At 74.1% G+C, this 84251-nt stretch carries 67 protein-coding genes and 3 pseudogenes; 39 read left to right on the top strand and 31 right to left on the bottom strand.

The window, feature by feature from the left end; translation table 11 throughout:
- The 5 genes and pseudogenes from AB0D10_RS05920 to AB0D10_RS05900 form a co-directional block, all read left to right on the top strand.
- Positions 1–390 (top strand): annotated as a pseudogene (locus AB0D10_RS05920) (hypothetical protein); the annotation flags it as partial.
- Between the two features lie 479 nt (positions 391–869).
- Positions 870–1757 (top strand): ABC transporter ATP-binding protein, encoded by an 888-nt coding sequence (locus AB0D10_RS05915; protein ID WP_360251944.1) that lies wholly within the window; start codon positions 870–872, stop codon positions 1755–1757.
- A 53-nt stretch (positions 1758–1810) separates the two neighbouring features.
- On the top strand, positions 1811–2539 hold the full coding sequence (locus tag AB0D10_RS05910) for an ABC transporter permease (RefSeq protein WP_360252435.1): 729 nt from the start codon (positions 1811–1813) through the stop codon (positions 2537–2539).
- 97 nt (positions 2540–2636) lie between these two features.
- Positions 2637–3914, top strand: coding sequence for a sensor histidine kinase (locus AB0D10_RS05905; RefSeq protein WP_360251941.1), 1278 nt, complete (start codon positions 2637–2639; stop codon positions 3912–3914).
- Entirely contained in the window at positions 3911–4549 is a 639-nt protein-coding gene (locus AB0D10_RS05900) for a response regulator transcription factor (protein WP_360251938.1), read from the top strand. Before AB0D10_RS05905 ends, AB0D10_RS05900 begins: the two co-directional genes overlap by 4 nt.
- A gap of 48 nt (positions 4550–4597) precedes the next feature.
- Here the strand turns inward: AB0D10_RS05900 and AB0D10_RS05895 are convergent, their stop codons facing one another.
- A complete protein-coding gene (locus AB0D10_RS05895; RefSeq protein ID WP_360251935.1) occupies positions 4598–6184 on the bottom strand; it encodes an FAD-dependent monooxygenase in 1587 nt (528 codons plus the stop codon).
- A gap of 80 nt (positions 6185–6264) precedes the next feature.
- On the opposite strand from AB0D10_RS05895, the gene AB0D10_RS05890 reads away from it, so the two are divergent.
- Together AB0D10_RS05890 and AB0D10_RS05885 are read left to right on the top strand one after the other, a co-directional pair.
- Positions 6265–6849 carry a CGNR zinc finger domain-containing protein gene (locus AB0D10_RS05890; RefSeq protein ID WP_360251932.1) on the top strand — a complete coding sequence of 195 codons (585 nt, stop codon included), beginning with the start codon at positions 6265–6267 and terminating at the stop codon, positions 6847–6849.
- A gap of 459 nt (positions 6850–7308) precedes the next feature.
- On the top strand, positions 7309–7674 hold the full coding sequence (locus tag AB0D10_RS05885; protein WP_360251929.1) for a hypothetical protein: 366 nt from the start codon (positions 7309–7311) through the stop codon (positions 7672–7674).
- A gap of 65 nt (positions 7675–7739) precedes the next feature.
- Here AB0D10_RS05885 and AB0D10_RS05880 read toward each other — a convergent pair whose 3' ends face one another.
- From AB0D10_RS05880 to AB0D10_RS05870, 3 genes are all read right to left on the bottom strand, one after another.
- Positions 7740–9128: an NUDIX hydrolase gene (locus AB0D10_RS05880; RefSeq protein ID WP_360251926.1), complete on the bottom strand. Its 1389-nt coding sequence runs from the start codon at positions 9126–9128 to the stop codon at positions 7740–7742.
- Between the two features lie 247 nt (positions 9129–9375).
- The gene (locus AB0D10_RS05875) at positions 9376–10689 is read right to left on the bottom strand and encodes an MFS transporter (RefSeq protein ID WP_360252432.1); all 1314 of its coding nucleotides are present in this window, start codon (positions 10687–10689) and stop codon (positions 9376–9378) included.
- Positions 10690–10796: 107 nt separating this feature from the next.
- Positions 10797–11600: a glycerophosphodiester phosphodiesterase gene (locus tag AB0D10_RS05870; RefSeq protein ID WP_360251923.1), complete on the bottom strand. Its 804-nt coding sequence runs from the start codon at positions 11598–11600 to the stop codon at positions 10797–10799.
- 126 nt (positions 11601–11726) lie between these two features.
- Between AB0D10_RS05870 and AB0D10_RS05865 the strand changes: the two genes are divergently transcribed.
- The 5 genes from AB0D10_RS05865 (at position 11727) to AB0D10_RS05845 (ending at position 18257) form a co-directional block, all read left to right on the top strand.
- Entirely contained in the window at positions 11727–12218 is a 492-nt protein-coding gene (locus AB0D10_RS05865; RefSeq protein ID WP_360252429.1) for an FBP domain-containing protein, read from the top strand.
- Positions 12219–12552: 334 nt separating this feature from the next.
- Entirely contained in the window at positions 12553–14640 is a 2088-nt protein-coding gene (locus AB0D10_RS05860; protein ID WP_360251920.1) for a PEP/pyruvate-binding domain-containing protein, read from the top strand.
- A gap of 187 nt (positions 14641–14827) precedes the next feature.
- Positions 14828–16210 (top strand): ATP-grasp domain-containing protein, encoded by a 1383-nt coding sequence (locus tag AB0D10_RS05855; RefSeq protein WP_360251917.1) that lies wholly within the window; start codon positions 14828–14830, stop codon positions 16208–16210.
- 28 nt (positions 16211–16238) lie between these two features.
- Positions 16239–17369 carry a nucleotide disphospho-sugar-binding domain-containing protein gene (locus AB0D10_RS05850; protein WP_360251915.1) on the top strand — a complete coding sequence of 377 codons (1131 nt, stop codon included), beginning with the start codon at positions 16239–16241 and terminating at the stop codon, positions 17367–17369.
- A 168-nt stretch (positions 17370–17537) separates the two neighbouring features.
- Positions 17538–18257 (top strand): hypothetical protein, encoded by a 720-nt coding sequence (locus AB0D10_RS05845; RefSeq protein WP_360251912.1) that lies wholly within the window; start codon positions 17538–17540, stop codon positions 18255–18257.
- 130 nt (positions 18258–18387) lie between these two features.
- Here the strand turns inward: AB0D10_RS05845 and AB0D10_RS05840 are convergent, their stop codons facing one another.
- The 3 genes from AB0D10_RS05840 to AB0D10_RS05830 all read right to left on the bottom strand — a co-directional run bounded on the left by AB0D10_RS05840 (position 18388) and on the right by AB0D10_RS05830 (position 20362).
- A complete protein-coding gene (locus AB0D10_RS05840; RefSeq protein ID WP_360251909.1) occupies positions 18388–18744 on the bottom strand; it encodes a hypothetical protein in 357 nt (118 codons plus the stop codon).
- Between the two features lie 253 nt (positions 18745–18997).
- Entirely contained in the window at positions 18998–19567 is a 570-nt protein-coding gene (locus AB0D10_RS05835; RefSeq protein ID WP_360251906.1) for a hypothetical protein, read from the bottom strand.
- Between the two features lie 69 nt (positions 19568–19636).
- Positions 19637–20362, bottom strand: coding sequence for a DUF2625 family protein (locus AB0D10_RS05830; protein WP_360251903.1), 726 nt, complete (start codon positions 20360–20362; stop codon positions 19637–19639).
- 175 nt (positions 20363–20537) lie between these two features.
- Here AB0D10_RS05830 and AB0D10_RS05825 point away from each other — a divergent pair, with 175 nt between their 5' ends.
- Entirely contained in the window at positions 20538–20783 is a 246-nt protein-coding gene (locus AB0D10_RS05825) for a hypothetical protein (RefSeq protein ID WP_360251900.1), read from the top strand.
- A gap of 55 nt (positions 20784–20838) precedes the next feature.
- Here AB0D10_RS05825 and AB0D10_RS05820 read toward each other — a convergent pair whose 3' ends face one another.
- Both AB0D10_RS05820 and AB0D10_RS05815 read right to left on the bottom strand, forming a co-directional pair.
- Positions 20839–21246, bottom strand: a complete 408-nt coding sequence (locus tag AB0D10_RS05820; RefSeq protein WP_360251897.1) for an Imm7 family immunity protein — start codon at positions 21244–21246, stop codon at positions 20839–20841.
- Between the two features lie 11 nt (positions 21247–21257).
- Positions 21258–22892, bottom strand: coding sequence for a hypothetical protein (locus AB0D10_RS05815; protein WP_360251894.1), 1635 nt, complete (start codon positions 22890–22892; stop codon positions 21258–21260).
- 50 nt (positions 22893–22942) lie between these two features.
- On the opposite strand from AB0D10_RS05815, the gene AB0D10_RS05810 reads away from it, so the two are divergent.
- The 3 genes from AB0D10_RS05810 (at position 22943) to AB0D10_RS05800 (ending at position 25276) form a co-directional block, all read left to right on the top strand.
- The gene (locus tag AB0D10_RS05810; RefSeq protein WP_360251891.1) at positions 22943–23428 is read left to right on the top strand and encodes a DUF6210 family protein; all 486 of its coding nucleotides are present in this window, start codon (positions 22943–22945) and stop codon (positions 23426–23428) included.
- Between the two features lie 211 nt (positions 23429–23639).
- Positions 23640–24011 carry a YciI family protein gene (locus AB0D10_RS05805; protein WP_360251888.1) on the top strand — a complete coding sequence of 124 codons (372 nt, stop codon included), beginning with the start codon at positions 23640–23642 and terminating at the stop codon, positions 24009–24011.
- Positions 24008–25276, top strand: coding sequence for a DUF6596 domain-containing protein (locus AB0D10_RS05800; protein WP_360251885.1), 1269 nt, complete (start codon positions 24008–24010; stop codon positions 25274–25276). Before AB0D10_RS05805 ends, AB0D10_RS05800 begins: the two co-directional genes overlap by 4 nt.
- A 69-nt stretch (positions 25277–25345) precedes the next feature.
- On the opposite strand, the gene AB0D10_RS05795 is transcribed toward AB0D10_RS05800, so the two are convergent.
- Complete coding sequence (locus AB0D10_RS05795) at positions 25346–26029, bottom strand: TetR/AcrR family transcriptional regulator (protein WP_360251882.1); 684 nt, start codon at positions 26027–26029, stop codon at positions 25346–25348.
- Positions 26030–26265: 236 nt separating this feature from the next.
- Between AB0D10_RS05795 and AB0D10_RS05790 the strand changes: the two genes are divergently transcribed.
- Entirely contained in the window at positions 26266–26706 is a 441-nt protein-coding gene (locus AB0D10_RS05790; RefSeq protein ID WP_360252426.1) for a nitroreductase family deazaflavin-dependent oxidoreductase, read from the top strand.
- Between the two features lie 126 nt (positions 26707–26832).
- Here AB0D10_RS05790 and AB0D10_RS05785 read toward each other — a convergent pair whose 3' ends face one another.
- Both AB0D10_RS05785 and AB0D10_RS05780 read right to left on the bottom strand, forming a co-directional pair.
- Positions 26833–27435: a GNAT family N-acetyltransferase gene (locus tag AB0D10_RS05785; RefSeq protein ID WP_360251879.1), complete on the bottom strand. Its 603-nt coding sequence runs from the start codon at positions 27433–27435 to the stop codon at positions 26833–26835.
- Between the two features lie 118 nt (positions 27436–27553).
- On the bottom strand, positions 27554–28639 hold the full coding sequence (locus tag AB0D10_RS05780) for a hypothetical protein (protein ID WP_360251876.1): 1086 nt from the start codon (positions 28637–28639) through the stop codon (positions 27554–27556).
- A gap of 155 nt (positions 28640–28794) precedes the next feature.
- Here AB0D10_RS05780 and AB0D10_RS05775 point away from each other — a divergent pair, with 155 nt between their 5' ends.
- A complete protein-coding gene (locus tag AB0D10_RS05775) occupies positions 28795–29355 on the top strand; it encodes a hypothetical protein (RefSeq protein ID WP_360251873.1) in 561 nt (186 codons plus the stop codon).
- A gap of 77 nt (positions 29356–29432) precedes the next feature.
- Here AB0D10_RS05775 and AB0D10_RS05770 read toward each other — a convergent pair whose 3' ends face one another.
- From AB0D10_RS05770 to AB0D10_RS05760, 3 genes are all read right to left on the bottom strand, one after another.
- The gene (locus AB0D10_RS05770) at positions 29433–31172 is read right to left on the bottom strand and encodes a penicillin-binding transpeptidase domain-containing protein (protein ID WP_360251870.1); all 1740 of its coding nucleotides are present in this window, start codon (positions 31170–31172) and stop codon (positions 29433–29435) included.
- A 270-nt stretch (positions 31173–31442) separates the two neighbouring features.
- Positions 31443–31949 carry a carboxymuconolactone decarboxylase family protein gene (locus AB0D10_RS05765; protein ID WP_360252423.1) on the bottom strand — a complete coding sequence of 169 codons (507 nt, stop codon included), beginning with the start codon at positions 31947–31949 and terminating at the stop codon, positions 31443–31445.
- Between the two features lie 55 nt (positions 31950–32004).
- Complete coding sequence (locus tag AB0D10_RS05760; protein ID WP_360251867.1) at positions 32005–33300, bottom strand: cytochrome P450; 1296 nt, start codon at positions 33298–33300, stop codon at positions 32005–32007.
- 188 nt (positions 33301–33488) lie between these two features.
- Here AB0D10_RS05760 and AB0D10_RS05755 point away from each other — a divergent pair, with 188 nt between their 5' ends.
- The gene (locus AB0D10_RS05755; RefSeq protein ID WP_360251864.1) at positions 33489–34136 is read left to right on the top strand and encodes a hypothetical protein; all 648 of its coding nucleotides are present in this window, start codon (positions 33489–33491) and stop codon (positions 34134–34136) included.
- Positions 34137–34384: 248 nt separating this feature from the next.
- Positions 34385–35029, top strand: a complete 645-nt coding sequence (locus AB0D10_RS05750; protein ID WP_360251861.1) for a hypothetical protein — start codon at positions 34385–34387, stop codon at positions 35027–35029.
- 92 nt (positions 35030–35121) lie between these two features.
- On the opposite strand, the gene AB0D10_RS05745 is transcribed toward AB0D10_RS05750, so the two are convergent.
- Positions 35122–38331: a M28 family peptidase gene (locus AB0D10_RS05745; protein ID WP_360251858.1), complete on the bottom strand. Its 3210-nt coding sequence runs from the start codon at positions 38329–38331 to the stop codon at positions 35122–35124.
- 374 nt (positions 38332–38705) lie between these two features.
- Here AB0D10_RS05745 and AB0D10_RS05740 point away from each other — a divergent pair, with 374 nt between their 5' ends.
- The 9 genes from AB0D10_RS05740 (at position 38706) to AB0D10_RS05700 (ending at position 57541) form a co-directional block, all read left to right on the top strand.
- Positions 38706–40139: a helix-turn-helix transcriptional regulator gene (locus AB0D10_RS05740; RefSeq protein ID WP_360251855.1), complete on the top strand. Its 1434-nt coding sequence runs from the start codon at positions 38706–38708 to the stop codon at positions 40137–40139.
- A 274-nt stretch (positions 40140–40413) separates the two neighbouring features.
- The gene (locus AB0D10_RS05735; protein WP_360252420.1) at positions 40414–41268 is read left to right on the top strand and encodes a sterol desaturase family protein; all 855 of its coding nucleotides are present in this window, start codon (positions 40414–40416) and stop codon (positions 41266–41268) included.
- A gap of 71 nt (positions 41269–41339) precedes the next feature.
- The gene (locus AB0D10_RS05730) at positions 41340–50579 is read left to right on the top strand and encodes an amino acid adenylation domain-containing protein (RefSeq protein WP_360251852.1); all 9240 of its coding nucleotides are present in this window, start codon (positions 41340–41342) and stop codon (positions 50577–50579) included.
- Positions 50566–52323, top strand: a complete 1758-nt coding sequence (locus AB0D10_RS05725) for an NAD(P)/FAD-dependent oxidoreductase (RefSeq protein WP_360251849.1) — start codon at positions 50566–50568, stop codon at positions 52321–52323. The genes AB0D10_RS05730 and AB0D10_RS05725 overlap by 14 nt, the downstream gene beginning before the upstream one ends.
- Positions 52324–52367: 44 nt before the next feature.
- Positions 52368–54032 carry an NAD(P)/FAD-dependent oxidoreductase gene (locus AB0D10_RS05720; protein WP_360252417.1) on the top strand — a complete coding sequence of 555 codons (1665 nt, stop codon included), beginning with the start codon at positions 52368–52370 and terminating at the stop codon, positions 54030–54032.
- Positions 54029–55084 carry an NADP-dependent oxidoreductase gene (locus AB0D10_RS05715; protein WP_360251846.1) on the top strand — a complete coding sequence of 352 codons (1056 nt, stop codon included), beginning with the start codon at positions 54029–54031 and terminating at the stop codon, positions 55082–55084. Before AB0D10_RS05720 ends, AB0D10_RS05715 begins: the two co-directional genes overlap by 4 nt.
- Positions 55085–55206: 122 nt before the next feature.
- On the top strand, positions 55207–55623 hold the full coding sequence (locus tag AB0D10_RS05710) for a GntR family transcriptional regulator (protein WP_360251843.1): 417 nt from the start codon (positions 55207–55209) through the stop codon (positions 55621–55623).
- Complete coding sequence (locus AB0D10_RS05705) at positions 55620–56462, top strand: ABC transporter ATP-binding protein (protein WP_360251840.1); 843 nt, start codon at positions 55620–55622, stop codon at positions 56460–56462. The genes AB0D10_RS05710 and AB0D10_RS05705 overlap by 4 nt, the downstream gene beginning before the upstream one ends.
- Positions 56459–57541: a hypothetical protein gene (locus AB0D10_RS05700; RefSeq protein WP_360251837.1), complete on the top strand. Its 1083-nt coding sequence runs from the start codon at positions 56459–56461 to the stop codon at positions 57539–57541. The genes AB0D10_RS05705 and AB0D10_RS05700 overlap by 4 nt, the downstream gene beginning before the upstream one ends.
- Positions 57542–57663: 122 nt before the next feature.
- Here AB0D10_RS05700 and AB0D10_RS05695 read toward each other — a convergent pair whose 3' ends face one another.
- Entirely contained in the window at positions 57664–58881 is a 1218-nt protein-coding gene (locus AB0D10_RS05695) for a pyridoxal-phosphate dependent enzyme (protein ID WP_360251834.1), read from the bottom strand.
- A gap of 107 nt (positions 58882–58988) precedes the next feature.
- Here AB0D10_RS05695 and AB0D10_RS05690 point away from each other — a divergent pair, with 107 nt between their 5' ends.
- The gene (locus AB0D10_RS05690; protein WP_360251831.1) at positions 58989–59315 is read left to right on the top strand and encodes a hypothetical protein; all 327 of its coding nucleotides are present in this window, start codon (positions 58989–58991) and stop codon (positions 59313–59315) included.
- Between the two features lie 52 nt (positions 59316–59367).
- Here AB0D10_RS05690 and AB0D10_RS05685 read toward each other — a convergent pair whose 3' ends face one another.
- Positions 59368–59979 (bottom strand): hypothetical protein, encoded by a 612-nt coding sequence (locus tag AB0D10_RS05685; protein ID WP_360251828.1) that lies wholly within the window; start codon positions 59977–59979, stop codon positions 59368–59370.
- A gap of 96 nt (positions 59980–60075) precedes the next feature.
- On the bottom strand, positions 60076–62823 hold the full coding sequence (locus AB0D10_RS05680) for a penicillin acylase family protein (RefSeq protein ID WP_360252414.1): 2748 nt from the start codon (positions 62821–62823) through the stop codon (positions 60076–60078).
- 301 nt (positions 62824–63124) lie between these two features.
- Between AB0D10_RS05680 and AB0D10_RS05675 the strand changes: the two genes are divergently transcribed.
- Positions 63125–64399: an SUKH-4 family immunity protein gene (locus AB0D10_RS05675; protein ID WP_360251825.1), complete on the top strand. Its 1275-nt coding sequence runs from the start codon at positions 63125–63127 to the stop codon at positions 64397–64399.
- A gap of 70 nt (positions 64400–64469) precedes the next feature.
- Here the strand turns inward: AB0D10_RS05675 and AB0D10_RS05670 are convergent, their stop codons facing one another.
- The 3 genes from AB0D10_RS05670 to AB0D10_RS05660 all read right to left on the bottom strand — a co-directional run bounded on the left by AB0D10_RS05670 (position 64470) and on the right by AB0D10_RS05660 (position 66373).
- Positions 64470–65351, bottom strand: coding sequence for a BadF/BadG/BcrA/BcrD ATPase family protein (locus tag AB0D10_RS05670; RefSeq protein WP_360251822.1), 882 nt, complete (start codon positions 65349–65351; stop codon positions 64470–64472).
- A 49-nt stretch (positions 65352–65400) separates the two neighbouring features.
- Positions 65401–65997 (bottom strand): DUF1349 domain-containing protein, encoded by a 597-nt coding sequence (locus AB0D10_RS05665; protein WP_360251819.1) that lies wholly within the window; start codon positions 65995–65997, stop codon positions 65401–65403.
- A 91-nt stretch (positions 65998–66088) separates the two neighbouring features.
- Positions 66089–66373, bottom strand: coding sequence for a hypothetical protein (locus AB0D10_RS05660; RefSeq protein WP_360251816.1), 285 nt, complete (start codon positions 66371–66373; stop codon positions 66089–66091).
- An 11-nt stretch (positions 66374–66384) separates the two neighbouring features.
- Between AB0D10_RS05660 and AB0D10_RS05655 the strand changes: the two genes are divergently transcribed.
- Positions 66385–66615, top strand: a complete 231-nt coding sequence (locus tag AB0D10_RS05655) for a hypothetical protein (RefSeq protein WP_360251813.1) — start codon at positions 66385–66387, stop codon at positions 66613–66615.
- A gap of 61 nt (positions 66616–66676) precedes the next feature.
- Here the strand turns inward: AB0D10_RS05655 and AB0D10_RS05650 are convergent, their stop codons facing one another.
- Complete coding sequence (locus AB0D10_RS05650) at positions 66677–67363, bottom strand: macro domain-containing protein (protein WP_360251810.1); 687 nt, start codon at positions 67361–67363, stop codon at positions 66677–66679.
- A gap of 254 nt (positions 67364–67617) precedes the next feature.
- Between AB0D10_RS05650 and AB0D10_RS05645 the strand changes: the two genes are divergently transcribed.
- Positions 67618–69237 (top strand): ADP-ribosyltransferase domain-containing protein, encoded by a 1620-nt coding sequence (locus tag AB0D10_RS05645; RefSeq protein WP_360251807.1) that lies wholly within the window; start codon positions 67618–67620, stop codon positions 69235–69237.
- A 137-nt stretch (positions 69238–69374) separates the two neighbouring features.
- On the top strand, positions 69375–71549 hold the full coding sequence (locus tag AB0D10_RS05640; RefSeq protein ID WP_360251804.1) for an AAA family ATPase: 2175 nt from the start codon (positions 69375–69377) through the stop codon (positions 71547–71549).
- A 69-nt stretch (positions 71550–71618) separates the two neighbouring features.
- Here AB0D10_RS05640 and AB0D10_RS05635 read toward each other — a convergent pair whose 3' ends face one another.
- The 4 genes from AB0D10_RS05635 to AB0D10_RS05620 all read right to left on the bottom strand — a co-directional run bounded on the left by AB0D10_RS05635 (position 71619) and on the right by AB0D10_RS05620 (position 74993).
- A complete protein-coding gene (locus AB0D10_RS05635) occupies positions 71619–72197 on the bottom strand; it encodes a phosphatase PAP2 family protein (protein ID WP_360251801.1) in 579 nt (192 codons plus the stop codon).
- A complete protein-coding gene (locus AB0D10_RS05630) occupies positions 72190–73557 on the bottom strand; it encodes a diacylglycerol kinase family protein (RefSeq protein WP_360251798.1) in 1368 nt (455 codons plus the stop codon). The genes AB0D10_RS05635 and AB0D10_RS05630 overlap by 8 nt, the downstream gene beginning before the upstream one ends.
- 201 nt (positions 73558–73758) lie before the next feature.
- Positions 73759–74589 carry a universal stress protein gene (locus AB0D10_RS05625; protein ID WP_360251795.1) on the bottom strand — a complete coding sequence of 277 codons (831 nt, stop codon included), beginning with the start codon at positions 74587–74589 and terminating at the stop codon, positions 73759–73761.
- Positions 74586–74993 carry a DUF302 domain-containing protein gene (locus tag AB0D10_RS05620; protein WP_360251792.1) on the bottom strand — a complete coding sequence of 136 codons (408 nt, stop codon included), beginning with the start codon at positions 74991–74993 and terminating at the stop codon, positions 74586–74588. The genes AB0D10_RS05625 and AB0D10_RS05620 overlap by 4 nt, the downstream gene beginning before the upstream one ends.
- Positions 74994–75242: 249 nt before the next feature.
- On the opposite strand from AB0D10_RS05620, the pseudogene AB0D10_RS05615 reads away from it, so the two are divergent.
- Both AB0D10_RS05615 and AB0D10_RS05610 read left to right on the top strand, forming a co-directional pair.
- Positions 75243–75416, top strand: a pseudogene (locus AB0D10_RS05615) (hypothetical protein); the annotation flags it as partial.
- A gap of 465 nt (positions 75417–75881) precedes the next feature.
- Complete coding sequence (locus AB0D10_RS05610; RefSeq protein ID WP_360252411.1) at positions 75882–77129, top strand: IS701 family transposase; 1248 nt, start codon at positions 75882–75884, stop codon at positions 77127–77129.
- A gap of 221 nt (positions 77130–77350) precedes the next feature.
- On the opposite strand, the gene AB0D10_RS05605 is transcribed toward AB0D10_RS05610, so the two are convergent.
- The gene (locus tag AB0D10_RS05605) at positions 77351–77923 is read right to left on the bottom strand and encodes a TetR/AcrR family transcriptional regulator C-terminal domain-containing protein (protein WP_360251789.1); all 573 of its coding nucleotides are present in this window, start codon (positions 77921–77923) and stop codon (positions 77351–77353) included.
- 126 nt (positions 77924–78049) lie between these two features.
- On the opposite strand from AB0D10_RS05605, the gene AB0D10_RS05600 reads away from it, so the two are divergent.
- Entirely contained in the window at positions 78050–79219 is a 1170-nt protein-coding gene (locus AB0D10_RS05600) for an NAD(P)/FAD-dependent oxidoreductase (RefSeq protein ID WP_360251786.1), read from the top strand.
- Positions 79220–79460: 241 nt separating this feature from the next.
- A pseudogene (locus AB0D10_RS05595) lies at positions 79461–79637 on the top strand (DegT/DnrJ/EryC1/StrS family aminotransferase); the annotation flags it as partial.
- A gap of 301 nt (positions 79638–79938) precedes the next feature.
- Here the strand turns inward: AB0D10_RS05595 and AB0D10_RS05590 are convergent.
- From AB0D10_RS05590 to AB0D10_RS05580, 3 genes are read right to left on the bottom strand one after another with little or no spacing between them, the layout of a single operon-like run.
- On the bottom strand, positions 79939–81648 hold the full coding sequence (locus AB0D10_RS05590) for an urease subunit alpha (protein WP_360251783.1): 1710 nt from the start codon (positions 81646–81648) through the stop codon (positions 79939–79941).
- Entirely contained in the window at positions 81645–82352 is a 708-nt protein-coding gene (ureA, locus tag AB0D10_RS05585) for an urease subunit gamma (RefSeq protein ID WP_360251780.1), read from the bottom strand. The genes AB0D10_RS05590 and ureA overlap by 4 nt, the downstream gene beginning before the upstream one ends.
- 37 nt (positions 82353–82389) lie before the next feature.
- Positions 82390–83586, bottom strand: coding sequence for an agmatine deiminase family protein (locus AB0D10_RS05580; protein ID WP_360251777.1), 1197 nt, complete (start codon positions 83584–83586; stop codon positions 82390–82392).
- Between the two features lie 260 nt (positions 83587–83846).
- On the opposite strand from AB0D10_RS05580, the gene tatA reads away from it, so the two are divergent.
- Complete coding sequence (tatA, locus tag AB0D10_RS05575) at positions 83847–84149, top strand: Sec-independent protein translocase subunit TatA (protein ID WP_360251774.1); 303 nt, start codon at positions 83847–83849, stop codon at positions 84147–84149.
- Positions 84150–84251: the final 102 nt, after the last annotated feature.

Raw genomic sequence — 84251 nt, 5'->3', positions numbered from 1 at the left:
TACTCGATCGGTAATACGGCCAACCAGACGTCCGCGACGGTGTGTTCGATGTCGCCGATCCCGGCGGGGTGGGTGATCACGAGTTCGTACAGCAGCAGCGGCTGCGCCGGTACGGGTGTGGCCTATTCGATCGGTAACACGGCCAACCAGACGTCCGCCACGGTGTGTTCGATGTCGCCGATCCCGGCGGGCTGGGTCGTCACCAGCTCGTACAGCAGCAGCGGCTGCCGCGGCACCGGTGTCGCCTACGCCATCGGCAAGATCACCACGCAGACGTACGCCACCGTGTGTTCCTTCTCCCCCATTCCGGCGGGGTGGGTCGTCGCGAGCCAGTACAGCAGCAGCAGTTGCGTCGGCAGCGGCGTCGTCTACACCATCAGGAAGGCCTGACCGGCCTGACCCTCGACGAACCCGGAACGTGTCGGTTCCGGCAGGCCGCCCCACCAGGTGACCTTCCGGCGGTCCGCGCGTGAGGGCAGGGCCTCTCGGCGGCTCGGGGGTGCGCCCTCGTCCTCCCGCCGCCGGGAGGCCCTGGTGTCGTTCACGGAGGAGGGCCCGCCGGCCCGGAGCCGCCCCGCCGTCCGACTCCCGGTGTCCACCGTTCGATCGTCGGAGGTTCCACCGTTCGGTTGTCGGACGGTGGATCCGCGGGCTGCGGCGGGCGCCGGAGACTGGGCGGAAAGCGGAGGACGCGGGGAGGCGAGGGGCGTGCGAGCCAGGCGGACCGGATGGACCGGACGGACCAGGGTGACAGCGAACCGGCGGGGGCCGGACACCGGGTGGAACCGGCACCGGGCGGACGCCGGGCGGAACCGGTGAGGCCGGGGGCGTCCGGTGGCGGGCCGGCGGTCGTGGTGTCGGAGCTGCGGGTGCGGTACGGCCGGAAGACCGTCGTGGACGGCATCTCCTTCGAGGTCGGGGAGGGCGAGATCTTCGGTGTCCTCGGCCCGAACGGGGCCGGGAAGACCACGACGGTGGAGTGCGTCGCCGGTCTGCGGGTGCCGGACGGCGGCAGCATCTCGGTGCTCGGGCTGGATCCGTGGCGGGACGCGGCCGGGCTGCGCCGGGTCCTGGGCGTGCAGTTGCAGAGCAGTGAACTGCCGGAGAAGCTGCGGGTCGCCGAGGCGATGGAGCTGTACGCCTCCTTCTACGAGGAGCCCGCCGACTGGCGTGAGCTGCTCGACCTGCTGGACTTGACGGAGGAGGCGGACAGCCCGTTCGGCCGGCTGTCCGGCGGGCAGCGGCAGCGGTTGTCGATCGGGCTGGCGCTGGTCGGCGACCCGAGGGTCGCGGTGCTGGACGAGCTGACCACCGGGCTGGACCCGTCGGCCCGGCGGGACACCTGGCAGCTGGTCGAGCGGGTCCGTGACCGGGGCATCACCGTCATTCTGGTCACGCACTTCCTGGAGGAGGCGGAGCGGCTCTGCGACCGGCTCGCCGTCGTCGACCGCGGCCGGATCGTGGCGCTGGACACCCCGGCCGGGCTGGTCGCCGCGGTGAACGCCGAGCAGCGGGTGCGCTTCCGGCCCACCAGCACGCTCGACGACGGACTCCTCGCCGCACTGCCGGAGGTGACCTCGGTGGAGCGGCACGGCGCGCAGGTGGTGGTCACGGGCACCGGCAACCTGGTGTACGCGGTGGCCTCGGCTCTGGCGCGGCGCGGGATCGTGGCGGCGGACCTGCGGGCCGAACCGGCCGGACTGGAGGACGCCTTCCTCGCCCTGACCGGACGCCGCTCCGACCCCCCGGCCCGGTAGCCGGGTGACTCCATGAGCACCTCGAAACGACCGAAGGAGACCCGGTGCGGGCGATGAAGCGGCTCACCCTCGTGGAGTTCAAGCTCTTCCTGCGCGATCCGGCCGCGTACTTCTGGACGCTGCTCTTCCCGGTCGCCCTGGTGGTGATCATCGGCAGTGTCCCGTCCTCCCGCGAGGTCGGTGCGGAACTCGGGCGGCGCGGCATCGACTACTTCACGCCCGTCCTGGTGGTGCTGTCCTTCGCGCTGACCGGACTGTTCATCACCCCGACGTACCTGGTGGGCTACCGGGAGAAGGGCGTGCTGCGGCGGCTGTCGACCACGCCGGTGGGCCCGGCGCGCGTCCTGGTCGCCCAACTCGTGGTCCAGACGACGGTCGTGGCCACCGCCACCGCCGCGGTGCTCGGCACCGCGGCGCTGCTCTGGGACGTCCGACTGCCCGCCAATCCGGGTGGGTTCCTGCTGGCCTTCGTGTTCTCCGGGCCGGCGGTCCTCGCCATCGGACTGTTCCTGGCCGCGGTGATCCGCACGGGGAGGGCCGCCACCGGCGCGGGCAGCATGCTCTTCTTCCCGTTGATGTTCTTCGCCGGGCTCTACGTGCCGCGCGAGCAGATGCCGGAGGCGGTCAACCGGATCGGGGACTACACGCCGCTGGGCGCCTCCGTGGTGGCGTTCGGCGATGCGGCGAGGGGCGACTGGCCGGCCCCGGCCGCCCTGCTGGTCCTGGCCGCGTACGCGGTGGTCCTCGGGGTCGCGGCGGCCCGGCTCTTCCGCTGGGAGTAGGTGAGGGCCGGTCAGCCGGTCAGCCGGTCAGCCGGTGGGGCCGGTGGGGCGGCGGGGTCACGTAGGGTCGCAGGGCACGAGGGGCTGGGGGACGATCATGACGACCGCGACGAGCGCGACGAGCGACGAACCGATCGACCTGGCCGGGGTCCGCCGCTACCTCGCCCCGCTGCCCCTGGTGCTGCTGGCCGTGGCCACCGTGCTGAGCTTCCTGCAGCCCGACGAGGGCGCGGCGAACGCGCGGCTGACGGTCGTCCCCCTGGTGGCGGTGACCACGGTGTGGACGCTCGCCATGTACACCCTGCGCCCGCGGGAGTGGAGCGCCCGCACCGGGCCGATGCTGACGTACGTGGCGGTCCAGCAGGTCCTGGCCGCGGTGCTGATGACGCAGCACCCGATCTTCTTCGTGTTCGCCGTGATCGGCTTCGTCCAGGCGTACGACCTGCTGCCGCCGCAGTGGGCCTTCGTCAGCGTCGGTGCCACCTCGTTGATGGTCAACCTGATCCCCGGCGGGATCCCCGACACCTCGAAGCGGATCGCGGTCGCCGCCGCCTCGGTGTGCCTGCAGACGCTGCTGATCGGCGTGTTCGGCAACCTCTCGTACCGTTTCAACGAGCGCAGTGAGGAGCGTCGTCGGCTGGTCGCCCGGCTGAAGAGCGTCATCGCGGAGAACAACGGCCTGCACGCCCAACTGCTCACCCAGGCCCGGGAGGCCGGTGTCCAGGACGAGCGGCAGCGGATGGCCCGGGAGATCCACGACACCATCGCCCAGGGTCTGGCGGGCATCGTCACCCAGCTCCAGGCCGCCGACCGGGCCCGGGAGCGGCCCGACCGGCGGGACTGGCACCTGGAGCAGGCCCGGACACTGGCCCGGGAGGGCCTCGCGGCGGCCCGCCGGTCGGTGGCGGCGCTGCGGCCGGTGGAACTGGACGAGGCCCATCTGCCCGGCGCCGTCCACGACCTCGCCCGGCGCTGGTCGGCCCTGCACGGCGTCCCCGCGTCGGTCGAGGCCACCGGGGACCCGGTGCCCTTGCTGACCGAGATCGAGGTGGCGCTCTTCCGGGTGGCCCAGGAGGCGCTCACCAACGTCGCCAAGCACGCCGCGGCCAGTAGGGTCGGGCTGACCATTTCCTACCTGGAGGACACCGTCATGCTGGACGTCCGCGACGACGGGGTCGGCTTCGACGCGCTCGCCCTGACCGGCCAGACGGACCCGCCACCCGGAGGCTCCGGCTATGGCTCCGGCTACGGCCTCCCCGGCCTGCGGCAGCGGCTGGAGCGGGTGCTGGGGACGCTGACCGTGGAGAGCGCACCGGGCGCGGGCACCGCCGTCAACGCGAGCGTGCCCGCGATCAGGCGGGGAGCGGGCGAATGAACGAACAGCCGCCACCGGTACGGCTGTTGATCGTCGACGACCATCCGATCGTGCGGGACGGCCTGCGCGGCGCGTTCACCGGGAGCCCCGAGTTCGAGGTGGTCGGCGAGGCCGGCAACGGCGCGGAAGCCCTCGACCTCGTCCCGGAGCTGAGGCCCGACCTGGTCCTGATGGACCTGCGGATGCCCGTGATGGACGGCGTCACCGCCATCCAGCGGCTCGGCCGGACGGCACCGGACGTCCGCGTCCTGGTGCTCACCACCTTCGACACCGACAACGACGTGCTGCCCGCCATCGAGGCCGGCGCCACCAGCTACCTGCTGAAGGACGCGCCCACCGAGGAACTCCTGCGCGCCGCCCGGGTGGCCGCGCGCGGCGAGGCGGTGCTGTCCCCGGCCATCACCAAGCGCCTGATGGACCGGGTGCGGCGACCGGGCAGCGGCGTGCTCAGCGCGCGCGAGCTCGACGTGCTGCGCCTGGTCGCGCACGGGGCCTCCAACAAGGAGGTGGCGAACGACCTGTTCGTCAGCGAGGCCAGCGTCAAGACGCACCTGCTGCGCATCTACGACAAGCTCGGTGTGCGCGACCGGGCGGGCGCCGTCGGCGAGGCATTCCGGCGCGGGCTGGTGACCTGACGCCGGGACGGCCCGGACGCCGGGCCGCCCCGGCGCCCGGGCCCGGTCTCACGAGTGGCCCTCGCCCGCAGAAAAGATTCCTCGCAGGACGGTGAGCAGGAGCGCGTCGTCGGCGGGCGGGTGCGGGGCCCGCCAGGCGATGTGGCCGTCGGGGCGGACGAGGAGCGCTGCGCACCGCGAGACGAACGCCGTCGGCAGTGGACGGACCGCGACGGGCAGACCGGCCGCGGCGGCGGCGTCCGCCTGCCGCTGCCAGGCGGCCTCCCCGGCGGGTGCCAGCAGGGTGAACCCGGGCCCGACCAGGTCCAGGGCGGACGCGGGCCCGGGCGGGTCGGTCAGCCGCAGGTGGGGGAGCCGGGTGCCGGGCACGCCGTCGAGGTGCGTGCCGTTGGGGTCTTCGCCGCCGGGCCGTGCGCGGTCCGGGTCCAGTGGTGGCCGGGCGGGGTCCTGTGGGTCGGACAGGACGGCGGCGGAGCGGTAGGCGGCCGTCAGCAGCAGCTCGTCGTCGATCCGGTAGCTCGTCCGTGCACGGGAGTTGGCGAGCGAGATCTCGATGACCTGCCGGGCCACCGGGCGGCGCTCGGCCTCGTACGTGTCCAGCAGCGCCTCGCCCGCCGTTCCGGCGACGACCGCCGCGAGCTTCCAGGCCAGGTTGTCCGCGTCGCCGAGGCCGGTGTTCATGCCGTGCCCACCGGTCGGGGGCACCACGTGGGCGGCGTCGCCCGCGAGCAGGACCTGGGAGCGGCGGTAGGCCGCGGCGAGCCGGGCGTCCATGCGCCAGGTCATGGTGTCGCGGACGGCGACCGGCAGGTCCGGCAGTCCGGCGGCGTCCCGGACGAGTGCGGCCAGGCGGCGGTGGTCGGTCGGGAGCGCCGTGGCGTCCTCGTCCTCGGGGTCGTAGGGGTGTTGGTAGATCCAGTGCCGGTCGTTGTCGACGGCGAGGAAGCCGCCGCGGCCCGGCGCGGTGAGGAAGTACGAGGCGCTGGCGCGGTCCGCGACGACCTCGCCGAGCGGGGCTTCGAAGCGGACGCTGAGGTAGTGGCCGAGGCCGGTCGGCCCCTCCATCGGGATCCCGGCTGTCTCCCGGACGGTGCTCGCCGCGCCGTCGCAGCCGACCAGCCAGTCCGCGCGCACGGTGTGCCGGTTGCCGGTGGCGCGGTCCTCCAGGAGCGCGTGCACGCCGTCGTCCTGCTCGGTGAAGGACACCAGCCGGGTGTCGAACCGTACGGCGTCCGGGGAGAGTTCGCGGGCGCGTCGGAACAGGACGGGCTCCAGCGCGTCCTGGGAGCAGATCAGCCCGGGGGAGGGGGTGCGTGCGGGGCTCCCGTCCGCCGCCGTGACGCCGGTGCGGACGAAGTCCGGGTCGACCAGGTCGCGGCCGCGGTAGAAGGACACCTGCTCCGCCGGGAGCCCGGCCCGCCGGACCTCCTCCTCCAGGCCGCACCGCCGGAACAGCTCCATCGAACGCGCCGACACCCCACGGGCCTTGGGGTGGCGCGAGGTGCCCGGGTGGGCCTCGGCCAGCAGGTGTGGCACGCCGTACCCGGACAGCAGGACCGACAGGGTCAGCCCGACCGGACCCCCGCCGACGACGAGGACGGACGTTGTCTCCGGGAACACCGCCGGGTTTCGCATGCCACCCCTCCGTAACGCTCATTGATTCAATTTGACGTTACCATGGTGGAGAGGCGACCACCCGAGACGAAGGCGACCCCATGGCGCAGACCCGGCCCGAGCCCCAGGACCCCGAGGACGGCAACCCCCGCGGCCTCCACTTCCTCACCGACCTCGCCAACACCGTCCGCGAGGACCCCGGCACGAGCGCCGCCGACCTCCGGGCACTCCTGGAACGCCACGGCGGCCCGCCCTTCCGGCTCACCGACGCCGACGCCCGCGAACTGCGCGAGGCCACCGCCGAGGTGATCGCCGTCCTCGACACCGACGACCCCGACCGGGCCGCCGAGGCGATCAACGACCTGCTCGACCGCCACCCGGCCCGCCCCCGCCTCGTCCGCCTGCCCGGCCGCCCGTGGTCGATGCACACCCGGGCCCCCGCCGACGCCGGCCTCACCCACTGGCTGCTCTCCACCGCCGCCCTCGCCCTCGGCCTCTGGCTCAGCGAGCGCGGCACCTGCGCCTGGGGGCGGTGCGCCGCCCCCGGCTGCGGGCGTCACTTCATCGACACCGGTCGCCGCACCCCGCAGCGCTACTGCAGCCCCCGCTGCGCCACCCGCGTCCGCGTAGCCGCCCACCGGGCCCAGCGGGCGGCGGACTCGACGCCGGGGCCCGGCGGCGCATGACCCGGCCCCGGCCGCCCTGCGGGGGTGCGGGCGTCCGGGGCCGGGAGTCAGGGTCCGTCGGTGCGTCAGTGCTGCAGGATCTCGCCCATGTAGCCGCCGCAGCCGTTGGTGGCGTAGCACCGAACCCGCCGCCGACACTCCGGACGACCCGTCGGCCCCCGCCGGCTAAGCCCTGTCCGGGGCGCGGGTGTCGAACTCACGGCCCGTGGTCGCACAACAGGCCGACCGCCGGGTGTGGTTGCGTCGGTGCGGGGCGGGCCGGTGGGGTGTGAGGGGCGTTCCGGGGCGGTCGGGGCGAGGTGCGCGGCCCGTGCGCCGGGCGGCGCCGTTGACGGTGGTCGTTCGTGTACGTCAGGCTCGGTGGACCGTCGGGGGCGGGCGGCGCGTCGGTTGTACCGCGTGTCCGGATGTCGCTCCCGGCCCGGTCGTCCACCGCACTCCCTGCCTGGAGGTACCGCCATGTCCATGCGCCGACTCGTCGCGCCCGGAACCGCCGTCGCCGCCCTGACCCTCGCCGCCCTGCTGTTCCCGGTCGCGGGCGCCCACGCCGCCCCGGCCGCCGACTCCTGCACCCAGAACTGGAGCATCAGCTCCGCCGAGGGCTACGCGAACGGGAAGTGGTGCAACTACAACACCAAGGTCGTCGGGACGGTGCACGACACCAAGGCGGACGGCCGCTGTCCGTTCGTGCGCGGCAACCTCTCCAACGGGGGCTACGTGGACAGCGATTGGGCGGGCGGCAAGGGGAAGTCCCGCGCCATCACGCTCTACGCCCCGTCGGGGACGCACTTCACCAGCGTCACCATGCGCTACATCGGCTGCTGACGGAGGTACGGGGCGGGCCTCTTCGGGGGAGGCCCGCCCCGGAACCTCCCCGGCCAGGGCCACCGCTACCGGCCGTCGGGCCGGGCGGGCCGGGCGAGTTGCGGGAGATAGTGCGCCAGGTACGCCGGGGTCCGCAGCCCGCGCAGCTCGTCGAGGGGGACCAGGCGGACGGCCCGGCCCCCGCTGAGGACCAGGCCGGACTCCGGCCCGGCGTACGTCCCGTGGAGCACGACGGTGGACTCGTGGAGGCCGGGGTGCCGGGGGTCGGGGAGGGCACGCAGCCCGTCGACCCGGACGCCGGCCTGCTCCAGCACCTCCCGCGCGCCGGTCTCGTACGCGGTCTCCCGGCCCTCGCGCCGACCGCCGATCGCGGTCCACAGGCCGGGGTGAGCGGTGCCCGGCCCGTCGTCGCGCAGGTTCAGCAGGAGGCGTCCGCCGTCCGGGCCGGTCACGAACGCGACGACGCCCTCGAAGTCCCGTGCGACGCCGTGCCGGTCGACGGCGCCGGTCGCCGGGCGCTCGCCGTAGAGGGTGAGGCCGGAGCGGCGGGCGCGGTCGACCAGCAGCAGCCGGCCGTAGTCGGCCGGCCGCATGACGGAGTGCCAGTCGTGCAGGCTCCGGGTGGCCCATTCGGTGTGCTCGTGGGAGAGCCGGATCCGGCGCAGTTGCCCGTCGTCGAGCCGTCCGCCCCAGAAGACGTGGCCGGTCTGGTGCAGCGGCCAGTAGGCGCCGGGGGAGAAGTGCACCACGGCGAGCAGCTGTTGGCGGGCGACGACCTCGGGGTTCTCGGCCGCGAGGTCGAGGCCGAGTTCCTCCCGGGCCTCGCGCAGCGCGGTGTCCCACGGGGATTCGCCGGGGTCGGTGTCGCCGCCGGGGAACTGCCAGCGGTCCGGGTCGAGGGCGTTGCGCAGGCACAGCGCCCGCCCGGCGGAGTCGGTGAAGTAGAACGACCCGTACAGGTTGGACAGGGCGATGTCGCGCACGTACCGGCTGATCGGCCGCCAGCCGGGCTGTGCCCGGTGCCGGTGCACGAAGGCGAGGACGTCGCGGTAGCCGTCGCTGGTCGGCGGCGGGTCGGCGAGGTCGGCCCAGGCGAAGCGGTCGTGCTCGGTGAGGGTCACCGGGGTGCCGTCGGGCACGGTGGTGGTGAAGACGAACTGGCGGAACCTGCGGCCCCCGGCGTCGGTGAAGTCCAGCGTCCGCAGGTACTCCAGGTCCTCGGGGCCGGCCGTGATGCCGGTCTCCTCGACCAGCTCGCGCAGCGCGCCGGCCCGTACGGCCTCGCCGGGTTCCAGGCCGCCGGCCGGGTAGTCCCAGAACCCGGGGAGCGCGTCGTCGGCGCGGCGGCGCAGCACCAGCACCCGTCCGGAGGCGTCGAGGACGACCACGCCGACGGCCAGTCGATCGAATCCCAGGGCGAGCGCCCGTCGGGCCAGGAGGTCGTAGTCGATCACGGTGTGCCGCCTTCCGTAGGGTCGTTTCCAGCCGGTGCCCTACCCACCCCGCCGGCGGCCGCAACGGGTGCCGCGCCCGGTCCGCCGGTCGCCGGCAGGGGGCGGCGGCCGCGACGACCCCGGTGCCGCCGGGTGGAACCGGGCCCGGCCGCTCTCCTGACCGGGAAAAGGAAATCCGGCCCTTCGGAGAGCCGAAGGACCGGATAACCGGAGAACCGGATTGCCGGGGGATCCCGGCGACCGCCCGTCAGAGCCGCTCGGGCACCGGGTTGCCGACCGCCTCGATGGCGCGGCGGAGCGGGACCTTCACGAGCACCGCGAAGCCGATCACGAAGAACACCAGCAGCGAGATGATCGCCGAGCGGTAGCTGCCGGTGATCTGGTATGCGAGGCCGAACACCAGCGGGCCCATCCAGCTGGTGCCGCGGTCGCTGACCTTGTAGAGGCTGAAGTACTCGGCCTCCCGGCCGGCCGGGATGAGGTGGGAGAACAGCGAGCGCGAGAGCGCCTGGCTGCCGCCGAGGACCAGGCCGATCATGCAGGCCAGCGCGTAGAACCAGGCGGGCTGGTGGGCGGGCATGAAGTAGCCGAGGGCGAGGGTGATCACCCAGCCGACCAGCGAGCCCAGGATGGTCCGCTTGGCGCCGTGCCGCTGGGCGATCCGGCCGAGCAGCAGGGCGCCGCCGATCGCCACCACCTGGACCAGGAGGACGGCGGTGACCAGGGAGGTCTGCTCCATGCCGAGTTCCTCGCTGCCGTAGAGCGAGGCCTGGGAGACGACGGTCTGGATGCCGTCGTTGTAGCAGAGGAAGGCGGCGAGGTAGAGCAGCGTGAGCGGGTGCTTGCGCATGCCCTTCAGGGTGCGGCCGAGTTCGCGCAGGCTCCCGGCGGCGGGCTGGTCGGCCTTGGCCGCGGCCCGCTCGGGCGTGAGGCCGGCCCGGGAGGGCAGCCGCAGCATGGGGACGATCGTGAACAGGGCCCACCACAGCCCGGCCGAGGCCAGGCAGATCCGCACGGCCGTGCCGGAGGAGACACCGAGCGCGTCGTGGCCCTCGAACAGCGCCAGGTTGGCGATCAGCAGCAGTCCGCCGCCCGCGTAGCCGTAGGCCCAGCCCTTGGAGGAGACGGCGTCCCGTTCGTCGGGCGCGGCCAGGCCGGGGAGGTAGGCGTAGGACAGCGCGACCGACACCGCGTACGCGATGTTGGCGACCACCAGCAGCGCGCCGCCGAGGAGGTAGCGGTCGCCGTCGAGGAAGAACATCCCCACCGTGGCGAGCGCCCCGACGTACGCGAAACCGCACATCAGTTCCTTGTGCCGCCCGGTGCGGTCGGCGACGGTGCCGGTCAGCAGCATCACCGCGACCGAGACCAGCACGGAGAAGGAGACCGTGTACGGGAAGAACGATCCTGCGCGGATCGACAGCCCGAGCGGGTGCACGTCCCCGGAGGCGTCGGCGGCGTTCTTGGCCACCGAGGTCAGGTACGGCCCGAGGAACACCGTCAGGACGGTGGCGGAGAAGGCGGCGTTCGCCCAGTCGTTGATGTACCAGCCGAACTGCATCCGGCGCAGGGCCCGGCTGTCGGCGTCGTCCGCCGGGGTGGTCGCCGGGTCGGCTGCCGGGCCGGCCGGTGGATCGTCCGGCAGGTGCGTCGCCGAGTTCGTGGTGCTCATGGGTTCCCCATCACCGTGCTGGAGCCGGTACTGCCGTCCGTCCAGCAGCCGCGCTCGCCGAGGACGTCCCGGAGGACGTCGATGCGATCGGCCATGATGCCATCCACACCGAGGTCGAGGAGAGCCCTGATCCGTGTGGGATCGTCCACAGTCCAGACGTGGACCTGCAGGCCGAGGCGGTGGGCGGCCCTGACGAAGGCCCGGTCGACGACCCGTACGCCCCGGTGCCGCTCCGGCACCTGCGCGCAGATCCCGGCGTACGGCGCCCCGCGCCCGGGCAGCAGCGGCCCGGCCAGCGAGCGCAGCCGCAGCCGGGCCACCTCGCGCGGGCCGAGCGAGGTGGCGAGCCGGGGGCCGGCGGCGGCGCGGACGGCGGCCAGTCGGCTGTCGGAGAAGCCGCCGACGCAGACCCGGTCCCAGGCGCCGGTCCGGCGGACCGCCTCGACCAGCGGGGCGACGGCCGGCGCCGCCTTGACGTCGATGTTGAAGCGGGCCCCGGGGAACGCGTCGAGCAGGTCCTCCAGCAGCGGCACCGGTTCGGTGCCGCCGATCCGGGCCTGCCTGACGGTCTCCCAGGGCAGCTCCGCCACCGTTCCGGCGCGGTCGGTGACCCGGTCGAGTCGGGAGTCGTGGAACGCCACCAGTACGCCGTCGCGGGTGGCGTGCACGTCCGTCTCCAGGTAGCGGTACCCGAGCGCGACGGCGGCCTCGAACGCCGCCAGCGAGTTCTCGGGATGCCCGAGGTCGCCGCCCCGGTGCGCGAAGGCCAGCGGCCCCGGATGGTCGAGGAAGGCGTGCATGTGGTGCTCCGAGCTGCAGGAAAGGGGAGGCCGCGTCGTCCGCTCCGCCGCCGTCCCGGAGCGCGCGCGTTACAGTATTACGCACTCTGTCAAGCGGTAATGCGTGTCCTCGCCGCCCCTGCCGCGATGAAGCCGCTGACCGAAGCAGAGATCCGTGCCGCGTTCCTGAACTGCACCAAGGGCGAGGCCAAGCGCCTGCACGTCCCCCGCGACCTGGCCGAACGCCCCTGGGGGGATCTCGACTTCCTCGGCTGGCGGGACCCGCAGGCCCCCGACCGGGCCTACCTCGCCACCGAGCTGGACGGCCGTCCGGCGGCCGTTGCGCTGCGCAGCCCCGCCGCGGCCTCCTGGCAGGCGCGGCGCAGCATGTGCTCGATCTGCGTGACCACTCACACCGGCGGGGTCTCGCTGATGGTCGCCGCGAAGGCGGGTAGGGCCGGGCAGCAGGGCAACTCCGTGGGGGCCTACATCTGCAGTGACCTCGCCTGCCCGCTGTACGTCCGGGGGCTGAAGGACGCCGGCGCGGGCGTGGTCGTACACGAGTCGCTCACGCGGGAGGAGAAGGTCCGGCGATCCGTCGCCAATCTCGCCGCGTTCATCGCGAAGGTCACGGCATGACCCGTGCATGATTTCTTTTGATACTGGACATGACAGAGTTTCGGGCGAGGCGGACTTCCGCGTCAGAGGTCGTGCAGGAATCAACATTTCGGGGGCATTTCGCGCCCCGCGATCGATCGGGTGTCTTTATCTTGTGACCTCGGCCACAGCGGGAATACCTGTCGCACTTTTCGACAGTGGCCGATTTCATGGCCGAAATGCTGCGCAGTGGCTTGATGTCATCTGACTATTCGTCAGAAGTTCGGATTTGATGGCAGTGTGTGTGTAGCCGTACCACCTTCTGACCTGGTGCACACCGATCGTGTACACGATGACGAATGGCTGAACTGTGCGCATGACCCGTTCGGATCGCAACGAAGCGACCACGCGGCCCCGCCTCACCGGCGGAAGTCTCGCCCTCCAGGAGTTCTCCGAGCTCGCCGGCAACGTCGGCGGCTACCCCTATGTGAAAATCGTGCTCGACCGCGCCGAGTCGGTGCTGCACTTCATCGACGGCGCGGACGGCACGCTCCACGTCCGCTACATCGCGTGCGAGATCCTCGGCATGACGATCGACGAACTCGCCGGTCGGCTTGATTCGTTCAATGACGATGTCTACCGGAATCCCGACCGCCGTTTCCAACTCGGCACCCTCGCCCTGCACACCCGGGGCGGTTCGGCCGCGGAAACGGACGACGGCCGGGCGGCCGACGCCTTCCTCTCGCTGGAGACCGTCGACGTCGACACCATGTCCGCGGACATGCTGCGCTCCTTCTACCACCGGGTCCGCGAGCACATCGACCCGTCGCTGCCGCTGGTCCTCAAGCCGGCCAACCACCGGCAGGAGGGCTACGTCGCCGCGATCCCGGAGAGCGAGATACCGCGCGTCCTGTCCCACGAGCTCTACTCCACGGCCGCGTTCGTGCCGCTGAACCCCGGACAGGCCCACGGGCGGCTGCGGGTGTTCCGCTCCGAGGCGGAGTACCGGGCCGACCCCGAGCCGCTGGCGTGGCACGACATCGTGGTGATGCCCCGGGTGCCCGAGGACGTCCCCCGGGTGTCCGGCATCATCCACACCGAACACACCACCCCGCTCTCCCACATCAACGTGATGGCCGCCGGGTGGCGGATCCCCAACGCCGTCGGCATCGGCGCCCTCGACCGGATCGAGCGGGCCGGACTGGCCGGCGGGTGGGTCCACTACCGGGTCGACACCGACGCCACCGACCTCCACCTCGACGCCGCGCCGCCGCGTGCGGCCGGCGACCGGCCGGAACCGGCACCGGGGGAACGGGTCACCGTGGACCTGCCCGACCTCACGCCCACCCCCGTCACCCCGCTCACCGAACTGCGGGCCGGCGACCACGTCCGCTTCGGCACCAAGGCCGCCAACCTCGGCGAACTCACCCACCTGCTGCAGCACGGCTCCCCGCGCTGGCTCGGGTTCTACCGCGTCCCGCGGCCGCCCCGCGACAACCTGCTGCGCTACCTCGCCCGGCAACTCGGCCTCCCGGAGGACGCGGACGCCGCCGAGCTGGACTGCGCCGCGCAGCGCCTGGTGAAGGAGTACGCCCACGTGCCGCGCGGGATCGTGCTGCCGTTCTCCCTCCAGCAGCACTTCCTGGACTCCTCGCCGGAACTGCGCGAGGCCCTCGACCGGCTCGACTCCGCGCTCGGGGACGACTCCGCGCTCGGGGACGACTCCGTGCTCGGGGACGATCCCGCGCCCCGGGACGGGACGGCGGGCGTCGACGGACTCTGCCTCGACGCGCAGCGGCTGATCCGCACCACCCCGCTGCCCGACCCGGTCCGCACCGAGATCGACCGGGCACTCGACCGGCACCTGTACGGCGCGCCCGTCCTGGTCGTCCGGAGCTCCTCCAACGCCGAGGACCTGGCCGGCTTCTCGGCCGCCGGACTCTACGAGTCGGTGGCGCACGTCAGCGGCACGGACGCGGTCGCCGACGCGGTCCGGGAGGTGTGGGCCTCGCTGCTGTCGCCGCGCGCCGTACGGCTGCGGCACCAGGCCGGCATCCCGCTGGACCACTGCCGCATGGGCGTGGTCGTCCAGGAACAGGTCGGCGCCACCGTCGGCGGCGTCCTGGTCACCTGCAACCCGCTGAGCCCGCGGGACTTCCGCAGCGTCTACCTCAACATCTCGCCGCGCTCGGTGACCGAGGTGGTCACCGGCGAGGGAGCCCCGCTCCAGTACCTCTGCAACACCATGGAGGGCGGCAGCCGCACCGTCTCGCTGGGCACCGCCGCCGCCGACCTGGACACCGCGACCAAGGAGGTCGTGGGCCGGCTCGCCCTGATCAGCCGGCTGCTGCAGTCGCACTTCTCGCCCGACGAGAGCCACTCCGCCCCGATCGACATCGAGTGGGCGATCGAGGGCGACCGGGTCAACCTGCTGCAGCTGCGGCCCTTCCGCACCGCCGGCTGACCCCGGGCCGGGCGCGCCGCCACGGCCGGCCGACCCACGGCCGGGCGGTGGCCCCCGCCCGGCCGTGCGACCGTCGCCGCCCGCGAGCGCACCGCCCGCAACCGCATCACCCGCGGCCGCACCGGCCGACCGGGCCCGGGGCCGACCGTGCCCCGGGCCGAGTGAACTTCCTTCAGGAGAAAGCACCGTGAAACGGATCCTGTACGTCTACGTCAAGGGCGGAGCCCCGCTCGAGTACGCCTTCCCCCGGATCGCCGACTGCGGGGAACTGCACGTCCTCGCGCTGGCGCCGCTGCCCACCACCGCCGAGGAGGTGTGGCGGCCCCGCTGCACCGGCATCGAGCTGGTCCCGGAGGCGCCGCGCGGCGACGCCCTGGTCGACCTGATCGTGGAGCACGCCGAGTCCATCGGCGCCGACGCGGTGCTGACGCTCTCGGAGTTCGCGGTGCTGGCCGTCGCGCACGCCGCGAGCCGGCTCGGCCTGGCCGGACCGGGCGAGGGGATCGTCCGGGCCCGTGACAAGCGGCTGATGCGGGAGGCCTGGGCCGCCGCAGGGGTGCCGATCCCCGGGTTCCGCCGGGTCGACAGCCTCGCGGACCTGGACGCCGCGCTGGCCGAGTTCACGCCCCCGCTGCTGCTCAAGCCCGCCTGGGGCGCCGGTTCGGTCGCCCAGATCGTGCTCGACTCCGCCGCGGACGCCGCCCCGGCGTGGGGCGAGATCGAGCGCGGACTGCAGGCCGGCAGCCGGGTCGGCATGAACGAGCTCTACGCCCCGGACACCGACCGGGACCGACTGGTCGAGGAGATCGCCCAGGGATCCACCGAGGGCTGGTACGAGGAGCCCGGCTACGGCGACTACGTGAGCGTGGAGGGGATCGTCGCGGACGGCGTGTACCGTCCGCTGGCCATCACCGCCAAACTGCCGACCGTGCCGTCCTTCGTCGAGGTGGCCAGCACCTCGCCCTCCGTCATGGCGGTGCCGCTGCAACGCCGGATCGAGGAGGTCTCGCGGCAGGCCGTCGACGCGCTCGGCCTGGAGAACTGCGGCACCCACACCGAGCTCAAGCTGATGAAGGACGGCGAGCTGGTGGTCATCGAGACCGCGGCCCGCTTCGGCGGCCTGCTGACGACCCGGCAGGTCCACGAGGTGTTCGGACTCGACCCGATCGGGATGCTCGTCCGCCAGCTGCTCGGCGAGCCGGTCGACTACCCCGAGGCCATGCTCACCGAGGGGGTCCGGGCCGCCGCCTCGGTCGCCGTCGTCCCGGCCGACGCGTTCGGCCTGCCCTGGCGCACCCGGCCGGTGTGGAACCCCCGGGCCGTGGACTGGTCGAGCCTGCTGTCCCCGGGCAGCATCATCGAGGCCGTCCCCGGCTTCGCCATGCCGGCCGGGCAGCCGGTGCCCGCCTTCGACCCCTCCGCGGGTTCTCGCAACTGGCTCGGGGTCTACCTGCTCAGCGCCGTCGACGCCGACACCCTGCAGCGCGACTGCAACGCGGTGCTGAACGGCCTGGAAGCGGCCCTGCACCGCGCCGCCGACCAGGCCGCCGACCCGGCCGCCGACCGCTGATCCCGTCCGTCCCCTGCTGAGGAATCCGATGCGTGTACTGTTCGCCGGCGCGCCCGGCGTCGGCCATCTCTTCCCGCTGGTCCCGTTGGCCCGGGCGATGCGCGAACTCGGCCACGAGGTCGCGGTGGCCTCGATGGACGGCGGCGAGCCGGTCGCCGAGTCCGGGCTGCCCTACCTGCCGCTCGCCCCCGGCGTCGACTGGCGCCGGGAGATCCGGGAGGCCGGCCGCACCGAGCGGCCCGACCTGATGCGGCGGGTCGTCGAGACCAACGCGGCCGACCGCGAGGCGTTCGTCCCGCTGGCCGCCCACGTCAACAGCAGGGTGGCCGACGCGACCGTCGACCTCGCCGCGCGGTGGCGGCCCGACCTGGTGATCCACGAGTACCTGTTCCCGGTCGCCCTCCTCGCGGCGACCGCCCTGGGCGTGCCCGCCGTCCAGCACGACCTCGGATTCGTCCGCACCCCCGGGCTGCGCGCGCTGATGCTCGCGGAGATGGCCGACACCTTCGCCCGACACGGAATCGACCCACTGCCCGAACCGGCCACCACCGTCGACCTCGCCCCGCCGAGCATGGCCGGGGCCGAACGGTACGGCTGCACGCTGCGGCCCGTCGCCTACAACGGCGAAGGCGCCCTCCCCGAGCCCCTGGCCGCAACCGCCCACCGCCCGCGGGTGGCGGTCACGCTCGGCACCGTACCGCCCAAGACCGACGGCCTGACCAGGATCGAGCGGGTGATCGCGGCCGCCGCCGAGGTCGACGCCGACTTCGTCCTGGCCACCGGCGAACTCGACCTCGCCACGCTCGGCACCCTGCCCGACAACGTCCACGCGTACGGCTGGGTACCCTGGCGGGCCCTGCTGGGCACCAGCGCCGCCGCGATCCACCACGGCGGCAGCGGCACCGCGCTCGCCGCCCTCGACGCGGGCGTCCCGCAACTCGCCCTGCCCGACGGCTCCGACCGCTTCATCAACGCCGAGGCGGTCCGCGACCGCGGCGCCGGTCTCAGCGCGGGCGCCGAGGAGATCGGCCCGGAACTCCTGGACCGCCTGCTCACCGACGCGGCCCTGGCCCGGACAGCCCGCGAGGTCAGTGCCGAGATCGCGGCGATGCCGGGCCCGGTGGAGGTGGCGGAACGCCTCGCGGGTCTCGTCGGCTGAGGCCGCCGGGACAGCCGGGCCGAGGCCGGTCGGCGGGGGCCAGGACCCCCGCCGGCCGGGCCCGGTGGGCCACTCCGGGCCTCCCGGCGGGGCCACTTCCCGTCGGGCCGTCCCTGTGCGAGGCTGCCGACCGAGCGGTCCGGCCGTCGGACGGGGGAGGAACCAGACATGCCCGAGCAGGGCCCGGAGCACTCGCGCGGCTTCCGAACCGTCAACCGGATCAGTGGTGAGGTCAACGGCCCGGTGATCCAGGCGGACATGATCATCGGTGACATCCACGTGGGGCCCGACGGCGTTCGGCACCAGGGTGTGGCTCCGGTGGTCTCCGTCGAGCTGTTCGGCACCAGCAGCACCTTCGTCTCCTACGAGGCCGACGACCAGCGGTTGAGGAACGTCTGCGTCGGGGTGAAGGTGCTGGTCGAGGGTCTCACGGCGCAGGCGGTCGTGCTGCGCGGGCTGCGGCCCGTCATCGACGCGCGCAGGCCGGCGCGTCCGGCCGCCATCACCGCCGGGATGGCCGCACCCCTCGGGGAGCGGGGCTTCGAGGTCGATCTGGACGCCGAATCCCCGCTGCTCGTCGCGGCATCTCCGGGGGTTCCTGACTTCCCCTACACGGTCACCAACGGTGACCCGGAGCTGTTCGCGATCGCACCCCGCTCGTCGTTCGAGGTCGACTGGCACCTCGAACTCGACTGGACCAGCGCCGGGCGCAGCGGCACGGTCGTCATCGACCGGGGCGGCCACCCGTTCGAATTCCTGCCCGAGCCGACGGCCTGGGCGCCACCGCCACCGCCGTCGGCGACGACCGCTGTCGGGCCCTGGGCGCCACCGGTCGCCGGTGGGGCCCGGCCGCCGTCCCGCCTCGCCGATCCCGATGTCCGGACGTGAACTCCGGCTCAGGGAAGGGGCGCTGAGCCCGGCACACCGAAGACCTGGCACACCGAAGAGCGGCACACCGAAGAGCCGGCGCGCCGAACATCCGAGGCGCGCGTGCCCGCCGTCACCTACCCCGGCGAGCTCAGGACAGGTCCCAGGCCTGGATCGTCAACAACCGGTCGGCCGGACACGCGGCGATCCGCTCCGGATCCGACTCCATCGCGCGGATCACCCGGGAGAACGGCCCGGAACCGGCACCCGGCACCGCGCCGGCGGCGAACAGCGGCAGGACGTGCTCCGCACGGGCCGTGTAGCGGTTCGGGTAGCCGCCGTGCAGCAGCTGTTCGGCCTTGCCCGCGGCCACCAATTCCTCGACCCAGCCGATCCCGCTCACGCCGACCTCCCACGTCGCGAGGAGCGCCGCCCGGAACTGCTCGCGGCCGGCCCGGTCGATCTCCTCGGGGGCCAGTTCCGTCACGCCGATCCACCAGCCGAGCATGATTCCGACCCCTCCCCGTCGACGGCACTCGTGCGGAAGCCTACTGCGGGGGAGGTGAGTTGTCGGTGCCGTGCGGTGGAGCGGGGTCCGACCCACGACCCGCCGGGTACGGCCCGGAGGTGCCCGGCGGCCCGCCCGTACGTCCGCTCCGGTTCCGGCCCCGTCCACTCCGCCCGTCCACCCCGCCTGTTGGCCCCGCCCGTTCGCCCTGCCCGTTCGCCCTGCCCGTTCACCCCGGCGGGCGACCGTCGGCTCAGGCGACCAGGTCGGGCAGCCGGGCCCCCGGCGGGCGGGACACCGATCCGGCCGGCAGCTCCCGGCCGAGCCGGAGCAGCGCCTCCACCGGAACGCCGTACGTCAGGACGCGGTCCGCGTCCCGGGTGTGCTGGACCGCCGGGTCCAGGACGCCGGGGAACCGGGTCCGGGTGCAGGTGCGCAGTTGGACGGCCGCGACCCACGGCAGGGCCATGCCGATGCCCGCGTAGGCGCGGGCGCGACCGTCGGGCCAGGTCGGGTCGAGGGCGTGGCCGTCGCCGTCCACGCACCAGGCGTGGTGGGTCACGGCGCCGTCGTCCTCGATCACGTAGCCCTCGACGTACGCCAGGGCGGGCGACCTGCGCGCGATGCGCCAGGCGTTGCGGAAGCTGGCGCCGCCGTTGCCCCGGCGGGGCATGCCGGCCGGCCAGGGGGACGGGCTCTGCAGCCGCCCCTGGGCGAGGACCACGGCCTCGGCGGTCAGCGCGCCGCGTGAGGCCGCAGCCCGCAGCGCGTCGACAAGGACCCGCTCGTGGCGGGAGGTTCCGGCGTTCACGGTGGAGGACACGCTGGTCAGTCTTCTCAACCCCCAAGGGCGGCGCGAGAAGTACTACGCCATCCGATGCCGCGGCCCGCCCTACACGGCGCCGAGGAAGCCCGGGTCGCCCGGCCCCAGCCGTCCCGCGAACTCGGCCGCGACCCCGAGGACTTCGCGCATCGGCACGGCCCGCCGGGTCGTGGCGGAGAGGTCCGTCTGCGCCTCCTCGGACCACAGGAACGGGTAGACGGTGATGCCCTGCGAGGGGGCGAGCTCCCCGGCCTCGGTACGCCAGCCGGGCCAGCGCAGCCCCTCGTAGAACGCCTCCGGGCCGCCCGAGAGGAGCCAGGACACCCAGGCGGAGTGGCCCATGTCCAGGGCCTCCCACTCCAGTGTGTCGGGGGCGAAGTAGGTCATCTGCCCCGGCACGCCCGGACGGCCCGCCGCCGCGGGGTCGTGGCCGTTGAGCGTGAAGACGCCGCCCACGGCGTCGTGGCCGACCACCAGACCGGTCGCCGGGTGCCAGGCCGGGTCGAACGCGCCGGGGAACCCGTTGACCTGCCCCAGGCTCGGCAGGCCGCCCTCCGCGGCCGGGCCGCCGCCGAAGACGCGCACCCAGCCGTGGTCCAGGAGCATTCCGCCGGTGTTCAGCACCAGGGAGCCGAGCACGGAACGGGCGGTGACCTGCAACTGCAGCAGGCAGCGGCGCCCCTCCTCGCGGTCGGCGGGCAGCACCCGGGCGGGCACCGGACTCCCCGCGAGCGCCGCCTGCAGCTCCGGCCACGCCGGATCGTCCACCTCGGTCAGTTCGTCGATCGCGCGCATCCGAGGATGATCGCACCGCGCTGGGGTGTTGCGGCGGGCGGGGTCACGCCCTGATCGCCACCGGCGCCGCGAGGACGCGCGCCGCAGCTCCTCCCGGCGGCCGATCTGCCGGACGAGCGCAGCCCGGTCGTGCGCGGGGGCCGCGTGCTCCCCGTTCACCGGCCAGGGCACCAGCGTGGCCCTGACCGCCGCCTACGTCCTGGCCGGCGAGCTGCACGCGGCGGACGGCGACCACGGCACCGCGTACCCGGTCTACGAGCGGCGGCTGCGCGGCCACGTGGCGGCCAGCCAGGCCGTCCTGGAGCCGACCACCCGCTACGACGGCGACGGGCGCGACCGACCGAGGGACGGCACGGCCGTCGGGCCGGAGCCGGAGGCGGCCCTCCGCGCCGCCACCGCCTTCGACCTGCCCGACTACTGACGGACCGACAGCCGGGGGCGTCCCGGGCGGTCCGCCGGCCGGGACCGGCGTGAGCTCAGCCCGCGAAGGGGTCCTCCAGCACCGGGACGCACGGCGACAGCAGCGCCTCGGTGTGCTCGGTGACCCGGCCCCGGACCATCCGGAGGACCCGGACGTCGTTCCCGTGCGCGCCGTCCTCGTCATCGCGCACGTGCAGCAGGCCGTACGAGCCGGGTGCGCGCTCGCCGACCTCGCGGAAGAGGTCGAGGAGCGACGGGGCTGGGTGGTTCGGCTGGCCGCCGAGGTGGAGGAAGAGCGACCCGTTCATCCACCGCAGGTCGAGCAGGTACGGGGAGGCGAGGTCGTCGATCCGCCGCTGGATGCCGTCCGCGATCTCCCGCAGTCGGGCTTCGACGACGCGGATGTCGTCGTCCTCGGCTTCGGCGGTTTCCAGGACGTTGATCCACCCGTGGTACTCGAACATGGCACCGGAGCCTACCGATCGGTGTCCACCGGCCGGCTCCCGCCGGTGGGCAGCCCGCTGCCGTCCAGCAGGGCGTGGAGGCGTTCGGCGGACAGGGCCGGGTTGGCGGCCGCGCCCTCGACGAGGGCCGGGTCGGCGGAGACCGGGGCGGGGATCGAGGTCGGCGTCGAGGCCGAGACCGAGGACGGCGGCGATCCGTCCGGGAGGGGCGGGGAGGACAGGAGGCGTTCGAGCAGGTCGAGGGGCAGCAGCGGGTTCGCCGCCGCGGCCCGTCGGACCCGCGGATCCGGGTCGGTCAGTTCCCGGACGGGTGGCCCCGCGAGGCCGGTGTCGGCGGCGGCCAGGGCGCGCACCTCCGGGTCCTCGTGGTCGAGGAGGGGGGCCAGCCCGGTGCGGGGGAGCCGGGCCAGGGTGAGCAGGTAGGGGCGCTGTCCGGGCGTGGCGAGGAAGGCGTCGAGGACGATCGCGGGCGGGGCCAGCGGGTGGTTGTAGGCGAGGATGTGCCGCACGTCCTCGTCCGGGTCCTCGGCCAGGCGCTGCACCACTTCCCGCGGCAGCCGGGAGCAGGTCGCGGCGACCCGGCGCAGGACGGGCTCCGGGGAGGACGCGCACGCCTCGTACCAGCCCGGCTCCGGTTCGACGAACATCTCGCCGACGGGGCCGACCCGTTCGGCCGGCAGTCCGATGATCCGGTCGATGGCCCGCTGTTCCGGCCGGGTGCGGGGGAGGGGGTGCAGCAGGGCCCGGGTCCGTACGGCCGCCACCGGGTCCCGGGCCAGTTCGGCGAGCAGGGCCGGGTCCGCGTCGGCCCGGGCGGCGACGCGTTCGCGCACGTCAGGGTCGGGGTCGCGGGCGAGGCGGGCGAGGAACTCGCGGGGCGTGTGCGGGTTCCGGGCCAGCGACGACAGGTCGCGGCCGTCCGTGAGGCAGCGCTGCGCCACGGCGGGGGAGACGGCGTAGTTGATCAGCAGGAGGTTCCGGGCGTGGCAGTCCTGCTCCGGCAGGTCGGTCTCCATCGCCGCCGGGTCCAGGTGCCGCCTGTGCCGCCGCGCCGCCTCGGCCACCGCGGGCTCGGGGTCGGCGAGCAGTGCCTCGCGCTGCGCGGCGGTGAGCCACAGCCACTGGCCCGCGGCCTTCGCCCGCAGCCCGGGGTTCGGGTGGTGGAGCATCCGGCGGTGGAACTCGTTCGGGATCTGCTGGGAGAAGTCCAGCTCGGAGGCGATCTCGGCGGCGGTCAGCAGCCCGTCCGGGTGCTCGCCGTCCCGCGCGGTCATCAGGGTTTCCAGCACGTCGTGGGGCAGCGCTTCGACGGTGCCGAAGCGTGGACGCGGTCCGCCCGCCAGCCGGGCCCGGACAAGGGCGTCGGGGTCGTCGACCAGCCGGCCGCGCTGCTCGGGCGGCACGTACCGGTTGCGGGCGAACGCGCCGCGCACCGCGCGGTCCGGGTGGGCGAGCACCGCCTCGACGACCTCCGCCGGAAGGGCGCGCCCTTCGCACAGGGTCGGCCACGCCGGGCGTGCCGACGGGTCCAGCAGGCGCAGGAGGACCCCGGACGGCGCGCCGGGGTTGGCAGCGACGCCGCGCAGCCGGGCTTCGACCAGCGGGGAGCCCGAAGGAGCGGAATCCGTACGGGAGGAGGAAGGCATTGGGGCATTCTTTCAGTGACCGGCACCGACTCACACCGGAGAGTGACCCGATGACGGACCGGACGACGGACGGGACGGCTGACCCGATGACGGACCCGAGCCGGAGCGGCCCTCCGAAACGTCACGTCTACCTCGACCCCGACGGCTGCGGCGGGGGCTGGGTGTTCGTCATCGTGGCGGCGCCCACGGGTGTCGTCTACCGGACCCAGTGCGGGGGCTACGCCTGCGCGCAGTACGAGCAGGAGGGTTACCTGTCCCCGCACTACGGGACGGACCTGGACACGGACCTGAAGGCGTTCTTCGTCGGCGAGCTGAAGGGTTACGGCACCCGCGGCCGGATGTGGCAGCCCGACGAGCTGGCCCGACTGCGCTCCCTCGTGGACGACTTGGGCATCTACGGTGCGGATCGGTACGACGAGCTGTACCCGCCCTCCCTCGTGCTGGACGAGTCCAGGCTCGCGGAGCTGGCCGAGGCCTGGGTCCCGGTGGTCACTCCCGACGGCCCGGGCGTCCTGGTCTGGGAGAACTCCGACTGACCGGACCGTTGCGGGAACGCTCCTACGGCGGGGGCGAGTTCACGGGCGGCGACGTGTCGGGGCCCGCCGGGGCGCTCCCGGCCGGCCGCGGGAGAATCCGTGCAGGGCTCTCCGACGGAGGACGTCAAGGAGGACGTCAAGACTGCGGCGTCGGCTCCGACCACGGTCCGGAGGGCCCTGCCGAGGCCCGTACACCCGAGGGAGTCACGAGATGAAGTTCCTGATCAGCCTGCACATCAACCCGGCCGTGCTGGACGCGCTGACCGACGAGGAGAAGGAGGCGATCGGCGTCGGGCACGGCCGGTTCATCGAGGAGTTGAAGGAGTCGGGTGAGCTGATCCTGACGCAGGCGCTGGTCGATCCGTCGCAGGCCGCCGTGGTGACGGTCCGCAACGGGCAGCCGGTGGTGACCGACGGGCCGTTCCTGGAGGCGAAGGAGTTCCTGGGCGGCTTCTACCTGATCGACTGCGAGGACAAGGACCGGGCGGTCGCGCTGGCGGCCCGGATCCCGGACACCCGGATCGAGGGCCTGGGTGTCGAGGTGCGACAGGTGATGTTCTCCGACGGAAACTTGGAGGCATGACAGCACCGACACCACCACCGGCACCACCACCTACCCCGTCGGCACCAGGGCGAGGACCGGGCATCGAGGACCTGCTGCGTGGGCTCACGCCGCAGGTCCTCGGCACGCTGGTACGGAAGTACGGCCGGTTCGAGGGGTGCGAGGACGCGGTCCAGGAAGCGGTCCTCGCCGCCGCCGTGCAGTGGCCGTCCGAGGGGGTGCCGGGCAATCCGCGGGGCTGGCTGGTGACGGTCGCCTCCCGGCGGCTGGTCGACCAGGTGCGCAGCGACCGCGCGCGGCGCGAGCGGGAGTCGGCGACGGCAGCCGCCGAGGTGGTGCCGGGGGAGGTGCCGGACACCGACGACACGCTCCTGCTGCTGTTCCTGTGCTGCCACCCGGCGCTGACCGCCGCCTCGCAGACCGCCCTGACGCTGCGGGCGGTCGGCGGGCTGACCACGGCGGAGATCGCCCGCGCCTTCCTGGTGCCGGAGGCGACGGTGGCGGCCCGGATCAGCCGGGCCAAGCAGCGGATCAGGGCCGCGGGCAGTTCGTTCGTCCTGCCCGGGGACGCCGACCGCGAGGAGCGGCTGCGGGTCGTCCTGCACGTGCTCTACCTGATCTTCAACGAGGGGTACACCGCGTCGTCGGGCGGCGAGCTGGACCGCGCCGACCTCGCGCGCGAGGCGATCCGGCTGACCCGGTCGGTGTACGCGCAGCTGCCCGGGGACGGCGAGGTGGCCGGGCTGCTCGCGCTGATGCTGCTGGCCCACGCCCGTCGGCCGGCCCGGACGACGGCCGCCGGTGACCTGGTCCCGCTGGAGGAGCAGGACCGTACGGCGTGGGACCGCGCGCTGATCGACGAGGGCACCGCGCTGGTCAAGGAGGCGCTGGCCGTGCCGTCGCTGGGGCCGTACCGGCTGCAGGCCGCGATCGCGGCCACGCATGCCGACGCGGCCTCCGCCGGGGACACCGACTGGCGGCAGGTGCACGGGCTCTACCTGATCCTGGAGCGGGTCGCGCCCAATCCGGTGGTCACCCTGAACCGGGCCGTCGCACTGGCCGAGGTCGAGGGCCCGCAGGCCGGGCTGGCGCTCCTGGCGACCCTGGATGCGGACGCCCGGATGGCCGGGCACCACCGGCTGCTGTCGGTCCGGGCGCACCTGTTGGAGAAGGGCGGCGACCCGGCCGGGGCGTACGAGCACTACCGTCGTGCCGCCCGGGCCACGCCCAGTCTCGCCGAGCAGCGGTACCTGGAGGGCCGGGCGGGGCGGGTGCGGCCGTGCTGAGGCCTGCGCCCGTGGCCGGGCCGGGTCCGTGGTCGCGGTCCGGGCGGGTGCCGGCGGCGCCGGCGGGTGTCAGAGGCCGAGGGCGTCGGCGGTCTGCTCGGCGGTCCAGGCGAACAGGTCGCCTGCCGGGTCGAGCGAGCCGACCAGGTGGCCGTGGAGTTCGAAGCCGATCAGGCCGACGAGCTGGACCCAGGCCGACACGGCGCGGGCGAGGACGTGCGGGGGGAGGCCGGGGGCGAGGGCGGCGGCGAGCGCGCTGAGCTGGCCGGGCAGGGCGCCCCGTGGCGGGGGGCCGGGCGGGGTGGGCCGCAGGGGGGCGTCACGGACGACGCCGAGCAGGGCGAGGGGCAGTCGGGCGGCGGGTTCGACGGTGGCGCGGGGCGCGGAGTAGCCGGGTACGGGGGTGCCGTAGACCAGGGCGAACTCGTGCGGGTTGGCGCGGGCCCAGTCGCGGGTGGCGGTCCACAGGGCGCACCAGCGGTCGCGCGGGGTGTCCTGCGCGGCCCCGGCCAGGGTGCGGTCGGCGACGTCGCCGAGTTCGTCGTAGGCGTCGATGATCAGCGCGGTGAGCAGCTCGTCCCGACCGGCGAAGTAGCGGTACAGCGCGGAGGAGGCCATGCCCAGCTCGCGGGCGACGGCCCGGAGCGACAGCTGCTGGGCGCCGACGGAGGCGAGTTGGCGGCGCGCTTCCTGCTTGATCTCGCGGGTGAGTTCCTCGCGGGCCCGTTCGCGGGCGGTCCGGATCGCTGGCATGGGGACAGCCTGCCACAGGGTGGATCGGTGCACACAAGTGAGAGCACTGCTCTTGCCCGGATCGCCCGCCGGTGTCATGCTGGAGGCGTCGAAGCGAGAGCAGTGCTCTCGAAAAGGATCAGCAGTCGCGCGCCTCACGGAATCGCACAGCCTCACGGAATCGAGGGACACCGATGACCCGGAACGAGAACCCGGAGAAGAAGCGGCAGCCGGCCGACCCCGCCACCCGGGTGGTGATGCCGACCACCCGCCTCGGCGCCGTCGCCCTCCGGCTGCTCAACGACGCGGTCGCCGCGCTCACCCGGGCCGGCATCAGCCTCTGGGGGTCCCGGGTGCTCGCCGTGCGCGGCCGCAAGAGCGGTGAGTGGCGCACCAACCCGGTCAACCTGCTCACCCACGACGGTGAGCGCTACCTGGTCGCCCCGCGCGGCCACACCCAGTGGGTCCGCAACCTCCGGGTCGCCGGCACCGGCGAACTGCGCGTCGGGCGCCGCACCGAGGCCTTCCACGCCGTCGAACTCCCGGACGCCGACAAGCCGGAGGTGCTGCGCGCCTACCTGCGCCACTGGAAGTGGGAGGTCGGCTACTTCTTCGACGGGATCGGCCCGGACGCCCCGGCCGAGGACCTGCTCCGGGTCGCCCCCGGATACCCGGTCTTCCGGCTCACTCGCCACTGAACGGGCCACTCGACCGGCGACCGGCGACCGGCGACCGGTGACCGACTGCCGGCGACCGACTGCCGGCGACCGACTGCCGGCGACCGACGGCCGACTGCCGGCCGTTCCGGGCGCGGCCGAGCGCCCTCAGGCCGTCGGCAGCAGGTAGCGGAGCTTGCCGGCGTCCGAGCCGGTGAGCCGGCCCCCGTTGGCCTCGATCACCTGCCGGGACGCGGTGTTCGTCTCGTCGCAGGTCAGCAGCGCCTCCGCGATGCCGAGCGCGGCGGCGACCGGCAGGGCGGCGGCGACCGGCAGGGCGGCGGCGAGCATCGCGGTCGCGTGCCCCCGGCGTCGGGCGCCCGGCCGCACGTCGTAGCCGATGTGCCCGCCGATCCGCGCCAGTCGCGGGGTCAGGCGGTGCCGGACCGCGATCCTGCCGAGCAGGTCGTCGCCGTCGGCCCACCACAGCGTCGTCATCGGCACGGCCGCGTCCGGGCGTGCGCCCGCCTCGGTGCGCTCGGCGAGCAGCCGGGTGACGTACGCGTCGAAGGCGGCGGCGTCGGTCAGCGCCGGCGGGTCGACGTCGGTGACGAACCAGGGGACGGGGCGGCCGGGGTCGGCCCGGTATTCGGCCACCGCCGCCAGGAAGGGCGTCCGCAGCCGGGCGGTCGGGTCGACCAGTGCGGGGGCCGGGCGGAGTGCGGCGGCGGGCAGCGGCGTTCCGCCGGCCGCGGTCACGGCCGCGGTCACGGTCGCAGCTCCGGCCGGGCGGCGTGGAGTTCGCCGGGTGGGCGCACCGCCTCCGCCGCCGACTGCGTGCGGGTCGTCCGTGTCATCGGTTCTCCTCCCCGGGGTCGTCGGTGGCCGTTCACCAGCCCTCGAAGGCCCGCAGGGGCAACCGGGACGCGCTGTGGCCTGCGAACCAGTGGAGCCAGTCGTCGCCCGCGGCCAGGGCGGCGCGGGCCGTCCCGCACCAGTCCTCGCGGTCGAGGAGCGCGAGGTAGGAGGCGAGGACCGCGTCGCGCCGGGCCTCGGTGCAGCCGGAGTCCTCGACCGGTTCGGTGGCCAGGTGCAGTGCCAGCGTGGCCACGACGCCGAAGCGCCGCACGGTCGGCGACGCGCCGCCGACGTGACGGGCGTGGGCTGTCAGGACGGTTGCGGCGTGCGGGTAGTGGCGCAGGGTCATCCCCATGCCCGAGCTGTGCGTCAGCATCGACAGGAGGCGTCCGGTGTGGTCGAGCAGTTCGACATCCCGCCCCAACTCCGTGACCGCTTCGTGCAGTCGGGCCGCGGTGGCGACCTTGCCGGCGACGTAGCCGTTGAGGAAGTCGCCGTCGATCGCCTTGCGCAGCAGCCAGCGGCGGGCGGCCGGGTCGTCGAGCCGGCAGAGCGCCTCGACGACGTAGACCCGTCCCCAGTTGGCGACCCGGTCGGCCAGCCAGAGCAGCTGCTCGGTACCGCCGTCGAGGCGTTCGAGGGCGCGGGCCGCGAGCGGGCCGAAGGTGTTGGAGAGCAGTCCGATGGTCCGGATCAGTGGGGCGTCGTCCGGCGTGCCGGCCTCGGCGAGCAGGGCGAGCCCGACGGTGACGGTGCTCTCGTCCGTCCCGTGGCGTACCAGCCACCGCCCCGTGCGCCGGACGCGTCCGGCGTCGGTCCGGCGGGCGGCTGCGGCGATGTCGTCGTCGGGATGGATCGGGACGTAGAGGTCCCGGACGGCGTCGGCCAGCGGCCGAGGCCCGGACGGCTTCGCGAACTGCTCGTCCAGCACGCGGGCGACCGGGACGCCCGCCCGCCGCCGGTCCTCGGGCGCCTTGGGGCGCAGCCGATCGTCGTCCGGGTACGGCTCCCCGTCGCGGGGGAGCGGGCCGTCCGGTGTGAGCCGGTGCAGGCGCACGGCGTGCTCGTACAGGCTGGTTCGGAGTTCGGGCGACGGGGGCCCGGAGGTCGCGCTCACCAGCGGGTGAGGGGCTCGATTCTCGTGATCACGGCGCCGATGGTGGCACCCGAACTCCGCGTGCGCAAGCGGTTTTCCGGTCCGGCTACAGTGGCGCGGGGCCCTGCCGTGGGCGCCCTGCTGTGGGGCTGTGGGGAAGGGGGCCGGGGACGGCCATGCACAAGGCGGCCAGGGAAGCGTGGTTCGAGGGACTGCCGCAGGGGATCCGCGACGAGATCGACGGGTACGTCCTTCAGGACGCCCTGCTCGGTGCCGTACGGGTCATCACCGACATCGGCTTCCGGTCCGACGGCATCGGCGTGGGGACTGCCCAGCTGATCGCCGGCGACCGCTACCACCACTACGGGGACCGGGTCGCCCACAGGCCGGACACCCCGCTCGACCTGGAGTCGCTGGCCCGCCGCGCCGCCGGGTCCGGCAGCCGGATCGTGGCGATCGAGGTGATCTGGGACGGCGACACCGTCCACGACTGGTTCACCGTCCTGATGGCGGTCACCGAGGACCCGGCGGAGGAACGGTCGCTGGCGACCGTCACCACCACCTCGGGCAGGCACTGGCTGGACCGGGAGGGCGTCACCGCCGGACGCCTCGCCGCCGCCGAGGCCGCCGAGCGGGCCGGCCGGGCCCTGGCCGAGCACCTGTCCGTCCCGTTCCACTTCGCCAGCCCGGACACCCCGGACGACGAGGCACCCCGCTGGCGATCCGGGGCGCGGTAGCCCGGCGGTCGGCCCCGCGCGACCGCAGCACGGGTTCCGGCGGTCGCGCCGGGGCCGCGGTCACGCGGGGGTGGGCGTCAGCCCTTGCCGCCCGCCTTCAGGACCTGGGCGGCGGCCACGCCGGCCGCGCTGTTGCCGTGGCCACCGCCCTCGACCTCGGCGGCGACGGCGAGGTCGCCTCGGTAGGCGATGAACCAGCTGTTGGTGGCCTGGCCGCCGGCCTCGACGGTGCCGGTCTTGGCGCCGATCTGTCCGGACAGGCCGGACATCGGGGCGCGGGCGGTGCCCTGGGTGGCGGTCTTCGCCATCATCGCGCGCAGGTTCCGGGCGACGTCGGCGGGCAGCTTCCCGGGCGCCGACACGCGCTTGGCGTCCTCCCGCAGGACGGGCTGGCGGAACGTTCCGCTCTGCACGGTGGCCGCGACCGAGGCCATCAGCAGCGAGTTGACCTGGACCCGGCCCTGGCCGATGTACGCGGCGGCGGCCTCGTCCTTGGTGCCCGGCAGCGGGATGGTCGCGTCCCGGCTCGGGATGCCGATGTGCCACTCCAGGCCGAGGCCGAACTGCTCGCGGGCCACCGTGGCCAGCGTGCCGGGCTGCAGCTTCTCCAGGCCCTTGTCGATGAAGCCGGTGTTGCAGGAGTGGGTGAAGTCGTCGGTGAGCGTGTACGCGGGGAAGTCGCCTGGGTCGTCGTTGTGCCAGGGGCGCGGGGAGTAGGTGGTGTCCTTGCAGGGCACCACGGTGTCCGGGGTCACCCCGGCCTCCAGCAGCGCGGCGGAGGTGATCACCTTCATGGTGGAGCCGGGCGGCTGCCCGCCCGCGACCGCGCGGTTGAACCCGCTCGGCGAGTAGGCCATCGCGAGGATGTTGCCGGTGCTCGGCTGGACCGCCACCAGCGAGGCGGGCTTGCCGCCCGCCGACTGCTGCTTGACCGCCTCCTCGGCGACCTGCTGGAGGTCGGCGTCCAGCGTGAGCTTGACCTGCGGCGCGCTCGGCGGGGTCAGCACGAACAGCTGCTCGGGTTCCTTCCCGGAGCCGCCCGAGACCGTCACGGCCCGCCCGGTGACGACGGCCGCGCCGTCGGCGGGCGCGATCTGGGGCAGCACGGCGCTCAGCGACGGGAAGCCTTCGAGCGGCTTGCCGTTGCGGTCGGCCGGCTTCGACACCGGGTCCGGCAGGGCCTTCACGGCGATCGTCCGGCCCGGGCCGAGCTGCGGGTGGATCACGGTCGGCACCCAGTGCACGACGGCCCGGCCGTCCTGGGCCCGGACCACGCTGAGCGCGCTGTCGTACTCCCAGGCACCCGTCGCGCCCTCGAACTCGGCCTTCACCCGGAAGCCGAGGGCCGGCTCGGCCGGCGTGCCGGACGCCGCGGGGCCTGTCCCGGTCAGCGCGAACGAGCGCGTCGGGACGTTCTCGCGGAACGCGGTCAGCGCGGCGCGCGCGGTCTCCGGCCGGTCCGTCAGCGCGGAGGCGGCGGTCACGTCCCCGCGGCCCCAGGCTGCCAGGAATTCCTTCCCCGCCGCCTCGGCCTGCTGGGCGGTCGGCGGCTCCTGCGGGGCCTTCGCCGCGGTCTCGGACCCCCGGCCGCCACTGCCGCCCGGGGAGCCGCTGCCGTTCGAGACGGCGTTCACGATGGTGTAGGCGCCGTACCCGCCGACGGCGAGAAGCGCGGCGAACACCCCGCCCACCGCCACCAGGACGGCCCGGCGCCCGCCCGAGCGGCGCGGGGCCTGCGCCTCCTCCTCGAACTCGACGTCGTGGTCGTCGAGCTCGGCGTACCCGGCGTACCCGTCGGGTTCCCGGTCCTCTCGCATGTCCTCGTCCCCCTGTGTTCCCGATGGCACCCCGCGGTGACGCGCGGTGCCGCGTCTCGCGCGGACCTGCCCCCTCCGGCGTCCCGGCCCGCGGCCCGGACGGTTGGTCGGTCATCCGTTCGGGCGCGGACCAGCCTATGTGGGGGCGGGCGATCGGTCGACAGTGGGACGGCCCGCCGGACGGAGCGGCCCCGGCGGGCCGAACGGAACCGGCCACCGGGGCCACCGGGACTGCCGGGACTGCCGGGGCTGCCGGGGCTGCCGGGGTCGTCAGGCCCAGGGGTCGGTGAACGCGCGGCCCGGGACGGGCTTGGCGATCAGGGCGACGGGCGTGAAGAAGTTGACCTGGCCGATGGCGATCATCAGGGTGGCCAGGGCCTTCTCGTCGTAGTGCTCGGCGACCTCGGCGTACAGCGCGTCACCGACCCGCTCCCCCTGCCCGGCGGGCCGGAGGGCGGCTTCGGTCAGGGCGAGCGCGGCCCGCTCGGCGGCGGTGAAGTAGGGCGAGTCCTGCCAGGTGGCCACCGAGGTGATCCGCTCCTCGCTCTCGTCGGCCTTGCGGAGGAGGCCCGTGTGCAGGACGGTCAGGTAGGTGCTCCCGGCGAGCTGACCGGCCCGCAGCTGGACCAGGCCGATGGTGGCGCGGGGCACCGAGCGGTTGCCGGTGGCCCTGAACAACGCGGCGGAGACCTCGGCGAGTTCGGGGACGAGCCGCACCGGGTCCTGCGCCATGCGGGGGCGCGCCGGGATCTCGGCGGTGATCGGTCGGTCGGTCATCGTTCGGTCGGTCATCGGTGCGGTCCTCTCGGGATCGGGTGATCGGCGGGTGCCGTCACCGGTCCGACGGATCCCGGTGCGGTGATGTGACACCGCGGACCGCACCCGTTCCTCGGCGCAGGACTGCGGGCGTCGGCCCGTCCGGCCGCACGGTGATGCTGTAGGCGGCGCCCGCCGGCCTGGCGCGGAACTCCACCGTGCCCGCCGGCAGGAGGAGTTCGAGCAGCGCCGTGGTCTCCCGCAGGGCGAACTGGGTGCCCAGGCAGGCCCGGGCGCCGAGGCCGAAGGGGACGTAGGCGCCGAGGTGGCCGGGGCGTTCCGAGCCGGGGGCGAAGCGGGCCGGGTCGAAGCGCTCGGGGTCGGGCCACAGGGCCGGGTCGCGGTGGGTGAGGTACGGGCAGACCAGCACGTCCGTGCCGGCGGTGATGCGGTGGCCGGCGACGACGTCGTCCTCGACGGCGTGCCGGGGGAGCAGCCAGGCGGAGGGGTAGAGCCGCAGGGTCTCGCTCACCAGCGCCTGCGGGTCGGCCGTCCGGGCCCCGGGGTGGCGGTCGAGCAGGAGGAAGAGCCAGGTCAGCGTGGTGGCGGTGGTCTCGTGCCCGGCGACGAGCAGGGTGACGAGCTCGTCGCGGATCAGGGTGTCGGTGTACTCCGGGAACCGGTCGCCCGCCTCCAGCAGGACCCGGAGCACCCCCGGCTCCGCGTCCGGGCCGGCCGACCGCGCCGCCTCGATCGCGGCGTGCGCCACCGCGTCGACCCGGGCGAGGTCCCCGGCGACCGCGTCGCGGGCGTCCGCCGCGTCGGTCGGCAGTTTCGGCATGGCGGCCACCACCCGTTCCACCGAGCGGAGTTCGTGGTCGGTCCGGTCGTCCAGCGGCAGCCCGGTGAGCGCCCGCCAGACGGTGTCCAGGGCGAAGCGGCGCATCTCCTCGCCGACGTCGAAGACCTCCCCGCTGCGCCGGTACCCCTCCCAGCGGTCGGCGGTCCGGCGCGCGGCCGCCGCGATCCGCTGCTCGTACCTGCGCATCCCCGGGCCGGTGAACTGTGCCTGCAGCAGGCGCCGTTGACGTTTCCAGGCGTCCCCGGAGGCGGACAGCACGCCGTCCCCGACGAGCATCCGGGCGCGGTGGGAGCGCTTGACGTACCGGTCCGGGTGGCGGCCCAGGACGTGCTGCACCGCCTCCGGGTCGGTGACCAGCACGGTCGGCGTCGGACCGAGCCGGACCGCGGCGAGGCCGCCGACGGCGCGCTGCGCCCGGGTCAGCAGCTCGACGAGCTCGGCACCTTCGGACCGCCACTGCTCGACGGCCTCGGGGTCCAGCTCCGGTACCGGGCGGGTGTCCGTGCTCACGGCGGTGATCCTTCCTGGCTGCTGACGGTGCGTCGGCTGCGACTCTATGCCGGCGCACGCGGGGGAGGTTGTGCCGGACGGGTGGCGGGCCGGGCCGGGGCCCGCGCGGCGCCCGGTCCCGCCGTGTGCGAACGGGTACCGTGCGGCGGGGCCGACCGGCCCCGCTCGCTGCGCGGATGGGAGAACGCATGCCCGGGACCCGGCACATCGGAGGCGGCAGCACCGGACGAGCGGCCCGGTGGCTGGCGGCGGCCCTGCTCGTGCCGGCCCTGGCGGCCTGCGGAGGCGGTGGTGACCCGTCCGTCAACAGGCCGGATGGCAACGGGCAGAGCGGCAGCCCGCAGCCGGAGGAGCAGCGAACCAAAGCGCGTGAGATCCAGGGCGGGTTCCAGAACGCCGGCTCGGTCTCCGCCAGTGCGCGCGGTTCCGGCACGAAGGCCGTCGTCACACTGAAGAGCTCCTCGCCCAACCCGACCGAGGCCATCATCAGCAACGTCACCGACTGCACGGACAACGCCCAGCCCGCCACTCCGAGTCAGGCCACGGTGACCGTGACCGCCGGCGGCAGCGAACCGGTGGAGTTCACCCTGCCGACGTCGAGCGGGGCGAGCCGGCCGGTCTGCTACACGGTGACCATCGACGGGGAGAGCCGGGACCTCCAGGCCGAGGGAGCCATCGCCGGTACGCCCTCGCCGGGCACGGGGACGGGCACGACCGGTACGGGGACGCCCAGTACCGGCGGGCCCGGTCCGAGCGGTGGATCGTCGAGCCCCGGCGGCGGCACACCACGCGGCGGCAGCGGGGGGACCGGCACCGCGAGCGGGAGCACCCCCTGAACCCTGCCGGGGAGGGCCGGACAGTCGAGGAGGGGGAACGGCCTGGTGCGAATCCGTGGAGCGGCTGGATCGCCAAGCTCGCCGGTTGGATCGCCCCGACCACCTTCGTCACCGCACTGCTCTTCTTCTTCGGCTACGCCTACACCGATGCCTTCTACGGCTACTTCGGCATCGACGCAGCGACGATCGGCTTCTCCACCCAGGAACTCCTCCTGCGCAGTTCCGCAGCCCTCTACCTGCCCGCCGGGGTGCTGCTCAGCGGGGTCCTGGTGGTGGCCCTGGCGTTCCCCCTCGCGTACGGCGCCGCCCGCCGTGGCACAGGAGGTGCCGGGGTGCTGCGCTGGATGTGCTTCAGCGCCGTTCCGCTGGTGACCACGCTGCTGGTACTCGGCATGCTGGCGGGTTTCGAGACGATCGACGCCGGGCCGATGGGCACACCGGTGCTGATCGGCGGCGCACTGCTGCTCGCCCTCCTGGCACGGCTGCTGTACGTGCGGGGAAGCGGCGCGACGTTCGCCGCGGCGGGAGAGCGGACAGCGCTGGGCGTCACGACGGCGATCATCGCCCTGTGCGCGTACTGGGCCGTGGGCAACTACGCCCAGGAGAAGGGGCAGGCCGACGCCGAACTGCTCTCCCACAACCTCCACCTGCGGCCGGCCGTCCTGCTCGACACTTCGGAGCGGCTCTCGTTGGCCTGGCCCGGGGTGCGGGAGACTCCGCTCCCGGAGGCGGAGGCCGGGGCGCACTTCCGGTACCGCTACGAGGGTCTTCGGTTGCTGGCGCAATCCGGAAATCGGATGTTCCTGATCCCGCGGCGTTGGACCTGGGACACCGGGAACGTACTGGTGCTCCCGGTCGACGCTGGTGTCCGGGTGGCCTTCCACGCCGGCTGACCGCCCGCACCGGCACACGGCTGCGCCGCGGTCCGTCCCCTCGACGGACCGCGGCGCAGCGGCTTTCCTCAGGTGGTGTCAGGGCGCTCCGGTCACACCGGCTGCCACAGGGCCGGGACGATCGGCGGCTCCCAGCCGACCTGGGCGGTGTGGCCCTGGAGGCAGACGTAGGTGACCCCGTTGTAGGTCACGGTGTCGCCGGCCTTGTAGGTGGTGCCGGCCGACCAGGTACCGCCGGGGTCGGGGTTCCCGTTGCCCACGACCAGCGAGAAGCTGGTGCTGTGGGTGGCGGAGCCGCTCCCGGTGAGGGTGATGCCGTAGGTGCCGGGCGCGGTGGAGGCGGAGGTCGCGATGCTGACCGTCGCGGAGCCGCCGGACTGGACCGAGGACGGGCTGAAGGAGACCGTGACGCCGGCCGGGGCGCCCGAGGCGGTCAGGTCGACCGTCTGGGCCGAGCCGGAGGTGGTCGCGGTGGCGACGGTCGCCGTGGCGGTGTCACCGGGGTTGACGGTGGCGGTGGCCGGGTTCACCGAGACGGAGAAGTCGTTGGCGGGCGTGGTGCCGCCGACCGAGGTCTTCCAGATGGTGTAGGCCACGCCGTCGGCGCTGCGGTTGAGCACGGTGGCGTCGACGTTGCCCGTGGTGTCGCAGGACTGGTGGTAGCAGGAGTCGTAGGAACGGCCCGCGGTGCCGCCCCACTTGGCGGCCTGCGCCGAGGTCTTGGTGTCGCTGGCGCCGGCCGCGTAGCCCGAGGTCGGGATGCCGGCCTGCTGGAAGGAGTAGTCGTCGGAGCGGCCCTGGCCCTCGACGTTCTCCTCCGGCTGCAGGTTGAGCGAGTCCCAGTAGGCCTTCATCGGCGCGGAGGCCGAGGAGGAGATGTTGTTGATGAAGTAGCCGGCGTTGGGTGAGCCGACCATGTCGAAGTTGTAGTACGCCTTGATCGCGGAGCGCTGGGCGGAGCCGAGCCGGCCGACGTAGAACTGCGAGCCCTGCAGGCCCTGCTCCTCGCCGGTCCACCAGGCGAACCGGACGTGCCGGCTCAGCGACGGGTTCTGCTGGGCGAGCACCAGGGCGTTCTCCAGCAGGGTGGCCGAGCCGGAGCCGTTGTCGTTGATGCCGGGGCCGGCGCCGACGCTGTCCAGGTGCGCGCCGAACATGGTGACCTGGTCGGACGGGCCGCCGGGCCAGTCGGCGATGAGGTTGGAGGACTGGTAGGTGCAGGAGGTGCAGGTCTGCTCGCTGACGGTGTACCCGGCGGCCTGCAGCTTGGCCTTGAGGTACGCCACCGACTGGCTGTGCCCGGCGGTGCCCGCCCGGCGGTTGCCGCCGTTCTGGTTGGCGATGGTGTTCAGCTGCGACAGGTGGGCCTGGACCTTGGCGACGTCGATGTCGGGCGCGGGCCCGCCGGGGTTGCCCCCGCCGCCGACGGTCAGGGTGTACTGGGCGGTGTGGGTGGCCGCGCCGGCGGTGCCGGTGACGGTGATCACGTACGTCCCGGCCGGGGCGCCCGAGGAGGCCGACAGCGTCAGCGTGGCGGACGAACCGGTCTGCACGGACGAGGGGCTGACCGTCGCGGTGACGCCGGACGGGGCGCCGGAGACGCTCAGGCCGACGGACTGCACGGTGCCCGAGGTGAGGGCGGTGCCGACCGTCGCCGTGGTCGAGGCGCCGGGCTGGACCGAGCCGGACGTCGGGCCGAGCGACAGCGAGAAGTCGTTGTTGCCGGACGGCGTGCAGGACGGGTCACCGCTCTGCGCGGGCACGCTGATCGCGTCCCAGGCGGCCTTGGCCCGGTTGAAGAAGGTGCAGGACGGGTCCAGGCTCTTCGCCGCCGTCAGGGTGGCGGTGCGGTAGCGCTTGTACGTCATGCCGCTGGTCTTGAGCAGCATGCCGCCGTAGAAGACCCGGCCGGCGTCCTTGATGCCGATGCCGGTGACCGAGGAGTTGTTGCAGGTCGGGCTGGTGGGCTTGCCGCCGCCCGGGTTGGAGCCCTCGGCCAGCAGGTAGAACCAGTGGTTCAGCGGTCCGGCGGCCGCGTGCTCCTCGGTGTTCGGGATGGAGGAGGAGTAGCAGTTGGGGTTGTTGCTCACCAGCGAGGGGTCGTACATGTTGCGGATCGGCCCGCTGCCGACCAGGTTGATCATCTCGCCGACGGTGTAGTCCGGGCTGTCGTACGGCGCGGGCTCGTTGGCGTAGGCCTCGGTGAGCGCGCCCATGATGTCGCCGGTGGACTCGCCCAGCCCGGCCTCGTTGTTGGCGCCGCCCGGGGTGTACTGGTCGATGCCGTGGCCGAACTCGTGGCCGACCACGTCGATCGAGGCGATCCACTCGTTGGCCTGGCTGTGGCCGATGGATATCGTGCTGCCGTCCCAGTAGGCGTTGACGTCGTTGAGTCCGACCTTCACCGGCCAGCTGCCGCCGTTGCCGTTGTGCCCGTTGCGACCGAGCCAGTCGCGGAGCATGTCCCATTCCTTCTGGGCCGCGAACATCGCGTCGCCGCAGCCGGTCTCCTTGCTGGTCGGGCTGCCGGTGCCCCAGGAGTCAGCGGACTTGGAGAACACCTGTCCGGTGCTGTAGTCGGAACAGGACAGGCCCGGCCGGTTCGGGTCGCGCAGCGAGTAGGAGCCGCCCGAGCCGGTGGTGCTGATGGTGACCGGGGCGGGGCCGTTCCACTTGCTGTTGACGGTGCCGGCGTGGACGTCGTCGTAGCTGTCGACGACCTCGCCGCTCGCGGCGTCGACGAAGACGTGCAGCCGGCTCGGGGCGCTGCCCCTGCTGCCGGCGAGCACGGTCTCCCAGGCGAGCCGCCCGCCGTTGCCGCCCTTGACCCGGACGACCAGGCGGTTGGACTCCACCTTGTCCACGACGGTCAGGCCGGTGCGGGCGGTCTTCTCCGCGTGCGCCGCACTGACCTGCGGGGTGACGGACCCGCCGACCGGGCCGGGGGCGGCGGACTGCAGGCCGCGGACCTTGCCCTGTCCGTCGGCGAGCACCACCGCGTCGCCGCCGACCACCGGCAGGCCGCGGTAGCTGCGCTCGTACGCGACGGAGTAGAGGCCGCCGACCCACGGGGTGACGGCCTTGCGCTCGTAGGTCTCGTCGGGGCCCTTGGCCAGGGCGTCCAGTCCGGCCGCGGCCGCGGCGTCGGCCGCGTTGACGGCGGCGGCGAGGGCGCCGGGTGGCGCCGGGGAGGGGGTGGGCGCGGCGGTGGCCGGCCCCGCGGTGGCGGCGATCATGCCGGCCAGCACGGTCAGGGTGGTCGCCGTGGTGAGCAACCGACCTGTGGAAATCCTGCGTTGCATCGAGGCTCCTCGCATGTGGGGGTCCTCGACCGCGGACGGCAAGGCTGGTGGCGCACCGCAGGCCGCGTCGGGGGGACGGCCGTGCGGGCCGTCCGCGCTCGGGTGCCCGAACCCTCACATGGCGTCATGCTCGGGTCAATGGCTGGTGCGGGCGATGCATAGGGTTGGCAAATTCCGTCAAGCCCGCGTCCCCGCTTCGCGTCAAGCTGGGCTTTTCTTCCAGTGGTTGAGACCACATCATGTACGGCGGGGGTGGCCGTCGAGTACCGTCGGCCATCGAGCACCGTCCTCGTCATCGGATTCGTCGCAACCACTGGAATCGTCGGCGGGCCCCGCGATCGGCCGGGAACGACGACGCACCCGGGGAGGCAGCCGTGGAGCGGAACCGCGCGGTCCCTGCGGCGGGGGCTCCGGCCCCGCCGACCGGCCAGGGCCGGGGCGCCTGGGAGGAGTTCGGCGCCCGGCTGCGGCACTGGCGGCGCCGGGCCGGCCTGACCCAGGCACAGCTCGGCGCCGGGATCGGCTACGACCACACCGCGGTCAGCAAGATCGAGCACGGCTCCCGCCGGGTCACCCCCAGGGTCGCCGATCGGATCGACGAACTCCTCAGCGCGGGCGGGGAGTTGATTGCCTCCTGTCTGCGCGCCGAGACCGCGGAGCTGTGCGCCCTCGACTCCTTCTCGCCCGCACTGCTGCGGCCCCCGCTGCCGGGCCCCGCCCCGGCCGGTCCGGCCTCGGCCCCGGCCGCCCCCACCCCGGCCCGGCTGCCGGACTACGGCCTGCTCTGCCCGCTGCACGGCGCCGCGGGCTGCGCCGTCCCCGGTGCCGCCGAACTCGCCCGGCTGCACGCCGAGTTCTGCGCCCCCGGGGCACTCGCCGACCCGGCCGCCGTCGCCCCGCTGGACGCCGTCACCGCGCACGCCCTGACCGGACTGCTCGCCGCCCGCCTGCGCTCCGGCGAGACCGGTGACCGGCCGGGCCTCGCGGCCGCCGTCGAGCGCACCCTGCACGCCGTCCTCGCCCGGCTCGCCAACGCCCCCGCCGGACAACGCCGTCCGCTCGCCCGGCTGGCCGCCGAGCACGCCCACGCGGCCGGTGCGCTGCGCATGCAGCACGGCCGCAACGCCACCGCGATGGCCTGCTACGACCGCGCGCTCACCTGGGCCGGGCTCGCCGGGGACCAGGCCACCCAGGTCGGCACGCTCAGCGACCTGAGCATCCTGGCCCGGCTGGACGGCGACCCGGAGGCCGCGCTCGGCTACGCCCGCGAGATCGACCGGGTCGCCCCCGGTCGGCACTGGGCCGGCGCGATGGGCCGGATCAGCCGGGCTCGCGCGCACGCCCTGACCGGTGACGTACGGTCGACCGTCCGTCAGATCGGCTTGGCCAGAGCGCACCTGGACCACATCGGCGCGCAGGACGAAGTCGACGTGCCCTGGCTCTCCATCGCCTCGATGCGGATGCGGGTCGAGGCCGCTGCGGCCGCCGCCCTGCGCGACCTCGCGGCGGCCGGCGACGACCCCCGGCTGGCCCGGCGGGCGCTGAGCGCCACCGAGACCGCGATCGGCCTGCTCGGTCCGGACCAACTCCCGGCCAGCCGGCTGCTGTTCGTGGTCCGGGCGGCGGACTGTCACGTCTGCGCGCACGATCCGCGGGCGGCCGTCGACCTGCTCGCCCCCGCGCTGGAGGCCACCCCCGGGGCCGCTCTCCCCGCCCTGGTCGAGTACGAGCTGCGCGGCCTGCGCGACCGCCTGGCGGCGTGCGAACCGCGCGCCGCCGACCGGCTGGCGGAGCTGGTCCGGGCCTGAGCGGCGGCGCTCGCACCGGGTCGACCGGACGTTCCCGCGGGCGGGGGCTCGTGGCCCCACACCCGGCGGCGTGGAGGTGCGGTGCCGCGGCAACTCCCGCTCCAGCGGCGAAATGCGCCCCCTTCGCGCCGTTCGAGCGTCAACTTCGTGCGCGTATCGTCCGCCGATCGGGTCATTCATGGCGTTACCACGTCGAATGACTGCCCCGACCATCGGCTCCCGCTAGAGTCGAGACGTTTCCAGTCGTTAGTCCGCGAAGAACGAGGGGCGCGTGCTGTACACCATTGCACGCCGGCTCGCCCATCCGCTCCTGCTGCTGGGCGTGCTGTGCACCGCCGTCGCGACCCTGCGCCTCCACTGGGCGCCCGACCGGGTCTCCCCGCTCGTCCTGGTGGCCGTCATCGGATACCTGGCGGTGCTGGAGCGGGTGATCCCGTACCGGACCGACTGGCACCCGACGCGTCGCGAACTCGGCTGGTACAGCGTGTACTTCGTCCTGAGCATGATCGGCGGAGCGCTGGCCCAGGGGCTGGTGACGGCGCTGGTGGAGCTGCTCGGCCCGGCGCACCCGGCGCTGCCCTTCGCGGTGGAGATCCCGCTCGCGCTGCTGGTCGGATCGCTCGGCGACTACCTCGTGCACCGCTGGTCGCACCGCAACCGGTGGCTCTGGCGGCTGCACGGCGTGCACCACGTTCCGGAGAAGGTGAACGTCGCGAACAACGGCGTGAATCATTTCCTGGACGTCTTCGTCGCGCAGTCCGTGGTCCAACTTTCGCTGGCAGTGATCGGATTCTCGGCGGATTCTGTGTTCGTGGTCGGAATATTCGTTCTTGCGCAGGGGTATTTCGTCCACGCGAACGTCGACGTCCACCTCGGGCCGCTCGCCCACGTCCTGGCCGGCCCCGAACTCCACCGCCTGCACCACAGCGCCGACCTGGCCGAAGCCGGCCACTACTCCTCCGACCTCTCGCTGTGGGACCACGTGTTCGGGAGCTTCACCTGGCGGCCCGGCCGGGTGCCCACCGCAGTCGGCCTCCCCGACCCGGCCGCGTTCCCCACGACCGGTGAGCTCGGCGCCAGCCTCCTGCACCCCTGGCGCCGGGTGAAGACCGGCGAGCAGTCGGCCTGAACTCCCGTCCGCGCAGCCGTCCGTCCTCTGCCCGCGCCCCCGGCGCCACGCCGTCACCCTCGGATTGGATCATGACTTCCTCGCCCTTCGCCGCGCCCCGCGAGCCCATCGCGATCACCGGTATCGGCTGCCGCCTGCCGGGACACGCCAACGACCACCGGACCTACTGGCGCAACCTGATCGAGGGCCGGGACTGCCTCACCGGGACGCCCGCCGACCGCTACGACACCACCACCCTGGGCAGCCGGGACCGGGCCAAGCCCGGACGCCTGATCGGCGGCCGGGGCGGCTACATCGACGGCTTCGACACCTTCGACCCGGACTTCTTCGGGATCAGCCCGCGCGAGGCCGAACACATGGACCCGCAGCAGCGCAAGCTCCTGGAGGTCAGCTGGGAGGCCCTGGAGGACGGCGGCCTGCGCCCGGCCGAGCTGGCCGGCCGGGAAGTGGGCGTCTACATGGGCGCCTTCACCCTCGACTGGAAGATCCTGCAGTTCGCCGACCTCGACTTCACCACGATCGCCGCGCACACCGCCACCGGCACGATGATGACGATGGTCTCCAACCGGATCTCGCACTGCTTCGACTTCCGCGGCCCCAGCGTCTCGATCGACACCGCCTGCAGCTCCTCCCTGGTCGCCGTCCACCTCGCCTGCCAGAGCCTGCTCCGGGGTGAGACCGAACTCGCGCTGGCCGGCGGTGCGTTGCTGCACATGGCGCCGCAGTACACGATCGCCGAGACCAAGGGCGGCTTCCTCTCCGCGGACGGCCGCTCACGGGCCTTCGACGCCTCCGCCGACGGCTACGTCCGGGCTGAGGGTATCGGCGTGGTCGTCCTCAAGCGGCTCTCCGACGCGCGGCGCGACGGAGACCCGGTGCACGCGGTGATCCTCGGCAGCGGCGTCAACCAGGACGGCCGCACCAACGGCATCACCGTCCCCAACGCCGACGCCCAGGTCACCCTGATCGAGCGGGTCTGCGCCGAGGCCGGGGTACTGCCCGGCAGCCTGCAGTACGTGGAGGCGCACGGCACCTCCACCCCGGTCGGCGACCCGATCGAGGCCACCGCGCTCGGCCGGGTGCTGGGCATCGGCCGCCGTTCCGGGGACCGCTGCTACGTCGGCTCGGTCAAGACCAACATCGGGCACACCGAGGCCGCCGCCGGCGTCGCCGGGCTGATCAAGACCGCGCTCGCCCTGAAGCACCGCCGCATCCCGCCGCACCTCAACCTGGAACGGCCCAACCCCGGCATCGACCTGGCCGCGCTGCCCTTCGAGATCCCGACCGAGCCGGTCGACTGGCCCGAGCACCGCGGCCCGGCCCGCGCGGGCGTCAACTCCTTCGGCTTCGGCGGCACCAACGCGCACGTCCTGCTGGAGGAACCGCCCGGCCGGGAGCCCGCGCCGCCGGTCGCGGAACCGGTCTGCACCGTCCTGCCGCTGAGCACCAAGGACGCCGCCGGACTGCCCGAACTCGCCGCCGCCGTACGGCAGGAGCTGGCCTCCGGCACCTCGCTCACCGACCTCGGCCACACCCTGGCGCACCGCCGCCAGCACCTGCCCGAGCGGCTCGCGGTGGCGTACACCTCCCGGCAGGACCTGGACGAGGCACTGGCCGCGTGCGAGCGCGGCGAGGAGCACCCCCGGGTGGCCCGGGGCCGCGCCCGGGAACGCCGGGAGCGGCGCCTGGCCTGGGTGTTCACCGGCATGGGCCCGCAGTGGTGGGGCATGGGCCGCGGCCTGTACGAGAACGAGCCGGTCTACCGGGAGGCCGTCCGGGCCGTCGACGCGGAGATCCGCGAGCAGGCCGACTGGTCGCTGCTGACGGAACTGGGCCGGGACGAGACCGACTCCCGGATGGCCGAGACCTGGCTGGCCCAGCCCGCCAACTTCGCCGTCCAGGTGGGCCTCTCGGCGCTCTGGCGCAGCCACGGCCTGCGCCCCGACGCGGTGGTCGGCCACAGCACCGGCGAGGTCGCGGCCTTCCACGAGGCCGGGGTGTACGACCTCGCCGACGCCGTCCGGGTGGTGCTGGCCCGCAGCCGGCTCCAGCAGCGGCTGGCCGGCACCGGCAGCATGCTCGCGGTCGGCCTGCCGGAGGCGGAGGCGGAGCGCCGGATCCGGCCGTACCGCGCCCGGATCTCCCTCGGCGCGGTCAACAGCCCGTCCGCAGTGACCCTGGCCGGGGACACCGACGCCCTGGTCGAGCTGGCCGAGGAACTGAGGCAGCAGGGCGTCTTCGCCCGCCTCCTGGACGTCGAAGTCCCTTACCACAGCGTGCGGATGGATCCGATCCGGGACGAGCTGGTCGCCGCGCTCGGCCCCGTCAAGCCGCGGGAGGCACGGCTGCCGCTCTACCTGACCGCACGGGAGGGCCTCGCCCGGGGCCCCGAGCTGGACGGCGGGTACTGGTGGGAGAACGTCCGCAACCCGGTGCGGTTCCGGGCCGCCGTCGAGCGGATGGCCGAGGACGGGCACGGCCTGTTCCTGGAAGTCGGCCCGCACCCGGTGCTCGGCCACGCGATCCGCGAGTGCGCCGAGCGGACGCACACCCTGCCGTCGATCCGCCGCCACCAGGACGAGCCCGAGCGCTTCGCCCGCAGCCTGGCCGAACTGCACACCCTCGGCGTCGAGTTGACCTGGGACGCGCTGCACCCGGCCGGTCGGCCGGTGCCGCTGCCGGCCTACCCGTGGCGGCGCGACCGGTACTGGGTCGAGCCCGTGCCCGTCGAGCGGGTCAGACTCGGCCGGGTCGACCACCCGCTGCTGGGCCGCCGCACCGCGAGCGCCCAGCCCGGCTGGACCACCGTGCTCGACCCCGAGCGGCTGCCGTACCTGACCGACCACCGGATCGAGGGCCGGGTGGTCTTCCCCGCCGCCGGGTACCTGGAGATGGCCGCCCAGGCCGTCCGCGCCCTCACCGGCGGCACCGAGGTGGTGCTGGCCGAGGTCGAACTCAACCGGGCCCTGTTCCTCTCCGAGACCGAACCCGTCCCCGTCCAGCTCGGCTACGCGCCGGAGGACGCCCGCTTCACCGTCGCCGCCACCCCGGCCGGCGGCGAGCCGACCGTGCACGCCTGCGGCCGGGTCCGCACCGGCCAGCGCCGCTCCCACGGCCCCGCCCCGGACCTCTCGGCGCCGGACACCCACGGGCAGCGCCTCGACGGACCGGACTGCTACCGGCGACTGGCCGAGCGCGGATACGACTACGGACCCGCCTTCCGGGCCATCGAGGAGGTCTGGGCCGGCCCCGGCCGGGCGCTCGCCCGGATCCGGCCGACCGCCGCCCTCGGCCCCGACGCCGCCGACCACCACCTGCACCCGGTCCTGCTGGACGCCTGCTTCCAGACCCTGCTCACCACCACGCTGCACGCACCCGAGGACGGCAGCCTCCGCCTGCCGGTCACCATCGAGGAGGTCCGGCTCGACGGGATCGGCGCCCGCCCGCTCTGGGCGCACGCCACCGTCACCCGCGACAGCGGCGCCGAACTCGTCGGCGACATCGCCCTGTACACCGAGGACGGCGCCCCCGTCGGCCGGATCACCGGCTTCCGGGTCGCCGACGTCGCCCAGGCCCCGGCCTCGGTCGGCCTGGCCACCATCGACGGCTGGCTCACCGAGGTCGCGTGGACGCCCGCGCCCGCGCCCGTCGCCGAGGAGGCGCCCGGCGACCTGCTGCTCTTCGCCGACCGGAGCGGCCTCGCCGAACGGCTGGCCGCGCTCGCCGCCCAGCGCGGCGCCCGCTGCCACCTCGTCCGGCCCGGCGCGCAGTACCGGCACGAGGACGGGCACTCGACCGTCCGGCCCGACTCGGCCGAGGACGTCCGGCGGCTGTTCGCCGACCTGGACCCCGGCCACCGCACCGTCGTCCACCTCTGGAACCTCGACCTGCCCGCCCTCGACGCCACCACGGCCGACCGGCTCGACGGACTCGCCACCCTCGGCGCCTACTCGCTGATCGCGCTCGCCCGGGAACTGCCCGCCGCCCGCCCGGACGCCCGGCTGCACATCGTCACCCGGGGCACCCAGCCGGCCGCCCTCGTCGACCGGGTCGAACCGCTCGGCGCCCCCGCCTGGGGCATCGGACGCGTCCTGTGGCAACAGGAACTCGTCGCCCAGCGCGGCACCCTGGTCGACCTCGACCCGGCCGTCCCCGCGGCCGACCAGGCCGAGGCGCTGCTCGCCGAACTCGCCGCCCGGGACGAGCAGGAGATCGCGCTGCGAGCCGGCGGCCGCCTGACCAGCCGGCTGCGCCCGGCCGAGGGCCTCACCCGGCCGCTGCCGCCGGTCCTGCGCCCCGACGGCAGCTACCTGGTCACCGGGGCGTTCGGCGCCCTCGGCCGGCTGCTCTGCCGCACCCTGGTCAAACGCGGCGCCCGGCGGCTGATCCTGGTCGGCCGCACCGCCCTGCCCGAGCGCTCCCGGTGGGCGCACACCGACCCGGACACCCCGGCCGGGGAGCGGATCACCTTCCTGCGCGAACTCCAGGCGCTCGGCGCCGAACCGCTGCTCGCCCCCGTGGACGTCACCGACGAGGCCGCCCTGGCCGGCTGGCTCGCCGACCACCGGGAGCTCCGGCTCCCGCCGATCCGCGGCGTGTTCCACCTCGCCGGGCAGGTCAAGGACACCCTGCTGGCACAGATGGACCGCGCGGCCTTCGACGCCGGGTACGCCCCCAAGGTCGCCGGCGGTCACCTGCTGCACCGGCTGCTGCGCGACGAACCGCTCGACCACTTCGTGCTGTTCGCCTCCGTCGCCTCGCTGCTCACCACCGCCGGGCAGACCAACTACGCGGCCGGGAACGCCTTCCTGGACGCGCTCGCGCACCACCGCCGGGCCGACGGCCTGCCCGCGCTCAGCCTGGACTGGGGGCCCTGGGCCACCGGCATGATCGAGGAACTGGGCCTGGTCGCCCACTACCGGGACGCCCGCGGCATGAGCTCGCTGCCGCCGGACGCCGGGACGGCCGTCCTGGAGCGGGTCCTCGGCCAGGACCGCGCCCAGCTGCTGGTCGCCACCGTGGTCGACTGGCCGACCTTCCTGGCCTGGTACCCGACGCCCCCGCCGCTGGTCGCCGAGCTGGCGGCGAGCGCCGCCGAGCAGGCCCCGGCCGAGACCGGCGGCTTTCTGGACGCCTACCGGGCGGCCGACCGGCAGACCCGGCACGAGCTGGTCACCGAGCGGTTCACCGCCGCCGCCGCGGCCGTGCTGCGGATCGGCGCCGAACGGATCGCCCCGGACACCAGGCTCGGCGCGCACGGCCTGGACTCGCTGCTCGCGATGGAACTGCGCGCCCGGGTGCACGGCGAACTGGGCGTCGCCCTGCCCGTGGTGGCCCTGCTCAGCAACGGCACCGTCGGTGACCTGGCCGACCTGCTCACCGAGGGCCTGGCCGAGCGGCTCGAAGCCGACGACGGCCCTGCCCGGGCCGAGGTCGAGCTGCACACCGACGAGTCCCGCTACCCGCTCACCCACAACCAGCAGGCGCTCTGGTTCCTGCGCCAGCTGCACCCCGACGGCTTCGCGTACAACATCGGCGGCGCCGTCGAGGTCCGCGCGGCGCTCGAACCGGAGCTGGTGTTCGCCGCCTTCCGCCGCCTGGTCGCCCGCCACCCCGGACTGCGCGCCGCCTTCACGAGCGAGGAGGGCCGGCCGGTCCAGTGCATCCGCGCGGAGGACCGGGCCGACACCGGGCTGTTCGACGTCGAGGGCCGCCCCTGGGAGGAGATCCACGAGCTGATCGTCCGCGAGTACCGCCGGCCGTACGACCTCGCCGAGGACCCGCTGGTGCGACTGCGGCTGTTCCGGCGCGGGCCGGACCGGTGGGTGCTGATGAAGGCCGTCCACCACATCGTCTCGGACGCGATCTCCACCTTCACCTTCATCGAGGAGCTGTTCGAGGTCTACGAGGCGCTGCGCCGGGGACGCACCCCCGAACTGCCCCCGGTGCCCGCCCGCTACCTGGACTTCCTCAACCACCAGAACCGCTTCCTGGCCGGGCCCGGGGCGCAGCGGATGCTCGACTACTGGCGCGGCCGGCTGCCCGCCGGGATGCCGGTGCTGGCGCTGCCCACCGACAAGCCCCGGCCGGCCGTGCAGACCCACAACGGCGCCTCCGAGTTCTTCCGACTGGACGCCGAACTCACGGCCCGCGTCCACGAGTTGGCCCGTGCGCACAACGCCACCCCGTTCATGGTGCTGCTCAGCGGCTACTACCTGCTGCTGCACCGGTGGTCGGGGCAGCCGGACATCGTGGTCGGCAGCCCGGTCACCGGCCGCACCCAGGAGGAGTTCGCCTCGGTCTACGGCTACTTCGTCAACCCGCTGCCGCTGCACGTGAGCCTGGCCGGTGAGCCCACGGTGACCGAGCTGCTGGCCCGGGTCCGGGAGAGCGTGCTCGGCGGGCTGGACAACCAGGAGTACCCGTTCCCGCTGCTGGTCGAGCAGTTGGGGCTGCAGCACGACCCGAGCCGCTCCGCGGTGTTCCAGGCGATGTTCATCCTGCTCACCCACAAGGTCGCCGTGGAGCGCTTCGGCTACCGCCTGGAGTACATCGAACTCCCGGAGGAAGAAGGCCAGTTCGACCTGACGCTGTCCGCCTACGAGGACCGCTCGGACGGCTGCTTCCACTGCGTCCTCAAGTACAACTCCGACCTCTTCGAGCCCGCCACCGTCCGGCGGCTGGCCGCGCACTACCGCAACCTGCTGGACGCCATGACCCGGGCCGCCGAGGGCGAGCCGGTCGGGCGGCTGCGGATGCTGGACCCGGCCGAGCGCCGGGAGATCCTCACCGTGTTCAGCGGCGCCGAGCGCCGGATCGACCACGACACCCCCCTTCCGGAGCTGATCACCGGGGCCGCCGCCGAACACCCCGAGGCCGTCGCCGTGGTCGCACCCGGCCGGGACGGGACGCGGCGCCTCACCTACGGCGAACTGGACCGCTGCTCCCGGCGCACCGCCCTGCGGCTGCGCGAACTGGGCGTCGGGGAGGGCTCGGTGGTGGCCGTCTGCCTCGACAAGTCGCCCGAGCTGATCACCACCCTGCTGGGGATCTGGCGGGCCGGCGCGGCCTATCTGCCGCTCGACCCCGGCCACCCGGCCGACCGGCTGGCGCACCAGGTGACCGACGCCGGCGCCGCCCTGGTCGTGGTCGACGACCGGCGCCCGCCCGCCGCCGACCTGCCCGCCCAGCCGGTCACCCTGGCGGACCTCGACCGGCCCGCCGGGGACGCCCGGCTGCCCGCCGCCGACCCGGACCGGGCCGCCTACGTGATCCACACCTCCGGCTCCACCGGCCGCCCGAAGGGGGTCCGGGTCGACCACCGCAACCTGGCCGCCGTCACCGCCGGCTGGCGCGCGGAGTACCGGCTGGACACCGAGGCCCGGGTGCACCTGCAGATGGCCGGCACCGCCTTCGACGTCTTCTCCGGCGACCTCGCCCGGGCCCTCGGCACCGGCGGCACCCTCGTCCTGGTCGACCGCGAGCTGCTCTTCGACACCGCCAGGCTGCACCGGGTGATGCGCGAAGAGGCCGTGGACTGCGGCGAGTTCGTGCCCGCCGTGGCCCGCGCCCTGCTGACCCACTGCGAACGGGACGGCCTGCGGCTGGACTTCCTGAAGCTGGTCGTCGTCGGCTCCGACTCCTGGAAGGCCACCGAACACCGCAGGCTGCGCGCCCTGTGCGGCGAGCGGACCCGGCTGGTCAACTCCTACGGCCTGACCGAGGCCACCGTCGACAGCACCTACTACGAGGGCGCCGCCGACGGCCTGGAACCCGGCCGGATGGTGCCGATCGGCCGCCCCTTCCCGAACAGCGCGCTGTACATCCTGGACCCGTACGGCGAACCCGTCCCGGCGGGCGTGCCCGGCGAGCTGTGGATCGGCGGCGCGGGCGTCGCCGCTGGCTACCCCAACGACCCGGAGCAGAGCGCCCGGCGCTTCCTCACCCTGGAGCTCGACGGCGCCCCGGTGCGGCTCTACCGCACCGGTGACCTCGGGCACTGGGACACCGCCGGCACCGCGCACCTGCTCGGCCGGATCGACAACCAGGTCAAGGTCCGCGGCCACCGGATCGAACCGGGCGAGATCGAGGCCCACCTCACCGCCCGCCCCGAACTCGCCCAGGCCTGTGTGGCCGTCCGCCAGGACGCCTCGGGCGAGGCGGTACTGGCCGCCTACGTCGTCCCCGCCGAGGGCGCGGTGCCGGACCGCCGCGAACTGCGCCGCCACCTGGCCGAGCACCTGCCCACCGTGATGATCCCCTCCTACCTCACCGAACTGCCCGCCCTGCCGCTCACGCCGAACGGCAAGGTCGACCTCGCCGCCCTGCCGGAGCCGAAGGCCGACACCGGCGGCGCCCAGCACGAACCGCCCGTCACGCTCTACGAGACCCGGGTCGCCGAGCACTGGCGGAACCTGCTCGGCCTGGACGAGGTCGGCCTGCAGCACGACTTCTTCGAACTCGGCGGCAGCTCGATCCGGCTCATCGAGCTGATCCACCACCTGCGGACCGAGTTCAACATCGAGATCCCGGTCGGCCGGCTGTTCAAGGTCACCACCCTGCACGGCATGGCCCGCACCGTCGAGCAGATCATCACCGGCGAGGCGGCCGGCGGCCAGCCGTACCTCTGGTTCAACCCCGCGGCGACGAACGGCCGGACGGTCTTCTGTTTCCCTCCGGCCGGCGGCCACGGACTGGTCTACCGGCAGCTCGCCGCGCACCTGCCCGAGCACCGGATCGCCGCCTTCAACTACCTGACCGGCGACGACAAGACCGCCCGCTACGCCGACCTGGTCGAGGAACTGCACCCGGCCGGACCGTATGTGCTGCTCGGCTACTCGCTCGGCGGCAACCTCGCCTTCGAGGTCGCCAAGGAACTGGAACGCCGCGGCCGCACGGTCGGCTCGGTCCTGCTGGTCGACGCCTACCGGGTCCTGGACGCCTTCGACCTCGGCGAGGAGCACGTGGCCGTCTTCGAACGCGAACTCCACGAGCACCTGCACCGCCACACCGGCTCGCGGATCGTCGCCCGGGAGACCCTCGAACAGGCCCGGGACTACCTGGAGTTCTGCAGCCGCACCCCCAACACCGGCACGGTGCGGGCCCAGCTCGACGTGGTCTGCGAACGCGAACGACTGGCCGTGCACGTCGGCGGCGAGGAGGGGTCCTGGCACGGCGCCTCCACCACCGGCACCGCCGTGCACGCCGGCCACGGCAGCCACGCCGAGATGCTCGACGGCGAACACGCCGCCCGCAACGCCGAACTGGCGGGCGCCATCCTGGCCGGAGGCGCCGCCGATGGCCGCGGCTGACCGCGGACCGGACTGGTCCGGAAGGGAGCGGGCCCCCGGCGGCCCGCCCCGGGTCATCGTGATCGGGGCCGGCCTGGCCGGCCTCGCCACCGGCTGCTACGCGCAGATGAGCGGCCTGGAGACCCGGATCTTCGAGAAGCACGTCCTGCCCGGCGGCTGCTGCACCGCGTGGTCCCGGCAGGGCTACCTGTTCGACTACTGCATCGACTGGCTGATCGGCACGGCCGAGGGCACCGGCGCGCACCGGGTCTGGAGCGAACTCGGCGCCCTGGACGGCAAGTCGGTGACCCGCTTCGACACCTTCAACCGGGTCGTCGACGAACACGGCCGCGCCGTCACCTTCTACGGCGACCCGGACCGGCTGGAACACCACCTGCTGGCCCTCGCCCCCGGCGACGCCAAGCCGATCCGCGCCTTCTGCCGGGACCTGCGCCGCTTCGCCGCCGTCGACCTGCCCTGGGACCTCACCCCGCCGCCGCTGCGCACCACCGCGGAACGGCTGCGCACCCTGCGCGCCGTCCTGCCCGCCTTCCGGCTGTTCTGGCGCACCGCGACCACCCCGATGAGCGGCTTCGCCGAGCGCTTCCAGGACCCGCTGCTGCGCCGCGCCTTCCCCAACATGTTCCTGCAGGAACCGGCGGGCTTCCCGCTGCTGCCCTACCTGTACACCCTGGCCGCCGCGCACAACGGCAACGCGGGCTTCCCGCAGGGCGGTTCGCTGGGGCTGGCCCGCTCGGTGGAGGAGCGCTACACCTCGCTCGGCGGGGTGATCGGCTACCGCTGCCGGGTGGAGCGGATCCTGATCGAGGACGGCCGCGCCGTCGGTGTCGAACTCCGCGACGGAACACGGCACTACGCCGACCACGTGGTCGGCGCCTGTGACGGCCCGACCGTCCTCGACCGGCTCCTCGGGGGCCGCTACTCCAGCCCCGCCACCGACCGGCTGTACGGCGAACTGCTCGACAAGCCCGGCAACCTGTACCCGGCCGTGGTCTCCGCCTTCGTCGGGGTCGACGGCCCGCTGCCGGAGCGGGAGCCGCACAGCACCACGTACCTGCTGGCGCCCGAGGAGGGCGCCCGGCTGCCCGGCTCGCTGCAGAGCAGCCTGGTGGTGCAGTTGCGCTCGGCCTACGCGGAGGGCTTCGCCCCGCCCGGCAAGTCGGTGCTGCACTGCACCTACTTCAGCGACTACCGCTCCTGGAAGGACCTGCGGGTCCGGGACCGCCGGGCCTACCGGGCGCGCAAGCAGGAGGTCGCCGCGTTCGTCCGGGGGTTCCTGGAACGGACGTACCCCGGGCTCGGCCGGCGGATCGAACTGGTCGACGTGGCCTCGCCGGTGACCACCGAGCGGTTCACCGGCAACACCTACGGCAGCATCCTCGCCTGGCAGGCCTTCTCCGAGGCCGAGGACGTCGCCAACCGGCTGGTCAACCGGGACCGGATGCGGCTGCCCGGCCTCGACGGCTTCTCGATGGCCGGGCAGTGGACCGCGCTCGGCGGACTGATCCGGGCCGCCACCAGTGGGCGGTTCGCCGCGCAGTACCTCTGCCGGGAGCTGGGGCGGCCGTTCCGGGCCTGGCCCAGCGAGAGCCGGGAACCCTGGCACACCGGCAAGTGGGGCCGCCTGCCGCGACTCGACCGGGCCACCGTGACACGGCCGCAGGCGGGCGCGGTGGAAGCCGACGTGGAGGCGGAGGCGGCAGGGGCGGGAGCGGCGGACGTGGGAGTGGGAGTGGCGGAGTGAGCGGGACGACGACCGGCGGCACGGCCGCCGGCGGCAGGCAGACCATGGTCATCATCGGCGGCGGGCTCGGCGGCCTGTCCACCGGCTGCTACGCGCAGATGAACGGCTACCGCACCCGGATCCTGGAGATGCACGAGATCCCCGGCGGCTGCTGCACGGGCTGGGACCGCGGCGAGTTCACCTTCGACTGCTGCGTCAGCTGGCTGCTGGGCAGCGGTCCGGGCAACGAGATGCACCGGATCTGGCTCGAACTCGGCGCGCTGCAGGGCAAGCGGATGCGCAACTTCGACGTCTTCAACGTGGTGCGGGCCAGGGACGGCCGGGCGGTCTACTTCTACTCCGACCCGGACCGGCTGGAGGCCCACCTGCTCGAACTGGCCCCGGAGGACGCCCGGCAGATCCGGCAGTTCTGTGCCGGGCTGCGCAAGTTCCGCCTGGCGCTGGCCCGTTACCCCTTCCTCAAGCCGGTCGGACTGATGGGGCGGCGGGAGCGGTGGCGGATGCTCGCCTCCTTCCTGCCGTACGTCAACGTGATCCGGCGCTCGATCACCGTGCTGATGAGCGACTACTCGGCACGGTTCCGCAGCCCGCTGCTGCGCGAGGCGTTCAACTTCGTCCTCTACGAGAAGCACCCCAACTTCCCCGTGCTGCCGACGTACTTCCAGCTCGCCTCGCACGCCGGGCAGTCGGCCGGGGTGCCGGAGGGCGGCTCGCTCGGCCTGGCGCACTCGATCGAGCAGCGCTACCGGCGGCTCGGCGGCGAGATCACGTACAACGCCAAGGCGACCGAGATCCTGGTCGAGCGGGACCGGGCGGTCGGGGTGCGGCTGAGCGACGGCCGGGAGGTGCGGGCGGACATCGTGGTGGCGGCCTGCGACGGCCGGACCACGGTGCTGGACCTGCTCAAGGGCCGCTACCTGAACGACACCTACCGCCGGCTGTACACCACGACCATCACCGAACCCGGCATGGTCTTCCCCGGCTACCTGACCGTGTTCCTCGGCCTGCGCCGGCCCTTCCCGGCCGGCGATCCGTGTACCACCTACCTGCTGGAGGACGACCTCGCCGCCCGGCTCACCGGGATCCGGCACCCCAGCATCAACGTCCAGTTCCGCAGCCGCCACTACCCGGAGCTGTCCCCGGCCGGGACCACCGTGGTCTACGCCAGCTACTTCTGCGACATCGCCCCCTGGCGCGAACTCAGCACCGGACCGGAGCAGACGCCCCGGCTGCGGCGCGGCGAGGAACTGCACACCCTGCCGGTCGGCCGGGGCCGGGAGTACCAGCGGGAGAAGCGCCGGGTGCGGGACGCCGTGATCGAGTTCCTGGACGCCCACCACCCGGGCCTCAAGGACGCGGTGGCGGTCAAGGACGTCTCCACCCCGCTCACCCAGGTCCGCTACACCGGCAACTACGACGGCACGGTGCTGGGCTGGCAGCCCTTCGTGGAGAGCGGGGAGACCCTGGAGGAGGAGATCAAGCGCAACGGCCCGGGGCTGCCCGGTCTGGAGAACTTCTACCTCTCCGGTGTCTGGGCGACCACCGGCGGGCTGATCCGGGCGGCGGCGGCCGGCCGGCACGTCGTCCAGTTCGTCTGCCGGGACGACCACAAGCCGTTCACCGCCGAGGTGGACGACAGCGCGCCGCCGCCCACCCTGCTCATCGACCCGGTCGGACCGGTCGACCGCCAGTTTGGAGTCACCTCGTGAGGATCGAGAGTTGGACCGTCGGGGAGCACGTGGACGGCGTGCCGGACGTCGAGCGGATGTACCGGAAGGCCGTGGAGGAGGTGGACGTCCGCCTCGCCGCGGACGAGATGCTGCTGCGCACCCGGTACGTCTCGGTCGACCCGTACCTGCAGGGCATCGCGCTGGACACCCCGATCGGCGACCACATGGGCGCCGACTCGATCATGGAGGTGCTGGAGGCCGGGCCGGCCGCGCCGTTCGCGGCCGGCGACCTGGTGCAGGGCTTCGGCGGCTGGCGCAGCCACGTGATCAGCAACGGCGCGCCGAGGCTCTGGCAGACCGGCACCTTCCCGATGGTCTTCCCCGCCTTCCGCCGGCTGGACCCCGGCCACTACGACGAGGCGCTGCCGCTCTCCACCGCGCTCGGCGTCCTGGGCGGGCCGGGGATGACGGCCTGGGGGACGGTCGAGAAGTTCCTGGACGTGCGCCCCGGTTCGACCGTGCTGGTCAGCGGGGCCTCCGGGGCCGTGGGTTCGCTGGTCGGGCAGCTGGCCAGGCACCGGGGCGCGCGGGTCCTCGGCACCACGGCGACGCCGGAGAAGGCCGGGCGGCTGTGGGAGCTGGGATTCGACGGGGTGGTGCTGTACCGCGACGGCGACGCCCCGGAGCGGCTGGAGAAGGAGCTGGCCGAACTCGCGCCGGACGGCATCGACCGCTACTTCGACAGCCTCGGCGGGGTGCTGACCGACGTGGTCTTCGGCATGCTCGCGGTCGAGAGCCGGGTAGCGGTCTGCTGGCAGTGGGGGAGCCAGGTCGGCGGCGGCTGGGCGGGCCCGCGGCTGCTGCCGATGATCATGTACCCGCGCACCACGATCCGGGGGATCTTCTCGCTGGAGTGGTTCACCGACGAGAACTGGGCGGCGCTGCGGCGGGACCTCGGCGCGCTGGTCCGGAGCGGGGAGCTGAGGTACCAGCAGACCGTCCACCGGGGCTTCGACAGCATCCCCGCCGCGTACCGCAGCCTCTACGTGGACCGGTCGGCGACCCGGGGGAAGGTGCTGGTCGAGCTCTGAGCGGATGCCCGGGCCCGGATCCGCGTGAGCGCTTCGGCGACTGTTTCGGTGTAGTGGTTGACTAGTGTTCTACTGGACCATAACAATTCAGGGGCAGGCCTCAACGACCGAGGAGACGCCCCGTGATCGAATTCCATGTGGACCGGACGGACGGCCTCCCTGCCTACGCCCAACTCGTGCAGCAGGTACGGGAAGCGCTCAGGCTGGGACTGCTGAAGCCCGGCGACCGCCTGCCCGCCGTCCGGGACGTCGTCGTCTCGTGCACCGTCAACGCCAACACCGTGCTCAAGGCCTACCGGGAGCTGGAACACGGCGGGCTGGTCGAGGCCCGGCAGGGCTCCGGCACCTTCGTCACCGGCTCGCTCGGCGCCGTCGAACCGCACGACATGGCGCGGCTGCGCACCGGACTCGCCCGCTGGGTCTCCGACGCCCGCGAGGCCGGGCTGGAGGACGAGGACGTCAAGGCCCTGGTCACCGCCGTGCTCGCCGCGGAGCCGGCCGCCTCCGAGCGCGACACGCGCCAGGGGGCCGGGGCGTGAGCGCCGCCCTGGAGGCGCGCGGGCTGACCAAGCGGTACCGCGGCGTGACCGCCCTGGACGACTGCAGTTTCACCCTCCCGGCCGGTGGGGTGGTCGCGCTGGTCGGCGCGAACGGCGCGGGCAAGTCCACCCTGTTGGGCATCGCCGGCGGCATGCTCAGACCCACCGCCGGTGAGTGCCGGACGGACGGCCGGGTGGTCCTGCTCTCCCAGGACAAGCCGCTCTACCGCGACTTCAGCGTGGCCGACATGCTGAACTTCGGTCGCCACACCAACCTCGTGTGGGACCAGGCCCGCGCACTCGCCTGGCTGGCGCGGTTCGCCGTCCCGCTGGACCGGCGCTGCGACAAGCTCTCCGGCGGACAGCAGGCGCAGGTCGCGCTCGCCGTCGCGCTCGGCGCCTGCCCGTCGCTGCTCCTGCTGGACGAACCGCTGTCCAACCTCGACCCGGTCGCCCGCAAGGCCGTCGCCGGCGAACTGCTCGCCGAAGTCGCCGAGACCGGGATGACGGTCCTGCTGTCCACCCACGTCGTGGCCGAACTCTCCGGCGTGGGCGACCACTTACTGCTGCTCTCGCACGGCCGCAACATCCTGGACGGCGACGTCGAGGACCTCCTCGCCCAGCACGTGCGGCTGACCGGGCCGCGCAGCGACCGGCCGCCCGTCGAGGGGCAGGTCGTCCACGAGAACCACACCGCCCGGCAGTCCACCTTCGTGGTGCGCACGCTGCTCGGCGCGGCCACCCCGCTGGACGCCCCGGGCTGGAGCGGCCACCCCGTCACGCTGGAGGACATCGTGCTCGGCTACCTCAGGACCTCGCTCGGGGAGACCGGACTGTGAGCGCCCCGGCCTCCACCCCGCCGCCCGCCGCCACACCGCCGCCCGCCGCCACCCGGTCCGTGCCCGCCGCCGGGGGGAACCTGTGGCGCGGCGTCCTCTGGCTCACCTGGCGCCAGCACCGCTGGCAGCTGATCGGCGGCGCCCTCCTCACCGCCGCCATCCTGATCTGGATGGCCGTCAACGCGGCCGACCTGCAGAGCGCGCTCGACCTCTGCCACGGGCCGGACTGCTCCCGGGCCGTCGCCGAGGACCGGCTCGCCCGGATCGGCCACGCCACCGACATCGCCGGCTACCAACTGAACCTCGTGGTCTTCCTGCCCGCGATGCTCGGCATGTTCATCGGGGTGCCGCTGCTGGCCAGGGAGTACGAGCAGCGCACCCTGCTGCTCGCCTGGTCCCAGGACGTCAGCCCGCGGCGCTGGCTGTTCGGCAAGCTCGCCGTGCTCGGCACCGTCGTCGGCGGACTGGCCGCCGCGCTCTCCGCCGAGTGCCTGCACGTCGCCGGGCTCGTCCACCTCGGTGCCCGGCGCAGCCTGTTCGAGGGCACGCTTTTCCAGGCCGGCGGCTGGATGCCGCTCACGCTCGCCCTCGCCTGGGGGATGTTCGGGGTGGCGACGGGGGCGGCGCTGCGCCGGCTGCTGCCCGCGTTCGTGGTGGTGCTCGGTGCCTTCGCCGGGCGCACGACGATGATGGAGCAGCTGCGGCCGCACCTGATGGACCCGGTGACCCGGACGATCTCGCTCGCCGCGGAGCGCGGCGAGGGCGCCGACCCGTTCGCCGCGGTCGCCAACGACCTGGTCCTGGACGGCGGCAAGGCGCCGTTCGTCGACGCCGCCGGGGCCCTCCACCCGTACAGCGAGGTGATGGGTCAGTGGTGCGGAAACATCCCCGACGGGCGGGCCGCCGCCTTCACCTCCTGCCTGCAGCAGCACGGGCTGACCGGGATCCGGCAGAGCCTGCAGCCGGCCGGTCGGCTGGGCACCTTCCACCTGATCGAGAACGGGCTGAACCTCGGGCTGTTCGCGGTGTCCCTGGCCGTGACCTGGTGGCTGGTGCGCCGAGCCCGGACCACGGTGTAGCGCGGCGGGGCGGGCCGGGCCGGGCGGCAGACCGTCACCCGCCCGGCCCGGCCACCCGCCCAGGTGCCGGGCACCCGCTCGGGTCGCGGGGAGCAGCCCGTTCCGAGGGGCCCGGGCGTCGGCTAGTCCGAGATGCCGGCGGCCCGCAAGCGGCGGAGGACGGCGTCCCACTCCGGCGTGACCGGCTCGGTCCGCCGGGTGCCGACCCCGAGGTCCTTGAAGCCGGTGGAGGTCGACAGGCACACCACCGGGCCGTCCGACAGGTCGGGCTCGCCGAGGCTGCGCAGCCCGGCCAGGCCGGCCGCCGCGGACAGCTCGGTCCACAGGCCGGCGCGGGCCAGCTCGTGCTGGGCGTCCGCCAGGCGGTGGTCGTCCACCGTGAGCGCCCGGCCGCCGCTCTCCCGGACCGCGACCACCCCGCGGTAGCCGCTCACCGGGGAGGCGATCGAGTAGGCGTCGCTCGGGCCGACCGTCACGTGGGCGGCGGGCAGGCCCTGTTCGATCGCCCTGGCCAGCGGACCGGAGGCCGCCACCTCGCAGGAGTGGACGCGCGGCACCCGGTCGGTCAGGCCCAGGCGGCGCAGCTCGGCGAATCCCTTCCAGACGCCGAAGAGCAGTTCGCCGTACCCGGTGGGGACGAACACCGCGCTCGGCACGCCGATGTCCTGGAAGATCTCGTACGCGACGGTCTTGTAGCCCTCGGGGCCGAACGCGTGCCCGGTGTGGGTGGTGGTCAGATTGCTGACCGGGTGCAGACCGAGCCGGTCGACCACCTGCCGCAGCAGCGGCCAGCGGGCCTCCCACGGCACCGGGAGCACCACCGCGCCGTAGGCGTTGAGGAAGGCGTCGACGTTCGGCGGGACGTCGGGGCCGGTGAACACGACGCAGGGCAGCCCGGCGCGGGCGGCGTAGGCGGCGGCCGAGGCGCCGTGGTTGCCGGAGGAGGCGACCGCGATGCCGGGAGCGCCGACGCCCACGGCGGCGCTCGTGGTGCACCGGTTCAGCCGGTCCTTGTGGCTCCAGGTGGGGTTGCGCGACTCGTCCTTGACGTACACCCCGGGCTCGATCTCGACCAGCGGCGTGGCGCCCTCGCCCAGGCCCGGCGCGAGCAGCGGCGGCAGCAGCGGGGCCCAGCGCTCCAGGCCGCCGCGCGTCGGGGCGGGGGCGAAGAGGCTTGTCGGGTCGACCTTGTCGTAGGCGTAGTCGACCTCGACGGGGTAGGCGACGTCCTCGGTGCCGGTGCGCGGGCAGCCCGCGGTGAGCGGGGGCCAGAGCGGGTAGTCGAGGCCGGGGTCGCCGAGGGAGCGCTGGCCGGTTGCGAGGGAGTCTGCGGTTGCCATGTAAGCAGCCTAATGGCGTTTCAGGTGCTACCGGGTGGGGTTTGTGATTCCCGTGCGCCTGGGCACACTCACAGGGTCAGCGGAGATCGGACGGAACCGGGGGAGCGATGGACAGCGGCGTGCGGGCAATGGTCGAGGTGGTCGGCGAGGCGCGGCGGCAACTGCGGGAGAACGCCCTCCCGAAGGTCCGGGAGGCCGGACGCGAGCGCATCCCGGAGGCGGAGGAGGCGAAGCTGCTGGGCGCCCTCGCCGGACTGGTGGAGGCCGTGGTGGAACTGGCCGACGCCGCCTCCGACCGGACGACCACGAGAGACAGCGGCACGGTGTACGTCAAGGCCGGGCGCCGGCTGCGGGACCAGGCCCGCTACCTGCGGGACGACGAGCGGCAGGTGGCGGCCCGGGTGGAGCCCGCCGGGTCGGCGAAGGCGCCCTGACCCGGCCGGCGGTGGTCACCGAACGGTGGTCACCGGACGGTGACAGGGCGGGTCACGAGGCGGTGAACAGCAGGGCGACCAGGCGGCCGTCCGCGTCGCGGCCCTCGTAGCAGCCCGCCGACTCGGCGCTGACCGGGAAGGCCAGGACGTTGACGCCGGTGCGCCCGTCCACGGTGACGTCCACCCAGGCGGGCATCCGGCCGGTCCAGTCGGCGGTGGCCAGTTCGGCCTCGACGTGCGCCACGAAGGCGTCGAGGTCCGGGAAGGCGTCCGGGCGCGGGCCGTCGAAGCGCAGGGCGTCCACCGCGCTGCTGTCCCAGAGCAGGGCGAGGTCGGGGCCGAGCGGCTGGTGGTCCTCGATCGCGTCCTCGAACTCGGCCTCGGCTATCGCCTCGGGGTCGGCGAACGGGATGAGCGCCATGGTGACGTGGACCGACTCCCGCCCGCTCTCGGCGTCCGGCCGGCGGACCACGCCGATGTGCACGGGGTGGGTGCCCGCCGGCACGTCCTCGCAGGCCGACCACTCCGACGCGTCGTGGCTGCTGAAGACCAGGGCCGAGGTGACGGTCAGGTCGCCGGCGCGGTGGAACTCCTCCGGGCGCTCGCCGAGGAATTCGTCGATGTGCTCGTCCGCGAGGTCGCGGAGCAGCGTCTCCATGTTCATGAGGGTCATGATGGCAGCCCCCGCCGACAGTTCGACGGGGGCCGCCGGACGGTCCGGTGCCGGTCCGGTGCCGGTCCGGTGACGGATCAGCGTGGTTCAGCGGTGGTTCGGGAACTGCACCACCTGCTGGTAGGTCGGCCGGTTCTGCCAGGTGGTCTTCCCGTCCGTCACGCCGCCCAGCGGGCGCTGGATGATCGTGTCGGCGCACCACTGGTCGCCGGCCGGGCAGTCGGCGTCGCCCGGGTAGACCTGGGCGGCGGTCTGGGCGGCCGCGCGCTTGAGGGTGTCCAGCAGGACGCCCCGGCAGGCGGTGAGGTCGCCCCCGCCGCAGAAGGGGCGGGCCAGCGGGCCCCTCACCTGCTCGCCGAGGACGGACCGCAGGTCCTTGTCCAGGTAGCTCCACCAGCCGTACTGGAACGACGAACCCTTGTGCGGGATGCCCTCGTTGGCGCTCACCGGGCCGCCGCCGGGGCCGGTCTGCCCGCCGGAGGGCGACTCGTTGATCTGCAGGGCGCCGGTCAGGGCGCCGAACAGCTGGTCCCCGAGGCCCGGCCGCATCACGCCCTCGGCGGCCAGCGGCCACCAGGCGTCCATCACCCGGATCGCGGCCGCGTCCGCGTAGGCGTGGCTGCCGGGCGACGTCTCCTTCCGCTGGGCGCCGTCGGCGAGCCAGGCCTCCAGCTGCTGCAGGGCGGTGAGGGTGGCCGGGTCGGTGACGGGCGCGCTGCGCAGCACCCGGATCAGGTCGGGCAGGACGTCCTCGGCCCGGAGGTCGGCCAGGGCGGCGCCCTCCATGGCCTGGGTGAGCGAGACCCGGCCGACCTTGCCGCCGCCCCGCAGCAGTGCCTTCACCCGGTCGTCGAGCAGGTTCCCGCGGTGCACCGAGCCGTTGCCGAAGCCGGCCGGGGTGTAGCCGTCCGCCTGCTTGTTGTTCCAGGAGACGTAGTAGTCCTGGTCGACGGACTGCGGGTGCTCGGCTGGCGGGGTGTACCGGGCGGTGTTGCCGGCGGGGTCGAAGTCCGCCCACTCGTAGGCGGGCCGGGCCAGGACGGGGAGTCCGGCGTCGACCCCCGGGGCGCGCACCGGGTTGCTGCCGGAGTTGTAGTACGCGATGTCGCGGGAGTCGGCGTAGAACCAGTTGAAGGTGTAGTTGATGTCCTGCGCGGCCCGCTGGAAGCTCGCCGCGTCGTGGACCGCGCCCGGGTCGTTGAGCTCCTGGAAACCGATGATGGAGTCGGCCTCGTGACGGTAGGTGGAGCGCAGTGCGGTGAAGGCGACGGGTGCGCCGCCCACCGTGCCGCGGGCGGTGACCAGGCCGTAGTTGGAGCGGTACATCACCAGGGTGTACGAGCCGGCGGCGGTGGAGTCGGCGGTGGTGGGGTTCCACGCGTCCTTGCGTTCCAGGCGGTCGAAGGGCAGGCACTGGCCGTGCCACAGGTACGAGTCGGCGGCGGTGGTGACCGGCGATCCGTCCGTGGTGCAGAGCGGGACGGCGTAGCTGTCCGTGATGTCCTGCCCGGCGGAGGTGGCGCTCCAGGCGTAGTCCTGGCCGCGGCCGAGCTGCACGTAGAAGCTCAGGCCGGCGAAGGCGGCGCCGCGCGCGCTGATCCCGGGGCCCTGGATCTCCTCCAGCATCAGCAGCTGCGGGGCGAAGTAGCCGGTCTGCGGGCCGAACACGGCCACCGGGTGGCCGTCGTCGGTGTGCGCGCCGGACACCAGCAGGGCGTTGGACATGCCGTGCCTGGCGGTGAGCAGGTTGCCCGGGAGCACGCCGTCCGCCGTGGTGGTGGCGGTGTTCGCGGAGCCGGTGGCGTCGTAGACCATCCGCTCGGGCACCACCGAGCCGGGGTCCGGCAGGGCCTCTCCCTGCGGCTGGTCGGGCACGGTGGCGTACGGGAAGCTCTGCCCGTCGTGCAGGGTCCGGACGGCCTCCGGGTCGTCGGCCTCGCGCAGCGACTTCCACAGCGCGTCGCCGGCGTCCTTGCCGTAGCGGGCCTCGGCGGCGGACTTGACCTGGGCGGAGGCCAGTTCGCCGCCGCCGCCGGAGCCGAACAGGGCGCCGACCACGGAGGCCAGCGCGACGAGGTCGGTCAGGGTGAACGGCTCGATCGACCCGGCGTTGGTGATCGGGTCGATGTGCCCGGTCAGGTCGTACTCGCCGGGGAACGTCCGGGCGTCGTAGGACTCCTTGGCGTACCGGTTGATGCCGTCGAGGTAGGCGGTGGCGTCGGCGAGGGCCTGGGTGGCCCGGCCGCCGCGGGCGGCGATGGCGTCGATCTGCTGCTGCAGCTCCGCCTCGGTGTAGGGGGCGGCCTGCCAGAAGCTCTGCTCCAGCTGCCGGTTGGCGGCGGCGCCGCCCGCGAAGCCGGACAGCCGGCCGCGGCCGACGTGGCGGAACAGGTCCATCACCCAGAGCCGGTCCTGGGCGGCGGCGTAGCCCGCGCCGAACTCGGTGCCGTAGCGGGTGGTGCCGGTGATGTGCGGGACGCCGGTGGCCTTGTCGCGCACGATGGTGACGTCGGAGCGGGGGCTGGTGGTGCTGGCGACCTGGTCGGCGGGGACGCCGAAGGAGGCGTCGTTGAAGAAGTCGCGCAGCTTGGCCTCGGTGAGGCCGGGGTAGCCGGCGGCGAGTCCGGCGTAGGGGCCGAGCTGGTCGTCGGTGTGGGCGGGGCGGGTGCCGAACATCCGGTTGAGCAGGATGTCGGCGAGGGTGGCGTTGCCGTTCTCGCCGGGCGGCAGGATGTCGGCGCAGTGGCCGCCGCAGTAGTCGCCGGCGGTGGCGGTCGGCGCGGTGGGGGCGGCGGCCGCGGTGGGGGTGGTGGTGAGGGCGGCGGTGACGAGCAGGGCCGACGCGAGGGCGGCGGCCGCCCCGGATCGGAGTGCGTGTCGGAGGGGGTGGGGGCGTAGGCGCAAGGCGGACTCCTCCGTCGAAGCCACGGGGAGTCGACGGTAGGGGCGCTACTGGCCGGTTGGCTAGTGGCGTGCATGCCATTTTCATTGGTGCGCTGGGGAGTTGACGGGGCGGCGGTGGGGGTGGTGCGGGCGTTCGGGCCGGTCGTCGGCGGTGTCGGCTAGGGTCGGGCGGGTCGGGGAACGGGATCGTTCGCCGGGCGGCAGGACAGGAAGTGAACGGGGGCGCGCAGGCATGGACACGGGTCGGGAGCGGGGCGGGGCGGTGGAGGCCGCGGCCGGGGAGGGCGACGAGGGCGGGGCGGCGAAGGGCTTCGGGCCCAGGGAGTTGCCCGCCGGGCTCACCCACGGACCGAGCCGCGAGCGGCTGGCCGCCGGTGGCCTGCCCCGGGCCTTCGCGCACCTGAACCTGGAGGCGTCCTGGTACGAGCCGTTGCGGACCGCCGCGACCTGGTACGACGGGCTCCGGGACGAGGACGCCGGGGGCCTGGTCGTGCTGGGCGAGGCGGACTACCGCGGCTCGTCCGGGCACGCCCTCGCCGACGTGCTGCTCGACGGGGTCTCCGGTGAGGTGTACCTGGCCTGCGGAGACGACTCAGGAGGCCTGCGCCGGGACCTGCTCGCCGGCAGCCTGGACACCCTGGTCGCCCTGATGATCGAGGTGGAGGCCGTCACGGCCGGCGCCGCCGAGCCGTACGAGCCCGAGGAGGGCGAGGAGTTCGAGCCGCGCGGACCGGGGACGGTCGCCGAGGCCACCAGGGTCTCCCTGGACCGGATGCGGGCCGTCGATCCGGAGCTGTTCCGGCGCACGGACGACCGGCCGGCGCACTGGGAGACCGCGGTGCGGATCCGGGCGCTCGCCTGGGGAGCGCTGCCCGGCGGGCCGGACGACCTGCGGTACGCCCTCGACGCGTCCCTGGTGGAGGAACTCGCGGCGCTCACCGGCGGTACCGTCCGGCGCTTCCGGGAGGACGAACTGCCGGCCGTGCTCGGTCACGCCCCGACCCGCCGGCTGCTCACCGGGACCGGTCTGCCGCTCTCCGGCCGGGGGACGTTCCGGATCGACCCGGCGGGGCCGCTGCTGACCATGGCGGAGACCGTCCCGGACGCCTTCGAGCCCGAGGACGAGGAGGAGGACAGCCGCTACTACCAGGCCGGGTACCTCGCCCTGGCGGACTTCCCGTACGACTTCACCGTCGCGCTGGACGGCGCCACCGGCCGTCTGGAGCTCCCGCCGTGGTTCGACGACGGCGAGCCCGCCGCCTACCTGCACCACGACGTCTCCGTGCTGCTCCACGTGCTCTGGGCGTACGAGCGGCTGCGCGCGGACCGGCGTGACGCGCTGCGCCGGCCCGCCCCGGTGCCCTGGGAGGCCTTCGATCCGCGGGGGCTGCTGGACAGCGCGGCGGAGGAGGCGCTGCGGGCGCTGGATCCGGAGGCCTTCGCCTCCCGCACCCACTTCTGGCCGATCCTGGCCGACGACGGTCACATGGGGGGTCTGCTGGAGTAGCGGCGGGCGGTCAGGCAGGCGGGCAGGTGGTCAGGTGGGCAGGCGGGCAGGTGGGTAGGCAGGCGGGCGGTCAGGGGGTTCGGCGGGCGGGGCGTCCGGCGAGCAGGGCGGCCGCGGTGGCCGCGTCCGTGGCCGGCAGGCGCGGGGCGAGGTCGGCGAGACGGTGCAGGAGGTGCTCCCGGACCGGGCCGGGGGAGGTGGCCACCGAGCCCGCGAGGACGAGCGGTTCGGCGGGCACGGCGGTGGCGCGGGCCAGTGCGGCCAGGTGGTCGGCGGCGGTGCGGGCGATGACGAGGGCGGTGGCGTCCCCGTCGCCGGCCAGCCCGGTGACCAGCGGAGCGAGGTCGGCGAGGCGGCGCGGCGGGCCGTCGTAGGCCCACCGCAGCAGCCGGTCGGGGGTGTCGGCGCCGCAGTGGGCGCGGACGGCGGTGCCGAGCGGGCCGTCCGGGTCGGCGTGGGCGACCCGCACCGCCTCCCGGCCGAGCCAGAACCCGCCGCCCTCGTCGCCGAGCAGCCAGCCGAGCCCGCCGCCGCGCGCGAGCGTGCGGGTGCCGTCGAGGCGGACGCAGACGGTGCCGGTCCCGGCGATCAGGACGGTGCCCCGGCCGTCGGCGACGCCGCCGGCGGCCAGGGCGGGGACGGTGTCCGGGACGAGCCGGACCGGGCAGTGGAGGCCGAGCGCGGCGCGGGCCCGGCGGGCGAAGCCGTCCGGGTCGGGCAGCGCGCGGTACCCGGCGAGGCCGATCAGACAGGCCGCGACCCGGGCCGGGTCGCGGGGCCCGAGCGCGGCCGACACCGCGGCGGCCAGGTGCCCGAGGGTGTCGGCCGGGTCCTGCCCGGCCGGATTGGCCCCGCCGCCCCCGCCCCGGCCGAGCAGGGCGCCGGCGGTGTCGAGGAGGACGGCGCGGGTGTGGCTGCCACCCGCGTCGACGCCGAGGTGCAAGGTGGTCACGGGGCGGCTCCGGCGGGAGGAGGGGCTGGTCGGGGGAACCGGTCGGCGGTCAGCCCGCCGGGTGCAGCGTCAGGTCCGCCGGTCCCTGGGCGAACCGGGTGAAGCGGACCTGGAGGCCGTCCCGCTCGGGGGAGGCGCAGAACGGTCCGGCCGCCGCGGCCACCGCGGGCGGCAGCGGCGCCAGCCGGACCAGGCGCCAGGGGCCGTCGTCGCAGCGGGCGCGGACCGTCACGGCGTCCCCGCTGCGGCTGGCTCTGACGGTGACCTCTCTCCCGTGCCACTCGGGTACGGGGGCCAGCGACCAGTCGGAGACGCCGCGGGTGACGACCGCGCCCAGGTGCGGGAGGCCGTCGCTCATCTCGACCCCGGCCTTGATCCAGGTCTGCGGGTCGACCCGGACCAGCAGGCCCGCCTGGTCGTAGAGGGCGGCGAAGTCAGCGACGAAGGAGACCTCGGTCGCGCTACCCGGCGGGAATCCGGTGAGCAGCGCGTGCCCGTCGTCCCGGACGAAGCCGTAGCTGGTGGTGCGCCAGAAGTCGCTGCGGCCGCGGGCGGTGACCAGGAGGTCGGTGCCGTCGGTGCGGGCGCGCTCGGGCTGGTTGAGCCAGCTGCCCTCGTGCCAGGCGATGTCGCGGGGCGGGTGCATGGGAGGCCTTCCTTCCGGTCTGCCAGCCGATGGCTGCAAATTTTCAGAAAGGTCCATTCAACACCCGCCCGGGTGGGCTTGGTGAGGTTTGTCAGGGCTTCGGCGCGAGACGGATCGGGCTGCTCTCCTCGCGCTCCGGCGCCTCGGCCGCGCGGGCCGCCTCGGCCGGCGGGAACGCGCCGCTGACCGAGCGGGAGAAGTCCAGCCGGCCGCCGCGGACGAGGCCGAACAGGTCCACCACGCCCGATCCGTCGGAGCCGTCGTGGCCGCGGCTCTGCCGGCGCAGGTAGCTGTCCAGGGTGCCGTTGGTGGCGGTCGGGGGCTTGTCGGTGAGGTCGACCAGCGCCAGGCGGCCGAGCTCGCCGAGCGAGGCCATGACCTGCGCGCGTGCGGCGGCGCCCCGGTGAAGTCGAAGGCGGCGGACAGCGGGCGGGGGCGGCGGACGAGCCGTGCGGTTTCGCGCGCGGCTGCCCGGAGGGCGTGTGCAACCCGGCCGACCCGGGGCGGGCGTTCGTGGTGCTGGGTGCCGAAGCGCTCGTGGGATTCCTTGAACTCGCCGCTTCCGTGGCCGAGTCGGACGCGCGGACCCCGAAGTGGACGGCTGAGGTGGTCGGCTGAGGTGGACGGCTGACGGGATGCGGTCCGGGGCGTGGGGCCGGGGTGTGCTCCGGGGGCGTCGTCAGGCCCTCCGGGGGGAGGTGCCGCGCCGTGCGGGCGGCGAGATGCGAACCCGCGCGGTGGCCGGCGCCCGCTCGATGTCGTCCAGCTGGGCCAGGACGGTGGCGCGCAGGTCGTCGTCGTCCTCGAAGTGGTGGTCGTTGAACAGGGTGTAGCCCGTCCACATCAGGTTGGCGCAGACCCGGGCCGGCACCCGGCCGGTCTGGGCGCCCATGCCGACCAGGGCGACCGACCGGATGGAGCCCGGCTCCAGCCGGTTCTGGTGGTGGACCGCCTGGAAGGCGGCGGCGCAGGCCAGTGCGACGTTCAGCGTCTCGCTCACGTTCTGCGAGGAGGTCCGCATCGTCGGGGCCGATATCAGGAACCGCGGGTTGACGGCCCCGGAGGGGACGCAGACCGCGCTGCCGACCGGGAGCGAGCCGGCGTGCCGCTCGCGGATCGCCTTCTGCACCCGCAGCTGGATGCCCGCGCCCAGGTGGCGCTTGATCGCGGCGTCCGTCCCGCCGTCCATCCGGCCGCGGGAGTTGGTGGGGCTGACCCAGGCGTCGGCCTCGGTGGTGAGCAGGGATGCGTGCCGGACCTCGACCCCCGGGGTGTCGGCGAAGGCGGCCCGCCAGGACTCGACCACCGTCGCGTTGAGGTCGGTCAACACCACCTTGAGCGGCGACTGCGCGCGGTTCGTGGTCATGCTGGGGCTCCTGTCGGTGGGGTGCGGTTCCTGCTGACGTCGATGACGCTAGCGCCCGCCACTGACAAACCGTCCGTCCCCGCCGTCGGCCGTCGGGCCGCCGGCCGGGCGGGCCGGATTGTCGGTCCCCGCTGGTAGGACTGTGGTGTCCGCGGGGGAAGCTGACGGACCGTCATCCTCTCCCCGCCTGTCCATCGCCTGCCAACCGCACGGTCCTGACCAGTCGGGCCGCCTCACACTCCTAGGGCACCACCATGAGCGCTGTCGACACCTCCGCCACCCAGCCCGACCCGAACGACCCGCTCGCCCTCGCCGAGCTGTTCGCGGGCGGCGGCGAGCCGTGGCTCCCGCTGCTGAAGCCGGTCATCGAGGCACGGCCCGACGCGGCCTCGTTCATCGGCCCCGGCCGCGGCCCGGACGTCGTCCCGGTCCGCGAGCTGACCTTCCAGGCGCTCAAGCCGCAGGCGCCGCACAAGTGGAAGGTCGTGGTCTTCGGCCAGAACCCGTACCCGCGGCCGGAGAGCGCCACCGGCATCGCGATGTTCGACAACACCTTCCACGACTGGAAGGACAGCAAGTTCGGCCGGGTGGTCAGCATCCGCTGCATCATCAAGGCGGCGGCGATGTGGAAGTACGGCATCCCCAAGAAGACGCCGATCGCCGACGTGCGGGCGCTGCTGAAGGAGCAGGAGACCGTCCAGCCGCCGGAGTGGTTCCAGGCGATGCTCACCCAGGGCGTGCTGCTGCTGAACGCGGCGCTGACCGCCAGCAGCGACGGCGCGATGGGGCCGGACCAGCACACCGCGTTCTGGCGGCCGGTCGCCGAGCGGATCGTCGAGGAGATCCTCCGGGCCAAGCAGCAGGCCGCGCAGGAGGACCGCTACGTGGTCTTCGCGTGGTGGGGAGCGCACGCCCGCAGCCTGAAGAACGTCGTGCTGCGGCTGCAGGAGAAGTACCCGGAGGTCGAGGTCCGGCACATCGACCACGCCAATCCGGCGGCCCAGGGCGACATCTTCTGCGACGGCGAGCACTTCGCGACGGTGAACGCGGCGCTCGCCGCGGTCGGCGCCGAAGAGGTGGACTGGCTGCCAAGCACCGGGTGGAACGCGCAGGCGGCCGCCGTCGGCGGGGCGGACGGCGCCGTCGCCGAGCGGATGGGCGCCTTCATCGCCTCCACCATGGAGCTGCACCAGCTCTATCTGGACCGCCTCGCGAGCGTCAAGGACGAGGGCCTCGTCCTGCCCGCCATCACCGGTGTGTTCGACACCCCGCTGATGGGCTTCCGGGAGGCGGCGGCACCGGTCGCCGAGGTGCTGCGCGGCCTGGACCGGCACGTCGAGCGGTCGCACGACTTCGGCAAGCGGCGGGCGGACGAGGCGGCCGCCGGCCTGTCCGCCGACGAGATCGCCGCGCTGTACCTGTACACCTGCGAGTCCGCGTTCTACCGGGAGATCAACGCCGTCCTGCGCTCGCCCGACCGCGGTCGGCTGGTGCCCTACCTGCCGTACCTGCGGCTGCTGTTCGCGGCGGTGTCGCGGCTGCCCGTCCGCACCGAGCCGCTCTGGCGCGGGGTCTCGCTGGACCTGCGCCGGCAGTATCCGCTCGGCCGGACGGTGACGTGGTGGGGCGTGTCCTCCTGTACGTCCGAACTGGGCGTGGCGAAGGCCTTCCTCGGCAGCCGCGGCAAGCGGACGCTCTTCGAGGTGCGCCCCACCAGGGCCGCGGGCATCCAGAGGTTCTCGGCGTTCACCGGGGAGGAGGAGTTCATCCTGCTGCCCGGCACGCAGCTGGAGGTCACGGACGTGCGGACGGAGCGCGGCGGCCTCTGCACCGTGACGCTGACCGAGCTGGCGGAGGGGCCCCTGGTGTCCTGACCCGGGTGTGGCGGGCGCCCCTCGCCACCCCAAAATGCATAACCAAGTCAGTATCTTTACTGAGTTCAGTTATGCTGGATCCCGAGCGAGCCGGCAACCGGGCAAGCGAGCCCGTGGCGAGGGAAGGGACGCGAACGATGACCTCGGAAGTCCAGCGGGTGGCACCGGAGACCCGGGGCCTCGACGGCGAACTGAAGCGGGAGCGGGCCTACGTCGAGGCCTGCCGGGCGGCGATGGCCCGGCAGGTCGAGGACGCGGGCCACCAGGTCGTCGCCGGGGAGGACGTCTCCGGTGACGGCGCCGGCGCGGAAGCGCTCGGCCGGTACCTGCGCACGCGCGCCAAGCGGATGAAGGAGCTGCCGGAGAGCCCGTCGTTCTTCGGCCGCCTCGATTTCGCCGACACCCCGGAGGCCGGGGACCACCGGCGGCAGCGCTACTACGTGGGCCGTCAGCGGATCTCCGAGGACCCGACCGTGCCGCCCCTGGTGGTCGACTGGCGGGCCCCGGTCTCCCGGGCGTTCTACCAGGCGAGCGCCCGCACCCCGCTCGGGCTCGCGCGGCGCCGCCGGTTCGGCTGGGCGCCGTGGAGCCTCGGCCGACCGGAGGAACTCACCGGCCTGGAGGACGAGCACCTCGACGGGCCGGCCCCGAGCGGGACGGCGGGCAGCGGGACGGCAGGCGGCATCCTCGCCGCCGAGATCGAGCGGCCCCGCACCGGCCCGATGCGGGACATCGTCGCGACCATCCAGCCCGAACAGGACGAGCTGGTGCGCGGCGAGCCGAGCGAGTCCGTCTGCGTGCAGGGCGCTCCCGGCAGCGGCAAGACCGCCGTCGGCCTGCACCGCGCCGCGTACCTGCTCTACAGCTTCCCGCAGCGGATCCGGCGCGGCGGCCTGCTGGTGATCGGCCCCAACCGGACCTTCCTGCGCTACATCGCCGAGGTCCTGCCCGCGCTCGGCGAGGTCGACGTCGTCCAGCGCACCGTCGAGGACCTGGTCGCCACCGTGCCGGTCACCGCCGTGGACGACGAGCGGGCCGCCGCGGTCAAGCAGGACGCGCGGATGGCGACGGTGCTGCGCCGGGCGCTGTACGGGCGGATCCGGACGGCGGGCGCCGAGCCGCTGGTCGTCCCGGACGGCTCCTACCGATGGCGGGTGACGCCGGAGCGGCTCGACCGGATGGTCGCCGAACTGCGCGAACAGGAACCGCCGTACGCGATCGGCCGGGAGAGCGTCCGCACCCGTGTGGTGGCCGCGCTGCAGGACCAGGCCGAGCGGCGGGCGGGCGTGATGCCCGGCGCGTGGCAGCGGAAGGTCGGCCGTTGCAAGCCGGTCGCGGCGTTCCTGGAGGAGGCCTGGCCCAAACTGCGGCCGGAGGCCGTGGTGGCCGCGCTGCTCGGCGACCCCGCGGTGCTCGCCGAGGCTGCCGACGGCGTGCTCGGCCCGGAGGAGCAGACGGCGATCCTCTGGCGTCGGCCGCCGCGGTCGGAGCGGAGCGCGAAGTGGTCCGAGCACGACCTGATGCTGCTGGACGAGGTGGCCGGCCTGATCGAGCGCCCGGCCGGTTTCGGGCACGTCGTCGTGGACGAGGCCCAGGACCTCTCACCGATGCAGTGCCGGGCGATCGCCCGCCGCAGCGCCTTCGGCTCCCTCACCGTCCTCGGCGACCTCGCGCAGGCGACCGCCCCGTGGGCCCCGCGCAGCTGGCCGGAGCAGCTGGCCCACCTGGGCAAGCCGGAGGCCGCCGTCGTGCCGCTGACCACCGGCTTCCGGGTCCCGGCCGCGGTGATGGCACTGGCGAACCGGGTGCTGGGCGCCCTGGACGTGGACGTGCCGCAGGCCGTCTCGCTCCGGCGGGACGGTGAGCTGACGGTGTGCGGGGTCGGCGGGGCGGGCCCGGGCGGCGTCACCGGCCCGGAGGACGCGGCCGGTCCGGGTGGCGCGGCGGGCCTGGGAGGTGCGGTGGGCCTGGGAGGTGCGGTGGTGGCGGCGGTGCGGGCCGCCCTGGAGCGCGAGGGCTCGATCGCGGTGATCGCCGCGGACGGCGCGGTGGCGGCGGCCGTCGAGGTCCTCGGGGCGGCCGGGATCGCGACGGCCTCGGCCGAGCAGGTGGGCACCACGGCCAGGGTGACGGTGCTGCCCGCGTCCCTGGTCAAGGGACTGGAGTACGACCACGTGGTGGTCGTGGAGCCGGCCGCGATCGTCGAGGCCGAGCCGCGCGGCCTGCACCGGCTCTATGTCGTGGTGACCAGGGCGGTCTCCCGGCTGGACATCCTGCACGCCCGGCCGCTGCCCGCACCGCTGGGCGGCTGACCGGGCCCGGCCGTCCGCCGACCGGTCGGGGGGACCGGTCACCAGGGGGTCCGGGGCCGCCGGGACCGCTCACTGCCGGGCGAGCAGCGGCGGCAGGCGCAGCACGGTCAGGGCCGCCGCCGCGGCCGCGAACCCGAGGACCGCGCCCGCCGCGACGTCACCGGGGTAGTGCACGCCGGTGTGCACGCGGGAGTAGCCGACGGCGACCGCCAGCACGCCGAGCGGCACCGCCGCCGGGGGCAGCACCACGCCGACGGCGGTGGCGAAGGCCGTCGCCGACGCCGTGTGCCCGGACGGGAAGGAGGCCGACTCGGGCATCCGCACCTGCCGGGCCACGATCACCCGGGCCCGTTCCCGGTCGGGCCGCCGACGGCGGACCACCCGCTTGCCGAGCAGGTTGGCCGTCACCGAGGCGAGGGCGACGGCGGCGATCCCGACCGCGGCCGCCTGCCGGGGCCGGCCGGGCACGAGGGCGAGCCCCCCGGCGACGGCCAGCGAGATCTTCGAGTGGTCGGCCGTGCGGGACAGCCGCCGCAGCGCCGTGTCCAGGGCCGGTGTGGGGGTGGCGGCGACGGCCGCGTACAGGGCCCCGTCGACGGCCCGGAGGTCGGCGAGCACGCCCGCCGGGGCGGAGTTGTGCTCAGGCACGGCCACGCTCCTCGGTGTCCGGTCCGGGGCCGGGCCCGGAACCACGGTCGGTGTCCTGCGGGCCGCGGCTGAACGCGAGGGTGGCGAGCCGGCGCCAGTCCACCCGCGGCTTGACGGGGACGACGCCCGGGCGGTCGCGCGGCACCACGACGCGCAGCGCTCCGGGGCGCAGCGTGCACACCACCGGCGTGGGCATCCGCAGCGCCTCGCCGTCGACGGCCACCGGGATCTCGGCCTCCTCGGAGGTCACCTCGACCCGGTGCGCGGTCAGCACGGTCAGCCCGGTGGCCTGCGAGCCCCGGACGGCCAGTTCGGCGGCCTGCGCCGCGCCCTCGACCCGGATGGCGGTGACGCCGAGCAGGCCGCTGTCGAGCCGGGAGCGGCGGCCGCCGCTCTCGAGGTCGTCGGGGGAGCCGTACGGGTTGTTGCTGACCAGCAGCGCCTGCTGGGCCGACAGCGTGGGCACCCCGCCGCCGTCGAGGAGGGCGTCGACCCGGCGGACGCCCTCGCCGACCAGCAGGTCCGGCAGGAGGTTCAGTGCGGTGCCCGCCTTGGCGTCGCGGTACTCGGGGCGCTGCACGACGTCGGCGTAGACCCCGAAGGAGACGGTGTTGACGAAGGGGCGGCCGGCGACGTCGCCGAGGTCGATCCGCAGTTCCTCGCCGTCGGTCAGGGCGTCGAGGCAGCGGGCCGGGTCGGCGCGGTCGAGGCCGAGGTCCATGGCGAAGTGGTTGCGGGTGCCGGCGGAGATCACCAGGAACGGCAGTCCGTGCTCGGCGGCGACGGCCGCGACCAGGGCCTGGGTGCCGTCGCCGCCCGCGACGCCGAGCAGGTCGGCGCCTCCGGCGGCGGCCTCGCGGGCGAGCGCGGTGACGTCGGAGTGGACGGCGGGGTCGAGCAGGACCACCCGGGCGCCGAGCCGTTCGGCCCGTTCGACCAGCCCGAAGCGGCCGACCTTCCCGCCGCCGGACTTCGGGTTCATGATGAGCACCGCCCGTTGCGGCCGGGCCGCGGCGGTTCCCGGCTGCGCCCCGCTCGGGCGCGCGCGGCGCAGCGCCACCCGGCCGAGGGCGAGTGCCGCGCCCCCGCAGAGGACCAGCAGTAGCGCTGTCGGCCACAGGTCGTGGTAGGCGAACAGCACGACGATCCCGATCGGCGCGGCGACGGCGAGCAGCGCTCCGACGAGCCGCACGGCGCCGCGGTGGGCCAGGAACCACCAGACGCCGGCCGCCCAGAGCACCAGCCCCAGGAGCCCGATCAGCACCACGGCCAAGCCGCCGTCGCCCAGGACGACCAGCAGCACGACCACGGCGCCGACCGCGGCCAGCAGCGCGAAGCGCGCGAGCACCCGCGCGGTCACGTCCCCGTCGGAGCCGGTCTGCCGCGTCCCGTCGATGTCGTCCTCCCTGAGCCGTGTCCCGGGCGGTCGCTACCCGCGGCCCGGTCCGTGCCAGCAGCCTGCGCACTCCGGCGGTCGGGGGCATCCCGGCCAGGCTGTCCGGGTGAGGCCCGGGGCCGTTCCCACTGCCGCGGGGCCGCGGGGTGCCGGAGGGCGGCTCGGTCAGGCGTGCGGGACGAGGGCGACCGGGCAGTGGACGTGGTGGACGGCCGCGTGGGCGACCGGTCCGAGGTGGGTGCCGAGCAGGGTGCGCCGGAGGCGGCGGCCGACGACGAGCAGACGGGCGGTCGCGGCGGCGTCCACGACGGCGACGGTGGCGCTGCCGCGGATGAGGTCGGCCGTCACGTCCACCTCGGGCCGGCGCTCCCGCCAGGGCTCCAGCAGGTCGGTGAAGCGGGCCTGTTCGGCGGCGGAGAGCTCGTTCTGCACCCCGCCGATGGCGTCGAAGGCCATGTACTCGGTGCCGGACGGCGGGGACCAGACGTGGACGACGCGCAGCGGGGCCGAGCGCCGGGCGGCGGCGTCGAAGGCGAAGGCGAGCACCTCGTCCGTCGGGTGGTCGAGGTCGAGGCCCACCAGGACGGGGCCGGCCGGCTCGTCCGCACCCGTTCGGACCAGCACCACCGGGCAGGCGGCCCGGCGCAGCACCTCCTGGCTCACCGAGCCGACCAGGAAGCCGTGCAGGGCGCCCAGGCCGCGGGAGCCGAGGACGAGCAGGGAGGCCGTCCGCGCGGCGGCCTCCAGCGCGTCGGCCGGGGGGTCGGGCACCTGCGAGGAGGACACCGGGACGTCGACGGTGGTGAGCAGTTCGGCTTCGCGGGCGGCCAGGCGCTCGACCGGGTGGTGCCGCTCGGAGGTGTCCCGCTTCGGCCGGGGCCAGGCGTGCAGGAGGTGCAGGGGGCAGTCGCGGCGCTGCGCCTCGCGGGCGGCCCAGGCGGTGGCGGCGAGGCTCTCGGGCGTGCCGTCGAAGCCGACGACGACGGGGCCGGTCACGGCCTGCTCGCTGCGCCGCGCAGGGAGTCGAGGGCGGCGCCGAGCCGCCGGGCCGCCTCGTCCGCGACCTCGCCCAGTCCGCCGTCCGGTCCGGCCAGCGCGACCAGCGTCTGCGGGTCGACGGCCTCCACCAGGGTGGTGTCGCCGTCGGCGCGGACGACCACGTTGCAGGGCAGCAGCAGCCCGATGCGGCGGTCGGCGTCGAGTGCGCGGTGGGCGAGGGCGGGGTTGCAGGCGCCGAGGATCAGGTAGTCCTCGATCTCGGCGCCGATCTTCTCGTGCAGGGTCGCCCGGACGTCGATGGTGGTGAGGACGCCGAAGCCCTGCTCCTTGAGGGCGGCGGTGACCGCCTCCACCGCCTGTGCGAACGGCCGGTCGAGCCGTACGCCGATCCCGTAGTTCATGGTTCCTCCCGGGGGTCGCGGCCCGGGCCCAGTATCGGCGGCGGCCGGGCCCGCCGCCTCCCGGGCGACCGGACCGAACCAGACCGAACCGAACCGGACCGAACCGAACCGGACCGAACCGGATCGGACCGGACCGGTGCGGCGCGGAGCGGCGGCCGGGGCCGGCTCCGCGGCCTCCAGGAGGGCTTGAGGCGGGCCGGGCACGCTGGCTGCCCCGCGCTGGACGGGTCGGCCGACAGGAGGGCGGGCGTGATCGCTCTGTGGAGGGTGCTGAGGGCTGTGGGCGCGCTGGCGGGGTGGGTGTGGTCGGGGTTGAAGCTGCTCGGCGGCGCGGACATGTACGAGGCCGCGGCGCGTGCCGCCGCGGCCCCGGCGGTGGTGCCGGAGCCGCGGCGGTTGTGCGGGCCCGGGCCGGGGCATCCCGAGCGGCTCTGCCCGGAACTGCCCCTGAGCGCGGTGGAGGTGCGGTTGAGCAGGGAGCTCGGTGGGCTCCCGGGGCCGCCCGGTCGGGGTGAGGAGGCGAGGTACGGGTCGTACGGGCGGTGCTCGAAGTGCGGGTCGTCGAGGTCCAGCCCGCCCAGGTGGTGCGCGCTGGAGCCGACCACGACCACGCGGGCGTGTCCGGCCGCTCGGAGGGCGGGCAGCAGGCGGACGGTCAGCGCGAAGTGGCCGAGGTGGTTGACGCCGAGGTGGGTCTCGAAGCCGTCGTGGGTGCGGCCGGGCGGCAGGCCCATGACGTCGGCGTTGGCGACCAGCAGGTGGACGGGTTCGCGCTGTCGGAGCAGGTCGTCGGCGAACTCCCGGACGGAGCGGAGGGATCCGAGGTCGACCGTCGCGACGGTGACGGCCGGGTTCCCGGTGCCTCTGTCAGGCGTGACACCTGAGGAGATGGAGGCAGTCCGCCCGCGCTTGGAGGCGTTCGCGGCGGAGATGCTCGGTTCGTTGGCGCGTCGGGACCAGCGGGCCAAGGGCGAGCTGTATCTGCGCGGGCTGATGCTGGACGGCAAACGCAAGTCGATGCAGCCGATGGCCGAGCGCCTGGGTGTGGACCACCAGCAGCTGCAGCAGTTCGTCTCCTCCTCCACCTGGGACTACTCCAAGGTCCGTGAGAGGCTGGCATGTTGGGCTGCCTCACATAACTCTCCCGAGGCGTACGCGATCGACGATGTCGGCTTCCCCAAGGACGGCTACGACTCGCCGGGGGTGGCGCGGATGTACTGCGGCGCACTGGGCAAGCAGGGGAACTGCCAGATTGGCGTCAGCGTCAACCTTGTGTCCGACCGTGCCTCCTCGGCCGTCGACTGGCGCCTGTTCCTGCCCGAGAGCTGGGACGACACCAAGCATGGTGAGGACGCGCTTCTGGCCGAGGCGATCCGGCGCCGCCGGGCCAAGGTCGGCGTCCCGGATGCCGCACGGCACCGGGAGAAATGGCGCTTGGCCCTGGACATGCTCGATGAGGTGCGCGGGGGCTGGGAGTTGCCCGATCTGCCGGTCGTCGCGGACGCCGGCTACGGGGACGCCACAGGCTTTCGTGAGGGCCTGACCGAGCGCGGCCTGGCCTTCGTGGTCGCGGTCAAGGCCACCACGAGCGCGTACCCGGGCGACGCGACGCCCGAGCGCCCGCCGTACTCCGGGCAGGGCCGCCCTCCCGTGTCCGCCTACCCCCAGCCGCACACCACCCTGCGCGCCCTGGTCCTGGCCGCCGGGCGCGACAGGGCGAGGACCGTCACCTGGCGCCAGGGCAGCAAAGCCACCAAGCACAACCCGAACGCCGAGATGCGCTCGCAGTTCCTGACCCTGCGTGTCCGCCCGGCCAACCGCACCATCCGCCGCGCCGTCGACGGCTCCCTGCCCGACTGCTGGCTCCTCGCCGAGTGGCCACCCGACTCCGCCGAGCCCACCGACTACTGGCTCTCGACGCTGCCCGCCGACACGCCGCTGCGTGAACCGGTGCGAATCGCCAAGATCAGATGGCGGGTCGAGCACGACTACCGCGAACTCAAAGACGGCCTCGGCCTGGACCACTTCGAGGGCCGCAACTACCTCGGCTGGCACCGCCACGCCACTCTCGCCGCCATCGCCCAGGCCTTCTGCACCATGCTCAGGCTCGACCCAAAAGTCCCTGCGCCGGTCTGACCCTCTACGCGGTCCTCCGCGAACTCCAGGCCCTCCTGGCCACCTGGACCGGCGCCTGCTCGATATGCGGCCAACCCGCCCCAGAACCCGAACCACACCACCGCACCTAACCTCGATCCGGGCGCCTGGCACGTTTACCCGGACTTTCGACCACGCGCCGGAACGAGCGGGGTCCGTGGCCGCGCCAACCTGGACGGCGACTGACCGGCGGCGAGCCCCGGTCAGTCGCGCAGCAGCCGCGCGCGGATGCCCGCGATCACGATGTCCAGCTCCAGGCGGAAGGTAGCGTCGCGCTGCTCCAGGGGGATCAGGGCGGCCTGGCGGGCCTGTTCCTCGAGGGTGTAGCCGTTGACGAAGCTGGTGACCACGTCCGCGCAGAGGTGGGCGGCCGGGGCATCGGCACCGGCCGAGCGCAGGGCGTCGACCAGAGAGCCGAAGTAGGCGACGGCGTTGGGTGGCGGGGCGGTGAAGGAGACCACGAGCCGGGCGCCGTCGCGGTGGGCGAGCATGGTCGCGCGGGCCCGGGTGGCCAGCTCCCGGACCCGGTCGGGCCAGTCCTGCTCGGCGGCGGGGGCGGCGCCCGGGCCGCTGGCGGGCGGCTGTGTGAGCATCTCGCCGATGATCTGGTCGGCCAGCGCGTCCAACAGTGCCGCTTTGCTTGGGTAGTGCCAGTACAGGGCGCCGGCGCGGACGCCGAGCCGCTGTGCCAGGCGACGGGTGGTCAGCTCGTCGAGGCCGGCCTCGTCGAGCAGTTCCATGGCGCCCTGGAGCACATCGGCCTGCCGGAGCGGCATCGGTCCCCCCTTTCGTATCCCTTCCTGCTTCCGGAGCATCTTGCCACTTGAACACTGGACAAGTAACTTGAACAGCGACCAAGTGAACGATGTTCAAGTTGTGGTGTCCACGTTTGGGGGATCGACATGCGTGTTCTGGTGATCGGTGCCGGAATCGGCGGCCTGTGCCTGGCGCAGGGGCTGCGGCAGGCCGGGATCGACGTGCGGATCTACGAGCGCGAGGCGAGCGTGCGGGCCCGGTACCAGGGCTTCCGGATCGGCATCGGCGGCCGGGGACTGGCCGCGCTGCGCGAATGCCTGCCGCAGCGCTTGCACCCCCTGCTGGAGGCCAGCACCGGAGAGCTCTCGGGTGAGCGGCGGGTGGTCGACGAGCAGCTGCGCGAGATCCGCCAACTCGGCGCGCTGCACGGGGGCACGGCCACCGACCGGCACGTCCTGCGGCACCTGCTGCTGACCGGGCTCACCGACCGGATCGAGTTCGGCAAGCGGCTGGTCCGCTACACCGAGCTGATCGACGGCACCGTCCGGGCCGAGTTCGCCGACGGGAGCAGCGCCACCGGCGACCTGCTGGTGGGCGCGGACGGCGGCAACTCCCCCGTGCGCCGGCAACTCCTGCCCGACGCCGAGGTGGTCACCCTCGACGGCAACGGCCTGCTCGGCCGCACACCGCTGACCGACCGGTTCGCCGGCCTGGTCCCGGGCTTCGGCACCGTAGTCCACGGCCCCGAGGTGCAGATGCTGCTCGGCAAGATGGAGTTCCGCCGCCCGCCGCACCTCGCCGCCGCCGAACTGGCCCCCGATGTCGAACTCCCGGAAACCGGAAGCTACCTGCGCTGGGGTGCGTTCCTGCCCGAGTACATCAAGCCGCTGCCCGCAACCTGGCCGGAGATCCGCGACCTGCTGCTGGGCGGCATCGCCAGCTGGCACCCCGACCTGGTGGAGCTGGTACGCCAGTCGGACATCGTGAACAGCTCCGTGCTGACGGTCCGTTACGCGAAGCCAGTGCCGCACTGGGGCACCCGCCAGGTCACCCTGCTCGGCGACGCCATCCATGTCATGCCGCCGAGCGGAGGCATGGGCGCCAACACCGCGTTCCGGGACGCGGCACTGCTCTGCCGCGCGCTCACCGCGGTCGAGCGCGGCGAGGCAGAACTGCTGCCGGCCGTCGAGCGGTACGAGCGCGAGATGCTCGAGTATGGCTTCGCGGCGGTCGCGGAGAGTCTGGAGCAACTGCCGGCCTTCGCCCCGTCGGTCACGGCGGGTGCAGCACCGGCGGGCGGAGCGAGCGCACACTGACGGTTTGCACTGAACCGTGGGCGTCGACGGCGTGCACGCCGGCCGATGGACGCGAACGGGGTGGCCACCGACGGGACGCGGGCGAGGTGAACGGCGGCGGGTGACCGGCACTCCGCGTGGGCGATCGCGTGCCGCTCGATCCACGGCAGGCCGCTCACCGGGCCCGGCCGCCACGGCGTCGCGCCGAAACGGTCGCCGCCGCGGGAGGCGAACAGGGTGGAGACCCCCTGCCCGACCGGCCTACACCCGGGCCGAACTGGTCGCCTTCCCGGAGGCGCGGGCGATCGGCACCCGGCGGTTCTTCGCCGGCAACCTGACCCGTCAGCCCGCCTACGCCCGCTACCGGGTCGCCGGATCGCTGGAGAACAGCGACACCGTCACCGAGCACACCTTCTGGATCGGTGTCCACCCCCGGCTCGGCCTCGAACACGGCGGGCACGATGACGTGGTGGTTTCCCGACAGGCTGGAGATCCCGAGCACGTCCGCGTCCTCCTGCACGGCGGCCCGTACGGCGCCGTCCGGCAGCTGGTTGCCCAGGTCGGGAGTGCTTGCGGATGTCGGGGAGGGCGGGTCGCAACGGTGGGGACGGTACGGGTGCGGCACAGCACAGCACAGCACGGCACGGCACGGCAGCGCGCGCTTCCCGCACGGCAGCGCAGCGCCGTGCGGGAAACGCGGAACGCGCCCCCGCCGAGTGGTTCGGAGGGGGCGCGCCGGCTCACAGGAAGTAGAGGCGGTTCAGCGGGACGGTGTCGGCGGGTTCGGAGTGGAGCGCGGCGCCGTCGAGGGTGACCAGTCCGCTGCGGGCGTTGACGAGGACCTCGCCGAGGCGGTTGTTGCGGACCATGTCGCGGGGGCCGATGCCGCGGGTGCCGCGGACGGCGACGCGCCGGCGCCGGGTCGTCATGGAGTCGTAGGGGCGGTGTTCGGTGCCGGACTCGGCGGCGGCCCGGCTGGTGAAGGCCACCGACAGGTCGGCGGGGGTGGCGCCGTGGCCGCCGAACAGGGGTCCCATGACCAGGGGTTGGCAGGTTTCGGTGGCGGCGTTGGGATCGCCCGTGACGCCGTACGCGGGGAAGCCGGCCTTGAGCACCATCTGCGGCTTGGCCCCGAAGGAGGCGGGGCGCCAGAGCACGATGTCGGCGAGTTTGCCGGGCTCGATCGAGCCGACCTCGTGGGCGAGGCCGTGGGCGATGGCCGGGTTGATGGTGAGCTTGGCGATGTAGCGCAGCACGCGCTCGTTGTCGTCGTCCGGGCCGTCGCCGTCCATCGGGCCGAGTTCGGCCTTCATCTTGCCCGCCACGGCGAAGGTGCGGCGCACGGTCTCGCCGGCGCGGCCCATGCCCTGGGCGTCGGAGGAGGTGATGCCGATGGCCCCGAGGTCGTGCAGGACGTCCTCGGCGCCCATGGTGCCGGCCCGGATGCGGTCGCGGGCCATGGCGGCGTCGCCGGGCAGGTCGGTCTGGAGGGCGTGGACGGAGACGATCATGCCGTAGTGCTCGGCGACCGCGTCCCGGCCGAAGGGGAGCGTGGGGTTGGTGGAGGAGCCGATGACGTTCGGCACGCCGGCCATCTTCAGTACGTTGGGGACGTGTCCGCCGCCGCAGCCCTCGATGTGGAAGGCGTGGATGGTGCGGCCGTCGAGGACGCGCAGGGTGTCCTCGACGGAGAGGCACTCGTTCAACCCGTCGGTGTGCAGGGCGACCTGGACGTCGTGGACCTCGGCGACGGACAGTGCGGTGTCCAGCGCCCGGGTGTGCGCGCCCATGTCCTCGTGCACCTTGAACCCGCAGGCGCCGCCCTCGGCCAGGGCCTCGACCAGCGGGGCCGGATGGGAGGACGAACCGCGGCCCAGGAAGCCGATGTTGACCGGCCAGGCGTCGAAGGCGTTGAAGGCGTGGCGCAGCGCCCAGGGGGAGTTGACGCCGACACCCCAGGCGGGGCCGACCTCCTGGCCGATGATCGTGGTGACGCCGGAGGCCAGCGAGGCCTCCATGATCCGCGGGGACATCAGGTGGACGTGGGTGTCGATGGCGCCGGCGGTGGCGATCAGTCCCTCGCCGGAGACGATGGTGGTGCCGGTGCCGACGACGACGTCCACCCCGTCGAGGGTGTCCGGGTTGCCGGCGCGGCCGATCGCGCTGATCCGGCCCTCCCGGATGCCGATCGAGGTCTTGCGGATGCCCTGGACCGCGTCGATGACGAGGACGTTGCTGATGACGACGTCGCAGGTGTCGCGGACGGCCGCGGCCTTGAGGTGCAGGCCGTCCCGGGCGGTCTTGCCGAAGCCGACCAGGAACTCGTCGCCCGGCGCCTGGGAGTCGGACTCGACGCGGACGACCAGGCCGCTGTCACCGAGCCGGACCCGGTCCCCGGCGCGCGGGCCGTGGACGGCCGTGTACTCGGACGCTTCGATGCTGCTGCTCACGGCTGGTTCTCCTGTCCGTCGTCGACTGCTCCGAGGTAGCCCTGCTCCGCGGCCCGGCGCAGCGCCTCGCGCCGGACCCGGGGCGAGTCCAGCGGGCCGTCGACCAGGCCGGCGAAGCCGATCGCGACCCGCTCGCCGCCGATCGGCACCAGGCCGACCTCGACGGTGGCGCCCGGGTCGAAGCGCACCGAGGAGCCGGCGGGCACCGCGAGGTGCATGCCGTAGGCGGCGGCGCGGTCGAAGGCCAGGCGCGGGTTGGCCTCGAAGAAGTGGAAGTGCGAGGTGACCGAGACCGGTACCTCCGAGGTGTTGCTCACGGCGAGGGTGCGGACGGGCTCCGGCCCGGCCGCGGGGGTGCCGTCGGGCAGCACGGCGCCGGGCGCGGCCTCGCCGAGGGTGCCGCCGCCGAACGGGTCGGCGATCACGGCGAGGCGGGTGCCGTCCTCGAACACGGCCTCGACGTGGATCTCGGTGACGAGGTCCGCCACGCCGGGCAGGATGTCGTCGGCGGCCAGGACGGACCGGCCGCGCGCGACGGCCTCGGCCAGGCGCAGCCCGTCGCGGGCGGCCTCGCAGACGGTGTCCGAGATGAGCGCGGTGGCCTCGGGGACGTTGAGCCGCAGGCCGCGGGCCCGGCGGGCGCGGGCGAGTTCGGCGGCTGTGAAGATCAGCAGCCGGTCGCGTTCGGTGGGGGTCAGCTGCACGGGGGGTCCCTTCTCCCTCGGTGCGGGGCGGTGGGGGTCAGCCGGCGGGCTGGTCGTGGGTGGAGCAGTGGATGCCGCCGCCGCCGGAGGCGATGGTGTCGATCTGCACGGGGACGATCTCCCGGTCGGGGAACTGGTCCCGGAAGATCTCCTGGGCGTGGCCGTCGGCCCGGGCATCGCCGAACAGCGGCAGGTAGACGCCCTTGTTGCCGATGTGGAAGTTCATGTAGGACGAGACGAAGGAGTCGCCGCGGCCGGTGATCCGGTCCGGGTCCGGCTGGCTGATCTCGATCACCTTGAGCTTCTTGCCGGTGGCGTCGGTGGCCTCGGCGAGGACGGCGCGGGCCTGGTCGGCGGAGCGGGACCAGACGTCCGGCGGGGTGCCGGGGAAGGCGCGGTCCAGGAAGACGACGCCAGGGGCGGCGAAGCGGGCGAGGCAGTCGACGTGGGCGTCGGTGATGTCCTTGCCCTTGACGCCGGCGAGCCAGATCACCTTGGTGACGCCGAGGGCCTTCCTGAGTTCCGACTCGACCTGGTCGCGGCTGCGGCCGAGGTTGCGGTTGTCGTTGACGACGGAGCTCTCGGTGACCATCAGGGTGCCCTGGCCGTCGGTCTCGAAGGAACCGCCCTCGGCGGTGATCGGGGTCTCCAGCCGCTCGATGCCGTACTTCTCCAGGACCGCGTGGGCGATCCGGGCGTCGTTGGTGTGCTCCTGCTTGCCGCCCCAGCCGCTGAAGTTGAAGTCGACGCCCTTGACCTTGCCGCCTTCCTCGACGAACACCGGCACGGTGTCGCGGGCCCACAGGTCGTCCACAGGGACGGAGAGCAGTTCGACGTCCGAGCCGCAGGCGTTGCGGGCCGAACCCTCCTGGCCGGGGCGCACGAGCATGACCACCGGTTCGCGCCCGCCGATGGCCCGGGCGACGGAGGCGATGTCCTTGCGGACGGCGCCGAGCTGCTCGCCCCAGACGTTCTCGGAGGCGGGCCAGGCCATGAAGGTCCGCTCGTGCTTCTCCCACTCGCCGCCGAGCCGTCGCCCGGTGGCGGCGGGGGCGGGTGCCGGGGGCTGCGCGGGCGTTTCCGCGGGCGGCCGGCCGGTGGCGGTGGAGGACGGGGTCGCGGGGTCGGCCGGGTCGTCGCCGGAGGCCGCGCAGGCGCTCGCGCCGAGGGCGATCACGCCGGCACCCGCGAGGGAGCGCAGCACCGTGCGGCGGGCGAGGGGGGACTGGGACACGCTGTACTCCGGTGGGGCTGGGGGTGGATCCGGTCCGGCGGAGAGGGCGGGGCTCCGGGGAGCGGCCCGTGTGGCGCCGATGGGCGGCGGACGGGGGCGTTCTGGTGGACGCGGTCGTCCGGCCACGCCGTCCCTGAACTCTCGCATTGACTGAAAAATCAGTCAAGCTTTACGGTGAAGCCACCCAACCACCCCGAGACGACCCGGGCCGCCGAGCGCGCGGCCCGGGTCACGACGATGAAAGGCCGGGTGAGGCGGCGATGCTGCGCAATGGTCTGGAACCCTGGCACCTGCTGGTGATGGTGGCCGTCCTGGTGCTGCTGTTCGGCTCCAAGAAACTGCCCGAGATGGCACGCGGACTGGGGAAGTCGATGCGCATCCTGAAGTCCGAGACGGCGGCCATGCGGGAGGACGGTCAGCCCGTCGCCGCGACGGCGGAGCCGGCTGCCGGGCCGGCGAAGGGACTGGCGAACGAGCCGGCGGGCGACCCGGTCAAGGCGCAGGCGGGCGACCCGGCGAAAGGGCCGGTCCGACCGGACGGGCCGCCGGTCCGGTCGAGCTGAGCACCCAGTGACCAGGAAGCCGACCGTCCAGAGCATCGGGGTCTCGAAGCTCAGCGAGCCCTTCCACATGGTGCCGACCCAGTTGAAGAACTTCACACCGGT

The organism is Kitasatospora sp. NPDC048545, assembly GCF_040651155.1.
GTDB lineage: Bacteria > Actinomycetota > Actinomycetes > Streptomycetales > Streptomycetaceae > Kitasatospora.
The sequence above is the reverse complement of the archived record's forward strand: the minus strand, read 5'-3'. Positions and strand labels throughout refer to the sequence as shown.

What these genes read in the sequence shown, in the direction of transcription:
- AB0D10_RS05910 (WP_360252435.1), top strand. Translation starts at nt 1,811, where the DNA reads ATGAAGCGGCTCACCCTCGTGGAGTTCAAGCTCTTCCTGCGCGATCCG.
- AB0D10_RS05905 (WP_360251941.1), top strand. Translation starts at nt 2,637, where the DNA reads ATGACGACCGCGACGAGCGCGACGAGCGACGAACCGATCGACCTGGCC.
- AB0D10_RS05900 (WP_360251938.1), top strand. Translation starts at nt 3,911, where the DNA reads ATGAACGAACAGCCGCCACCGGTACGGCTGTTGATCGTCGACGACCAT.
- AB0D10_RS05895 (WP_360251935.1), bottom strand. Translation starts at nt 6,184, where the DNA reads ATGCGAAACCCGGCGGTGTTCCCGGAGACAACGTCCGTCCTCGTCGTC.
- AB0D10_RS05890 (WP_360251932.1), top strand. Translation starts at nt 6,265, where the DNA reads ATGGCGCAGACCCGGCCCGAGCCCCAGGACCCCGAGGACGGCAACCCC.
- AB0D10_RS05885 (WP_360251929.1), top strand. Translation starts at nt 7,309, where the DNA reads ATGTCCATGCGCCGACTCGTCGCGCCCGGAACCGCCGTCGCCGCCCTG.
- AB0D10_RS05875 (WP_360252432.1), bottom strand. Translation starts at nt 10,689, where the DNA reads ATGCAGTTCGGCTGGTACATCAACGACTGGGCGAACGCCGCCTTCTCC.
- AB0D10_RS05870 (WP_360251923.1), bottom strand. Translation starts at nt 11,600, where the DNA reads ATGCACGCCTTCCTCGACCATCCGGGGCCGCTGGCCTTCGCGCACCGG.
- AB0D10_RS05865 (WP_360252429.1), top strand. Translation starts at nt 11,727, where the DNA reads ATGAAGCCGCTGACCGAAGCAGAGATCCGTGCCGCGTTCCTGAACTGC.
- AB0D10_RS05860 (WP_360251920.1), top strand. Translation starts at nt 12,553, where the DNA reads ATGACCCGTTCGGATCGCAACGAAGCGACCACGCGGCCCCGCCTCACC.
- AB0D10_RS05850 (WP_360251915.1), top strand. Translation starts at nt 16,239, where the DNA reads ATGCGTGTACTGTTCGCCGGCGCGCCCGGCGTCGGCCATCTCTTCCCG.
- AB0D10_RS05845 (WP_360251912.1), top strand. Translation starts at nt 17,538, where the DNA reads ATGCCCGAGCAGGGCCCGGAGCACTCGCGCGGCTTCCGAACCGTCAAC.
- AB0D10_RS05840 (WP_360251909.1), bottom strand. Translation starts at nt 18,744, where the DNA reads ATGCTCGGCTGGTGGATCGGCGTGACGGAACTGGCCCCCGAGGAGATC.
- AB0D10_RS05830 (WP_360251903.1), bottom strand. Translation starts at nt 20,362, where the DNA reads ATGCGCGCGATCGACGAACTGACCGAGGTGGACGATCCGGCGTGGCCG.
- AB0D10_RS05820 (WP_360251897.1), bottom strand. Translation starts at nt 21,246, where the DNA reads ATGTTCGAGTACCACGGGTGGATCAACGTCCTGGAAACCGCCGAAGCC.
- AB0D10_RS05815 (WP_360251894.1), bottom strand. Translation starts at nt 22,892, where the DNA reads ATGCCTTCCTCCTCCCGTACGGATTCCGCTCCTTCGGGCTCCCCGCTG.
- AB0D10_RS05810 (WP_360251891.1), top strand. Translation starts at nt 22,943, where the DNA reads ATGACGGACCGGACGACGGACGGGACGGCTGACCCGATGACGGACCCG.
- AB0D10_RS05805 (WP_360251888.1), top strand. Translation starts at nt 23,640, where the DNA reads ATGAAGTTCCTGATCAGCCTGCACATCAACCCGGCCGTGCTGGACGCG.
- AB0D10_RS05800 (WP_360251885.1), top strand. Translation starts at nt 24,008, where the DNA reads ATGACAGCACCGACACCACCACCGGCACCACCACCTACCCCGTCGGCA.
- AB0D10_RS05795 (WP_360251882.1), bottom strand. Translation starts at nt 26,029, where the DNA reads ATGCCAGCGATCCGGACCGCCCGCGAACGGGCCCGCGAGGAACTCACC.
- AB0D10_RS05790 (WP_360252426.1), top strand. Translation starts at nt 26,266, where the DNA reads ATGCCGACCACCCGCCTCGGCGCCGTCGCCCTCCGGCTGCTCAACGAC.
- AB0D10_RS05775 (WP_360251873.1), top strand. Translation starts at nt 28,795, where the DNA reads ATGCACAAGGCGGCCAGGGAAGCGTGGTTCGAGGGACTGCCGCAGGGG.
- AB0D10_RS05770 (WP_360251870.1), bottom strand. Translation starts at nt 31,172, where the DNA reads ATGCGAGAGGACCGGGAACCCGACGGGTACGCCGGGTACGCCGAGCTC.
- AB0D10_RS05765 (WP_360252423.1), bottom strand. Translation starts at nt 31,949, where the DNA reads ATGACCGACCGACCGATCACCGCCGAGATCCCGGCGCGCCCCCGCATG.
- AB0D10_RS05755 (WP_360251864.1), top strand. Translation starts at nt 33,489, where the DNA reads ATGCCCGGGACCCGGCACATCGGAGGCGGCAGCACCGGACGAGCGGCC.
- AB0D10_RS05745 (WP_360251858.1), bottom strand. Translation starts at nt 38,331, where the DNA reads ATGCAACGCAGGATTTCCACAGGTCGGTTGCTCACCACGGCGACCACC.
- AB0D10_RS05730 (WP_360251852.1), top strand. Translation starts at nt 41,340, where the DNA reads ATGACTTCCTCGCCCTTCGCCGCGCCCCGCGAGCCCATCGCGATCACC.
- AB0D10_RS05725 (WP_360251849.1), top strand. Translation starts at nt 50,566, where the DNA reads ATGGCCGCGGCTGACCGCGGACCGGACTGGTCCGGAAGGGAGCGGGCC.
- AB0D10_RS05720 (WP_360252417.1), top strand. Translation starts at nt 52,368, where the DNA reads ATGGTCATCATCGGCGGCGGGCTCGGCGGCCTGTCCACCGGCTGCTAC.
- AB0D10_RS05695 (WP_360251834.1), bottom strand. Translation starts at nt 58,881, where the DNA reads ATGGCAACCGCAGACTCCCTCGCAACCGGCCAGCGCTCCCTCGGCGAC.
- AB0D10_RS05690 (WP_360251831.1), top strand. Translation starts at nt 58,989, where the DNA reads ATGGACAGCGGCGTGCGGGCAATGGTCGAGGTGGTCGGCGAGGCGCGG.
- AB0D10_RS05685 (WP_360251828.1), bottom strand. Translation starts at nt 59,979, where the DNA reads ATGAACATGGAGACGCTGCTCCGCGACCTCGCGGACGAGCACATCGAC.
- AB0D10_RS05675 (WP_360251825.1), top strand. Translation starts at nt 63,125, where the DNA reads ATGGACACGGGTCGGGAGCGGGGCGGGGCGGTGGAGGCCGCGGCCGGG.
- AB0D10_RS05665 (WP_360251819.1), bottom strand. Translation starts at nt 65,997, where the DNA reads ATGCACCCGCCCCGCGACATCGCCTGGCACGAGGGCAGCTGGCTCAAC.
- AB0D10_RS05660 (WP_360251816.1), bottom strand. Translation starts at nt 66,373, where the DNA reads ATGGCCTCGCTCGGCGAGCTCGGCCGCCTGGCGCTGGTCGACCTCACC.
- AB0D10_RS05650 (WP_360251810.1), bottom strand. Translation starts at nt 67,363, where the DNA reads ATGACCACGAACCGCGCGCAGTCGCCGCTCAAGGTGGTGTTGACCGAC.
- AB0D10_RS05645 (WP_360251807.1), top strand. Translation starts at nt 67,618, where the DNA reads ATGAGCGCTGTCGACACCTCCGCCACCCAGCCCGACCCGAACGACCCG.
- AB0D10_RS05640 (WP_360251804.1), top strand. Translation starts at nt 69,375, where the DNA reads ATGACCTCGGAAGTCCAGCGGGTGGCACCGGAGACCCGGGGCCTCGAC.
- AB0D10_RS05620 (WP_360251792.1), bottom strand. Translation starts at nt 74,993, where the DNA reads ATGAACTACGGGATCGGCGTACGGCTCGACCGGCCGTTCGCACAGGCG.
- AB0D10_RS05610 (WP_360252411.1), top strand. Translation starts at nt 75,882, where the DNA reads ATGGAGGCAGTCCGCCCGCGCTTGGAGGCGTTCGCGGCGGAGATGCTC.
- AB0D10_RS05605 (WP_360251789.1), bottom strand. Translation starts at nt 77,923, where the DNA reads ATGCCGCTCCGGCAGGCCGATGTGCTCCAGGGCGCCATGGAACTGCTC.
- AB0D10_RS05600 (WP_360251786.1), top strand. Translation starts at nt 78,050, where the DNA reads ATGCGTGTTCTGGTGATCGGTGCCGGAATCGGCGGCCTGTGCCTGGCG.
- tatA (WP_360251774.1), top strand. Translation starts at nt 83,847, where the DNA reads ATGCTGCGCAATGGTCTGGAACCCTGGCACCTGCTGGTGATGGTGGCC.